We start from the raw sequence: 111084 nt of genomic DNA, 5'->3' as shown, positions 1-111084 counted from the left end.
AGCATGAGTGGCCATCAAAGCGTTCCTGAAAAGAGGTCATTGGCACCAAGCCATGAATCAGCAGTCGGCGCGGATTATCCAGATCAACTGTGAAAAAAACGCCAATTGCGTGGCGATTCTTCAGGCACAAAAAAAGCCGCCTGCATGTGTTGCGCCAGGCGGCTTTCATCAACAGAGCATGGATCAGCGAACGTCGCTTTCGAAGCTGCTGTAACCCGGCAACTCCAGCACGATCTGGTCGCCGACGCTAAACGGCCCAACGCCTGCGGGTGTACCGGTCATGATCAGATCCCCGGCCTGCAACGAAAAGTGCGAAGCGATGTGCTGGATGATCGGCACAATCGGGTTAAGCATCAGGCTGCTGTTGCCGTCCTGGCGCACTTCACCGTTGATGGTCAGGCGGATCGGGATGTCGGTCAGGTCAGCAAACGCATCCGGCGACACGAATGGCGCAACGACCGCCGCGCCGTCGAAGGATTTTGCCAATTCCCACGGCAAGCCTTTTTCCTTGAGCTTCGATTGCACGTCACGCAACGTCAGGTCCAGACCCGGCGCAAAGCCGCTGATCGCGTCCAGCACTTCTTCGCGGTCAGGTTTTTTGCTCAGCGGCTTGCCGATCAGCACCACGATTTCAGCCTCGTAGTGAACCGAGCCACGGTCGGTCGGAATGCTGAAGCCGCCTTCAATCGGTACCACGCAACTGCCCGGCTTGATGAACAGCAGGGGCTCGGCAGGGATCGGGTTATCCAGTTCCTTGGCGTGCTCGGCGTAATTGCGGCCGATGCAAACCACTTTACCCAACGGAAAATGAATCCCCGTTCCATCGACATACTTGTGCTGGTAGCTCATGGGCGCTCCTGTGACCTGGCTGGAAAGTGTCTGCGTGCTGTGATCGACGCCGGCTTGGCTATAAAGACGATCAGGACTCAACCGCGAAGATTTTGCCGGGATTCATGATGCCGTTGGGGTCGAACACCGTTTTGACGGCCTTCATGTATTCGATCTCGACCGGGGAACGACTGTACGTCAGGTAATCGCGTTTCGTCATGCCCACGCCATGCTCGGCGGAGATTGAGCCGTTGTACTTCTGCACGATCTCGAACACCCACTTGTTGACCGTTGCGCACTTGGCAAAGAACTCGTCCTTGCTGAGGTTTTCCGGCTTGAGGATATTCAGGTGCAGGTTGCCGTCGCCGATGTGGCCGAACCATACGATTTCGAAATCAGGGTAGTGCTCGCCGACGATAGCATCGACTTCAGCCAGAAACGCTGGGACTTTGGAGACTGTCACCGAGATATCGTTTTTGTAGGGCGTGAAGTGCGAGATGGTCTCGGAGATGTATTCGCGCAGCTTCCACAGGTTGTGCAGTTGCTGTTCGCTCTGGCTCATCACGCCATCCAGCACCCAGCCTTGCTCGACACAATGTTCGAAGGTCGCGAGCGCATCGTTGGCGATGTCTTCGCTGGTGGCTTCGAATTCCAGCAGTGCGTAGAAGGGGCAGTCGGTTTCGAACGGCGACGGCACGTCACCCCGGGCCATGACTTTGGCCAGTGCTTTGTCGGAGAAAAATTCGAAGGCGGTCAGGTCAACCTTGCTCTGGAATGCATGCAGCACCGGCATGATTGCATCGAAATCGCTGGTCCCGAGGACCATGGCAGTCAGGTTTTTCGGAGCACGGTCTAGGCGCATGGTGGCTTCAACCACGAAGCCCAGCGTGCCTTCGGCGCCGATGAACAACTGACGCATGTCGTAGCCTGTGGCGTTTTTGATCAAATCCTTGTTCAGCTCAAGAAGGTCGCCTTTGCCGGTGACGACTTTCATGCCCGCGACCCAGTTGCGCGTCATGCCGTAGCGAATGACCTTGATCCCGCCGGCATTGGTGCCGATATTGCCGCCGATGTTGCTTGAACCCGACGACGCGAAATCCACCGGGTAATACAGGCCGTTTTCTTCAGCAAGGTTTTGCAATTGTTTGGTGATCACGCCGGGCTGGCACCGCGCGGTGCGGTCGGTGAGGTTGAGTTCCAGCACCTGATTCATGTAATCGAAGTTGACGACCACTTCGCCGTTGGCCGCGACCGCTGCGGCGGAGAGCCCGGTGCGGCCGCCCGACGGCACCAGCGCAACATTGCGCTCGTTGGCCCAGCGCACGATGGCCTGAACCTGCTCAATGGTCTTGGGGAATACGATGGCAGTCGGTGCAGGGGCGAAATGTTTGGTCCAGTCCTTGCCGTAAGCCTCAAGGGAGTCGGCGTCAGTGAGCACTTTGCCAGGCTCAACCAGGGTCTTCAGCTCATCAATCAGGGCAGGATGGTTCATCACAGAACTCTCGAACAATTCATGGTCATCCTGAGAACGGCTCACGTCCAGGAATGGGGTTTCGCGGGGTGCGTATGCTAGCATACGCCCCCCGCCAATCGAGCCCACGCCCGATGTGCGAGCGCTTCACTTTCCTGCCATTTTTCCCCGGGACACAGGTTTACGCAGATGAGCAAGACTTCCCTCGACAAGAGCAAGATCAAGTTCCTTCTTCTCGAAGGCGTCCATCAATCGGCTGTCGACGTCCTCAAGGCTGCCGGTTATACCAGCATCGAGTACCACACCAAGTCTCTGCCGGAAGCCGAGCTCAAGGAAAAGATCGCCGACGCCCACTTCATCGGCATCCGTTCCCGCACGCAATTGACTGAAGAGCTGTTCGACAGCGCCAGGAAGCTGGTCGCCGTAGGTTGCTTCTGCATCGGCACCAACCAGGTTGATCTGAACGCTGCCCGCCAACGCGGCATCGCGGTGTTCAACGCGCCCTACTCCAACACCCGTTCGGTGGCGGAGCTGGTGCTGGCCGAAGCGATCCTGTTGCTGCGCGGCATCCCGGAGAAGAACGCCTCCTGCCACCGTGGCGGCTGGATCAAGAGCGCGGCTAATTCGTTCGAAATCCGCGGCAAGAAACTCGGCATCATCGGCTACGGTTCGATCGGAACCCAGCTGTCAGTGCTGGCTGAAGGCCTGGGCATGCAGGTGTTCTTCTTCGATCCGTTGACCAAGCTTCCGTTGGGCAACGCGACACAGGTTCCGACCCTGAACGATCTGCTGGGTATGGCCGACATCGTCTCCCTGCACGTACCTGAGCTGCCGTCCACTCAGATGATGATTGGCGAGAAAGAAATCCGCGCCATGAAAAAAGGCGCGATCCTGATCAACGCCGCACGCGGCACCGTGGTGGATCTCGATGCTCTGGCCGACGCAATCAAGGACAAACACCTGATCGGCGCCGCCATCGACGTGTTCCCGATCGAGCCTCGCTCCAACGACGACATCTTCGAAAGCCCGCTGCGTGGCCTGGACAATGTGATCCTGACCCCGCACATCGGCGGTTCGACGGCTGAAGCCCAAGCCAACATCGGCCTGGAAGTGGCAGAGAAGCTGGTCAAGTACAGCGACAACGGTACGTCGGTATCCTCGGTCAACTTCCCGGAGGTGGCCCTGCCGGCGCACCCTGGCAAGCACCGTCTGCTGCACATCCACGAGAACATTCCGGGTGTGATGAGCGAGATCAACAAGGTCTTCGCCGAAAACGGTATCAACATCTCCGGTCAGTTCCTGCAGACCAACGAGAAAGTCGGTTATGTGGTGATCGACGTCGACGCCGATTACTCCGACCTGGCGCAACAAAAACTGCAGCACATCAAAGGCACCATCCGCAGCCGCGTTCTGTTCTAGTCCGTCGCGCTGCAATGAAAAAGGAGACCCTCGGGTCTCCTTTTTCATGGACGTCAAACCGGCCCGGCTAAACATCCCATGGGACGGAGCCTGGTTTCGGTCTCACGGTCTGAGCAACTCACTGCAGATCAAACGGCTCATTGCCGCGACGCCGAAACCAGCCTGTCAGCGACAGACGATCACGGGTCGAAGGCAGCACCTCGTGAGGAATGTCACCGGACAGGAAAACCACCAGGCAACCGCCAGTGGGCTGCACGTCGTGATGGACGCCCTCCTCCAGATACATACGCAAATGCCCACCGTGTTCGGGCAACCACGCATCGTTCAGATAAAGCACGGCCGACAGCATGCGTTTGTCGTCATCCCGGAAGCGATCCACGTGCTTCAGGTAAAACGCCCCGGGCGGGTACAGCGCGAAATGGCTTTCATAGTCTTCAAGCCCCAGAAACAAACCACGATTGAGCGCGACGCGCAGGCTTTCCATCACCTCCAGATAGCGGTCACAGGGTTCGGCCTGCCCGGGCTCCAGCCATTGAATGCGGTCGCCGCGAATCCCCTCTCGCACTTCTTGCAGCGCGCCGCGTCCGACCGAGGCGGGCGCAAGCTCACCCTCGCGCCCACGCTTGCGGCATTCGAGCGCCAGTTCACGGGTCAGGTTTTCGGGCAAAAAGATATTCTGCTGCGACCAGCCGTGCTCGGCGACATCGTCAACGATTCGTAACAGCAGCGGGTGATCGAAGGGTGTTTGCATGGGCGGCATAGTATCCATACCGCGATCAATCTGACAGCGCCTGCGGTCCGCCTGATGCCGAGATTTTTTAGGTGTTTGGCACGCCAGTGACGTTTTCGCGCAAGGATCGTCGAACACATCGGATTTCGTGGGGTCTGGGCAACTGTTAACTCGACAAATCCCCGCCGTGCCACTGAGAATAGCGGCCTGCCGACAGGAGTCTCTATGCGCCGTTTGTTTTTCTTGCTGCTGATGTTCTGCACGATGCCCGCGTGGGCAGACAGCCACGACCAGCTCTATAAGGTCGCGGGTTGGCCAGAACAACGCGCGCATTTTAACGACGCGCTCAAAGCAGCTCAGTTGCGCTACAAAAACAGCCTGCCGCCAGCCGTCTTCGACGCGTTGGTCAGCAACAGTAACCAGCGTTTTGCGCCCCAGGCAATGGATCAGCGTGCCGAGCAGAAGCTGCGTCAGACCCTGCAGGATCCCAACCCCGCGCTGCAGTTTTTCCAGACGCCGCTGGGCAGCAAAATCGTCAACGCCGAACTCACCGCAACGCGCTCGGATCAACTGGCGAAAAACGCACAGGGCCTGCCGAAGATGCAGGTGAGCGACAGCCGACAGTTGATCATCGGTCATCTGGCTCAGGCACTGCCCGCGCGTGAGGCAGGTGCCGAGGTCAGTCTGGCCATTGCTGGCGTGGCGGCCGACAGTCTGAGCCAGATGATTCCTGGATTGATGGGAATGGGGGGCGGTCAAGCACAGGGCATGCTCGACAGTCAGCGCCAACGCTTGATGGCGCAGATCGGCACCGACATGAACAACACGCTGCTTTATGTCTACCGTGACCTGACTGACCCGGAGCTGGACGAGTTCGCCTCATTCGCCGAGTCACCCGAGGGCAAGGCTTACTACCAGGCCGCCCTGGCGGCAATTCGCGCAGGATTGGCGGTCGGACAGAACGGCAACTAACCCCGCACCCGCCTGCTGGAGCGAGGCCGCTTTTGCGCCTCAACCCATCCGCTGCTTCAAAAACTCAAAATATCGTGCCCGAATGGCTGGAGATTCGTTGGCCAGGTGGTGTCGTGCCTCGGGGATCATCAACACGCGCGGCTGAGTAAACTTGTCATTGAGCACCGTCAGGTTGTGCGTCCAGTCGACCGTCATGTCAGCGTCCCCCTGAATAATCAACGGGGTTCTGTTGCTCCGCGGGGCCGCCTCAATGCGGGCGATCCACTGAGCCAGCGCGCCTACCCAGGCCGTCGGCAGTCGTCGCGGCTGCAGCGGATCTGCCTGCAGAAACGGCAGAAAATCCGCGTCGTTGGAGTTTTCGCTGAAACGCCGCTCGATCCCTTTGACGAAGTGGCGCAACAGTCGATAGCTCAGTTTCGACCAGCGCCAAGCACGCGGACGCACCAACGGCGCCAACAGGATGATCTGCCCTTGGGCCGGGCTTGTAGTGCCGCGACTGAGCACATGGTCGACGACAATCGCGCCGCCCGTACTTTGCCCGCACAGGTGCCATGGCTTGGGCAGCACCAGCAGATCGGCTTCAACCAATAGCCGGTCCAGCACAACCTGATACTCGGCAAAATCCCTGATGCTGGCGCGGCTGCCACTCGACAAACCATGGCCCGGCAAGTCGCAGGCAAGCACCGCAAACCGCTGCGCCAACGCCCACTCGATGACGTGACGGTAAAGCCCCATGTGGTCATAAAAACCGTGCATGAGAATCAGCGTGGCCACCGGCTGCTCGGGAGTCCAGAGTTGCGTCACGATCTCGTAACCGCCCGCCTCCAAACGCCCTAGCTGGCTGTGCACCGAAACATCGTGCCCTGGCAAACCATAGAAGCGCTGATAAGCCTGAGCCTCCTCGGACAATGGACGCTGGGCAGTCAGTGAATGCAGCGTGGACCGCAGGCGATCAGGGTCGAACGAGTGAGACATCGGCATTCCAGATCAAAAAAACAATGAGTTATACAAGCGGGAGAAACGGGCTGCGATAGTCTTCCGCCTGCCTTGCGATGGCAAGTTACAAACGCCAATTGAACCCCACGCCATGTACCCATGGCTACCGGACTGACCGCGACCTGTCAGTGGTCCTTTTTGTAGTCGATCACGTAGGGCAGTTTCTCGCTTGCGATACGGGTCAAGGTGTTGCGTCTGACCTTCTTCAGCGCACCCAACTGCCTGGCGCTCAAGTCACCGCCGATGATTTTGCTCGAAGGTTTTTCCACGATCAGATCACTCGCAGCCTGAAGCGCCTGGTGATAACCGCTGCGCTGGCTGAGATCGAAACCCTCGAGCGGCATTTGCCCACGCAGCCAGTCACCCCAGTAGAACTCAAGAAACTCCGGAGAGACATCGCCCGCTTTTGGCTTGGTGTACGCGGCGTCACGCACGAAATAGACGATGCTGCGGAAGATATCGTTCTGCATCGCTTGCAGGCCCAATTGATCGGGTAACTGGGACGGCGCGATGGATTGTCCGTTGCCATCCTTGAGCCAGACTTTCCTGGCTTGCGTCATGCGCTGCCAGAAATCGGCGAGGTCTTTACTGTCGCTGAAATTGTCAGAGACCCTGACTTTCATCTTCATTTGCGGCCCCGCGCCCGGTTGCTCCCATAACGTGGTGAAGGTGTGATGGCCGTCAGTGAGGTAGAGCTTGCCCTCGGGTCCGATCACAACGGTTTTCATGTCGTTCGGATGAGCGTTGGGCGCGTCTTCGCACGCGAAGGTTTCAGGACGCAATGGGTCGGCGTCGGGTTTGATTTTTTTGGCCTCGTGCTGGCCATTGGTTTCACAGATTTCGTCGAAGAGCTTCTGCCGCACCTTGGCAAAGCGCTCAAGCTTGTAATAGATCTGATCGAATCCGACCACGGCCTGTGTGGGATGCAACTGATCGAGAGTGACCTCGATCACATCGCCAGGCTTTGGGGCGGTGAAAGCAGCCTGAACCTGAACCGCGAAGACGCAAGCCAACAGCGCTGCACAGCATGATTGAATTCGCATTGCCAACACTCTGATCGGGAATGAGCCTGAGCTTAATCGAAAGTGCAGCATGATCGGGAGTCTCAAGCAGTCAGGCCGTCTACCCAGCCGCATCGTAAATCTGTAGCCTGCAAATCTTTCTCAATCACCTTTTGAGCCCTCGCATGAAACGCAGCCTTATCGTCTTCGCTGTACTGGTCGTGTTCATTGCTGGCGGCAGCACCTGGTATATCCACAGCAAACAGCCGGTGCGAACGGGCGAAACAGCGCTGACGCACTTGCAGGCGCCCGTCAGTGTGCGTTACGACGAGCGCGGCGTGCCGCATATCGAGGCCCAGAATGAGGCAGACCTGTATCGCGCACTGGGTTACGTGCACGCCCAGGACCGGTTGTTCCAGATGGAAATGCTGCGGCGCCTGGCCCGGGGCGAACTTGCTGAGGTGCTGGGGCCCAAGCTGCTGGACACCGACCGGCTGTTTCGCAGTCTGCGCATTCGTGAGCACGCCGACGCGTATGTCGCCAAACAGGATAAAAACACCCCGCAGTGGCTGGCGCTGCAAGCCTACCTGGACGGCGTGAATCAGTACCAGAACACGCACGCCAAACCGATCGAGTTCGACCTGCTTGGCATCAATGAACGGCCGTTCACGGCTGAAGACACCTTGAGCATCGGCGGTTATCTGGCCTACAGCTTCGCGGCTGCGTTTCGCACAGAACCGCTGCTAACCTACGTACGTGACCAACTCGGCCCCGATTACCTGAAAATCTTTGACCTCGACTGGAAGCCGCAAGGCGCGTTGGGCCAGCCGCCGACGCTGGGCAGCAACGACTGGAAAGGCCTGAACGACCTCGCATTGCTCAGCGAGCAGGCACTGGAAAAAGCCGGACTGCCACAATTTGAAGGCAGCAACGCCTGGGCGGTTTCGGGCAGCCGCACCAAAAGCGGTAAACCGCTGCTGGCGGGGGATCCGCACATTCGTTTTTCGGTGCCCTCGGTGTGGTACGAAGCACAGCTGTCGGCACCGGGTTTTGAGCTGTACGGGCACTTTCAGGCGCTCAATCCGTTCGCGTTGCTGGGGCATAACCTGGATTTTGGCTGGAGCCTGACCATGTTCCAGAACGACGATCTGGACCTGATCGCCGAGAAAACCAACCCCGACAACCCCAATCAGGTCTGGTACCACGGCGCCTGGGCCGACATGACTTCGCGCGACGAGCACATCAGCGTTAAAGGTGGAACCTCGGTCACGCTGACGCTGCGCCGATCGCCTCACGGCCCGATCATCAACGATGCGTTGGGCAGCAACGCTGGCAATACGCCGATTGCGATGTGGTGGTCGTTCCTCGAGTCCGAAAATCCTGTTCTGCAAGGCTTTTACGAGGCCAATCGCGCCGACACTCGAGACAAAATGCGCAGCGCCGCCGAGAAGATTCAGTCACCGGGTTTGAACGTGGTCTGGGCCAATGCGAAAGGCGATATCGGCTGGTGGGCAGCGGCGCAACTGCCGAAGAGGCCGGCCGGGGTGAATCCCGCGTTCATTCTGAATGGCAGCAGCACCGACGCCGACAAGGATGGTTTTTACCCCTTCAGCGCCAACCCGCAGGAGGAAAACCCTGCACGCGGCTATATCGTGTCGGCCAACTTCCAGCCCGTCTCCCCCACCGGAATGGAAATCCCGGGCTACTACAACCTCGCCGAACGCGGGCAGCAACTGAGCAGACAGTTAGCGGACCCCTCGGTGAAATGGGACGTGGACAACAGCAAAAAACTGCAACTGGGTACTCGAACCGACTACGCGCAGACCATTCTCAAGCCTTTGCTGCCTGTGCTGCGTCAAGTGGTCAGCGATCCGCAAGAGCATGACCTTGTAGAGCGTCTGGCCCAGTGGAATGGCGAGTACGGGGTGGATTCGGTGGGCGCCACGCTGTTCAACCAGTTTTTGTACGACCTGACAGAGAAGGTGTTTAGGGACCAGTTGGGGGATGGCCTGTTCGATACCCTGTTATCGACCCGCGTGCTCGACAGCGCGCTGCCCCGGCTGGCCGCCGACGAGCACTCGCCGTGGTGGAACAACCGCAACTCGCCCGCCGAAGAAAGTCGGGGCAATACGGTCAAAATGGCTTGGCACTCCACGGTTTCGCACTTGCAGTCCCTGTACGGCGCAAACCCTGATGAATGGATGTGGGGAAAAGCGCACACCCTGACTCATGAGCATCCGCTGGGACGCCAGCAGCCGCTGGACATGCTGTTCAACGTCGGTCCTTTCGCTGCGCCGGGCACTCACGAAGTACCCAACAATCTGTCAGCACGCCTCACCTCCGCCCCTTGGCCGGTGACTTACGGCCCATCCACGCGCCGCCTGATCGACTTCGCCGACCCTGCGCATGCATTGGGGATCAATCCGGTAGGACAGAGCGGTGTGTTGTTCGACGAGCACTATTCAGATCAGGCAGAAAAGTACGTCAAAGGCGAGTACGTGCCTGAGCGCTTCAGCGAAAAGGATGTGGCGCAGAATACGAAATCGACGCTGCGGTTGGTGCCGGGGAACTGAGCAAAGCTGGAATTCTGTAGGAGCGAATTCATTCGGGAGAGGCCAACACGGCGACACATCTCCATCGCCTGGACCATTGCTCGCGAATAAATTCGCTCCTACAGAAGTGACCTGCTCATCCAACAGGTTATCGATCGTTGATCAAACCGGCGCAGCGGCGCGGCGTGGGTCGGGCTGTTGATAGGTGTTGGCTGCGGCTTCCTCGATGGCCAGTTGAATGGCTTTCTTACGGTTGTTCTCGGCCCGACGGCTGAAGAACCACACCAGAAAGGTCGCCATCGACACCGCCAGCAGAATCAGGCTCGCCACCGCGTTGATCTCAGGCTTCACGCCCAGACGTACGGCCGAGAACACTTCCATCGGCAAGGTCGTAGATCCCGGGCCTGACACAAAGCTGGCCAGCACCAGGTCATCCAGCGACAGCGCGAACGACATCATCGCCCCCGCTGCCAGAGACGGCGCGATCATCGGAATGGTGATCAGGAGAAACACCTTCCATGGCCGCGCTCCCAAGTCCATGGCAGCCTCTTCAATCGACATGTCCAGCTCGCGCAAGCGCGCCGACACCACGACGGCCACGTAGGCCGCGCAGAAGGTCGTGTGGGCGATCCAGATGGTGACGACGCCGCGTTCCTGCGGCCAGCCGATCAACTGCGCCATCGCCACAAACAGCAGCAACAGCGACAGGCCGGTGATCACTTCCGGCATCACCAGTGGCGCCGTCACCAGCCCGCCAAAGAACGTGCGTCCCTTGAAATGGGTGATACGGGTCAGCACAAATGCCGCCATGGTGCCCAATGCCACGGCCGCAATCGCCGTGTAACAGGCGATCTCCAGCGAGCGCATGACCGCGCTCATCAGTTGCGTGTTGTCGAGCAGGCCGACATACCACTTCACGGACCAGCCGCCCCAGACTGTCACCAGCTTGGAGGCGTTGAACGAGTAAATCACCAGAATGACCATGGGCGCGTAGATGAAAATCAGGCCCAGGACCAACATCAGGTTCGAGAATCGGAAGCCTCTCATGCTTTGCCCTCCAGCTCTTTGGCCTGGCTGCGGTTGAACAGAATGATCGGCACGATGAGGATCAACAGCATCACCACCGCCAGCGCGGAAGCCACCGGCCAGTCTCGGTTATTGAAGAACTCTTGCCACAGGACTTTACCGATCATCAGCGTCTCGGGGCCGCCCAGCAGCTCAGGAATAACGAACTCGCCCACCACCGGAATGAACACCAGCATGCAGCCGGCGATGATGCCGTTCTTGGACAGCGGCACGGTGATTTTCCAGAAGCTGTTGAACGTGCTCGAACCCAAATCGGAAGCAGCCTCCAGCAGGCTCTGATCGTGTTTCACCAGGTTGGCGTAAAGCGGCAGGATCATGAACGGCAGATAGCTGTAAACGACGCCGATATAAACCGCCAGGTTGGTATTGAGGATCTGCAACGGTTCGTTGATCAGCCCCAGCCACATCAGGAACGCATTGAGCAGGCCGTTGTTGCTGAGAATGCCCATCCACGCGTAGACGCGAATCAGGATAGCGGTCCAGGTCGGCATCATGATCAGCAGCAGCAAGACGGTTTGCATCTCCTTGCGCGCAATGGAGATGCCGTACGCCATTGGATAGCCGATCAGCAAGCACAGCAGCGTGCTGAAAAACGCCATCTTCAGCGAGCCCAGATACGCCGATATGTACAGGTCGTCGCCGGTCAACAGCGCGTAGTTGGCGAAGTTGAGGACGATGTCGAGCTTCTGCTCGACGTAGGTGAATATCTCGGTGTACGGCGGAATCGCGACGTCAGCCTCGGCGAAACTGATCTTGATGACGATCAGAAACGGCAGCGCGAAAAACAGAAACAACCAGAGAAACGGAACGCCAATGACCACCTGCCGGCCATTAGGGGTTATTCGATCGAGCGCTCGTTTAATCTTTCTCAGTTTCATGAGCGCAGTACCACGCCGGAATCGTCTTCCCACCAGACATAGACTTCGTCGTCCCAGGTGGGTCTTGCGCCGCGACGCTCGGCGTTGGCGACAAAGGACTGCACCAGCTTGCCGCAAGCCAGTTTCACGTAGAACACCGAGTGGCCGCCGAGGTAGGCGATGTCATGCACCTTGCCACGCGACCAGTTGTACTCGTAGGTCGGCTGTTCAGTGGTGATCAGCAGCTTTTCCGGGCGAATGGCGTAAGTGATGTGCTTGTCTTCCAGCGACGTACTGACGCCGTGGCCGACGTAGATCTCACGCTCCAGCTCAGGGCTGCGGATCAGCGCGTGGCCTTCCATGTCCTCGATCACCTCGCCGTCGAACAGGTTGACGTTGCCGATGAACTCACACACCAGGCGGCTGGTCGGTGTCTCGTAGATGTCGACCGGGCTGCCGATTTGCGCGATCCAGCCCAGGTGCATGATCGCAATGCGCTGGGCCATGGTCATGGCTTCTTCCTGGTCGTGCGTCACCATCACGCAGGTCACACCGACCCGCTCGATGATTTCCACCAGTTCCAGCTGCATCTGTGAGCGCAGTTTCTTGTCCAGCGCGCCCATCGGCTCGTCGAGTAGCAACAGCTTGGGCTTTTTCGCCAGTGAGCGCGCCAGTGCCACACGCTGACGCTGCCCGCCGGACAGCTGGTGTGGCTTGCGCTTGGCGTACTGGGTCATCTGCACCAGCTTGAGCATTTCGTCGACGCGGGTTTGGACCTCACTTTTGGGCAGCTTGTCCTGCTGCAAGCCGAAAGCGATGTTCTGCGCCACGGTCATATGCGGAAAGAGCGCGTAGGACTGGAACATCATGTTGATCGGACGCTCGTACGGCGGCATGTCGGTAATGTCGACGCCATCGAGGTAAATGCGGCCTTCGGTAGGACGCTCAAAGCCTGCCAGCATGCGCAGCAGCGTGGACTTGCCCGAGCCAGAGCCGCCGAGCAAGGCGAATATCTCGCCCTTGTTGATCTGCAGAGACACATCGTCCACAGCAACCGTCTCGTCGAATTTTTTCGTGACGCGGTCGATTTTGACCAGCACCTGCTTGGGTTGCTGATCGCCTTCGAGGGCTTTTTTGTAGGCGCCGGAGGCAACTGCCATGGGTGAAACTCCCAACGGGTGTGCAACCCGGCCTGCATGGCCGGGCGCTAGGTATTTATTTACCGGACTTGATCTTGGTCCAGCTGCGAGTCATCAAACGCTGAATCTTGGGCGGTAATTCGGAGTTCACAAACAACCGGTCCTGAACGTCCTTGGGCGGATAAACCGCTTCATCGGTGCGGATTGCCTGGTCCATCAGCTCGCCAGACGCAGGGTTCGGGTTAGCGTATCCGACCTGATCGCTCACTTTGGCGATCACTTCAGGCTTGAGGATGTAGTTGATGAATGCGTGCGCTGCTTTCACATCCGGGGCATCGGCTGGAATCGCCAGCATGTCGAACCACAGGTTGCCGCCTTCCTTGGGAATCGCGTAAGCGATGTTGACGCCCTTACCCGCTTCCTCGGCACGCGCTTTGGCCTGGAAAACGTCGCCGGAGAAGCCAGCCGCGACACAGATCTCGCCGTTGGCCAGGTCCGAGATGTATTTGGAGGAGTTGAAGTAGGTCACGTAAGGACGCACTTTGAGCAGCTTCTCTTCAGCCTTTTTGTAGTCGGCTTCGTTGGTGCTGTTGGGGCTCAAACCCATATAGTTGAGCACCGCAGGCAGCATTTCATCGGCAGAGTCGAGGAAAGCGACGCCGCATTTCTGCAGTTTTTTGATGTTCTCGGGCTCAAACAGCACGGCCCAGGAATCGATGGTGTCGACGCCCAGCGCAGCCTTCACCTTGTCGACGTTGTAACCAATGCCGTTTGTGCCCCACAGATAGGGCACGGCGTACTGATTACCCGGATCGTTTTTTTCCAGGCGCTTGAGCAGTGCGGGGTCGAGGTTTTTGTAGTTGGGGAGTTGCGATTTGTCGAGCTTCTGGAACGCACCGGCCTTGATCTGTTTGCCAAGGAAGTGGTTGGACGGCACCACCACGTCATAACCGGTGTGACCGGCGAGCAGCTTGCCTTCCAGGGTTTCATTGGAGTCGAAGACGTCGTACTTGGTCTTGATTCCGGTGGTCGTTTCAAAGTCCGCCAAGGTGTCGGTGCCGATGTAATCGGACCAGTTATAAATGCGTACAGTGGACTGCGCCATCGCACTGACGGCGAACGTCAGGCCAGCGCCCAGCAGCAGGCCTTTTGAAAGTAAAGAAATAGACACGTTTGCAGTCCTTTTTTAGTGGCCAGCACGGGACCTGTAGGAGCTAACTTGTTGGCGAGAAATCAATACGGTGTTTCAGTGACACCGCATCGCGAACAAGTTCGCTCCTACAGGGGTTTGCGTCGTCGGGGACGACGTAAACCGGCTTACTTACCCGATTTAATGTTGGTCCAGCTGCGCGTCATGATCCGCTGCGTTGCCGCAGGCAGGTCAGCGATTGCGTACAGTTTCGCCAGCACGTCAGCAGGTGGATATACGCCTGGGTCAGAGGTGATGTCCTTGTCGACGAACTCGGTCGCAGCGGCGTTGCCGTTCGGGAAGTGCACGGCGTTGGTGATCTCGGCCATGACTTTGGGCTGCAGGATGAAGTTCATGAACTTGTAGGCGCCTTCGACGTTTTCGGCGTCTTTAGGGATCGCGATCATGTCGTAGAAGCTGCCAGCACCTTCTTTCGGAATGTTGTAGCTGACCTTGACCTTGCCGCCCGCTTCTTCAGCACGCGCCTTGGCCTGATAGATGTCACCCGAGTAACCCACGGCTACGCAGATGTTGCCGTTTGCCAGGTCTGAGATGTACTTGGAGGAGTGAAAGTAGGTGACCGAAGGACGAATCTTCTTGAACAGATCTTCGGCTTTGGCGATGTCTTCTTTCTTCTGGGAATCGGTTGGCAAGCCCAGGTAGTGCAGCGCGACCGGCAACATTTCGGTTGGCGAATCGAGGAAGCTGATGCCGCACTTCTTCAGCTTGGCTGCGTTTTCAGGCTTGAACAGCAAGTCCCAGGAATCCACGGGGGCATCGGCACCCAGGGCGGCCTTGACCTTCTCGGCGTTGAAGCCAATACCGATCGAACCCCACATGTACGGGAAGGCGTGCTTGTTGTCCGGATCGCTGACCGACACGGCCTTGAGCAGCGCAGGATTGAGATTTTTGTAGTTGGAGAGCTTGGTCTTGTCGAGCTCCTGGTACACGCCGGCTTTGATCTGTTTGGCGAGGAAGTTGTTGGACGGCACGACGATGTCGTAACCGGACTTGCCCGCGAGCAGCTTGGCTTCCAGGGTTTCATTGCTGTCGAACACGTCGTAGACGACTTTGATGCCCGACTCTTTTTCGAAATCGGCGATGGTGTTCGGTGCGATGTAGTCGGACCAGTTGTAGACGTGGAGCACTTTGTCGTCGGCCTGAGCAGCTGCGGCCACTGCGCCCATCAGCGATAGCGCGAGGAGGGTTTTGCCAAATATCTTCATGCGTACAGCTCCAATATTAATCACGACCGTTAGGGTAGCGGCTTCTAGCCAGTAGTCTGGCAATTTCCAAAGTGATCTTTCAAGCCGGCGTTCATGAAACTGCACATGACTGTCTGATCAATACCGCCCTGTAGGAGCGCGCTTGCCCGCGATTATGTCGGGTCGGTCGACATTGTCGTATCTGACCCAACGATTTCGCGGGCAAGCGCGCTCCTACAGCTAATCGTCATTCACGCTTGCAACGCTTCGAACGTCAGGTCCAGGCACTTGCGCGCCTTCTCGATCAACTCGTCGATCTCGGCAAAGCTGATCACAAGCGGCGGCGAGATAATCATCGTGTCCCCGACCGCCCGCATGATCAGGCCGTTATTGAAGCAAAAAGTGCGGCACATCATGCCGGCGCCTTTGCCTTCAAAACGTTTGCGAGTGGCTTTTTCCTGCACCAGTTCAATGGCACCCAGCAGCCCCACACCGCGCACTTCCCCCACCAGCGGGTGATCGCTCAGCTCTCGTAGACGCTTTTGCAAGTATGGTGCCGTTTCAGCTTTCACCCTTTCAACGATTTTTTCGTCGCGCAGGATGCGGATGTTCTCAAGCCCCACTGCCGCCGACACCGGATGACCGGAGTAGGTGAATCCGTGGTTGAAATCGCCGCCCTCGTTGAGCACCGCGACGAACTCATCGCGCACGATCACGCCGCCCATGGGGATATAGCCCGATGTCAGGCCTTTGGCGATGGTCATCAAGTCTGGCTTGAGGCCGTAGAAATCGCTGCCGAACCACTCCCCGGTGCGGCCGAAACCACAGATCACTTCGTCAGCCGCAAACAGAATGTCGTATTTGGCGAGGATCTCTTTGATCTTGGGCCAGTAGGTGTCGGGCGGAACGATCACGCCGCCTGCGCCCTGAATCGGCTCGGCGATGAAAGCGCCCACGTTGTCGACGCCCAGCTCAAGGATCTTCTTCTCCAATTGCTCGGCCGCCCAGACACCAAACTCGTCCGGCGTCATGTCGCCGCCTTCGCCAAACCAGTACGGCTGGGGAATGTGCACGATACCCGGGATCGGCAAGTCGCCTTGCTCGTGCATGTAGGCCATCCCGCCCAGGCTCGCGCCGGCAACCGTCGATCCGTGATAACCGTTGACGCGGCTGATGATGACTTTCTTGCTCGGCTTGCCCTTGATTGCCCAGTAATGGCGAACCATACGCAGCACAGTGTCGTTGCCCTCTGAGCCGGAGCCGGTGAAAAACACATGGTTCATGCCTTCAGGCGCGACGTCGGAGATGGCTTTGGCCAGTTGCAATGCAGGCGGGTGGGCAGTCTGGAAGAACATGTTGTAGTAGGGCAATTCACGCATTTGCTTGCTGGCGGCATCGGCCAGCTCTTCCCGGCCATAGCCGATGGCTACACACCACAGGCCAGCCATGCCGTCGAGAATCTTGTTGCCTTCACTGTCCCAGAGGTAAACACCCTTGGCGTGGGTGATGATGCGCGGGCCTTTCTCTTTAAGCTGTTTGAAGTCGCTGAACGGCGCCAGGTGATGCTCGCTGCTGAGGGTCTGCCATTCGAGAGTTTGCGGGTTGTTCGAACTCATGTAGCGCTCCAGATTCGGGTATTGCGTTCAGGCACTGCGGACCTGGTTGTGCAGGTCGGTCGGCGCCTGAGATCGTCAGACGGCAAAAAGCAGGAATTCCCGCTCCCACGAACTGATCACGCGTTTGAAGTTTTCGTGCTCGGCGCGCTTGACCGCGACGTAGCCTTTAATGAATTTCTCGCCGAGGTACTTCTCGACGGTCTTACTGTTTTCCATCCGCTCCAGCGCGTCCTCGATGGTCAACGGCAAGCGCAGGTTGCGACGCTCGTAACCACGGCCCACCACCGGCGCGCTGGGATTCATACCCTCGACCATGCCGATGAATCCGCACAACAAGCTGGCCGCAATCGCCAGATACGGATTGGCATCAGCGCCTGGCAGACGGTTCTCGACCCGACGGTTTTGCGGCCCGGCATCCGGGACACGCAGGCCGACGGTGCGGTTTTCTTCGCCCCACTCCACGTTCACCGGCGCGGAAGTATCCGGTAGGAAACGGCGGAACGAATTGACGTTGGGCGCGAACAGCGGCAACAGCTCGGGGATGAGTTTTTGCAGGCCACCGATGTGGTGCAGGAACAACTGACTCATGGTCCCGTCTTCATTTGAGAAGATGTTCTTGCCGGTTTCGATGTCGATGATGCTCTGGTGCAGGTGCATGGCGCTGCCCGGCTCACCGGTCATCGGCTTGGCCATGAACGTCGCGGCAACATCGTGTTTGAGTGCGGCCTCGCGCATGGTGCGCTTGAACACCAGAATCTGGTCGGCCAGGGAAAGCGCATCACCGTGACGGAAGTTGATTTCCATCTGCGCAGTGCCGTCTTCGTGAATCAACGTGTCGAGATCGAGATTCTGCAGCTCGCACCAGTCGTAGACGTCTTCGAACAGCGGATCGAATTCGTTGGCGGCTTCGATGGAAAACGATTGGCGACCGGTTTCCGGACGTCCAGAGCGGCCGATGGGTGGCTGTAACGGATAGTCGGGATCGTCACTGCGCTTGGTGAGGTAAAACTCCATCTCGGGCGCCACAATCGGCTGCCAGCCTTGATCGGCGTAGAGCTTCAGAACTTTCTTTAGGACGTTGCGCGGCGACAGCTCGATAGGGTTGCCCTGCTTGTCGTAGGTGTCGTGGATCACCTGCGCAGTGGGCTCTATGGCCCAAGGCACCACAAACACCGCGTTCTGATCAGGGCGGCAGAACATGTCGATGTCCGCCGGGTCGAGCAATTCGTAATAAATGTCGTCTTCGACGTAGTCGCCGGTCACGGTCTGCAGCAAAACACTTTCCGGCAAGCGCATGCCCTTTTCGGCGATGAACTTGTTAGTCGGTGAAATCTTGCCGCGCGTGATACCGGTGAGGTCGGCGATCATGCATTCGACTTCCGTAATCCTGTGTTCTTTCAACCAATCGGTGAGCTGGTCGAGGTTGGTACTCATAAATACCTCAGGGTTTCAGTTCCTGATGGCCGTCATGGCGACCAGGCGTTTTTGACGCTCAAGCGTTACATCGTGTTGCTCGCTTTCGACGGGCATCGCCAACTGCCCGGACGATTGAAAGATAGCCGGGTTTCTCCACGGAGCGCGAATAAGGGGTAAGGTGGTGCGCAGATGCCCGCTGTGACGCTTGGCAATCTATGATCCGTCATGGTCATTGAAGTGCTGGAGCAGCGCAGGAGAATACGGCCGGGAGAGGGCGATCTTTCGAAAAAGGAGGGTGTTTCAAAGGGACCGAACAGCGCCGCCAGCGGTGGCAGAATCAGCGGCAGGCGAGACATGTGACCCCCGGTATTGTTGCTGTTATGGGTTGCAATCGAGCTTAGCCTTGTTCATTTTTTTACACAACACCCCCGTAAAAAATACAACACAGCCTGTTAAGTCCCGCCAATCCGGTCATATCAAGGTGGTAAAAGTTGCCCTAAAGTGCGGCAAAAAACCCCGTCCGGCGCCCTTTTAGGGCAAATCAGGGCTCTCTTGACTTCATGTGGGCTTTCGGATTGACTGAAACCCGTAATGCTCGATGATTGATATTTTCAACAACAAAGGTGTTGCATCATGTCGGTACCCCCGCGTGCCGTTCAGCTCAACGAAGCGAACGCGTTCCTTAAGGAACATCCTGAGGTTCTATACGTTGACCTTCTGATTGCAGATATGAATGGAGTGGTGCGCGGCAAGCGCATCGAACGCACCAGCCTCCATAAGGTTTACGAGAAAGGCATCAACCTCCCAGCTTCTCTTTTCGCTCTGGATATCAACGGCTCAACGGTGGAAAGCACCGGTCTGGGTCTGGACATCGGTGACGCAGACCGAATCTGTTATCCAATTCCCGACACTCTCTGCAATGAGCCCTGGCAGAAGCGTCCTACCGCACAACTCTTGATGACCATGCACGAACTGGAAGGCACGCCCTTCTTTGCCGACCCGCGTGAAGTATTGCGCCAGGTCGTCAGCAAGTTCGATGAAATGGGTCTGACCATTTGCGCTGCGTTCGAACTCGAGTTCTACCTGATCGATCAGGAGAACGTGAACGGCCGTCCGCAACCTCCGCGCTCGCCGATTTCCGGCAAACGCCCGCACTCGACACAGGTCTACCTGATCGACGACCTCGACGAATACGTCGACTGCCTCCAGGACATTCTGGAAGGTGCGAAAGAGCAAGGCATCCCTGCCGACGCGATCGTCAAGGAAAGCGCCCCGGCGCAGTTCGAAGTGAACCTGCACCATACCGCTGATGCTCTGAAGGCCTGCGACTACGCGGTATTGCTCAAGCGTCTGATCAAGAACATCGCCTACGACCATGAGATGGACACCACCTTCATGGCCAAGCCGTATCCTGGCCAGGCGGGTAATGGTCTGCACGTTCACATCTCGATCCTGGATCGCGATGGCAAAAACATTTTCACCAGCGAGGATCCCGAGCAGAACGCCGCATTACGTCATGCGATCGGCGGTGTGCTCGAGACCCTACCGGCTCAGATGGCGTTCATGTGCCCGAACGTCAACTCGTATCGCCGGTTCGGTGCTCAGTTCTATGTGCCTAACTCGCCTTGCTGGGGCCTGGACAACCGTACGGTCGCCGTTCGCGTACCGACCGGCACGCCAGACTCAGTGCGCATCGAACACCGGGTTGCCGGTGCAGATGCAAACCCTTACCTGCTGATGGCGTCGGTGCTGGCTGGTATACACCACGGCCTGACCAACAAGATCGAGCCCGGCCCGCCCGTGGAAGGCAACTCCTACGAGCAGAACGAGCAAAGCCTGCCGAACAACCTGCGCGATGCACTGCGCGAGCTGGACGACAGTGAAGTCATGGCCAAATACATCGATCCGAAGTACATCGATATCTTTGTCGCCTGCAAGGAAAGCGAGCTGGAGGAGTTCGAGCACTCCATCTCCGACCTTGAGTACAACTGGTACCTGCACACCGTGTAACTGCGGCGTGAAGTAAAAAGAACGCCGCTGGCCTGTGAAGGTTGGCGGCGTTTTTTATTGTGGACGGCAACGCGAAGGGCGGCGTTGCTTACGCGGACGCTATCGCGAGCAAGCCCCCTCCCACAAAACTTGTCTGTCACCCCGGTACGCCCGGTTGATTACAAAATAAGTGGGAGGGAGCTTGCTCGCAAGGCTTCATCTCGGACACCGCTGTACAATCCCCCAACCCCGCGCCTCAGAGATGCTTCGATGACCCGCCTCGCCCCTCCTCGCAAACCTCGCGCACGCAGTCAGGCACGGATCGATTCGATCCACGATGCAGCGCGCGCGTTGCTGGCGGCAGAAGGTGTGGCAAGCCTGTCGATCTACAGCGTGGCCGAGCGCGCAGGGATTCCGCCGTCTTCGGTCTATCACTTTTTCGCCAGCGTTCCGGCGTTGCTGGAGGCGCTGACCGCCGACGTACACGCAGCCTTTCGCGAGAGTCTGGAGCAGCCCATCGAGCACGCAGCCTTGAACGGCTGGCGTGACCTGTCGCGACTGGTCGAGACGCGCATGCTGGACATCTACAAACAAGACGCGGCCGCTCAGCAACTGATCCTGGCGCAACACGGACTGACGGAAGTCACCCAGGCAGACCGCCAGCACGACATAGAGCTGGGCAATCTCATGCACGCACTCTTCGACCGGCATTTCCAGTTGCCCGCCCTGCCCGATGACGTCGACGTATTCGCCTTGGCCATTGAACTGGCCGACCGGGTATACGCACGCTCAGTGCAACTGCATGACGAAATCACCGAACGCATGGCAGAGGAAGGCATGCGCGTGTTTGATGCCTATCTGAGCCTGTACCTGCCGCCGTATCTCCCCAAGCAAACGCTGCCACTGTAGGAGCGAACTTGTTCGCGAGGCGGCGTGTCAGGCATAACGCAGTCAGCCTTTCGCCAACAAGTTGGCTCCTACAAAAGACCGCTAGGCAAACGCTGTCCCTGTAGGAGCGAACTTGTTCGCGAGGCGCCGTGTCAGGCGTAACGCAGTCAGCCTTTCGCCAACAAGTTGGCTCTAAAGAGGACCGCAGCGCCGCGAAATACACAAAAAAACCCGAAGGGCTTGCGCGCTTCGGGGCTGAGGGTGATGCACCGATTACAACTTGGCGATCGATACCTCGGTGGACTTCACGAACGCGATCACTTCGCTGCCAACCACCAGTTCCAGCTCTTTGACGGAGCGAGTGGTGATGACCGAAGTAACGACGCCCGATGCGGTTTGCACGTCGATTTCCGAGAGCACGTCACCGAAGACGATTTCCTTGATGGTGCCTTTGAACTGGTTACGCACGTTGATGGCTTTGATAGTCATGATGAGGCTTCCTGTTTGGGATCAGTGTCCGACGCCAGATGGCGCCATGGTTAATTGGCCCAGCGCAATTGCGTGGGCAACGGTGAAAAGGGTTCGGGTTCTGGCGGCGATCCGGGGATCGACAGCACACGATTGAGGACTTCGGTTTCCAGTGCAGCCAGGCGATAAGAGCCGCGAGCTCGAGGCCGCGGCAGATCGATCAGCAGGTCGAGGCCAATTTCGCCGTCCTCGATCAGCAATACGCGATCGGCAATCGCCACCGCTTCGCTCACGTCGTGGGTCACCAGCAACACCGTAAAGCCGTGTTGCTGCCACAGACGCTCGATCAACTGCTGCATTTCGATACGGGTCAGTGCGTCCAGCGCCCCAAGCGGTTCGTCGAGCAACAGCAGGCGCGGTCGATGAATCAGCGCACGGGCCAGGGCAACACGTTGTTTTTGCCCGCCGGACAGCGCAGCCGGCCACTCATTGGCGCGCTCGGCCAGGCCAACCGCTTCAAGCGCTTCAAGGGCTTTTGAACGCCAGTCGCCACTGAGCCCCAGCCCAACGTTATCGATGACTTTTTTCCAGGGCAGCAACCGCGCCTCTTGGAACATCAACCGTGTGTCTTCTCGCGCATCGGCCAGCGCAGCCGAGCCTGCCAGCAGTTGCCCGGAGGTAGGTTTGTCGAGCCCGGCCAACAGGCGCAGTAACGTGCTTTTGCCACAACCACTGCGCCCGACCACGGCCACAAACTGACCAGCCGGAATGTGCAGGTCGATGTCTTTCAGGACTTCCCGCACGGCGAAGGTTTTCTTCAGATTGCGCACCTTTAACGGGATGCCGCGTAACAGGTTCGCCGGTTGTTGAAGATTGTTCATGCCGCACCACCTTTAGCCACTTGATACGCCGGGTGCCAACGCAGGCAGACCCGCTCCAGACCCCGCGCCGCGAGGTCCGCCAGTTTGCCGAGCACGGCGTACAAAACGATTGCCAGCACCACAACGTCGGTCTGCAGAAACTCCCGGGCGTTCATGGCCAGATAGCCAATGCCGGAGCTGGCGGAGATGGTTTCCGCGACGATCAGCGTCAACCACATGAAGCCGAGCGCAAAACGCACACCCACCAGAATCGACGGCATGGCGCCTGGCAATATCACGTGCCAGAACAGCCGAAAACCAGACATGCCATAGCTGCGGGACATCTCTACCAGGGCCGGATCAATGTTGCGGATGCCGTGGTACGTATTCAGGTAAATCGGGAACAGTGTGCCGAGTGCCACCAGAAACACCTTGGCGGTCTCATCAATGCCGAACCAGAGGATCACCAGCGGGATCAAGGCCAGGTGCGGCACGTTGCGGATCATCTGCACCGAGCTGTCCAGCAAGCGCTCGCCCCACTTAGACAGACCGGTGATGAAGCCCAGTGCCAGGCCGATCCCACCGCCGATGGCAAAGCCAACCCCGGCACGCCAGCCGCTGATTGCCAAATGCGTCCAGATTTCGCCGCTGCGAACCAGATTCACGCCGGCTTCAATCACGGCGCTGGGGGCCGGAAGAATACGCGTCGACAACCCACCGGCACTGACCGCCAGTTGCCACACCGCCAACAGCAAGACCGGAAGCAGCCAGGGCGCCAGTCTGTGAGAAATCTTTTCTACGCTCATGGAGTTGTCTCCTCTCAAAGCCGGGGCTTACTGCGCTTTCGCAACAGCAGTGGGAGGCGTCCAGATCACATCGGCGATGCTGAGCGGTTTGGGGATCAACTTGAGCTGGTAGAACGTGTCGGCAATTTTCTGCTGCGCGGCGACGGTTTCAGGCGTTATGAAACGTGCACCGTAGCCTTGGCGCTTGACCGCAAGGCGGGTGATGTCTTCAGGCAAACCCAACAACGGCGCGACCTGCTGGGTCACTTCCTCGGGATTGGCCTTGGACCATTCGCCGACTGCGCGCACTTCCTCGACCAGCGTCTGGATCACTTTGGGATGCTGCTGCGCGTAGGGTTTGGTCGCCAGATAAAACTGGTTGTTGTCGACGATGCCGGTGCCGTTTCGCAAGGTACGTGCCTGCAATTGCTGCTCGGCTGCGGCCTGGTACGGATCCCAGATCACCCATGCGTCAACACTGCCGCGCTCGAATGCAGCACGCGCATCGGCCGGCGGCAGGAATACGGTCTGGATATCGGTGTATTTCAGGCCAGCCTCTTCCAGCGCACGCACCAACAGGTAGTGGACGTTGGAGCCCTTGTTCAGGACGACTTTCTTGCCTTTGAGGTCCTTAACCGAGCTGATGGGCGAGTCTTTCGGGACAAGAATCGCTTCACTGGTCGGAGCTGGCGGCTCGGAGGCGACGTACAACAAGTCTGCGCCTGCTGCCTGAGCGAATACCGGAGGCGTTTCGCCGGTGACGCCGAAGTCGATGGAGCCTACGTTCAGCCCTTCCAGCAATTGAGGGCCGCCGGGGAATTCGGTCCATTGCACTTGTACGCCCTGGTCAGCGAGTTTCTGTTCCAGAGAGCCTTTGGCTTTGAGCAGCACCAGCGTGCCGTATTTTTGATAACCGATACGTAGCGTGTCGGCTTGAGCTTGAAGAACAACGCCAAAGGAAACTGCCGCGGCAAACAGAGCGACCAGGCTTTGACGCAAAATGACAGTGCGCATGGCACGCTCCTTTGCTGTAGCTATCAGGTGGCACCTGCTCGACCGATGGCGGACAAGTAAGGTGTTGTAGGGGATTTATTGCCGACGAACTCGTCAGGACGGACAGACCATAACAGGAGTTTTTTATTCCTATAAATCTCATTTATTCATTTGTTTAGCACTAAAGGAAATAATAGATTTCGATGTGGGAGGGAGCTTGCTAGTGGAGAGGCCAGTACATCCATAATTTGCCCCGCGTTTGAAATAAAGCCTTCGCGAGCAAGCTCCCTCCCACGGCTTTGCGCTTGTGGCAACAAATCCCAGACGAAAAAAAGGGCCGACGAATCGGCCCGAATATCGTGGTTGAATCTGCTGATCAGCGATTAGGCTGTGGCGTCAGGCGCAAATAGGGCGTGACAGCCTTGTAGCCTTTGGGGAAGCGTTGCTTGATCTCTTCTTCATCCTTGATAGAAGGCACGATCACAACGTCGTCGCCGTCCTGCCAGTTGGCTGGGGTCGCAACCTTGTGGCTGTCGGTCAGCTGCAGCGAGTCGATTACCCGCAGGATCTCGTGAAAATTGCGACCGGTACTGGCCGGGTAGGTGATGGTCAGCCGCACCTTCTTGTTCGGATCGATCACGAACAACGAGCGCACAGTCAGCGTGTCATTGGCATTGGGATGGATCAGGTCGTACAGGTCCGATACTTTGCGATCAGCGTCCGCCAGGATCGGGAAGTTCACCGTGGTGTTTTGCGTGCTGTTGATGTCCTCGATCCACCTGATATGGGAATCGACCGGATCAACCGACAGCGCGATGGCCTTCACGCCGCGCTTGTCGAACTCGCCCTTGAGCTTGGCGGTGAAGCCCAGCTCGGTGGTGCAGACGGGCGTGAAGTCAGCGGGATGGGAAAACAAGACGCCCCAACTGCTGCCCAGCCATTCATGAAACTTGATAGGTCCTTCGCTGGAATCCTGCTCGAAATCCGGGGCAATATCGCCAAGTTTGATACCCATTTTGTGGCTCCTTTGGCTTGAGTTATGGCACCACTGTGCACTGTGGCGACCAAGAAGAAAAAGAATAAATAGCGATGATTCTATTTCTTGGAGGTATAAAAAAGCCCCGCACGAAGCGAGGCTCTTTTTGACTCAACTCAACCGGCTTATTTGAAAGCGTAGGTGTAGTTGAAAATCAGACGGGTCTGATCGGCGTCGGAGATGCGGGTGTTCTGTGCAGCGGTACCGTGGTTGTCGAAGTCCGAACGGTAGTTGGCACGACGCAGGGTAGCGCCGAAGCCTTTCAGAGGACCGTCCTGGAACACGTAGTCGATACGCATGTCACGTTCCCACTCGGAGCTGTCACCAACACCCGATGCACCGCTGGTAGCCTTGATGTTGGTACCGTGCAGGTACGCAATCGCAGCTTTCAGGCCTGGGACGCCCAGGCGTGCGAAGTCATAAGAGTACTGACCGAAGTTGGTGTCTTCGCCAGCACGGGCGAATTGACCGATCATGCTGTCGGTGAACAGGTAGAAGCTCGAACCGCCCTGGCCATCGCTGTGGTTGGTAGCCGAAGAAGCAAGGCCGTTCTTGGTGACGCTGCCCTGGTTCAACCAGACCATGCCGCCGTCGTCGCTCACGCTCTGATGGCCGACCATCAGTGCATGGCCACCCAGGGTGTAGGTGAACATGGCGGACCAGGTCTTGTTGTCCACTTCGCCAGCGTTCTTGGCGTAGCCACCGTTGTTGTTGAAGCGGTAGCCAGTAGCGGCCTGACCGTTCTTGCCATCGGAGCTGCTGTCGAAGTAACGCAGGTCAGTCTTGAACGACTGGTCGTCAGCGATCGGGAAGACGTGTACCAGGCCCAGGAAAGTCTGCTTGTAGAAATCTTCCAGTTGCGAGTGGTAAGCCTGCAAGGTCAGGTCTTTGGTGACCTTCCAGTCAGCGCCCGCGAACATGAAGTTGTTGGAGTCCTGGGTTGCGCCGTTGACCGACAGACCCGAGTAGTTGCTCGAAGCACGAGCAGCCTGATGCTCCAGCTTGCCGGCGTTGAAGGTCACGTTGTCGATTTCTTTCGACTGAATCGTGCCGCCGGTGAAGCTTTGTGGCAGCAGACGACCATCGTTCGATACCAGGATCGGCAGGTTAGGCTGCAGAGCAGTACCGACTTTCAGCTCGGTCTTCGAGAACTTGGCCTTGGCGTTTGCGCCAGTGCGGTTCCAGCTGTCAACCGACGAGCCGTCGGTGTCAGTCGGGAAGAAGGAGTTAGTGGTGGTCGTGTTGTGGTGATCGATACCGCCGCCCAGATGAACGCCAACCATGCTCTGTACATCCAGACCAAAGCCAACGGTGCCTAGGGTGTAGCCGGAGATGAAGTTGAACAGCAGACCAGTAGCCGTTTCGCGCTGATCTTGAGCACGAACGCCTTCACGCAGGTCGTTTTCGAAATACATGGTACGGGAACTGACGGTTGCCTTGCTGTCTTCCAGGAAACCAGCGGCACCAGCCTGAGTGGCCAATACACCTACAGATACGGCCAAGGCCAGGGTGGACTTCTTCATTGCGTTTCGCTCCTCATGAATCTAATTTTTGTATTTCCAGGGTTTGAACGAAAGGCTCAAAACCAAAGATGCGCGATTAGCGCTGGACCCGACTCAGAGAGTCAATGGCCTCAAGACTAATTGACTAGACCGCGTGTACAGCTGGCTGCAAGGTAAGACACACCCCTTAATCCTAAAAAGGCTTAAATGTTCTGCTTTTAGTCAAAACAGACACCTGTCACAAGCCATTTCAGCCTTCCGTTGCGGAGTGTATCGGCCTGATTACGTAATTCCCAAAAAATATTTCAACGCCGCTCGTCAGATCGATTGGTTTTGGCACGTCGTACAACTCCCCCCCTGACCGGCCGGTCACGGAAAACTTGCGAAACGACGTCACAAGTGCTCGTCCAACTCCTTGATAAACAATATTTTTATTCGTAGGCGTGCAGTTTTATTACAGTTGCAACCCTGTCGAGGTACCAGTTGCCACCCTCGACAAAATATTTTCCTGAAAATTGAACTTTTTCAGTCTGCGCGCTGAGTACCTGTCTTCGAGACCGTAAGACATGAACCCGAACAGTCCGCAAACAGGGCATTTCACTGCGGCAAGACATCAACCGATGGACTGCCCGCGCTGATCCTATTTTCAATTTGTGACAATCAGATGAACGGCCTTTAACTTGACCTGACCCAACGCAAAAACCATAAAAATCGCTGTTCAGTCATGGCTTCTTCATCAGGCGCTGCAGCGCTCAACCTGCAAAGGTCCACTTGTAGGTCAGCCCTCACCTCTATAGAACCCAACTTTTTGGCTAAGCAGCCTTGAGCGTTGCCGGGTGAGAGGTGAGAGGTGAGAAGCCATCGACGTTGTTTCTCAACGTGCATCACTTTGGTCACTGATTGGGCAAAAGTGCGCGAAGAGCGTGCAAAATTGATCAGAAAGACACACAGATTCGAAAACAATCGGGGCGCAAGCGAACGCCATTCGCGCATCGCAGGCTGCGCGAAGCGCGTCAGACGGGACTTTTCAGAGTTTTGTGAAGCTTTCGCGCGCCTGTTTCGCAAAACTGGCACGCGCTCTGCAATACATAAAGTAATTCCAGTTTTGGGGACCTTGGTACAGGCAGGCCGGGGATTCCCCTCTTTTATTCCTCTCGGAGACTGATTTGCAGTCTCCAGCGCCCGCCCTCAGTTACACCGTGCCAGTCGCCGTGTAACGGGCGGGCCGCCAGCAGGTTCAGCAACAACCCCTTGTCACTTCGTTGCACCCTCCAGCGCACATCACGCCCCTCAAGCTTCAACTCACCCCGCTGCGGTTGACCTTCGGCGTTGAACAACAGCGCCACCGCGCCGTCGATGTGCTCGCCATGCAGCTGCGGCTCGTTGTTGAACCAAAGCACAAGGCCGTTGGTGGTGGTCTCGACCTGCTGCAATCGGGTCGGGTCGGGCGTAGTGATCCGCCCGATCATCAAACCCACCATAAAGCCGACGATTGCAATCGACCCTAAAACCTTCGGCCAGAGCTTCGGTCTTGGGTCGTCTTCAGGGGTAGAATGCATCCCGTCCTTTCGCTCGGAGCCGTGCATGTTTCACGTGATCCTTTTTCAACCAGAAATTCCACCGAATACCGGCAACATCATCAGGCTGTGCGCCAACAGTGGCTGCAACCTGCATTTGATCGAGCCGCTGGGCTTCGAGCTGGACGACAAGCGCCTGCGTCGGGCCGGGCTCGACTACCACGAATACGCCACGCTTCATCGCCACGCCGACCTCGCCAGCTGCCTTGAAAGCATCGGGCATCCGCGCCTGTTTGCTTTTACCACAAAGGGCTCGCGCGTCTTTCACGATGCGCAATTTGCCGAAGGCGATGCGTTCCTGTTCGGCCCGGAAAGCCGTGGCCTGCCAGCCGATGTGCTGGATGCACTGACCAGCGATCAACGCCTGAGATTACCCATGCGTGAGGGTTGCCGCAGCCTGAACCTGTCCAACACCGTGGCGGTGGCGGTTTACGAGGGATGGCGCCAGCTGGGGTTCAAATAAACATCGCCACCCACTGTAGGAGCGCGCTTGCCCGCGATGGCGTCGTGTCAGACACCATCGAAGTTGGATGTGCCTACGTTATCGCGGCAAGCGCGCTCCTTCAGCACCCACAAAAAAGCGCCCACAAGAGGCGCTTTTTTATGCAGCGGCGAACGCTTACTGAACAGTCGGCGTCGGGGTTTCGCCAGCTTCCTGCATGCGCTGCAGCTCTTGCGCGTACAGGGCGTCGAAGTTGACCGGAGCCAGCATCAGCGCAGGGAACGAACCGCGAACAACCAGGCTGTCGATGGTTTCACGTGCGTAAGGGAACAGGATGTTAGGGCAGAACGCGCCCAGGGTGTGGCTCATGGACGCCTGATCAAGACCTTTGATCAGGAAGATGCCCGCCTGCTGCACTTCAGCGATGAAGGCGATCTCTTCGCCATTCTTCACTTCAACCGACAGGGTCAGCACAACTTCGTAGAAGTCATTTTCGAGCTGCTTCTGGCGGGTGTTCAGGTCCAGGCTGACGTTTGGCGTCCACTCCTGACGGAAGATCGCCGGGCTTTTCGGCGCTTCGAAGGACAAGTCGCGCACGTAGATGCGCTGCAACGAGAACTGTGGGCCTTCATCGTTGGAGACGGCACCGGTGTTGGGTTGATCAGTCATCTCAAATCCTTCTTACTTTTAAGGTCTTGCAGGGTTGAATTAGGCTGTCAGCAGCGCATCCAGCTTGCCGGCACGCTCCAGAGCAAAGAGGTCATCGCATCCACCGACGTGCACAGAGCCGATCCAGATCTGCGGCACTGACGTGCGTCCCGCTTTTTTGATCATCTCTGAACGCAGTCCCGGCTTGCCATCCACGACGATTTCATCGAAGGCCACTTTCTTGCTGTTCAGCAGTTGCTTGGCGCGTGAGCAGTAAGGGCAATAGTCGCTGGAGTAAACGATGACTTCAGGCATTTTATTTCACCAATGGGAGGTTATCTGCGCGCCAGGAGGAGACACCGCCAGACAGCTTGGCGGCCTTGAAACCAGCCGTAAGCAGTTCACGTGCGATCGTGCCTGCGTGCTGACCGGCTGCGTCAACGATGATCAAGGTTTTTTCCTTGTACTTCTCAAGCTCCGACACGCGGGAAATCACCTTGTCCTGCGGGAAGCTCAGCGCGCCGACGATATGGCCTGCGGTGAAGTCCTTTTTTGTGCGTACATCAATGACGACGCCCTCATCACGGTTGACCAATGCGGTCAGCTCGCCCGTGCTCAGGCTACGGCCGCCCTTGCTCATTTCGTATGCGATCAGCAGAGCCAGCAAAATGACGAACGCGCCAACCAGCAAATAGTGTTGAGTGGCAAATTGGATCAGGTGAGCAACCATCAGAAGGTTCCAGGGCGTTAAAATGTCGGCCAGTATACACAGCCCCCAAGGTCGGCCAAAGCCCGTACGGCAGTGACGCCGTTTGAACTTCAACTTAAACTGTCGATCTTTTTTCTACTTCTTCTATAAGCCATGCCGGTGATGTGAAATCAGCGCGTGATTTTCACACCATTCGCAGACGAGGGATCTATGACTACCACGCCTAAACCTTTGGTCCTGATCATCCTGGACGGCTTCGGACACAGCGACAGCCACGAAGGCAACGCAGTCTATTCGGCAAAAATGCCGGTGCTGGATCACCTGTACAAAACCATGCCCAACGGCCTGATTTCGGGCTCCGGCATGGACGTCGGCTTGCCGGATGGCCAGATGGGCAACTCCGAAGTCGGTCACATGAACCTCGGCGCCGGACGCGTGGTATATCAGGATTTCACACGGGTGACGAAGGCGATCCGCGACGGCGAGTTTTTCGAAAACCCGGCCATTTGCACAGCGGTCGATGCGGCCGTTGGCGCTGGCAAGGCAGTACACATTCTTGGATTGCTGTCAGACGGCGGTGTGCACAGCCATGAAGACCATCTGGTGGCGATGGTAGAACTGGCGGTCAAGCGCGGCGCCGACAAGATTTATCTGCACGCCTTCCTCGATGGTCGCGACACGCCGCCACGCAGCGCGCACAAATACCTCGACACCATGGAAACCGCCTACAAGCGCTTGGGCAAAGGGCGCACCGCCACGATGATCGGACGTTATTTTGCCATGGACCGCGACAATCGTTGGGACCGTGTCGAAGCTGCCTACAACCTGATCGTCGACGGCACGTGTGAATTCCAGGCTGCCACCGCCAAAGCCGGTCTTGACGCAGCCTACGAGCACGGTGAGAACGACGAGTTCGTCAAAGCCACGCGCATCGGTGAGCAGGTCAAGGTCGAAGACGGCGACGCCGTAGTGTTCATGAATTTCCGTGCCGACCGCGCCCGCGAGCTGAGCCGCGTGTTTGTCGAAGACGATTTCAACGACTTCGCCCGCGCTCGTCAGCCAAAACTGACCGGTTTCGTGACGCTGACGCAGTACGCCGCCAGCATCCACGCCCCGGCCGCATTCACCAAAGCTGGCTTGCACAACGTATTGGGCGAGTACCTCTCCAACAACGGTAAAACCCAGTTGCGCATCGCCGAAACCGAGAAGTACGCGCACGTCACGTTCTTCTTTTCGGGCGGCCGCGAAGAACCCTTCCCCGGCGAAGAGCGGATCCTGATCCCGTCTCCGAAGGTCGCCACTTACGACCTGCAGCCGGAAATGAGCGCGCCCCAAGTCACCGATAAAATCGTCGACGCCATCGAAAATCAGCGTTTCGACGTGATCGTTGTCAACTACGCCAACGGCGACATGGTTGGCCACAGCGGCATCATGGAAGCCGCCATCAAAGCCGTCGAATGCCTGGACGTATGCGTCGGCCGTATCGCCCAAGCGCTGGAAAAGGTCGGCGGCGAAGCACTGATCACGGCAGACCACGGCAACTGCGAGCAGATGACCGATGACAAAACTCATCAGCCACACACTGCGCACACCACCGAGCCGGTGCCGTTCATTTATATCGGCAAGCGTGATCTGAAAGTGCGCGAAGGCGGCGTTCTGGCGGACGTTGCACCGACCATGCTGCTGCTGTTGGGCATGGAGAAGCCTGAAGAAATGACCGGCCATTCCATCCTGGTGCCGAACTAACCTGCTTTAAATCGGCCTATAACCGGTCTGTCATCAGATGACAGGCCGGTTTTTGTATGAAATGTCTGAAAGCTGCGCCTTCGTAGCGTTTTTTTTGCAGCCTCTGGCGGGCATACTAGGCCCGTCTTCACTCCTTGGTATCGCCCGTCCTCATGCTCCGCGCCCTGATCGCCCTTGCTTTGATTTGTCTGCTCAACCCGGCGTTCGCCGACGACGAGCGCGCACAGACCCAGAAACAACTGGATGCCACGCGTCAGGACATCACCGAGCTGAAAAAAGTGCTCGGGCAGTTGCAGGAAGAAAGGTCTGGCGTACAGAAAGATCTGCGCACCACTGAAACCGAGATGGGTAAGCTGGAGAAGCAGGTCGAGGTCCTGCAAAAGGAACTAAAAAAGAGTGAAAGCGAGCTTCAGCGGCTCGACCAGGAGAAAAAAAAACTCCAGAGCGCACGCGTTGAACAGCAACGCCTGATTGCCATGCAGGCCCGCGCCGCGTATCAGAGCGGTCGCCAGGAATACCTGAAACTGCTGCTCAATCAGCAGAATCCAGAAAAATTCGCACGTACCCTCACCTATTACGACTATCTGAGCCAGGCACGCCTGGAGCAATTACGCAGTTTCAATGAAACCCTGCGGCAATTGGCCGGTGTTGAAAAAGACATCGACATGCAACAAGCACAATTGCTGGTCCAGAAAAGCTCACTGGACGACCAGAAAGCCAAACTTGACGACGTACGCAAAGAGCGACAAACGGCTTTGGCCAAGTTGAATCAGGACTACAAAGCCCGCGATCAGAAGCTGCAGTCGCGTCAGCAAGATCAAGCTGACCTGGCGAAAGTGTTGAAAACCATTGAGGAAACCCTGGCACGTCAGGCCAGAGAGGCCGAGGAAGCGCGTCAGAAAGCGCTGATTGCCCAGCAGGAAGCCGAAAAACGCCAACGAGAGCAAGAAGCGCTCGCGGCCAGCCTCAACAAAAAAGATGACACCGATGAGCCTCCCCGCCGCCCTGTCAAGGCGCCCGGCGTGATGGTTTCCAGTGTCGGTCAGTCTTACGGTGGCCGGTTTGATCAAGCAAAAGGAAAACTTCCTTGGCCTGTCGATGGTCGATTGTTGGCGAGGTTCGGTGAAACCCGCGGCGATGACGAAAGAACCAAGTGGGATGGCGTACTGATCAGCGCTTCGGCGGGCAGTCAGGTACACGCTGTGCACGGTGGACGTGTGGTGTTTGCCGATTGGTTGCGTGGCGCAGGGCTTCTGGTCATTCTCGACCACGGCAACGGTTATTTGAGTCTGTATGGTCACAACCAGAGTCTGTTGAAAGAGGCTGGGGACATTGTTAAAGCCGGGGAAGCGATCTCCACTGTAGGAAGCAGTGGTGGTGGTCAAGACACTCCGGCGTTGTATTTCGCTATTCGTCAGCAGGGTCGCCCAAGTGATCCGGCCCAATGGTGTCGCACTCAAGGATAAGTCGACGCCTCATTCAGGAGTTCGTAAGACATGCTGTTTTCGTCCCGCCTCACCTCGCTGGCCCTGACTATCGCCGTGATAATCGGCGCGCCTCTGGCCCAAGCAGCCGGTGCCGCTCCAGCAGCGACTCCCGCCGCCTCGCCTGCCGCCACTGCGCCTAACCTCAAAGCGCCGCTGCCGCTTGACGAGCTGCGCACGTTCGCCGAGGTCATGGACAGGATCAAAGCGGCCTACGTCGAGCCTGTAGACGACAAGACCCTGCTGGAGAATGCCATCAAGGGCATGCTCAGCAATCTCGACCCTCACTCGGCTTACCTTGGCCCGGAAGATTTCCAGGAGCTGCAGGAGAGCACCAGCGGTGAATTCGGCGGTCTGGGCATTGAGGTTGGCGTCGAGGATGGCTTCATCAAAGTCGTCTCTCCCATCGATGACACGCCCGCGTCCAAGGCCGGTATCGAGGCTGGCGACCTGATCGTCAAGATCAACGGCGCGCCGACCCAAGGCCAGACCATGCAGGAAGCGGTCGACAAGATGCGCGGCAAGCTTGGCGAGAAGATCACGCTGACCCTGGTGCGCGACGGCGGCACGCCATTCGACGTGACCCTCGCCCGGGCGACCATTCAGGTCAAGAGCGTGAAGTCGCAGATGCTCGAGAACGGCTACGGCTACATCCGCATCACGCAGTTCCAGGTCAAAACCGGCGAAGAAGTCGGCAAAGCGCTGGCGAAACTGCGTAAAGACAATGGCAAGAAAATGAGCGGTCTGATTCTCGACCTGCGCAACAACCCCGGCGGCGTGCTGCAAGCGGCGGTCGAAGTGGCCGACCACTTCCTGACCAAAGGGCTGATCGTTTACACCAAGGGCCGGATCGCCAACTCAGAGCTGCGCTTCTCTGCCGACCCGGCCGACGCCAGCGAAGGCGTGCCATTGGTGGTGCTGATCAACGGCGGCAGCGCGTCGGCATCGGAAATCGTCGCCGGTGCGCTGCAGGACCAGAAGCGCGGCATCCTGATGGGTACCGATACGTTCGGCAAAGGCTCGGTGCAAACGGTGTTGCCGCTCAATAACGATCGCGCACTGAAGATCACCACGGCGCTGTATTACACGCCAAACGGTCGCTCGATTCAGGCGCAGGGCATCAACCCTGACATCGAAGTGCGTCGCGCCAAACTGACCACAGAAACTGACGCCGAGAACTACAAGGAAGCCGATCTGCTCGGCCACTTGGGCAACGGCAACGGCGGCGCAGACAAGCCGACCACCAAAGCCAAGGCTGGCAAAGCACGTCCTCAGGACGACGATTACCAGCTCAACCAAGCCCTCAGCTTGCTCAAAGGCTTGAGTGTGACGCGCGGCAACTGACATGCGCGTGTCTGTAATCGCGCTCTTCTGCGCAGTGACTGGTCTGACGGGCGCCGTCCACGCGGCGCCTGTCAGCAGCACTGAGACCCAAACCAAGGCGGCGAAAGTCGCTTATCTCAGTTTGATCATTGACGATCTTGGCCAGAACCCTGAGCGCGATACCCGAGCGCTCAAGCTGCCTGGCCCCGTGACGCTGGCGATCATGCCTGACACCCCGCATGCCACTGAATTCGCCCGCCAGGCACACAAGGCCGGCAAAACGGTGATCCTGCACATGCCAATGGACCCCGCAACCGGGCCTTACGCCTGGCACCCCGAATTGCCTTTGGCCGAGCTTGAAGCACGCTTGAACGCCGCACTGCTCAAAGTGCCTTATGCCGCCGGCATCAATAATCACATGGGCAGTCGCATGACGGCCGAACCCGTGCCGATGGCGTGGCTGGTGAGCGAGTTGCAGCGTCGGCATATGTTTCTGGTGGACAGCCGCACCAGCGCTAAAACAGTAGCCGCTGCCGAAGCGCAGAAGATTGGATTGGCGAGCGTGTCGCGCGATGTGTTCCTTGATGACGAACGCACCGCCGAGGCGATTAACGGGCAGTTGCAGACAGCGATCAAACTGGCGCGCAAGCAAGGTTCAGCGGTGATGATCGGCCATCCTTACCCGGTGACGCTGGACGTGCTGGAACGTGAGCTGCCCAAGCTGAAATCCCAAGGCATCGAGTGGATCGAGATTCGCCACATGGTCAGCGAGCGCGGCAATCAGGCGATGGTTGGGCATGGTCGCAATGGGGTGTATCGGTAGCTACGGCCCTGTAGGAGCCAACTTGTTGACGAGCCGAGCAACGCGGTGTGACAGTCATGCCGCCTCGCGAACGAGTTCGCTCCTACAGAAGATTTACAGATAATTACCGAGAATCTTGTCAACCACGCCTTCCGCGCGTATGTCGTTCAGGGCTTTCTGCAACCTGGCGACCACCGCGTCAGGTGTCTCCTTGTTCAAAGCCAGAAACAGCTCGGCCTGATTGAAACGCAGCACATTCTTCAAGCCCGAAATGCCTTCCTGCCGCGCCAGATAGCGGCCGGCTGGGTCCCCCGTGGCCCAGAGATCAATCTGGCCATCAACCAGCTTGCGGGCATTGTCCTTGTCGCTCAGCACGGTGATCGGGTTTAGCCCTTGGCGCGTCAACTCTTCAGCAATCGCATCGCCTTTATAGGCGCCGATTTTGTACTGCCTGGCTTGCTCCAGTGTCTTCAACTCGATCGTGCTGTCGGCGCGCGCCAGCATGATCCAGTCGTCCGGGCCAATCGGGCCTACCCACTTGAAGAGTGTCTCGCGCTCAGGCAACCGCGCCGTGACGAAGACGCCATAGCCGGGTTTTTCCAGTGCAAGTTTGTAAATGCGTTCCCAGGGAAAGCGCAGGGTCAGGCTGTACCCGATCCCTGCCCGCTTGAAGGTCTGGCGCACGATCTCGACGGCAATGCCTTCGATATTGCTTTCCTGGGCGAAGTTTTTACCGTCCGTGGCCATGTTGTACGGCGGGAAATTTTCAGTCAGCAAGACGACTGAGTTGGCCTGCGAATCATCCGCGCGGACGGTCCCGGCCAGCAGAGCCAATACGCTGATCAGCGCAAGAACAACACTTTTGAACATATCCCTGGCCACCCCTCCTGACGACGGCGAGAGAGTGCCGGGAACGTTGTAGTAAGTCCAGTTCGATGACACTGGACGTCGGTTTCAGAACAGGGGTGTCTTGAAGCGCCTAGTTCGGGGCTCTGATCCAAAATTGCTGAAGCGGGCTTACCGAACCACAATCCCCTGCTTGGCCATGAACGCCTTGGCTTCTGGCACGGTGTATTCGCCAAAGTGGAAAATACTCGCCGCCAGCACTGCGCTGGCATGGCCTTCCAGCACACCATCAGCCAGATGCTGAAGGTTGCCGACACCGCCGGAGGCAATCACCGGAATACCCAACGCATCACTGATCGCGCGGGTTACGCCCAGGTCGAAGCCGTTTTTCATGCCGTCCTGATCCATGCTGGTCAACAGGATTTCGCCTGCGCCCAGCTCTTCCATCTTCTTGGCCCATAACACGGCGTCGAGGCCTGTCGGTTTGCGACCTCCATGGGTGAAGATCTCCCAGCGCGGCGTTTCGCCGGGCAGCGAAACCTTCTTCGCGTCAATCGCGACGACGATGCACTGCGCGCCGAAACGCGCCGCTGCTTCGCCCACAAACTCAGGATTGAACACCGCTGCGGTGTTGATCGAGACCTTATCGGCCCCCGCATTCAGCAGGTTTCGAATGTCTTGTACGGTCCTGACGCCACCGCCCACCGTCAGCGGGATGAACACCTGGCTCGCCATGCGCTCGACGGTATGCAGCGTGGTATCGCGGCCATCGACGCTAGCGGTGATGTCAAGAAAGGTGATCTCGTCGGCGCCCTGCTCGTCGTACAGCCGAGCGATTTCCACCGGGTCGCCGGCGTCACGAATGTTCTCGAACTTGACGCCCTTGACCACACGGCCGTTGTCGACATCGAGGCAAGGGATAATGCGTTTGGCGAGGGCCATGGTTAGTCCTTAAGTTGCAAGCTTCGAGCTTTCAGCTGCAAGTAAAAGCGGATCGAGGTCAGCTTCTAGCTTGCAGCTCAAAGCTTACCGCTTGGAGCTGACTGCGTAGCTGTCACACAACGCCTGGGCTTCAGCCACATCCAGCGTGCCTTCGTAAATCGCACGGCCGGTGATTGCGCCGATAATGCCCGGCGCCCTGGCGTCGAGCAGCGCCTGAATGTCGCCCAGATTGTGAATGCCGCCCGACGCAATCACCGGAATCCGGGTGGCTGCTGCCAGCGCTGCGGTGAACGGGATGTTGCAGCCCTGCATCATGCCGTCTTTGGCGATGTCGGTATAAACGATGGCCGACACGCCGTCCGCTTCAAAACGCTTGGCCAGATCGATCACCTGCACCGAGCTGACTTCAGCCCAGCCGTCGGTGGCAACGAAACCGTCTTTGGCATCGAGCCCGACGATCACTTTGCCCGGAAAGGCGCGGCAGGCTTCAGCCACGAACTCAGGCTCCTTGACGGCCTTGGTGCCGATGATCACGTAGCTCACGCCAGCCTTGACGTAATGCTCAATGGTTTCCAGCGACCGAATGCCGCCACCGATCTGGATCGGCAGTTGCGGGTAACGCTTGGCAATTGCGGTGACCACATCGCCATTCACCGGCTGGCCTTCGAACGCGCCATTGAGGTCGACCAGGTGCAAACGACGGCAACCGCCTTCAACCCATTTGGCGGCCATGGCCACGGGATCGTCGGAAAACACGGTTGAGTCTTCCATACGGCCTTGGCGCAGACGCACACAGGCGCCGTCTTTGAGGTCGATAGCAGGAATGATGAGCATTCTTTTTCCTTCGTCAAAAGAGCTGCAAGTTGCGAGCGATAAGCTGCAGGTGGCATCTCTACTAATTCTTGCAGCTTGAGGCTTGAAGCTTCTAGCTGCTCTTCTCCAACGCCCAAACGTCGCTTTCGATGCTTTCGAAACGCTCCTTGAGGTGCGCTTGAACATCGAAAATGGCCCGGTTGTAATAGTGCGGAGCGATTTCGCGGGTGAATAATTCCAGGATTTCAGCGGCTTCGAACGAACCCAGGTCCAGTTCGAAACGGTCCTCCATGAAGCGCTTGATCGTGTGACAAGCCTCGTTCTCCTGTTCAGGAGTGAGGGTCAGGATCGGCGGCTTGTTCTTTTTGCTCATTACCAGCGTCCGTCCCACGCGGCGAAGTTCTGCAGCAACTGCAGGCCATGGGTGTGACTCTTCTCCGGGTGAAACTGCACAGCGAAGCGCGAACCATCAGCCAGCGCAGCCGCGAAGTCATGGCCGTAATGACCACGGCCAACGATCTGCCGTGCATGGGGCGAATCAATGTAATAGCTGTGCACGAAGTAGAAACGAGCCATGTCCGGAATGCTGTGCCACAGCGGGTGATCCACCGCATGAGCGACTTCATTCCAGCCCATGTGGGGGACTTTCAGGTGCTGGCCGTCTTCGTGCAGATCTTTGCCGAAGAACCGGACCTGACCCGCAAACAGCCCAATGCAGTCAACGCCGCCGCTCTCTTCACTACGATCCATCAGCGCTTGCATACCGACGCAGATGCCGAGAAAGGGACGATCCTGGCTGACTTCACGCACCAGCGAGTCGAAACCCAGCCGACGAATCTCGGCCATGCAATCGCGAATCGCGCCGACACCGGGGAATACCACGCGGTCGGCCTCGCGAATCACATCAGCATCACTGGTGATCAACACACGACCGGCGCCCACGTGCTCCAGGGCCTTGGCCACCGAATGCAAGTTGCCCATGCCGTAATCGATAACCGCGACCGTCTGCATCAGAGCACGCCCTTGGTGGACGGCATCTGGCCCGCCATGCGGTCGTCGAGTTCTACAGCCATGCGCAGCGCACGGCCGAAGGCCTTGAACACGGTTTCGATCTGGTGGTGAGTGTTGTGACCGCGCAGGTTGTCGATGTGCAGCGTGACATTGGCGTGGTTGACGAAGCCCTGGAAAAACTCCTGGAACAAATCGACGTCGAAGCCGCCAACGGTGGCGCGGGTATAAGGCACGTGCATCTGCAAGCCAGGACGGCCAGAGAAGTCGATGACGACGCGCGACAGGGCTTCATCCAGCGGGACATAGGCGTGGCCGTAGCGACGGATGCCTTTTTTGTCGCCAATGGCTTTGCTGAAAGCCTGACCCAGCGTGATGCCGACATCTTCGACCGTGTGGTGGTCGTCGATGTGCAAATCGCCTTTGCTTACGATATCCAGATCAATCAACCCGTGACGGGCGATCTGATCGAGCATGTGTTCAAGAAAAGGTACGCCGATATCAAATCGGGCCTTTCCGGTGCCATCCAGGTTGATCGAGGCTTTGATCTGGGTTTCCAGGGTGTCGCGCTCGACGAACGCCATACGTTCGGCCATCACCAGCTCCGCAAAATCATTGGGCGAAAAAGGCGAGCATTATAGGGCGTGTGGCGGGGAAACAGAAACACGAGACGTGTTATGGCTGACGGAGGGAATGCAGGCTTCAGGCGCTATACATGTGCGTACAAGCAAATTGCCAGAGTGCTAAAGACTGTGGGAGGGAGCTTGCTCGCGATGAGGCCATCAAGGCCGACGTCCCTGTTGGTCGTCAGACCGCCATCGCAAGCAAGCTCCCTCCCACAAAATCGGCATCGACCTGAAATCTCAGGCCGCGCCTATTGGCAGCTTAGTGAAACAACACCGCCGTTTTTTGCAGCGTGATCCAGACGCCCCACGCCAGCGGGATGCCCACGGCCAGCCAGGCCAGGATCGCCAATGGCTTGGTGCCCGGAGCCGCTCTCCACTCAAGCGAGGTGGTGTGATCCGCGCCAGCATCGTGACCGATGGATTGCTCGGCTTTAAGCTGCGCATCAGTCATGAAGTACTTGTCGGCCACCGGACGCACCAGCAAGTTGCAGATGAAGCCCAGCACCAGCAGACCCGCGAGGATGTACAAGGTGATGTTGTAGGCATCGGCACGGGCAACGCCGTGGCTCAGTTGGTATTCACGCAGGTAGTTCACCAAAACCGGACCCAGCACGCCCGCAGCAGCCCATGCGGTCAGCAGTCGACCGTGGATCGCGCCGACCATTTGCGTACCGAACAGGTCAGCCAGGTAAGCCGGAACAGTGGCGAAACCGCCGCCGTACATCGACAACACCACACAGAACGCCGCAGCGAACAGCGCAACGCTGCCCATGTGACCCAGTGTTGGAACCGAAGCGTAAAGCAGGAAGCCCAACGAGAAGAACACGAAGTACGTGGCCTTGCGACCGATGTAGTCCGAGAACGAGGCCCAGAAGAAACGCCCGCCGATGTTGAACAGACTCAACAGGCCGGTGAAGCCTGCAGCGATGGCTGCAATGGATGCCAGTTGCGCAGCGTCCAGTTGGCCGAACGTCAGATCATTACCCAGCAATTTGCCGCCGAACACTTCCTGCAGCAGTGGCGAAGCCATGCCGAGGATGCCGATACCGGCCGATACATTCAGGCACAGCACCAGCCAGACCAGACGAAATTGCGGAGTTTTCCAAGCGACATTCACGTGAACGTGGCGGTTGGTGATCATCGCGTTGTTGGCTTTCTTGGCGGGAGCAGTCCAGCCTTCAGGCTTCCAGCCGGTTGGCGGAACGCGATACGACAATGCGCCGCCGATCATGAAGATGAAGTAAATCACCGCCATGGCCACGAAGCTCTGCCATACGCCGACGCTTTCAGGCGTTGCGAAGTGGCTCATCAGTGCGGTCGCCAGGGGTGCGCCGACCATCGCGCCGCCGCCGAAACCCATGATCGCCATACCGGTGGCCATGCCGCGCTTGTCCGGGAACCACTTGATCAGCGTCGATACCGGCGAGATGTAACCCAGGCCAAGACCGATACCGCCGATCACGCCTGAGCCAATCCACATCAGCCAGATCTGGTGCGTGTACACGCCCAGCGCTGAAATCAGCAGACCGCCACACCAGCACAGTGCCGAAACAACACCGGCCTTGCGCGGGCCTGCGTGTTCCAGCCAGCCGCCCCAAATGGCTGCCGAGCAACCCAGAAAAATGAAGAACAGGGTGTAGATCCAGCCGAGCATGGAGATGGGCCAGTCGCACGTGGACGACAGGACTTGCTCGAAGAAACCCATGTCCGGTGCGCAGGCAACAGCGGTCTTGATGCCGACAGCCTTGGACAGTGGCAGCCAGAACACCGAGAAGCCATAGGCCATGCCGATACACAGATGGATCGCGAGGGCGGCCGGTGGAACCAGCCAGCGGTTGAATCCGCTCTTCGCGATGATGCGCTCTTTGGACAAGAACGCAGGCTGAGCGGCAGAACCACCCAACACAGTGCTTGTACTCATTGTTATTCCCCCAGTTTTTTTAATTGTGTCTCGCAATGCAAAAGGCGACGACTACTCCCACAACCTTGATGCACGAACGCAACAGTTGTTTTATCGGCAGGCATCTTGATTACGTGACAATTCGACGCAGCATGAGCCCCGAAGCGCGAAACTTTACCATTTACTGTGTAAAAGAAAGCACTCTGCTACTACCTTTTTTATGCCGCCTGTCATGTACTGTTTCGGCGAATAACCAAGTCAGGTTTGCGGGGCGGGGAATCGAAATACCTGATTGGTGGATAATGGCGAACGAGTTCATCAGCCACGATGCAAACTACTCTTGCTTGAGAACGCTATACTCGCGGGCTAAATTTTGAACGACACGACAACAAGGACTCGCCCATGAAAGCGTTCGGCAAAATCCTGGGACTGTTTATTCTCGGGCTGTTGCTGATCATCGTGGCTCTTGGTTTCGCCCTGAGCCATCTGTTTGATCCCAACGACTATAAAGACGAGATTCGTAAACTGGCCCGCGATAAAGCCCATGTGGAGCTGACGCTCAATGGCGATATCGGCTGGAGCCTGTTCCCCTGGCTTGGACTGGAGCTACACGACGCCAGCGTAGCCACCCTCACCGATCCGACCAAACCGTTCGCCGACCTGCAGATGCTCGGGCTTTCTGTTCGCGTGCTGCCGCTGCTGCGCAAGGAAGTGCAGATGAGCGATATACGTGTCGAGGGCCTCAACCTGATGCTGACCCGCGATGCAAATGGTCATGGCAATTGGGAAGACATCGGTAAAGTGCCTGTCACAGCGTCGACTGATCCCGCCACGCCTGCGGGCGAGTCCGCGCCCCCACCCGCCAAACCTGATCGCCCTTCGCAGCCGCTCAAGCTCGATATCGACAGCCTGACCGTCAATAACGCCCGCGTGGAATACACCGATGTTCAGAAGGCCCGGCAGTTCACGGCCGAGAGCATCCAGGTCAGCACCGGCGCCGTTCACGAAGCCACCGACATCCCGGTCAAAATGACGGCCTTTCTCAGCACCAACCAGCCGGTTGTGCGGACCAAAACCGAGTTGTCCGGCCAGCTGCGTTTTGATCGCGTGCTCAAGCGCTATCAGCTCGAAGACATGCGCCTGTCAGGCGAAGCTGCGGGTGATCCGCTGCAAGGCAAAATCGTCACCTTCACCGCGCAAGGCAATCTGCTGGTCGATCTGGCCGCCAACGTCGCTGAATGGAACGGCATGAAGCTGTCCGCCAATCAACTGCGCGCGCTGGGCGAGATGCATGTGCGTGACCTGGACAAAACCCCGCAACTGAGCGGCGGCCTGTCCATTGCCCAGCTCAATCTGCGCGAGTTCCTGGAGAACATCGGCCAGCCCGCACCCGCACTGGGCGAAGGCAGCCTCAACAAGTTTGAGATGGTCACGCGGGTGGCGGCCAATCCGACCAGCGTCGCGTTTGATGACCTGACCGTGAAACTCGACGACAGCACGATCACCGGTCGCGTTGCGGTTGAAGACATTGCCAAACAGTCACTGCGTTTGCAGCTCAAAGCCGACACGTTTGACGCTGACCGGTATCGCCCGGCACCCAGCGAAGAACGCAAAAGTGCAGGCGTAGCGCGCAAGGCGGAGGTAGAAGGCGGCGAAGCCGAGGCGCTCGCTGGCGCAGGCACTTCGCCGCTGCCGGAGCAACCCACGAAGGGCGCCTGGAGTGACGACAAGCTGCTGCCGCTTGAGCGCATGCGCAAACTGGACGTCGATGCCGACCTGAGCTTCGGCAAACTGACGGTGCAAAAGCTGGCGATGCAGAACGCTGCGCTGAAAACCTCGGCGCTGGACGGCATCGTCACGCTGGATAGCCTGCGTGGCGATCTCTACAACGGCAACTTCGAGGTCAAAGGCAATCTCGATGTGCGCCCGGACGTGCCATTGGCCAGTGTGCAGACGCGTATCGCACGGGTTCCGGTCGAGCGCTTCATTCAGTCCCAGGGCGAGACCCCGCCGCTACGCGGTTTGCTGACACTCAACAGCGACGTGACCGCCAAAGGCAACAGCGAAAAGGCCCTTATCGACAGCCTCAACGGCACCGCAAGCTTTGCGCTAAACGATGGCGTGCTGGTCAACGCGAACCTGGAGCAGCAACTGTGCCGAGGCATTTCCACGCTCAATCGTAAAACCCTGAGCGGTGAGCCGCGCGGCAAGGACACGCCTTTCCAGCAGCTCAATGGCAATCTGGTGTTCCGTAATGGCGTCGCCAGCAACCCCGATCTGAAAGTGCGCACACCGGGCCTGACCGTCAATGGCGATGGCGACATCGACCTGCGCGTTTTGGGCATGAACTATCGGGTGGGCATCATCATCGAAGGCGACAAGAGCGACATGCCTGACCCTGCCTGTGAAGTGAACCCGCGCTTCGTCGGTATTGAATGGCCGGTGCAGTGCCGAGGCCCGCTGGAGCTGGGCGCCAAGGCCTGCCGTCTGGACAACGAAGGCCTGGGCAAAGTAGCCGCCAAACTGGCAGGCGACCGCATCGAAGACAAGATTGACGAGAAGCTGGGCGACAAGGTAAGCCCGGAACTCAAAGACGCGATCAAGGGATTGTTCAAACGTTGACTGCTGCTCCACCACCTCGAACGCCGGAACTTAAATGCTAGCCGAACAATTCTCCAGCGCCGTGCTGGAGTGGTATGACCGCCACGGCAGACACGATTTGCCGTGGCAACACGACATCACGCCGTATCGGGTGTGGGTCTCGGAAATCATGCTGCAGCAGACTCAAGTCAGCACCGTGCTCAATTATTTTGATCGTTTCATGGAAGCACTCCCCAGCGTTCAAGCGCTGGCGGAGGCGCCGGAAGACGAGGTGCTGCACCTGTGGACGGGCCTGGGTTATTACACCCGCGCCCGCAATCTGCAAAAGGCAGCCAAGATTGTTGTCGCCGACCACAATGGTGAGTTCCCGCGGGATGTGGAGAAGCTGATCCTGCTGCCGGGCATCGGGCTGTCCACAGCAGGCGCTATTGCCAGTATCAGCATGGGTTTGCGGGCGCCAATTCTGGATGGCAACGTCAAACGCGTTCTGGCGCGCTATACGGCGCAGGAGGGCTATCCGGGAGAGCCCAAGATTGCCAAACAGCTGTGGGCAAACGCCGAGCGTTTTACACCGCATCAGCGGGTGAACAACTACACCCAGGCGATGATGGACCTGGGCGCAACGTTGTGTACGCGAAGCAAACCTAGCTGCCTGCTGTGCCCGCTCGAACGCGGGTGTGAGGCGCACATGCTGGGGCTGGAAACGCGTTACCCGATTCCCAAGCCACGCAAGACCATTCCTCAAAAGCGCACGCTGATGCCGATCTTCGCCAACCGCGACGGCGCGATCCTGCTTTACCGTCGTCCATCGACCGGTTTGTGGGGTGGTTTGTGGAGTTTGCCGGAACTCGACGAGTTCGATGACATGCAGCATCTGGCGACGCAGCACGCACTGGCACTGGGCAAGCATCAAGCCCTGCCCAGCCTGATTCACACCTTCAGCCACTTTCAGCTGACTATCGAACCCTGGCTGGTGCAAGTCGAAGAGTCCGCCCATCACGTGGCCGAGGATGACTGGCTCTGGTATAACCTCGCCACCCCGCCGCGCCTGGGCCTTGCCGCCCCGGTGAAGAAGCTGCTCAAAAATGCAGCCGACGTCTTGAATGCAGGAGAGTCCTCATGACCCGCATCGTAGTGTGCCGCAAATACAAAGAAGAACTGCCAGGCCTGGAGCGCGCCCCGTATCCCGGCGCCAAAGGCGAAGACATCTTCAACAATGTTTCGCAGAAAGCCTGGGGCGACTGGCAGAAACACCAGACGCTGCTGATCAACGAACGTCGCCTGAACATGATGAATGCCGAAGACCGCAAATTCCTGCAGGTCGAAATGGACAAGTTCCTGTCGGGCGAGGAATACGCCAAGGCTGAAGGCTACGTCCCGCCCTCGGAATAAAAGGGTTTTGAGCAGTGCGGGTCGTAAGCGACGGTAATAATTCGATTTTTTTTAGAAACCCGCTTGACGACCCCCTGAAAAACACGTTTAATGCGCCCCGTTGCCCAGATAGCTCAGTCGGTAGAGCAGGGGATTGAAAATCCCCGTGTCGGCGGTTCGATTCCGTCTCTGGGCACCACAAATACCGAAAAACCCCTGCATCGAAAGATTCAGGGGTTTTTTATTGGGCGCGATTTATTACCATTGTGGACCTGACGGAAAACACGAGGGCCTTGCCATGGCATCGCCAAGCAAGCAGCAGAAACGCGCAAAGCGCGCCAAGTCAAAAGCCAAGGATCTGCGTGTTGCTCGCCAGAACCCTCAAACGCCCGCCCCCATCGTTCCTGACTATTTCATGCCCGATTTCCTGCCCTACGATGCAGAGATGACAGACGACGAGTTGCTTCTCCAAGCCTACGTAGACCCCGAAATCATCGCAACGATGGATGACGAAGAACGCGAAGCCGCGGTGGCATATCTGGCAGAAATCGAGGACGAGTCGATCATGCGAACGCTTTCAAAGGGCGAGAAAGGCGACTAATCCGCCAAAGACCCCATACACTGTGCGCCCGATCATTCCGGGCCATGCAAATGGCTGTATCGCAAAAAGGAATAGCCTCCATGGCCTCCCCTGACAAGCAACAGAAACGCGCCAAGCGGGCGAAAGACAAAGCCAGGCAAAACCGCATGGGCAAGACCGTGCAAAACGTCGTCCATCCGGTGCTGGCCAACCCGTTCGTCAACGAGCCGTTCGATGACGTTGAGATCGACTTGAGCACCTTCGACTTCAAGGACATTGCTGAAAACGGCTTCGACCCTGCCGATTTCGACGATTTGTTCCAGGCCATGAAAACCGCCGAAGGCATCAGCCAACTGGCAATGTGCGTGGTGTTCCTGCAATACCCGGTGCTTGAGCTGGTGATTGCCGAAGAGCCGGAAGAAGACGCCACAGACTTTATGATGGGCCTGTTGATCACCTATCGCGCCATCGAGCACGATCAAGACGAAGACGCAGCCATCGAGTGGATCGGCAGCGAGGCATTCCAGGCCGATTACAACCATGCGTCACAGATCCTGGAAAAGAAAAACGCCCGCACCGCCAGGCCCACACAGCCTCATCCGTAACGGCGAATTTAATTTACAACGCACCCCTTCGCGGTTAGCGTGCCAGCCTTAACGAGAATGACATTGCTTCTCAATTAAGGCCGCCGCGTTGACCGACCTCCCCCTTACTATCGCCCCAGCTTATTCCACGCTCCGCATCTACCTGCACTGGGTGTCGGCGACGGTCATTCTGTGGGCGACTTTCAGCGGGTTCGGCGTGGCGTTGCTGGCGCAGGATGACCCGCTTCGACAATGGGTCGAGTCAACCAATCCGCAACTGACCAGCGTGTTCATCCCGATATTCATGTGGCGCCTCTGGCTCGCGGTTACGGCCCCACAGAGGATTGCACCGCTCAATATCCAGGCGCGCATGGCGCATTGGGCCCACATGGCGATGTACGCCGTGGTGAGTGGCGTGCTGATCACCGGCGTGCTGATGATGACTCATCCTGTGAACATGCTGGCGCTCTTCGCGCTCCCACAACTCGTCCACTCAGCGACGGCGTTGACCGCACTGCACAATGTGCATCACGCGTTATGCGCAGTGTTGGCGGGGTTGGTCACACTGCATGTGCTGGCGGTGGTGCAGCATCAGGTGTCGGGCAAGCCGGTGCTTGGGCGGATGTTGTGAATGCGTTCCTTTCGTCATTCCTGGTGAAACTTCGACATAGCTTTCAGGAAATTACACTTAGCCTGCGGCTGGATTTGAGATAGCGTTTATCAGGCCCTCATCAGGCCCTCGTAAAAATGGGCCTTTGAGGCCTTTTTTTATAGATAAATTTTTTTTCCTTTCGAGATAATTCTCACATGTCCAATTTTGCTCATCACGATCTGGAGCTGCTGAATCCCACCTTCGATTCAGAATTGGTGGATGTGCTGGGCGAACTGGAACATCTGCGCAGATTAAGACTGGAGGGCGACACACCTGCACCAGTTTTTTTCCAGCTTAAGTCGATTTTTCATACGCTTGAAAGTTTGGGGTCGGCGCGAATCGAGGGGAATCACACGACTCTGGCTGACTACATAGACAGCAAAGCGGAAGGCAAAACCGGGGAAACAGATCAATTGCGTGAAGTGGCGAATATCGAAAAGGCAATGGACTACATTGAGCATTCGGTAGCCCCTGGAGCTCTGATTACGGAACGATTCATTAGAGAACTTCATACAATTACGGTCCAGGGACTGGAGCGGGAGGGCGATAAAACGCCAGGAAGCTACCGGCAGATGCAGGTCAGCATTTCCCAATCATCCCATCTGCCGCCAGAGTTTCTTCACGTACCGGGATACATGGAGGACTTGGTTAGATTTGTAAATCAGACCGATTCGGCCAAGTACGATCTTATGAAGGTAGCGTTGGCTCACCACCGTTTTGGGTGGATCCACCCATTCGGAAATAGTAATGGCCGGGTAGTAAGGCTTATGACTTATGCGCTGCTTATGAAATATGGATTTAACGTAAACACCGGAGGGCGTGTCCTTAATCCAACCGCAGTTTTTTGCAATGACCGCGACCGCTATTACGCGATGTTGACCACAGCAGATAGCGGCACCAAAGCTGGGTTCGAAACCTGGTGCACTTATGTTCTTGAGGGCATTCGGGACGAATTGAAGAAAGTCGATCTTTTAACAAAATACACCTACCTGACCACCTCAATCCTTGCCCCGGCTATAGCCTTCGCTCGCCATCGGCAACGGATAACGAGTACGGAGGAGCTGGTGCTCACTCTTGCGGTGAAGTCCAGAATTTTGAAGTCGTCGGATCTGGGCAGTGTTTTGCCGCAGTTGAACAGTGCTCAACGTACTTATCTGATCAAGAAGCTAGTAGGGCAAGGCATGCTGGTGCCGATTAGTGAAAAAAGCAGGCAGTACACAATTGGGTTTTCAAATAATTACCTGACCCGGGGTGTCATAAAGGCTCTGCGCGACGAGGGCTTTATTCCTGCGCCACTGGAGAACCCTTAGCAAACAAAAACGGCCGCAATCATCACTGATCGCGGCCGCTTCTTTCACGTCGTGCAACTCAATCGATCATCTCAATTGAGTACAGCTTTGCCCGCTTTGGCATTTTTGCGGCGGCTCGACACGATCAAGCCTGCGGCGATGACCAGAATGCTCAGCAGGCCCGTGGCCATGATTTCCATGCGGTGCGCTTCCTGCACCAACATGATCGCCAGCACAGCGACGATGAACACGATCACCGCCCAGGTCAGCCCAGGAAACAGCCACATGCGAAACGCGATGCTCTGGCCCGCAGCCTCACGTTTTTGACGCATACGCAGTTGCGACGCGGCAATGACCAGGTACACCAACAGCGCGATGGCACCGGAGCTGGCCAGCAGAAAATCGAACACAGCAGCAGGCGCGACGTAGTTGGCGAAGACCGCGAGGAAAGCTGCAGCAGTGGACAGCAGAACGGCCCAGATGGGCGTGCCCGCTTTGCTGGTGTGCTGCGAAATGGCCGGGGCGTCGCCGCGCTTGCCCAACGAGAACATCATGCGCGAGGCGGTGTACAACGCCGAGTTCAGGCAACTGGTCACGGCCACCAACACCACCAGATCAACGATCAGCTTGGCGTTGGGAATGCCCATCAGGTCCAGCACGGTCTGGTAGGAACCGACGTCCGCCAGACGGCTGTCATTCCACGGCACAAGCGCCACGACGATGAAAATCGACACGAGGTAGAACAGGCAGATTCGCCAGATCACCGAATTGGTGGCCTTGGTGATTTGCTGATCCGGGTTCTTCGATTCGGCAGCGGCGATGGTCACGATCTCAGTGCCCATGAACGAGAACATGGTCGTCAGCATGGCCGCCAGCACGGCGCCGATGCCGTTGGGCATGAAGCCTTGGGTGTCGAACAGATGGCTGACCCCGCTGACTTGAGAGTTGGGCAGCAAGCCGAAAATAGCCGCGATCCCCAACGCCACGAATCCCAGAATGGCCAATACCTTGATCAACGCAAACCAGAACTCGAACTCGCCGTAGTTTTTCACGCTGAACAGGTTGGTTGCCGTTAGCAGCAGCGTGATCACCAGGGTGAACGCCCAAATGGCGATGTCCGGAAACCATGCGTGCAGGATCGTCGCGGCGGCGTTGGCCTCCAGCGGGATCACCAACACCCAGAACCACCAGTACAGCCAGCCAATGGTGAAGCCTGCCCAGTGACCGATTGCGCGGTCGGCATAGGTTGAGAACGACCCGGTGTCAGGCGACGCAACAGCCATTTCGGCCAGCATGCGCATGACCAGCACCACCAGCGTACCGGCAGCGCCATACGCGAGCAGCACGGCGGGGCCCGCTTCCGCGATGGCGTGACCAGACCCCACAAACAGACCGGCGCCGATGACGCCCGCAATAGAAAGCATTGTGATGTGACGCGGTTTCAGCCCTTGCTCGAGATTCGAGGACTTCGAACTACTGCTCATAACAACAACCTTTGAAGGATTTTTCGTACGGATCGAAGGGCGCGAGGGACACTCGTAAAAATATCTCTACGGCTCTGTTACTTATTTTTTACGCAAGGATTACGCCAAAATATTTCAAAAACGACGTCGTGCTTGGAAATGCTGACGCTAGAGAGGTATCACAAGCCGTTGATTGATATGGCGTTCCGCCAGCCACGTAGGATTTGTTACCTACCAACTCAGCTAAATGACGCTTGAGCGCACCGAAAATACACATTTAGTTTCGTATTGCCCCGTTTAAATGCATAACCGCCACTTTCCCTTGGTGGATTGGCCTTCCCAGACTTTAATTAGCCAGTCAAAGGTGGCAACATCGCGCCTTTTTCGCGCAGACAGCCCAATACGGCAGCACTGATTCAGTGCCGCAGTTGGCTCGCCCCTGTCGCGTCAGAGCACGCAGAACACATGAGGACCGCACATGGCCGAGGCCACGACCGCCCTGGAAATTCGCAACCTGCACAAACGCTACGGCGACCTTGATGTACTCAAAGGCATTTCGCTAAGCGCGCGCGACGGCGATGTGATTTCGATTCTGGGCTCGTCAGGCTCGGGCAAATCGACCCTGCTGCGCTGCATCAATCTGCTGGAGAACCCGCATCAGGGCCAGATTCTGGTAGCTGGCGAAGAGCTCAAGCTCAAGCCCGCGCGCAATGGCGAGCTGATCGCCGCCGACACGCGACAGATCAATCGTCTGCGCAGCGAAATCGGTTTTGTCTTCCAGAATTTCAACCTGTGGCCTCACATGAGCGTGCTCGACAACATCATCGAGGCGCCACGCCGTGTGCTGGGGCAAAGCAAAGCCGAGGCGATAGAAGTGGCCGAAGCGCTGCTGGCCAAGGTCGGCATCGGTGACAAACGCCATGTCTATCCGGCACAGTTGTCCGGCGGCCAGCAGCAACGCGCCGCCATCGCCCGAACATTGGCGATGCAGCCTAAAGTGATTCTGTTCGATGAGCCGACTTCGGCACTCGATCCGGAAATGGTGCAGGAAGTCCTCGCCGTGATCCGCGCGTTGGCAGAAGAAGGTCGCACGATGTTACTGGTGACTCACGAGATGAGCTTCGCGCGTCAGGTGTCGAGCGAAGTTGTATTTCTGCATCAGGGGTTGATAGAGGAACAAGGATCGCCGCAGCAGGTCTTTGAAGACCCGCAGTCGGCGCGCTGCAAACAATTCATGTCCAGCAATCGTTAACGGAGCCACATTCATGCAGACCCTCAGACAACTTTTGCTGGCCGCAGCCACAACCCTGGCATTCGCCTCCAGCGCTTTTGCCGCCGAAACCCTGAAAATGGGCGTCGAGGGTGCATACCCGCCCTTCAACAACAAAGATTCAAGCGGCCAGGTCGTGGGCTTCGATGTCGAAATCGGTCAGGCCCTGTGCGCGAAAATGAAGACCGAGTGTGAAATCGTCACCTCCGACTGGGACGGCATGATCCCGGCCCTGAACGCCAGGAAGTTCGACTTCATCGTGTCCTCGATGTCGATCTCCGATGAACGCAAGGCAGCGGTGGACTTCACCGAACCGTACTATTCGAACAAGCTGCAATTCATCGCCCCCAAGAGCACCGAGATCAAAGGCAACACCGTCGATGAGCTGAAAGCGTCTCTCAGTGGCAAAACCATCGGCGCCCAGCGCGCTACGCTGTCCGGCACGTGGCTGGACGACAACTGGGGCAGCGATGTGACCGTCAAGCTGTACGACACCCAGGAAAACGCCTACCTCGACCTGACATCCGGCCGACTCGACGCCATCCTCTCCGACAAATACGTCAGCTACGAGTGGCTCAAAAGCCCGGCAGGCGCCGCTTACGAATTCAAGGGCAACCCGGTTTACGACAACGACAAGATTGGCATCGCGGTGCGTCAAGGCGACGAACTGCGCGCCAAGCTCAACCTTGCGCTGAAAGAAATCATCGAAGACGGCACTTACAAAAAGATCAACGACAAGTATTTCCCTTTCAGCATTCTCTGATCCGTCTGACGCACGCTGCTGTGCTGCTCCTTTTATAAGGCGCAGCCGCAGCTGCCGTCCCTGAAACAAGCCCTGCCATGAATTTTGATCTCTACGGATTCGGCCCCGCGCTCGTCGCCGGTGTGCTGATGACCATCCAGCTTGCGCTGTCGGCCCTGTGCCTGGGGCTGGTACTCGGCCTGCTCGGAGCCTTGGCCAAAACCTCACCTTATCGCCCACTGAAATGGCTGGGCGGCGCGTACTCGACGCTGGTGCGCGGTATTCCTGAACTGCTTTGGGTGTTGTTGATTTACTTCGGCACGGTCAATTTGATGCGCGCCATCGGCCAGGCACTGGGTATGCCGGACCTTGCGCTCAGCGCATTCGCGGCAGGCGTCATCGCGCTGGGGCTGTGTTTTGGCGCCTACGCCACTGAAGTGTTTCGCGGGGCGATGCTGTCGATTCCCAAGGGCCACCGCGAAGCCGGGTTGGCGCTGGGCATGTCGCGCTCACGCATTTTCATCAAGCTGGTCATGCCGCAGATGTGGCGCATCGCCCTGCCCGGCCTGGGCAACCTGTTCTTGATCCTGATGAAGGACACCGCGCTGGTTTCTGTCATCGGTCTCGAAGAAGTCATGCGCCATGCACAGATCGCGGTGACGTCCACCAAGCAGCCTTTCACCTTCTATATGGTGGCGGCGTTCATGTACCTGGGCCTGACTGTCATCGCCATGACCGGCATGCACTTTCTCGAACGACGCGCAGCCCGTGGCTTTGCAAGGAGCGCCTCATGAATTGGGACGTGATCATCAAATGGCTGCCGAAACTGGCGCAGGGCGCGACGCTGACGCTGGAACTGGTCGCGGTTGCGGTCATCGCCGGCCTGCTGCTGGCGATCCCGCTGGGGATTGCTCGCGCTTCACGCAACCCGTACGTGCGTACGCTGCCCTACGCCTACATCTTCTTCTTTCGTGGCACGCCGTTGCTGGTGCAGCTGTTTCTGGTTTATTACGGGCTCGCGCAGTTCGATGCAGTGCGCCAGGGCCCGCTGTGGCCGTGGTTGCGCGACCCGTTTTTTTGCGCCGCGCTGACGATGACGCTGCACACCGCTGCCTACATCGCCGAAATCCTGAGGGGCGCTATTCAGGCCGTACCGGTAGGCGAAGTCGAGGCCGCGCGGGCACTGGGCATGTCCAAAACCAAGTCACTGATTTACATCGTGCTACCCCGCGCCGCGCGCATCGGGCTGCCTGCCTACAGCAACGAAGTGATCCTGATGCTCAAGGCCAGCGCCCTGGCGAGCACCGTGACGCTGCTGGAACTCACCGGCATGGCTCGCACGATCATCGCCCGCACCTATTTGCCGGTCGAAATATTCTTCGCCGCCGGGATGTTCTATCTGCTGATGTCGTTCGTGCTGGTGCAAGGCTTCAAATTGCTGGAAAAAGCGCTGCGCGTTGATCAGTGTCAGGGCCGATAAATGCGAGACTTCGCAAGGCCGACACTCACCACTCAGCTCTTCACCACTGAGCCCTGCGCACCCTGCTCATGAACACTGATCCGATCCTGCGAACCCACGACCTGCGCGCCCGCTTCGAGGCGCTGGATCGCTATTTGCTCGATCATCAAACCCTGTGGCGCCCCAAACCGTTTACCCATCTGCAACTGCCTTGGGAGTCGCTGCACCCCGAACTTGCCGCGTGGCTACGCAGCCGGACACTCGACGAAGCGGAAGCTGCGCACAATCACCCTGAGCGGCTCGACGCTCCAGCCCCGTTTGTACAGATAGCCAGGCAATCCTCGGCCCTGAGCGCGCTCGGCAACTTGCCGGTTACTGACCTGCCGAGCGTTTCATCGCGCATGGCGGTGGACGTGCCAGGACGCAAGTGGCAACAAATCGAAGCCTTTGCCAGCGCGCTGGTGTTCAAGCAAACGCCTGAGCACTGGCTCGACTGGTGCGCCGGCAAAGGCCATCTCGGCCGCCGGCTGGCATACAACGGCCAAACCCTGACGTGCCTTGAGTTCAACCCTCAACTGGTCGAAGCCGGGCGCACACTCAGCGCACGCCTGCACATCTGCGCCGAGCACATCGAACAAGACGTCATGGCCCCCGATGCGTCCTCGCAACTACGCGCCCGCCACACACCGGTTGCCTTGCACGCCTGCGGCGATTTGCATGTCCAGCTCATGCGGTTGGCCAGCGACGCCGACTGCCAACAGATGGCAATCGCGCCTTGCTGCTACAACCGTATTACCGCCGACAGCTATCAAGCAATGTCCACCCAAGGCCAGGCCTCTGCGCTGAGGCTATCAATCGATGACCTTGGCCTGCCGCTTAGCGAAACAGTCACCGCAGGCGCCCGAGTGCGTCGCCAGCGTGACGTCTCGATGGCTCGCCGCCTGGCGTTCGACGTACTGCAACGCGAGCTTCGCGGCACCGATCAATACCTGCCCACCCCCTCACTGCCTGTCGCCTGGCTGGAAAAACCCTTCGCCGAGTACATCCAAGACCTGGCGGCAATGAAGGACGTAGCCCTCACAGGCGAAAGAAACTGGCAGTCACTGGAAGCTCTCGGCTGGCAACGGCTGGCGGCAGTCCGCAATCTTGAGCTGGTGCGCAACCTATTCCGCCGTCCGCTTGAGCTCTGGCTCGTCCTCGACCGCGCGCTGTACCTCTGCGAGAGAGGCTACAACGTACGCATCGGCACCTTCTGTGACAGCCCGACCACACCGCGCAATGTGATGATCCTCGCTGAGCGGATCTGACCGATCCAAAACGCGCCAGCCTGTGGATAAGTCTGTTGACGGAATATCCGACGACGCAATAAATACGTAGCTTGCTGGGCATTTCGGCGATTGGTCGTTTTTTGTACAGCACTTTAATTCACGAAAATTCAGTAGCTTGCGAACCAATGAGAACCGTTCTACGAATATCACCTCATTGCATAAGGCCTTTAGCTCGCTTGTGAATAAGCCTCAGCGCTAATTGGCATAAAGACGCAAAAAAACTGAAATTAGGGCTTTACTCAAGAAACCAAATCCCTATAATCAGCGCCCATCACGCCGGTATAGCTCAGTTGGTAGAGCAACTGACTTGTAATCAGTAGGTCCCGGGTTCGACTCCTGGTGCCGGCACCATATAAAACAAAGGCTTGCAGCGATGCAGGCCTTTGTCGTTTCTGGTACACGTAACAACGCACGTAACAACGGACCTTAAGCTCTATAGATCCTCCCCGACGCGAATGCGTCCGCTCTCGAAAATTCTCCTTCTACCTCTTCAAAATACTGTGTATAAATACAGTATAAATACAGTATAAAATATTTTGCTGCCTATCTATATATGTGGTATGCGTTGAATATAGATGCAATACTGCGCCGCCTGAGCTAGGGTCATAACGCCACTGCTGCTATAGGCGACAGCTACGCCAGGGACGCCTAGAGGAACACACCGTGCTAAACCCAAAGTCTATCGCCAACTATTTTCTCGAGCTCGCCGCAGCTAGCGGCGAATCGATCACACCTATGAAATTGCAGAAATTGGTGTACTACGCTCATGGTTGGTACGCCGGCTATACGCGAACGCCACTCATCAATGAAACTGTCGAAGCCTGGCAGTACGGCCCAGTGATTCCTTCACTGTATCGTGAATTCCAACGGTTTGGATCCGGCGAAATCAGGGCGAAAGCTACTGAATCTGATTTCTACCGCGTGGCTGAAGTACCTATCCCAGCCGATCCAGACATCCGGGCCTTTTTGAGCAATGTCTGGAACAGCTACAGCAGGTATACGGGCATTGCCTTGTCCGAAATGACGCATGCACCAGGAACGCCTTGGGATATGACTTGGAGCGAGCATCCTGGATTGCGAGGGATGGACATTCCCTTCCAACGGATTGCGCAGTGGTTTGGTGAAGCTGCTGCCAAGACGCAGCAGCAGGCGATCATTAGTTGACCATCGAGCGCGAGACGGCGCAGCCTCAGCTACCCATAGATGAAGTAGTGATTGATCCAAAGGCAGAGGCTATTACTGCAGGACCTGGAAAAACGACCGGCCGGGACGAGTCGAATTTCTTTGCTGAGGATGCTGAACGATACAAGCTGCTCCACAATGGCCAGAAACTCGGCCATCTAGGGAAGCTCTGGGGTTCGAGCTCATCAGCACCCACAAATATCGCCGGGATGGTACTGATCCTCTCTATCGTCATAGTTTGCGTGAGCTTTTTCCCAATTCAGAGTCCAGGACTCGAAGATCTAAGGAAATGGCTGTACGGGCTCACCACTACCAGCATTGGGTTCCTTTTTGGAGCCAAGACAAGCAAGGCTGACTGAGTAGTGAGAAACCAAGAAGGCACCCATCGGTGCCTTTTTCTTTGCCTCTCATTCGACGCCCTCAGCAGGGTTACCTTGCATGCACCACACAGGACCCGGGTTAAAGACTGACATCAGCAATGACTTTGCATTTGGTGATACAACACCAGCGCCCCCCCTAGAAGGTTAATCCTAAAATTTGTGGGGGGGCTAAAAAATAGCGATATTAGTAATATGCTCCTCGAAAATTGGCTACAGGCCTTACCAAACAAGGCTTTCAGCGATTTTCAGGAAAGCGATATTTAAGCGATACATTGGCGATATTATTACCTTTATCAATAGCTATATATCTCTTTCTTAAAACCCAATGAATCCAGGGGTTTGAGGAAAGTATTACTATTCATATCGCTTAATATTACTTCGCCATGTAATACGCTGACCCCAGTAAATCCGTGGCTTGCAGGCATGTCGGAAAGGTCATATAGCTAATATCGCTATTTTCAAAACTCCACCCCTACCCTTGCGAACCGTTCTCGTTGAAGACCCTTTTTTTTGTGCACCTCGGGATTGAAGCAATTCAGGCCGGACTGTCTGCCATCCCGTGCAAAGCCTGGCTTGCTTAAAATCTGCCTGAAAGCCCCGGCCCGCTTGGATTTAAGCTACCTGCCTCGATTAATGACATATCCCCCGTTGCGACCTTTTCAAGACCGAAACGGATTTTGAAAACCCGCCCTTTTGCATGTTTTTCAATTTTTCGCCCAATGAATCCGGGCCTTCCAGCATTGCCCCCTTCGTTACAACTCCCCTAGCCGCTGTGCAACCGCGCTTCATTTCTGCGCAAAACTTTGCACTCTGTGCAATTGGCGCTGCCCTGCAGAGGCCCACAGCCCGCCTGGGCTGGAGCATCGTTTGCACTACACCCGCGTTTGCACAAAAAAATCACGCAAAGCCCGTCGGCGGGAGGGGGAACAGTGCGTTTTCTGGAGGGTTTTCTCAGCACCTCCTGCCTCGCCGCTTTGAAGCATCCGAGACTCTCTGGCCATCACTGAAACAATCAGACACTTCCGACATAAAGTCTTGGCGATAATTGCTAAAACTGGGCCTCATTCACCATGGAAGGGACGGGGGATCACTTTGTTAGGTCTAAAGAGGCTGCAATGGAAACGCCGGATCAGAAATCACGGCTGCAAGATTGGCGGAGGTTTGAAGTCCCTTGCCTCCCAAACCGAGCTGGTCCTGGAGGAAAACGTCTTACTAGGCCGAGTGGACATCGAATCGAAAAAACTCATCCTCGGCGCTCATACATACATTCGCAGTGGCGGACAGCTGTCGTGCGTGGCCTCGATCGGACGGTTCTGCTCTATCAGCTCTGACGTGGTTATAGGACAAAGTCGAAACACACACCCTACCAACTGGGTGAGCAGTCACCCTTTTCAATACACTGATAGTCAAACTCACTACGTTAGCCAGCGCAGTAGCACAATCGTTGGACACGACGTTTGGATTGGACGCGGCGCCATGCTATTTGATGGGGTATCCGTCGGTACCGGCGCGATAATTGCCGCGCAGTCAGTGGTCACTCAGAATGTGCCGGCCTATGCAGTTGTTGCCGGCGTACCTGCAAAGGTGGTGCGTTTTCGACATCCGCCCGCGTTGATCACAAGGCTGTTGAAGAGCCGGTGGTGGGAGTTGGAAGTAACCGACTTGAAGCGACTTCCAATGGACAACCCAGAAACATTTCTTGATCGTCTCGACCAGTCCGCCTGCAGACCGGCCCGTTACTCCAAATTGTTTGTCACACGAACCGGGTGCTACGCCAACGGTGATTTCACGCATGTTTATCCGGTACGCGAAATTAGATGCGCCCCCTGATTTCGAACATTTCCTACCTCTCTCCCGACCGTAAACCACTCAAAGTCATCGGTCGGTCTGCAGCCATTGCGTGCGATTTCTTCCGCCCTGGCTGCTGATAGGTCCGGTTCCACCCACTCCCGCGCCATCTCCGGCGACAACACCAGCGGCCTGCGGTCGTGGATGTCTACCATCCCCGCATCGCTCGCTGCCGTGATGATCACGAAGCCATCCGCATCGTTTGCCTCCAACCCTGGCCCGGGCCGCACTTGGGAAAGCGCCGCAAAGAACATCGGCGCCTGGCTTTTAAGGCGGATGAAATACGGCTGCTTTTTCTTCGGATCGGTCGGGTCTTTCACCCATTCAAACCAGCCGTTGGCAGGCGCCAGTGATCGGCCGTGCGGCCAGAGCTCCTTGAAAAACTTGCCCGTCATGACCGTTTCGACTCGCGCATTGATCGGGTCCGGCCGCTTGCCTTTGGCCCAGAACGGCGACCAGCCCCAGCGCACCTTGTCGATGCTCAGTCCATCGCCGGCAGCCCGGATGATTTCCACGCGTGTCGTCGGCGCGACGTTGTAGCGCTCGACCGGCCAAAGATCGTAGCCATTGATCACCAACTGCTTTGGCGCAAGCTCCTTGAGGTAGTGGTCCATGGATTCGTAGATCGAGTAGCGTCCGCACATGGTGTCACCCGTCGAAATTTCCTACATACGAGATTGACCGCGCCGGGCCAAGATCGTTAACTGTATATACGTACAGTTACTCAAATCAAGGTTCGCATCATGAGCGTCACCCTCATTGGCCCATTGTCGAACGGCGGCGAACAGCTGCCGCTTTATTCCTTTCAGGTGCCGGCTGGCTTCCCGTCGCCGGCAGCGGATCACATCGAAAAGCACATCTCGCTGGACGAGCTGTTCGAGATCCGTGCGCCCCACGTGTACCTGGTGAAAATCGAAGGCGACAGCATGCAGGGCGCGGGCATTTATTGCGGTGACCTGGTGATCGTGGACCGCAGCCTGTACGCCGAGCATGGCGACATCGTCATCGCGGCAATCAACTCGGAACCCGTGTGCAAGCGCCTGCACATGCGTGAGAACGAAGTGGTGCTGATGTCGGAAAACCCCAAATACCCGGCGCGTCATGTGATGGAAGGCGACGAGCTGGTGATCTGGGGTGTGGTGAAGTACAGCGTCCGCGACCATGACAAAGCCTGAGCCGGTCTTTGCGCTGATTGACTGCAACAGCTTCTACGCAAGCTGTGAGCGGGTCTTTCGGCCCGACCTGGCGAAGACACCGATTGTGGTGCTGTCGAACAACGACGGCTGCGTCATCGCCCGCAGCTACGACGCCAAGCCGTTCGTGAAAATGGGCGCGCCGTATTTCCAGATCAAAGACCACCTGCGGCAAAACGGCGTGGTTGCGTTCAGCAGCAACTACGCGCTGTACGGCGACATGAGCGAGCGGGTGATGACCATCATCGAATCGATGGTGCCTGCGCTGGAGGTTTACAGCATTGACGAAGCGTTCGCAGACCTCACCGGCATATCCGGCGATCTGACCGCGCTCGGCCGAAAGATCCGCGCGGCGATTTTCAAGCGCACGGGCATCCCCGTGGGGGTCGGAATCGCCCACACAAAGACGCTGGCGAAGCTGGCCAACCACACGGCCAAGCGCTTGCTCGATAAGACCGGTGGTGTAGTCGACATCTGCGATCCCTTCAAACGCGACTGGACCTTGCGCAACACCGACGTCGGCGAGGTTTGGGGTGTCGGCCGCAAAATGAAAGTGCATCTTGAAAGTATGGGCATCAAGACCGCGATGGACCTGGCCCAGGCCGATGCCCGGACGCTGCGGCAGAAATTCAGCGTAGTGATCGAGAAGACCGCCCGTGAGCTTGCCGGCACGCCGTGCCTGGAAATGGGAGAGGCTGATCCGCCGAAGCAGGAGATCTGCTGCAGCCGGATGTTCGGCACTCGCCAGACCGAGATCGAGCCGATCAAGGAAGCAGTGGCCACCTACACCCAGCGCGCCGCCGAGAAGCTCCGGGCACAGAACTCGTTGTGCAAAAAGATCCGCGTGAGCATCCGCACCGGCATGTTCAATCCCGAAGAAGTGAAGTACGCCAACGCAGCCCTGGTTGAGCTGCCTTACCCCACCAACGACGTGCGGCTGATGACCAAGGCCGCGACCGAGGCGGTCAACCGGCTGTTCCGGCCGGGGTTCAAATACAGCAAGGCCGAGGTGCTGCTGCTGGATCTGCGGCAGCCCGGGGAGTTTACGGATGATTTGTTTGCGGCTTCGCAGCCGGTGGCGGCGGAGAAGGTGATGGGGGTGTTGGATGAGATTAACGAGCGATGGGGCAGGGGGACGTTAAGGGCTGCGAGTGTGCCCACTGAGCCTGAATGGAAGATGCGGCGGGAATTAATTAGCTGCAGCTACACAACGAAGCTGGATCAGTTATGGAGAGTTAGGTAATACCCCAGCTTTATAATGGGCAAGCGCTGCGGTGATTGCGTCCAAAATAGGCTTGAATCTTTTGAAAACCACATTTTTCTGATCAGACTTCACAATCTTCTGTGCAAAGTCATTTTTGCTATAACCACTAGATGATTTGGTGATAACTTCGAATTTACGCCCCCCAATCTTTCGATTTAGAGTTTTCTGATCGAAAAAATCTTCCATCTTTGATTCTTTACCGTTTAGCAATGGTGTGAAGACCACGTACAAATTCTTCACAACGTAGTAAAAGCTTCGAGATTTATCAAATTCTTGGCCTTTTGGAGTAGTTATCATGTAAATTGACTTGGTCTCATCCCTTATCGCATTAAATATGCTTGTAGTTCCTGAGTCATTATCAACAACTATAATAGTCGGAGACACTGGAGAATGCTTATAGATTCTGCAACTTGAAGCATAGCTTCTAATAAGCTTAGGTATGCTGCCCGCCCCTCCATTAAGCCCCAGCATCCTATGAGTAAGTGCTGAATAGTTCATAAAGTCAACCTTGACTGATCTCGCTTTGTTTGACGCAACTGAAGCGAGTTCAGGATAGTTTCTAACGAGTTTTTTCATCGCGCATTTTAGGTAAATATTGTCTGTTTTACCTTCGCAAACTATAGTTGGTTTCGCGCTAGCATAGAAATATTTGTAAAAAAGAAAGTCGCGATGAGTTTTTTCAATAGCTGAAAGAGGAATTTCCTCTGGCCGAGTAGTGCTGTGGCTGACAATTTTGTTGACATTAAACTGATCAACCATATAGATATAGCTTAGAATCCCTTGGAGCTGGCTTATCGACGGAGAACCTGACTCGTCTAAAGGGGCTACCGAACTGGTCAGCCGGTGGCGGTGGAATGAACCTGTCGTGAACAAACTGTGCGCCATGGCTCTTGCGTTTCTTCGAAACTCAGCGGATGTGTGGGTTTTCCCATTCACGACAAGACCTGTAACAGTCTGCCTAGAGTACTTATACTGCATTCGCGTTTTCTTAGGATTGACCACAAAACCACTTTTTTGAATTATTTTTATTAGTTTGCCACTAGGTTCCCAAACATCAGGTGCAGCTTCAAAAGCAATTTCCGATGGGAATTGCTTTTTGTTACTTGAAAAGGTGATGTCATCGGCATAGCGCGAGTACTTACAACCGTACTGCTTTGCGAGTTGCACCATGCGAATGTCGATCAAATGCCCAATTAAATTGGAAACCACCGGAGATGAAGGACTGCCCTGTGGCAAAGAGTCCTGATGGCACACTATTTGGGCGATGATCCTAGCGACTTTTGGATGGAGAGAAAAGCTTTTATTGATTGTAAGAAAACCAAATACGCGACCGCGATGTATAGATCCAAAAAAGTTCTCTAGATCAATATTAAAGACAAATCTACTTTTCTTGTGGCCATCGGCGTTTGTCATTATCGAATGGCCACGCTTAAATCCATGGGATAGCGAAGATCCAAGCTCAAGCTCTTTGGCGATATCCTCCATGGCAATCTGTAGCAGGTCGGCTACTTTTTTTTGTAATAGCTTTAACTCAGCTCGAGGCGCCGATATGGTGCGAACACCCCCTGACGCCTTGGGGATGTCGAAAGTTGTATAGCGGTTAGGAAGTTTATACGCAATAAATGATAAAAACTTTGGCTCATAATTTAAGATGTCCGCGAGGTCACTGATGGACGTAGCTTTTCTTAAAAGGATAAGTTTTGACATGAGCCGTCCTTGGAAATTGGAAGGGCTTATAGACACTCATTAGCGTCCGCCAGACAATTCATCACCCAGCGTAGAGCATGTCAGACTGTGTGAGCATTCCCCCACACAATGGTTTCAAATGTCACGAAACATGACAAAAAATCTGTCTATAAGCCCAGCACTCAGTAGCGCATGGCTAGCATTGGCACGTCAAGAGGCCATCGGTCAAAGATGCATTCGGAGGTAAGCTCGTAGTCATCAGCACTGGGGTATGCGCCATGCCGGTATCTATGTCTGCTGGATCAGCTGCCTACCAATCCACTCCGCGACCTGCGGCACGACGGCGTTTCCGGCACTGAAAGCCTCCGCAAGGTTGGCCGCATCCAGTCCGAGGCAAAGCCCATCAGTTTCAGACGCTCGCTGCCGCTCAACCATCTGATCCCATCTGTTCGGCTCAGCGACGAAAGTGGTACAGCCCATAGTGATCTGTGATCCTGCTTTGTTTGCCAGGAGAGTATGGGAAGCCCAGGCATCCGCTTGCAGTGGCCACTGGATCGACCCAGACGCTGGAGGTACTGCGTCCACTGGCGCGGCGTCAGCCAAGAACTCCATGGGGGGCATTCGTCCAAGACCCGCGACCAGGAATATGCGGCGACGTTGCTGGGGCACTCCGAAATATTGAGCATTAAGCACTCGCCAGAATCCCACATACCCGCAGTCCGCAAGGGCCCGGATGACTGTTTCAAAGTCTTCGCTATCGTTGACAGCGAGCAGGTTAACGACATTCTCAAGCACCACCCACCTGGGTTGTATTTCTTTGAGAATACGTATGACCTCCCAAAACAGGCCGCTGCGTTCGCCTCGCAGTCCGCGCTTTTCTCGGTTTGAATATCGAGCGCCGGCGAGGCTGATGTCTTGGCAGGGGAATCCTCCGGTGATGACGTCAACGGGGGAAAGGTTGTGCGCACCGCAGTCGCGGACGTCTTCGAACTGGTGGGCATGTGGAAATCGATCGGCAAGCACAGCCCGGTTAAATGGGTTGAGCTCAACTTGCCAGGCTGTGCGGTAGCCCGCGCTTTCGAATCCGACATCAAAACCTCCTATGCCTGCGAACAGGCTTCCAATGGTGGGCATCCAGGTGTTCCAGTGGTGGGATGCTCTTGGCGTTCTGGAAGGAGGCTCGTGGCCCTCAAGTGATTCAGTGTCCGACAGCGCGGGCACTTGATTTGTAACTCAACGAACCCGCTGACCGCAGCGAGTTTTCGACAGCATTGACCGCAACGAATGTCTTCCAAAGGATTATCCCGTAATCGGTTTTAGCTTCGCACTAAGCGCTCCTGCAGCTGATGCATGACCTATAAAATCTGGCTGATTGCCTGGAGGCGGTGTGGGGCCATGCATATGCCCTGCAATAGATGCGTTCATTTGCTCCACTAGATCGATCAGATCCGCCAGTACTTGCAACACGTTAACCGCCTCAGAACCTAACCAGGTTTTCGGCGCAATCAAGCGTTGCTGAAGGGCGGCCACGCTACTACGGGCGCCAAGGATCATCTCCGTCATATCGCCACCGACCACGGCGTTATGCTTCTGGCCGAGCACCAGATTCAAATTCCGGCCCGTGGCGAGGTGCAAATCATCAACGCTGGCCAGGCTCGCGGATCCACCCGAGAGAAGCTTCAGCGCGCCCAGCGCCTGAACGGTCTTTGTGCCTCCCACTGTCTCACTGCTATGGTTAGCGACATCGATGTCGGTGGTCAGATAGGTCTCTTCGTTTTCCAGCGCCTGTACCGCACGCTCAGTTGCCCGGTCGGTAATTTTCGCGTCTGTCTGCCGGGTCCAGTTGCCCTCCGCGTCCACGCGCTGCTGTACGGCCTCGCTGTGCTGCCAAAGCTGATCGCCTTTTGGAACGCTGGGAAGACTCAAGCCGTGTGGCAGGATCTGCATGATGAAAGGTTTGCTCGGCAGTCCGTAGGCGAAGCTCACCACGACGGTGGTACCGATGGCAGGGAATCCGAAGAATCCGGCTTCCTCACCGCCAGCTGGTATCGGCAGTGGCACACCCAGCAAAGGGGGTAACGATGAGTCAATTTCACCGTCCGGCCCCATGACCAGAAGGTGGACGCCATAACGCGGCCGGAAGTCGTCACTCAATCCCTTTTCAGATGGCGGGTCCGCAATAGCGATGACCTGCGCCAGTCGTGGCAAGTGATAGTTCCCGGTGAGCTCCGGGAAACGCCGTTCGACAATGCGGATTACAACCTCTTCCATTTGATGGCCATCTCGGTGCCGGCCAGCGTCACTGACGTAATCCGCTCGCCCTGGTTAATTGTGGCGCCTGGTCGTAGCCCGGGAAGAGCGGCGACAGTCGCGCTTTGATTGCCCTGGTATTGATCGAACAGCTCAACCGGTAACTGCAGCGCTGGTTTGCTGCCCCAGTAACTGTCAGCCCAACTGCCCACGTAAACGTCCCCATCACCCTGTTGTTGCCAGATGAAATCCGGAATGTTGAATACCGGGGCAAGGCTGTCCATGGTCTGAATACCTGCGGCGAGGGAGTAAAAGTACGGTGACTTCACCTTGGCGTAGGGCGCGTCGGGAACGCGAAACCGGAGTCCTGTTTTTTTGCTCACCTCGGTCAGCACGTCCCGCAAATTCACATGGCGCAATCCCATCGGTAGCGGGTGAGTCAGAATCGCGGCCACCTCACGGCAAAAAAGCACCTGCTCCTGGCTGCTGGAGGTAGTGCAGCGTTCGACGTAGCCGACAAAGTGACGCTGCAGCGGCTTGTCGTTGTAACCAATGTCCAGAGTCACCAAACCCTTCTGCTGCCCAGGGGAATTGATCACGAAATTGGCGCGACCGGGATTATGCAGATCTAGTCGCACCTCATCGCTGACCAGCTCGAAAGGCTCGCCGTTAATGCTCAGCACTTTGTTCAGTTTCACAGGGGCGGCGCCAGGTAGTCGTCGACACGCTTGAGCAAGCCTTCGAAACCGCTTAGCTCGGGCCCTCCGGGCGCGCGCTCAGCCGACGCATCTGCCACTTCGCTGCCTGCGCCGATTTGTTGCTGCACTTGGCTGGCAGGTCGACGTGTCTCGACCCGTTCCGGGTTGGAGAGCTTCTCGGTCAGCGTGAACTGGACTCGCCATGCTGAAAGGCTGTCATCCTCACGGGCACTGATGTTGTCGCTGAACTGAACCTGTCGCACGCCGAACGCCTCGGCGGTGTCATTCACCAGCCGATAGATTTTGAGCGCGCCACCGGCGCCGGTTCCTTCGGCCAAGCGCATGAGGTCGGTCAGGTTTGCTCGGTCGCGATACGGGATTAATAAGGATACGGTCAGAGCCTTGGGCTTGAATCCTGTGTGCGAGCTGTCCGTATTGCTGGTCTGCCCGGATAGATCCTTGCTCTCGATCCGCAGGTTGGCTGTGACCTTGAGGGATTTACCCCTGACTTTTTGCCCATCCAGTAGCAGCGTCATAAACCCACCAGTTCCTGGACAAAGCTCAAGCCTTCGAGAGTACCGACCATCATCACGCCTGCGCACAGCACCCATTCGTGGCCGGGAGCGGCCTCGGCCAATAGCTGGCGCCGCAGCTCGGCAGTGTTGCCTGGTCCGATCAGGCGGGTCACGGTAGAAAGCTCGGGAATAGGGTTGGCCAAGGCTTCTTTGATTGCGCTGAGCTGCTGATCGCGTGCTGTGCTCTGCGCAACTTTGCGTTGAGCCAAAGCGCCCAAATCCCCAAGGGGGGAGCTGTCAGCAATGTAGCCTTCAAGCATGGCGAGCTGACCTGACAGTGCCTGCTTGGTAGCTTTGGTGATTGCGCATCGCTCCAGCGGCAAAGTGCTCCAGCCCGACGAAGAACCAGATCCCGGCAAGACCCATTTCTCCGTCTCAAGTCGTGAAAGATGGCTGGCGCGCTTTTCAGCCCGCGTCAGCTCTGGCACCGGCAGCAATGCATTGAAGCGCGCCAGGCTTGCAGCCAATTGTTCATAGCGAGTGGACAGAAAAAGGATAACGAGAGCGTGTTGCTCCCCGGAAAGCACCGCAGCCCCCGAGCTATCCAGCAACTTGTCACCGAGCAGTTGCACAAGGTTGGGCGCCGATAAGAAGCGCTGGTAGCCCCTGCCTTGCCCAATCCCGGATTGGAATGGCGTAACGGCGATACATCCAGGAGCCTGACCGAGCTGGCCCTCCATCGCGGCGCGCCCAGCGTCTACAGCAGCGATAGCTGCCTCCCCGACAGGTCCGGGGGTGGTGGTGGCCAACCCATCCAGCCCGGCCAAGCGCAGCGCGGTATTAACCAACTCCCCGCCTGCGAGATCCTTCGCCATGTTGAGGCCATCCATCCATTGAGTGGCCTTTGCGGGCCAGCGCATGGTTACCTGCGACCAGGTCATGCCGGTGCGCTCCATTCAAGCGCTTTCATGCCAACCAGGTCTTTATCCGAAAGCATGTGGTTCAACGCCTTTTTCAACTGCTCGGCGTGCTGCAGAGCGATTTGTTTAAAGCTCACCAAATCTTGGCCAACGACATGCAACTGCTCAGCGGTGTGCTCACGGAAGGCTTTTTCGTCCTCCTGATTGGTGCAAGCGCATAGACCATCCAGTGTGCTCAGGATCATGCCTGTCAGATTCACCTGGTCTTCCAGCGTACTGTCGTAGCGATGGGGTTGGCCAAGCCCATCTGAGTAAAAGCCCGAAGTGATGCATGAGGCGCAGCCGTCATTTATCTGGGCAAGCTTTACGGGGTACAGCTTTGCGAGCTGGGTGTTCAGATCATCAACCCAACGCCCGTTCTTCCAGATCTGATCGGGCTCCGGTCGTCTCACGGTGTGACCATTGGGGATGGGACCGATTCCGGTCAGCGTAAGTGGCTCACGGTTGGCGGTGCTGTAGACGATCAGCCCTTCAAAATAGTCGAGCAATTGCCAGGCTTTCCCCGTCCAGCAGGCTGCTTTGAAATCAGGCACGTCCAATGGTGGGGGCGTTGGCACGCAACCACCGGGGACCAGAAAGACGCCAGGCTCCAAGGGCGACTCTTCTGCCTCGATCGGGCCGACGTATACGCCAAGGTGGTTAGTTTGGTAGACGGTTTTGCTTTTCATCATTGGCCTCAATACTTGACACACATAAGCAACGCAACGTTGGCAGGTCTGGTTTCTGAACCCCCGGTGGCTCCTATTGCGATTGCGTGGGCGTGGTTTCCGTCCGCTGCGATGCTCAAGTTGTGGGCGTGTGTGCCTGCCCCATCTATTGCAAGCGCATGCGCGTGATCGCCGACAGCCGATAGGCCTGCGGCAGGGAGATTTGATGCACCACCAGCCGCGATCCACCCAGCACTGAAACCATTGTTAGATCCAAGCGCGTTGGTTGTGTGGCTATGCGAGCCTGCTCCGTAGGTGGAACCGCTGTGGGCATGATGGCCTTGCGCATCAGTTGAGCCAGCGTGGGCGTGATAGCCGGCCGGAGCTGCGGACGCTTCGTGGGAGTGAGATTCGATTTGTCCGGCTTGAAGACTTCCCAGCCTACGGTCAGGATCTAATCCGCGACCTTCATCCAGCCCTCTGATGAACACGCCACGGGAGTCACCAATATTGAAAGTGGTTACTCCGTCGCCGGCACCGTAGAGAGTGCCGATTTTTGCGAACAGTTTGGCGTAGGCCGTACGTGAAACATCTGAGCCATTTCGCTTGAGCCATCCCGGAGGGGCCACCTCCATATCGAAGGCCGCAACCATGCCAACCATTGAGTCGCTGATCTGTTGGCCAAGCCGTTTCAGCGCGGCAGTTGTGGCGAGTATCTCGCTGCTATCGGTCTCCGGATCGTCGCTGATGGCGTTGGGTATCTCACCCAGTTCAACGTCTTCTTTGGTGGTCGCCCGGGCGCGCAGCTCAGGATAGTCGCCGACCTGAGCGGCAAAGTGCTTGATCAGGGCTCCCCTGATCGGCTCTGCGGCTCGCGTGTCGATAAGCCTGCCTTCCACCACCGTCGCAATACGCTCGCAAAAGTGCGCGGCGCCGTTGCCGTCTACGTAATCCGCCATCTCCTCGGCGTAAAGCAGCTCCCAGCGGGAGACGACGTCATTCCTGTCCCGGGCGAGAGACACTACAAGCCAAGCCGATGTATTCGCCCCGGGAGGTTGAGGAACATCGATGGCGCTTGCCAGCGCAAGACGAATGCCCTCGACATACGCCAAGCCTGGCTGGAGTTGAAAGCCATCGTTGATTCTGACCAGTTCATACCCGCTGCCGAAGCAACAGGCGCGGCCGTAGATCTCGCGATTGCTCAGACGCTCGCGCTCATCGATGCCGTGCAGTCGCACGTTGAAATCATGCTGCCAAGTGCTGGCATCAACAGTGATTTCAGTCAGTGCCTGGGCGCCGTCGAAAGCCACCAGGAAGTTGCGAGTGACGTTGTTGCCGATCTGATGCGGCGGAATGTTTTTGCGCTTCTGCTGGATCGGCACATAGGCGACCGAAAGCAGTACGCCTTCCGCTGTTTCCAGGCCCATCCAGTTCCAGTCGAAGTCCCCAAGCTCACTGCCCATCATGAGGCTGTAGACGACTTGGTTAGGGTTCACAAACCCCTTTTGGGAGTATTCCTGAGTGAGAACAACCTGTTCGGCGGGAGGTTTGGCGCCATCACGGTCAACCGGTTGATCAGGGTTCAGGTCTGGCACTAGCGCGAGCACAAAGCGCACGACCTCCAGCACTTCCCCGGCGTTGAGCTTCTGGGCGATCAGGCTTTCGCCGGCTTTGGTAATGGCAGCGGCCAAGGGGCAGCCTCCTACAGCGTGGCGATCAGGGTCATCTGATCGTCGTTAAAGTCAGCCACAGCGACCAGTAAGGCCACCGGAGTAATGGTCACAAAGTCATAGCGCCGACAGGTGCGTCCGTACTGCTGAACGATCACCCGCAGCAGCTCGGGGTTATCGGAAAGCTGTGAGTCAGTAAGTCTGAGAAGCACGACATCCCAGTCCCGCTCCTCAAGCCGCTCCTCGATCTCGACGTAACCCACGCCCAGGCGATTGAGGATCCGCATCAGCCCGGCAGTTGAGCCGGCGTCGACTGAATTGATGAACGCAAACTTGACTCGTAGCCGGTACAGCGCCTCGGGCTCGCCGCGAAAGCGGCTGATGTCCCGCTGCCAGGCCAGTAGATCAAGGATGTTCATGTGGCAGGTTTCTGGGTCCATCTGCAGCAGCGGCCACTGCACCCACTGTTCAACCTTTGTCCACCAGCCGTGAGCGGCAGCCTTGAGCTTGTTCAGCTCCGGCCCGTTCAACCAGAAAGGCAACTCGAATTTAAGGTTCAAGGGTCACCTTCAGGCTTTGAATACGAGGGATGTTCAGCTCGGAAAGGATGTCGGTGTTGGTAAAGGCCAGCGATTCAATGCGGGGGAACTGTTCATGCAGCTCTTCCGCCAGGCGCGAAAACGAGAAGCGCGCCTGAGGTGCCGTCAAGGTGGGTTGATAGTCGCTGGTGGTGCTTTCACGAAATGCTGCGCGGATGAATTGCTCGACCTGCAGCTGCAGTCGGGTCTGTAACTCGGCGGTGAGGTTGGCAAGAGGCCAGAGCTTGAGCTCAATGCTGTGCAGGGTTTCAGGCATGACCATCACCAGCAGGTCATCACCATGTCCGTGATTACCTTGCTCCCTGATGTAAGCGTTGATCGTGGCCAGGTACTCATCTGCCGGGACGCCCGCTTCGAACAGTACGTAGGCATTGGCACTACCTGGCCCCCTCGGTGCCCCGTGTTCAAAAAACACGCCGTCGGGACGCACACCAGGGAACGTGGTGATCATCGCGCGGTAAACGGCGTCCGTGTGGTACTGGTTGACCGCAGAGAACTGGTTGCGAGTGCGCAGCCGTAACTGGTCGTTGGGCTCGCGGTCATCGCCAGGGCTCGTCAGCCAGTCATCTGCGTTAACGACCTGCACGATACCGGGTACCGGCACTGGCAAAATCGCGTAGTAGCCTGGCGCCAGGTTAAATCCGCTTCCAGCGTCAACAGCCTCAACGGGGATCGCCAGTTGATACTGTCCGTCGGCAAATGTACCGGCCTCGGTGGTTTTCAGCTCATAGACATGCCCATTGATCGCGGCCGACTGGACTCGGGTATCGACGTCGACAACCAACGTGCCGGCTGCCGAGCCACGGGTGAATAGCAGCGAGCCCTTAGCCAGCGTTGCCTGCTTGCGCTCCAGGTTTACCGCCCATGCGAGCATGTCCAGCCAGCCGTCCACTGCGGTCTTCACGAAGAAGTTGGGCAGTACGGTGCCCGTGATCAGGGATATCAGCCACAGCACCGGCTTGGTGATCAAGGCTGAGACGATCCTCCAAAACGGTGAATACGCGCTTGTGTTGCTCAGTTTGCTGCCCTGATCAGCGACTTCCTGTTCCCAGGCTTTCTTCAGCTCTGCCTCGGTTGTTGGAATGCCGGCATCCTGCAGGGCTTCTTTAAAATCCACTTCGTTCACAGAGTCACCTTCATGTGCCCAAATTTCAAAGTGGTTGCAGTGACCAGGTACCGTCCGGGTATCTCCTGAAGGATTCGCGCCGTGCCCGGTACCAAACGAACATCAGCCTCCACCAGCAGCTCGATTTGCTGGATGCAGTCACGCTGACGAAGCCGGTCACGCTCGGCAATCAGCGTCACCAGCAGGCCGCTGTCACGGATCATGTGTGCAATGTCTTGGGCAATGCTGGCCCTGTCATCCACCAGCAGCGGCTGATTGGATGGATCAAGCGCCAAGTCATTGCCAACAATCAAAAGGTCGACGTAGTTGCTCATGTCAGCCCGCCATATCCATCAGCCCCTGCAGTTCATGGGTTGTCATCGGTTTGTTGGTGTAGATATTCACGGTCTCAACCTGCTTGCCGTTGTTCTGGGTGGTGCTGTTCTGGATGCTCGTCAGCAGCCCGCCAGGCGGTACCGCCGACGCACGTGAAGGGGAAAGAGAAGGGATTGCGGCGCTGATGGTCTGCTGCGCACGCTTGGCGGCCTCAAGGCTGCTGAGATCAGGGCCCGCAGGCATTTCACCGAACTTAGCCTTGATGTCGACGCCGGGTATCTTGTTCAGCATGGCGATCAGTTCGTTGATAGAGCTGTGAAAGATCGCAACGATGCCGTCCCACGCGGCAGTGGCCATGCCCGACCATCCGCCCATGGAATCGAACCAGCTCGAAAGCGCTGTGAGCTGATCGGACACCCAGATAAACGCATCGGAATTGAGCAAGGCGCCGGTCCATTCATCCCAGTAGTAGACGGCAGCGATGATCACTGCGACCAAGGCAATAATCCCGACAACTATCCAAGTCACCGGATTGGCCCACAATGCCGTGTTGGTCAGCCAGATCGCGGCTTGCCAGATCATCATCGAGGCAGTGGCCGAACGCAGCCAGATGACCAGCACTGCCATGCGCATCCAGGACAAAGTCATGGCGGCAGCGTTGACCATGTAGGCCCTGGTATTGCCCAAGGAAGCTGCGGTCATCAACTTCCACAGCATCAGCACCGGCACGGCAGCCGTGCGCCAAACACCGAAGACAAAGGTCATCAGCGACACTGCGGCAGTCAGGACCACCACACCCAAAACGGTCAAGCCGATGACACGGGTCAGGTTGGGGAACAGCGTGGTCCAGCGCACTAGTGAGGATCCTCCCTCAGCGAGTCGCTCGATCAATGGGTTGAGGGTCGGCAACAGCTTCTGACCGAATGCAATTCGCACCGCTTCGACTGCGCTGTTAAAACGTTGCCAAGGATCGACCATGGCCTTTGCCATGGTCTCGGCTTGCGCCATACCCTTGACCTTACCCAACTGATCCATGCTATTGGCCAGGCCAGCGGTGTCGTTCATTAGCAGCTTGATAAGACCCACAGCCTCATCAGAGCCGAAGGCCTTTTTCAGCACGTCGGAATCGGCCACCGTAAGGGTGTCGCCGAATTTCAGCTTGAGTTTGTCCAGGATGTTCAGCATTGGCAGCAGCCGGCCCTGGCTGTCGGTGAACTTAAGGCCCAGCTTGTCTTGCGCATTACCGACGCCAGAGAGGAAAGCCTTGTATTTGGTCCCAGCCTCGCCGCCGCTCATGGTCGATTGCAGTGTGCCGAGGATGGCCATTTGTTCAGATAGGCCGACACCGGCAGCGGTGGCGTTGGCACCGATCCCGGTGAATGCCGCACTCATCTGTGCCCCGGTGGTCTTGAACATCTGCACGGCTAAGGCGGTGGTGCCCGCCAGGTTCTCAACCCATTCAGCTTTGCCCATTGAGTCGGCTTGACCTTTGAAAATGCCGTACATGGTGCCGACGTAGTTGGTGATGGTCGCAGCATCGGCTTTAGTGGCTTTGGCCAGTACGTTGGAAGCGCCTGTGAAAGCCGCCAACTGCGTGCCAGTCAGCCCAGCGATTGCGCTCTGAATGTCGTACGCCGAACTGACAAAGGCGGTGGCGTTTTCGCCATAGGCAATGCTGAACCGCAGGGACTTGGTGTTGAGCAGATCCAGAGCATCACCGGCTACGCCCAAGCTCTTGACTGTGCCTAGGGCAGCGTTTTGAGCCAGCGCCGGTTGCAGTGATTGCTGCAACGCGTACCCAGTGCCAACCAATCCACCCAGGCCGACGCCCATCTGTTTGATTCCGTTGGCGCCTTGTTGGCCCAACTGGCTAAAGCTTTGGTTCACCCGGCCCAGAGGCTTGGTGACCTGGTCGACGAGGCGCAGGACAAAGTCCAGTTTGCTGGTGGTTCCAGAGGCCATTTGTGTTCCTTACTCGGCTTCTGATGCAGCGGTTGCCAACCGCTCGCGACAGATTGAGATGTTGTGATCGAGCATCTCGCTGCCCAGCCACTCATAACCTTCCAGGGCGGCGGCCAACAATGTGGTGCCCGATCCGGCGAATGGGTCAAGGATCCGCCCGCCACGCTCGCAGATCTTTACGACCTCACGCATCAAAGCTGTTGGCTTACCCGTCATATGGAACTTGTCTGCCCTCAAAATCGGATGACGGAATACGCCCGGTAATACCGGCGCCTCGCGGTCCAGTGGCATACCTTCCTTACTACCCCAGATGATGTACTCAGCCTGCGAACGAAAACGGCCGGACTGAGGCCGGACACCTTCGGTCTTGTCCCAGACAGCGATGCCGCGCCACGTAAATCCGGCCGCTTGCAAAGCGTCAGTGGTGAGCGGCAGTTGTCGCCAATCGCTAAACAGACATACCGGTGCTCCCTGTTTTAAAACGCGGAAAGCCTCTGAAAGCCACAGTACGTACCAGCTCAACTGGGAGCGCTGATCGCGGTTGTCCCCGGTGAATTCCGCAAAGGTGGTCAGTTGTCCCGGTTGGACGTATTTCGTCGACGGTGAGCGCTGCCGCGCCCCGATGTGTAATCCACCGCTGGAATACGGCGGATCGGTGATCAGCGCATCAACTGATCCGGCATCAAGGGTTGCCAGAAACTTGAGGCAATCGCCCTGGTAAAGGTGGTTTTTCATCAGTTACAAAACTCCTGTAGTTAACCCTTCAACGCCTTGGCAATGCCGTTGGAGACGGCGATTTCCATGCGCTTCCAATGCTCGTCTTCCAAGTACTTTGCGGTGCCGAGGTTGTGGGCCGTAGGCTCACTGCCGGGCAACCAGCGGTCTACTAAGGCCATCAACTGACCTAAGCCGTCGTCGCTCAATCGGTCCGCCCGATCAAGGGCTTTTTTACGACGATCTCAACGTCAGGCCCGTACTCCTCGAGGAGCGCGCCGGCCAGTTGCATGGTCAACACCGGATTGCGTAGCAAAGGACGCAGGCTCGCTAGGTCCTCCTGTTTTACGGTGGTGGTCAGCAGGTTGTTCGAGGGAGCCACTTTGTTGTTCGGTGTCACGGCGTTGAAGTACTTGGTCACGTCCTGGGGAGTCAGGGTGAACGTGAAATCGGTTTCTCCGACGGTCATGGTGATGTCACGTGCTGCATCGGTCATGGGCTGTTTTCCATTTTCAGGTTGGATTGATGTTGCGAGCGTCGGCTCGTCAAACGAATGTGGTCCTGCAGGCCAAGGATCATTTGCTTGCTCAGGGCGAGCTGATCTCGGAGGGTGAAATAATCCGGTCTAGCGTTTCCTGCGAGTTCGGCGGTGTCTGCATCAACCACGCTGCTGGAGCGGGCAGAGTCGGGCACGACTGGGACGCTGCAGGTGGCGTGGAGGCGCAGCCGCTTACGGCCATCCACAACGTCGCGGCGCAAAGCCAGGTTCTGGTCCTGCTCACTTTTCAGTTCCTTTGTTCGCTGGAGGTCTACTTGGTCGCGGGCCGCAAGCATTTCGCCGCTTATTCTCGCGGCCTCACGCATGCCCTGAAGTTCGTCCCGGGCGTTATCGCGCTCGCGCAGGGCTTCATCGCGCTGGTCGGTGATCCAGTCGAAGGCAACCCGGCTTAACAAACCGGCGAAAACCAGAACCAAAGCAAGGCGCAGCGGGCTGACAATCATTGGATGCAAAGCCTCGCCTCGGCACGACGCCGACTGTGCAAACCGGGCACAAAGTGCTTTTGTCCCGCAGCGTCGGTGACGTAAGCCCAAACGGGCGTAGTTCCATTGGGCGCCCATGCCAGGGCTTTGCAGCCTTCTGCTAAATGGCCGGCGTTTATGAGGCCCACGGCTCGACTGGCACAGGTGTTTGAAGTACCCACGTTGTGCGCGTGACTGCTCAGCGCGTCGAACGTGTTCTGGCCGATCTGTTGGTTCGTCAGGCAGTCAGCCAGAGCGAGCTGCCCTTTCCGGATGACCAGGCTTTCCACTTCTGCACATCGTGCGTCAGACCAAAAATCACCGATTACCAGGGGATATGGGCTTGTGTGCTCGGTGAGCCCTTTGCAAACAGTGGGAAGTCCCCGGGCCAGCTTGTCGCCATAAACAATGTTTTGGCCGGTGCCTTCCCATGTGCCTAGGAACAGGATCAATGGGGTGCTGGCCAACGCAATTGCACCGGCGCCGATCTTGCCGCGCAGACTCATGGAAACCACATGCGCAGCACTGCGGGCACGGCCATCTGAAGCAGCGCGCCCAGCACAGTGAGAATGGTCAGAAGTCGAGTGACCTTGGTGCCGATTGTGGTCACTGTACGGGTCAGGGTGGCTTGGCCCTCGTTTAGGGCCGAAAGCTGTCCGGCCATGTGTTCAAACTGCTGTTCCAGCTTGGTGACGCGGGTCGGTACGGTTTCGTGTCGATCCTCGATGTCATTCACACGGTGCTCAAGTACCGCTACCAGGTTATCGAGTTTTCTGAACAGGGCGGCGTCGACCACCACCACCTCAACAGCAGGCTCAGTAGTGGTCATCTACGGCCCCTCCGTTCGAATGCGCTTTGGCACAGTACGCATCGGGTGATCCCGCCCAACGCCTGTCGCGCTGGCGGTATGTTCTGACCGCAGTCTTTGCAATGGCGCAGGCTCGGACCGGTCGGGCAAAAGCGGGCGAGCTGGACCTTGAGCGCCTCATCGCGCTGACGTTGCTCCAGTGCCTGGGCGCGGTCGAACGAGTCAACCATCAGCTCAGCCCCTCGATCTCGGTAGCGTCGAGGTACGGCACACCGTTGATATGGATGAAGTCCGGACTGGTGACGTCAAACGGCACCTTGTGAGTGGACTTGCTGCCGCCCTTTGGATCGATGTCCAGCAAACTGGCGATCTTCACCTTGCAGCCAAAGGCCTCTACACGCAGCTCGTCGGTTGCGGTCTTCGCAAAAAACAGGGTGTCGAAAGGCTCAAGCTTTCTAAACGAGCCTGCGCGGCGAGCAGCCTCAATCAGCAGGCCAAAGTTCTGGCTGTCGAGCTCAAACTCGCCGCTGGCAGCCACGTCGCCGTCGACGTGGCCATCAGGTACGCCCTTTGTCTGGGCCACTGCGCTGTTGTCAGTGATGTCGAGAGACGCTTTCTCCATGTGCACCTGTAGATCGCCCAGGGTGACGTCAAAATTCATACCGCTGATACGGGCCATGAGTTACTCCTCGTCCTCTAAAGACAGGTCGAGCGCGATGTTCGCGGTCAAGTCCTTGGGGCAGTTGTAGGGGCGCAATTTGATGTAGGCCTCAATCGTGGTTCGGGTTTTCCAGATCAGAACGATGTCGCCGTCTTTTGGGGGCTGTATATCGCCAGGGAATTGCAGGCCGGCAAACGTCGCCGAGCGCGACATTTCCCGCAGCGGTCGCATCAACCTGAGGGTGGTGCTCGCCATGCTGTTGGGGGTGCTGTTGACTGTGCGATCCGCGACCATGCGAATCAGTAATATGCGGACACGCCGAGCGGCCTTGTCGACGATGCGCAGGTTTTCGATGACGCCGAAATCGCTGCCAGGCGCATCGAGCATGTTGGCATCGCCCCAGTACACTCCGGGGTAATCGGGGTAGGTCTGCGGGACCGACAGACGCGCCTTGTCGAGCTCTGCCAAAACGGACGAGGGCAGTGACTGGCCTTCACTGTCTACTGGCACAGCTCCGAGCCCGACCAATGCGCCTGTGGCTACGCGCATCGGGCTGTCGGCGATACTCACGGCAGCGTTGGCTAACCGGCCGGCCAATACACCCAGATCGTTTCCGTGCAGTTGTGGCACGACCATCACCAGTGCAGCGGAAAGGTCTTTCGTGACGGTGCGTTGCTCGCCCAGGTACGCCGCCCAGTCTTTATCAGCGGTAATGCCGGCGCTGGCAGCCATCACAAACACGCGGCGGCCATACTGATTGTTCAGTGACACGGCCGCTGCGTGCATTGCAGCCAGTTCAGTGCCGTCAGTTACTGGCTTGGTGATGACCACCGCCTCGACCGAGACACCTTCGCGCTGAGCCATGTCCAAAGCGTCTGACCAGTCACCATCCTCAGCCAGCGGCGCCGCCATGCAGGCCCAGCGATTACCGCCATTCAAGCGAGCCGCGGTGATCTGGGTTTTAAGGTCGGAGTCAGAGTCGCCCAGGTCGATATCCAGATCGCTGTCAGTGTTCAGCGCCATCAATTTCCCGACGTTTTTCGACGCCGGCCCGATGAATAGAAAATAGCGTTCAATCTCCGTGACCGGGCCTTGACCCAGATTCAGGTTGTTGACGCTGACTTTGCCTTGAGCCATGGAAGGTCTCGCTATCGTGGGGCATTAAGGGTTTGCTGTAAGACGGTGCTGAGGATTTCGCGCACCTGGTCTGCAGTCGCGCCCAATACGTCGCGGGCGGGAAGCGCAATCTTCCAGCTTTGTTTTTTGGTGTGGCCTTCGAGCTGGGCGAGGATCAAACCTGCCTGACCGCTCTTGAGGTTCTCGACGATCCATCGCGGCGCAGGCCGCTTCCAGCGTTTGCCATTGCGGATCTGATAACCCGCCTTGAGCAACGCTCGTGCCTGCTGCCTGGTCGCAGGCATCCCGTAATCGGGGCTTTTACCCAACCGGCGTAATCGGGCCAGTGTCATCGTCTCGGTCTGGCCGTGCTGATGCTCGGCGGCGATTCGAGAAACAAGGCGGTTTTGCCATCCGAGCACGGCCTGGTCGGCGCTCAGACGTGTGACCTGCAGGCCTTTGCCCAAACCACTTAGCATCTTGCGTTTGCGACGCGCTTTACGGGGGGCGTAGGCCGAACCGTCGACGTTGCGCTGATCGCGGATACGCTTGCGATTCGGGGTGCGCAGCCGTTTGCTGGCGTTGTTGAGCAGCCTGCGTCGCTTGGATGCTGGCAGCGCCAAGAGCTGTAACTTCTCCTGGGCGTTGAGCAAGCCCCGGATGTCGAAATCAAGGGGCGGCGCGGTCACTGATCACAGCCCCCCGCTCAGCAATCCACAGGTCGAACGGCACGAGAGCCCATCGCTTGCCGAACGCATGAATCTCGCCGTCGTCGGTTTCGCTGAGGTGCAGCGGCTCGATGAAATCAAGCTGCAGCTCGACATCGGCTTCATCAGCAGTGACCTGATCAATCTCGAACACCGGCACCGCCAAATCGTCGTTTGCGCGATCCTGGTCGCAAACCTCCAGCCAAGATCCAACCAGGGCCATCAGGCGTGCCGGATTGTCGGCAAAGCGTTCTATCGAGATCACGGCCCGATAGCGCATGTCGCCCATGTGCAGCCCTTTTTCAGTCGGCTTCCAGTACAGCGGCAAACTGACCTGTTCCGCCCAGCTGTCGATTTGCTCGGCCGGGACCATGCAGCGCTCGACCAGGTATCGCGTGAGCGTCCTAAGTTTTTCCATCAGATCAACTCCGCCGTGACCCGGCTGCGGCCTTGAATCAACCGCACGGCCTGCTGACTGAAAGACAGAAACTGCTCGTGGGTCTGCGGTGCCTCTTTGGCCAGATTCTCGGCAGAGTCGCGACGGATGACCGTTGCGAACTGGCTAAGCAAATACGCTTTCGCTCGGCAGTACACGGCGCGCTTGTAGCTGAGGGCCATGAAAGTCCGCTCCGGCAGAATCATTGGATCCGCAGCGGCAACGTTGTCTATGCCGACGCTTTGCCACGCCGTCTTGCGTCGGGCCAGGTCGACATTGACCTCGCCCATCGCCTGCGAAATGCCGTCCACCAGCAGATCCACCAGGTACTCCGCCGGCAGGCGATACCCTTTCTGAAATTCAGCCACGTCCAGGTCAGGCCAGAAGCCGTCGTTGGCAATGGGCTGATTGATCAAGGCGGTGGGTTTACCGGAAAAACTCATCTGCAAGCTGCTCTTGGAATAGGGCGGGAAACCATGTTTCAGGAAGGCCAATTCATAAATGATTGAGCTGCCATCACAGGTTCCCGCTGGGGGGGGTAGTCGTTACTCGGCGCCTGCTTGCTGCTTGCGCAGCGCCTTTGTGGCGTCATCGTGTTTGGTCTTCACACCGATTGCGGGGAAGAGCGCCGTCGCTCGCTCAAAGTGAGCAATCGCTTTAGCCCACGCCTCCTGGTCGAACGCGATCAATCCGAGCAACTTGTGGTAGCGCGCAGGAATTTTCTCGAACAGCTTCCACTCGGCTTCTACGCGCGGCAGCAGCTGTGAGATGTAAGGCTCTGGGCTGCGACCCGCCTTGTATTCGGCGTCCGCCCAATCCATGACGGTGTCAGCGATGAAAGTCGGGATATCTCGGCGGAAACGCTCCGGCATGACTTGCTTTTGCTGAATGGCGAAGTCGGCCAGCTCCAGCGCCGGTTCGAATTGCTCGGTATCGAACAACCAGACCAGAACCTGCATCAGCACCGGATTGGGGTGGTTCAGACCGGACTCGCGGTAACGCTGTACGTACTCCAGGTACTTGGGCAAAAGCTCGTCACGTTTCAGCCGTTGGCGATCGGACATCGAGTTGAGATCCGACAGCCTGGAGCAGTCCTCGGCCAGCGCGCTGATCATCAACGCCAGGTGCTTTTGGGCATTGGCAGGGCCAGCCAACGCCGTTCCTGGCGTGTAGGTCTCGGACTTAGCCGAATTGACCGCTGGGCCATGCTGCAGGGTTCGTTTCTTATGGTTCAGGGCCAGGCTCATGCTTCACCCTCACCTGGATCTTCCGGAGCAATCGGCGCTTTGTCGGCAACAAACTCGACATTGGTGGGCTCGATGCCGGCGAACTTGCCGAGCTGCTCGACTACGTACCCTTCGTTGCGGCTGTTGTAGTCCTCGGTGCGAGACCGTTTAGGGTTCTCCAGCAAGTACCGGCGCCACGAAGTGTCCTGGAAGTAAATGGACAGGTTGTCGAACGAGGTGACAACCACGCCGGTCGATGGGAAGTGCGGACAGGTATAGGAAGGTAATCCCCCATAGGTGGCAACGACCTGGGCCAGCTCAATGCGCTCTTTCTCAGTCGGTGTATGGCCCTGCGCGGCATACAGCTTGCCTTTGTCATGCGCCAGCAGGTCGCGGCCAATGAGGGCTACCAGGTCACCGCCGTCGCGGAACTCCTCATCGATCATCAGCGACACATCGAATACCAGGGCATCGAGGTTGGCATAGTCACCGAGACCACCAATCTGGATTTTCCTGGCCACCTTACCTTCGACGAGTATCTGCTGCGGTGCCTGTTCGCGAACGATCTGCATCCAGCCCTTATTAACATCCTGCAGCAGCGGATTGGCTGTTCGATCGGTGTCGGCCTTTGCTTCCACGCCGTGCCAGCCGATCATTAGGCGGTCGAGCCCGATCTGACGCAGCACAGCTGCGCTGTAGCGTTTGGCAAAGTCTTTGAACTTGGCCCAGGCGTCGATGGTAGAGAATTTCAGCGTGACGTCACTGTGGGTGTCATGCAGCTCGTAACCCAATCCGTCCAGTCCGAGCACGTTACGCGGCTCGCGATCTTTGGCGTCCGTATTGGTGCGCCCGGTCACTGTGCCGTTCACGCCCATCATGACCTTTTCGCCCTTGATTTCAGTCACACCGATGACGTTGATCCGCTGTAGAAATGCAGAACTCAAGGTGATGCGATCGTTGAGTGTCTGGGCCAGCGTCGGCTCGACGTTGAACTCCTCTCGCGCACTCGTCACGCCGTAGGTGCGCGCGACACTGTCCTGTAGGGCGTGGTAGGTCTGGCGGGCTTTGGGGCTGAGTTGACTCATCAGTAAACGGGCTCCGGTTCATCAGTCACCGCGCCAATGGTATTGGGCACGTCTTGGCCCTTGCCCTTGTTCAGCGCGGTGTTGAAGTTTTCGGCCAGTTGATCCAGCGAGCCCTTGAGCTCGTTGAATTGCTCGACGGTAATCGCGTTGCCGGCAACGCTTTCCGTCGTTGCTTCGGGCGGCGTCAGCTCGGTCTTTTCAGGTTCGGTCTTTTGCGTGGCGAAGGTGGCCGCACTGGTTTCGAGGCGGGTTGCCACGTTGCCAAGCTTGTCCACGGCCGCAGCGAAGGCCTCGGCGGTTTTCGGGTCCATGGTGGAGGTCTCGGGGTCAGGTGTAAGGGGTATGGTTGGCGCGTCTTGAGCGACGCTTTTGAAGAGTCGGGTCAGGAAAGAGAGGGCGGACGCTTCGGAGACCTCGGCGGGCGTGAGGTCGCCCAGCGGCTCCAGCGAACCAAAGTGGTTGCCGTTAGTGGCGCGGCGAGAGAAATGTAGCGGCTCCGTGCCCAGGCTTGCGGGTTCATCGGTAACGGCCAAGCCGCGCAGGTAGGGTTTGCCGGTGTCGGCGAAGTTAGGCTCGATCTCGACGCTGGTGAACAGCTTCTGCGCTTCTTTGTTGAGCTGCAGCAGCCGGTCGTTGGGTTGCAACCTGGCAAACAAGCCAACCTTGCCACCGTCGACGTCCTCGGCTTTCACCTCAGTCACGCTGCCGAAATTGCCCATGTAGCGGATGTGCTCGTACCAGATCACGGCTGTGTAGATTGCCGGGTCGTAAGCCTCGGCCATGTCGTGCAGATCCTGCGGGGCAATGGTGCGGCCGTCCGAGGTTTTGCCGCTGGTGGCGACACGTTTCCAATCAGAGACAAGGGTGCGGGGCATGAGGTACATCGCTCGGCGTGAGGTAACAATTGCCGCCACGATAGGCACCTGAAACAGCTCAAACAAACGGTTCAAATCCGCTTTCCTCCTAGATTCAAGTTTTAGGAAAAACGCGGAATTTAAGTGCGGGTTTGTGGTGTTTTCGCTGCATAGACTGCGGCGCATGCCCTACTTACCCGAAGTCAAAGACGCCGCCAGACGGCTGTACCTTCGCCGCTACAAGCCGCGAGAAATCCAGCAACAGCTCAAGCTCTCGAACATTCGGATCGTCTATTACTGGATCGCCAAGGGCGGCTGGGACGACATGCTCACGGACGAGGAGCCGCTGACGGCAGTCAGCCGGCGAATCACGTTGATCCTGGAAAAGAAAGAGATCCTGGCCAAGGGCGATCTGGATGAGCTCGACCGTCTCACCAGTCTGCGCGAGCGCCTGCAGAAGCAATCGGTCAAGCCGGTTGCCACCTCTGCGCCCGATGAATCTCCCGAGAAGCAGGACGGACCGCGCCGTGACCAACGCGACGGTCACCGCGACCGAGATCCCACGAAGTCCAAGAAAAAGCCTAAGCCGCAAAAGAACGACATCTCGCAGCTGACCGAGGTGGACTTCCTGGACAAGTTCATCAGCAAGCTGTTTGGCTACCAGAAAGAGCTGTTTGCCGCTAAACAGAACCCACTAACGCGGCGGATCCGCAACGTGCTCAAGTGTCGCCAGTCCGGGCTGACGTACTACTTCGCTGGCGAAGCGTTCATGGATGCGGTTCTGACCGGCGACAACCAGATGTTCCTGTCGGCAAGCCGAGCTCAGTCGGAGATTTTCCGAAACTACATCGTCAAATTTGCCCGTGAGTGGTTCGGCATCGAGCTGACGGGCAATCCGATCATCCTCAGCAACGGCGCCGAGCTGCGTTTTCTGAGCACCAACAGCAGCACCGCTCAAGGCCACCACGGCCATGTCTACGTCGACGAATACTTCTGGATTCGGGATTTCGACAAGCTCAAAGCTCTATCCGGCGCGATGGCCACCCACAAGAAATGGCGCAAAACCTACTTCTCGACGCCGAGCGCGGTCAGCCATCAGGCGTATCCATTCTGGACCGGTGACACGTTCAAGCGCAGCAAGCACAAGAGCGCGGGTAAGCCTTTCCCGTCAGACGCCGAGCTGCGCCAAGGCATGCTTTGTCCAGACGGCCAGTGGCGCAAGATTATCGATATTCATGCTGCTATCGCCGGCGGCTGCGATCTCTTCGACCTCGAGCAGCTGCGTCTCGAAAACTCAGACGACCAGTTTGATCAGCTGTACTTGTGCCAATTCATCGACAGCACCCAGAGCGCCTTCAACCTCGCAGATCTGGAGCGTTGTTACTCCGATCTGTCGCTCTGGACCGACTTCAACCCGGATCCGAAGGAGCCAAGGCCTTTCGGCAATGTGCCGGTCTGGATCGGCTACGACCCGAGCCGCACACGCGACGATGCCACCTGTGTGGTGGTTGCCCCACCGCTTGAGCAGGGCGGCAAGTTCCGGATCCTGGAGAAGCACTCATGGCGCGGGCACTCGTTCACCTACCAGGCCGCGCAGGTCAAGAAGCTGACCGAGCGTTTCAACGTCCAGCACATCGGTATCGACATCACCGGCGTGGGCTATGGCGTGTTCGACTTGGTGCGCGACTTCTACCCGCGAGCCACGCCGATTCATTACAGCCTGGAAACCAAAAATACGCTGGTGCTCAAGGCGCAGGACACCATCCAGGGGCGCCGTATCGAATGGGATGCCGGCTGGAACGACATTGCCTCGGCTTTCCTGACCATCAAGCGCGGCGCCACCGGCAGCGGCCAGATCACCTACAGCGCTTCACGCACTGACGCGACCGGGCACGCCGATATCGCCTGGGCAGTGATGCATGCACTCGCCAACGAACCCCTCAACGTCAACAAGAAGCGCAGAAGTCGCTGGTCAACCGTAGAAGGTACTCATGCAAGATCCCAAGCCGCAGGCCAATCATCAGGTGCCATCAGCGCCGCCCACGGTCAAAACGTTCAGTTTCGGCGCGCCCGAGTCGGTGCTGACCAACAATATCGGCGAATACCTGGGGGTGTACGCCAGCGACGACGGACGAATCTATACGCCGCCGGTTTCACGCACTGGCCTGGCCAAAATGCTACGCGCCAACGCGCACCACGGCACCATTCCGCGCTTCAAGCGCAACCTGCTGCTGCGTGACTTCATCGCCTCGGCGGGCTGCAGCGCACAGACGATGGGCCGCGCCGCATTGGATTTTATGGTGTTTGGTGAGGCGTATTTTCAGCGCCTGGTTAACGTGATCGGCCAAGTGCTCGAATTGCAGCACCTTCCCGCCATCAACATGCGGCGTAAGGTTGGGGGTGGATTTGTGATGCTGTTGCCCAATGGTCAGCACTTGCACTTCGAAGAGGACCAGGTAGAGCACGTCATGGACTACGACGTCGAGCAAAGCGTCTACGGCGTCCCCGATTACCTGGGCGGCATGCACGCACTTTTGCTCAATGAGTCGGCGACCTTGTTCCGGCGCCGGTATTACAACAACGGCGCTCACGCAGGCTTCATTTTCTACACCAACGACCCGGACTTGTCCGAGGAGGATGAAATGAAACTGCAGAGCCAGATCGGCTCAAGCAAGGGCGTGGGAAACTTTCGCTCGCTGTTTGTAAACATCCCTGGCGGCAGCGAAAAGGCAATCCAGATTATCCCTATCGGCGATATCGCGACCAAGGACGAATTTGAGCGCGTAAAGAACATCACGCGCAATGATGTGATTGCAGCATGGCGGATGAATCCGGCACTGGCTGGGGTGATGCCGGAGAACGCGGCGGGGTTTGGGGACATCGAAAAGATTGATCGGGTTTATACGAACAACGAGATCAGGCCGATCAGTCAGTTGTTTTTGCAGGTGAACAATAGTCTGCGTAATGACCGTCGCATCGCCTGGAGAGAAATTGCCAAAGATGGTTCAGGAGACTAGCCGCCACGACCAACAAATCATTCATCCGTAGGTAATGTGGCAAAATATTGGTCACAGCATTGTAGGGAGGGGTAGGCATGCGGGTGAATTGCAAGGAGTGTGGCAGCAAAGGCCGAATTGGATCGCGCGAGGAACTGTCCGCTGAGTTTGCCAAACTATATTGCCACTGTTCAAACGCCGCATGCGGTCACACATGGGTGGCAAACCTGACGTTCTCACATACGTTGAGTCCATCGGCGCAGGCAGTGGACCGGCTGATTCTGGACCGTCTACGAGAGATGAGTCGAGCTCAGCAATGTGAGTTATTCGAGCTCATCCATGTTTGTCCAACATCTCCTGGCGCCAGGCGAACGGTTTTCTAATCTAGATTAGATCCCTTACTGCGCGCCATTGCACCAGCAAATCGTAGTAATCGCCGCTGATCCCTATACGTCATCGACCGATACAGAGGCAGTAGACGGCGCTCCGTCTCCGTTAGTGCTACCAGCTGAATGCTTGACAGCCGAGCCTCGATCCTTGTTCCAGATGGTTCCAACATGCTCTTACTCCATGATTGCAATGCTGAACCGATCTTATTGATGTAAGCGACCGTTACAGCATCAAAGAATGAGTAAAAGCTGGCGAATATTTATCGGCATGTTGCTAACGATCGGGACTGACCTCAGCCATCGCCCCTACGACTCGCTGCACGGATTGTTGGTCATCCTTCGAGAGCGATCTGTACTGCTGAATGAGCTTATCTTCGGGCGCAGAAAGACCATCTAGTAATGCTGGGGTTCGCAGTCCGATCACCACATAGAGAATATCGACACCAAGGGCTGCAACGGCCCCCAGATAAGCAGTGTCGGGGTTTCTGCCTCCACGCTCATAACTCCCTTGCGTGTTGCGAGTGACGTTCCCGACCTGTGCCAGATCTTCTTGCGAAAGTGCTAACCGAATCCGTTCTTCGCGCAAGCGTTCGCCCGCGCCTTGGTTCGAGAATTCTCCCGATGACAAATTTTTCAAGCTAAAACCCTTTACAAGACAACTTTATTTGTCATAATCGGCGTCAGATGAACACCAATCCACACAAACGCACACGAGCGAACACTATGCCCGCCCCTCTCACAACCGAGCAAGCCCGTGCATCTCTTGATCGCAAGGGCACAAGCATTGCCCAGTTCAGCAGAGATCATGGGCTGAACAAAAATTTGGTCAGCGACATATTAAACGGTCGTAAAAAAGGTCGCCGTGGGGAGGCACATCGAGCCGCCGTACTGCTCGGTATCAAAGACGGTGAGATTGCAGAGTAATGGCACGAAATGTGGGGAGACAGCAGAAGATGAAAAGCTCGGTTCTAAAAACACGCCGTGAAGTTGTTAGCGCGATTATCTGCAGTTATCCGGGTGGGAGAGAATGTGCAGCTGCGTGTATCGGCTTGGCATTGAAGAAGTTCGATAACCACGCCTACGAAAACAACAACAGCCGCCCACTGACTGACTTGCAGCTATATGAGCTTGAGCAGAAATCCGGCACAAAGCATTTCCCAAACTACGTTGCGTCGATGTACGGCGGGTTATTCGTTCCCGTGCCAGATCCGGAAACCAATGACATCGTCGAGATGTACAGCCTTTCCGTACAAGTGGCTGCGAAGCGCGGATGTGTCGACCAAGAGCTTGCCAAAGCGGTTGCGGATGGTTGCATCAACAAAGTCGAAGCCGAACATATCCTCAACGCACACAACCTGCACATTGCGGCACGTCATGCCGAAGTGCTCGCTGCGATCGATCTCTATCGAAACAAGTCAGGGGCTGCACAATGATCAACGTTCCCATGGATATGGATTATCGCAGCACGATCCGCGCCGCGGCAGTGGCATTCCTCGAGCGTCATCAAGGCGAGCACCTAGGCGATCAGGGCCAGTTCATTCAGCGCACGATCAATCACTTGATGCACAGCTTTCAGGTCGACAAAGCTCTGGCTCTCCGCTTGGTCTGTGAAGCCCTGGGGGATCTGGCGGAAATCAACGTGCGCCAAAGGGTCGACCTAAACGCAAGCGCCGAACACACAGTGGTTATCACTGATCCAGTCCGAGGCTGTACCTGGTCGGTTCCGGTTTACCTGATCTACGAACACCTGATTTCCGCCGGCCACGGCAAACGCATCACCCCCGCGTCCTAATACCCCTTAAACCAGCCCAGCCCCACCTCAGTGGGTATGGGTGAGCTGCGCCCGAATTCGAGGTTCCTGATGGGAAACGCACTGAATATCAATGCCCAGATGCCCGCTGCCCAGGCTCAAGCCTTACTGGCGGATCTGCGTGCGCACTACAGCATGAGCCTCAATGACTACTGGTACGCCGATGAATTTCGTAATGTCCCCAGGGAAACCAGGCACAGCTCGATCCTCAAGAAAAAGCCGGTGATGGCAGCACAGCAACGACTGATGGCCGCGCTGTCACTGAGCCTCAAAGCAGCGAAACAATCATGAGAGACGACCTGCGTCTTGACGTCCTGCAGCGCCTGGAATCTGACTTCGGCTTGAAGCATCGAGCCGGTACCGAATACATGCGCGGCGGTGAATGCCCTAAATGCCACAAGCGTGAGCTGTACAGCCGTCACGACAAGCCGTGGCAGGTGATCTGCGGCCGATCGGAGAAGTGCGGCCACACCCTGCACGTCAAAGAAATCTACGATGACCTATTTGAAGACTGGAGCAAGCGTGCGCCGGCAACAGATAACGCCCCCACTGCCACAGCCCGGGCGTACCTGGAGTTCGGCCGCGGCTTCGACATCGAGCTGGTCGCTGGTTGGTTCACACAAGAAACCTACTATTCAGCCCAACACAACGCAGGGAGCGCCACAGTGCGTTTCCCTTTGGATAAAGGCGGTTACTGGGAACGCCTGATCGATAAGCCGGCTCGTTTCGGGAAGATGAAAGCCCGTTTCGCACCAGGTGAAAGCTACCGTGGCGTGTGGTGGTGCCCGCCTTGCGTCGACGTGCTAGAGGCCAAGGAAATCTGGATCGTTGAAGGGATCTTTGACGCCATCGCCCTGGTACATCACAACATCGCTGCGGTGTCGGCGATGTCCTCGAACGCCTTCCCTGCTGACTCGCTCAAGGCGCTGGTAGAGGCACGCCCGGGCAAACTTCCAAAGCTGATCTGGGCATTGGACAACGAACCAGGTGCACACGCTTACACCAAGCGTTGGGTCCGCATGGCCCACGAACTGGGCTTCACCTGTGAGGCCGCTCAGATCCCGCAGCGCGATAGCAGAAAGGTTGACTGGAACGATCTGCACCAGCGCTGGCAGTTCCTGGACGAAGGCGAGAAGCGCGCCGCCCAGTTCGATAAGGACATCACCACCGCACGCCATCACGGCGCTTTGCTGATCGCTGAGAACGCCACTGAAAAAGCGCTGGTGATGTTCGATTGGAAGCGTCGCAGCGAATTCCACCTGGAGTACGGCAACCGCCTGTACTGGTTCAAGTTGGACTTGGAGAAATACAACAAGGCGATCCAGGAGCTCGAAGACAGCGAGCACCACGACGACCAGCAGTTGAACAATAAGCAGATGCGCGCCAAAGCCATGCAGCAGTGCGGAGCGTTGCAACGGATCGCAACCTGCAATCCCAAAGCGTTGTACTACCAGGAAAACAAGCTCACCGACGAGTCCTGGTATTACTTCCGGATCACCTTTGCCCACGATGCGCAGCCGATCAAGAACACCTTCACCAGCTCACAGATTGCATCGTCGGCCGAGTTCAAGAAGCGCCTGCTGGGTATCGCCCCGGGCGGGATGTTCACCGGTACCACCCAGCAGTTGGATGCCTTCATTGAAGAGCAGACCGATGCCCTCAAAACCGTGCAGACCATCGACTTCACCGGTTACACCCGTGAACACGGTGCTTACATCTACGGTGACGTAGCGGTGCGCGACGGGAAGGTGTTCAAGCTGAACGAAGAAGACTTTTTCGATATGGATCGGTTGAGCATCAAAACGCTCAGTCAGTCCGTGATCTTGAACCTGAATACGGATCTGGAGAAGTTTGACACCGAGTGGCTGGACATCATCTGGGAATGCTTCGGAGCCAAGGGGCTTGTGGCGCTTGCGTTCTGGTTCGGATCACTGTTTGCCGAACAGATCCGTCAGCACCAAAAAAGCTACCCCTTTGCAGAGATCATCGGCGAGCCAGGCGCTGGCAAATCAACCCTAATCGAGTTCCTGTGGAAGCTGTGCGGCCGCGTCGACTATGAGGGGTTTGACCCAACCAAGGGCACCCCCGTTGCTCGAGCACGGAACTTCGCCCAGGTCGGCAACCTGCCAGTGGTACTGATCGAGTCTGAACGTGAAAAGACTGACGGCAGCCAGACCAAGCAATACGACTGGGATGAACTCAAGACCGCCTACAACGGACGTAGCGTCCGTTCTACCGGTGTGAAGAACAACGGCAACGATACGCGGGAGCCTCCTTTTCGGGGCGCCGTGGTCATCGGCCAGAACCACGCGGTGAACGCCTCCGAACCGATCCTGCAGCGTCTGGTGCATATCCATATGACCAAGGAAGGCCAGACACCCCAAACCAAGTTGAAGGTGGAAAAGCTCGAGCGGATGCCGATCGACCGTGTCAGCGGCTTCCTGGTCAAGTCGACGATGAAAGAAAGTCTGGTCATGCAGACCGTTCGCGAAAGCGGCCCGATGTACGAACAGCAGCTGCTCGCCCTGCCGGAGATCCGCACCGTGCGGATTGCAAAGAATCACGCCCAACTGCACGCACTGGTCGATGCCCTGGTGCACGTCATTCCGTTGAAGAAAATCCAGATCGATGCAGCACACGCTGAGATTCAAAGCATGGCCAAGGCGCGCCAGCTGGCCATCAACGCTGACCATCCGATCGTCGTCGAATTCTGGGAGCTCTACGAGTACCTGAACAACTTCGCCGGCGGACTGAATCACTCCCGCAATGAAGGCCTGATCGCCGTAAACCTGAACGACTTCGCTAAAGAGGCGGCAGAGAAGCGGCAGAAAGTGCCAGATCTGACCGAGCTCAAACGCCACCTGAAAACTAGCAAATGCCCGAAATTCGTGGAAACGAACAGAAACGTGTGTTCGTCCTGGGACATCGACGCGGCGAACAAACCCAAAACAGTGCGGTGCTGGATTTTCCAAGCTGCGTGAGGAGGAAGCGATGCAGATTCAAGTGATTAACAGTTCGGGAGATGACGATTCATCCGACGTGATCGGGACCGTCATCGCAGGGCTGAAACAAACGCCTGACGGCCTTCCAATCGTGCATGCCGGGGAATATGCCGCCGACGGCCTGGTGGGGATTCTGGAAGTGCGTGCAGTCCGAGGCGAACGCGAAATTCTGGTGGTGGATTGTTCGCGGGCACACGTCCAGAGCGTGCTGGAGTGGAACTCCTGCGACGACGACCGAAAGTTTGAAGATGTGGTGATTCACCTAGTGCGTAAACAGGAGGAGCAAAACTATGCATGAAGACGAGAAACAACAGTTGGAACAGCAGCTGCACGTCGACGCGTTCAAGGAGGCGATGTTTAAAAAAATCGCATCTCAGAACTTGGCATACGACGGGGAGCGATTCGAGAACAAGACAGTGCAGCTCGTGTTTGAAGCCTACTTGGAAGGTGCGAAACCCAATCCTGCGCGGGTGATCGGCCAGCAGCTGTACGCGGAAATCAAACCGACCAGCAAGTACGCATCGCAGATCGGCTGGATGGAGATGCGCAATGGTTATCCCTTCCCCGTTCGCTTCGAGCACGACCCATTGGATTACATCGTTAAGGGTGGCGTCGGCGGCTACTATCGCCTTGAAGACGTAGAGCTGCTTTTCAAACGAGACGGGGAATTTTACCGGATTCAATGACGCCGACAATCGTCGGTATACGAAGGGTGTCGAGGGGGTGCAACCCCTCAACACCAACCACAACTGAGGGCAACACCATGCAAGCACAGCACCTAAGCAGCAGCGGTTTGAAGGCTATCACATCGACGTACCCGGACGAGCAGGTAGCTCGGCATTTGATGACGATCCGGATCGTCGGCACGGCAATTTTCGATTACCAGGTACGCAAAACGCCCGACGCGCGAATCCGCCTTGAATGTCTGGCCACCATGGCCCAGGCCCAAGGGGATTTAACCGACGTCGAAGCGCTTGTCGTTGCCAAGGTGCTCGCTACTCATACCAACCCGCATCGGCAGGACCAACATCATGTCTGAACAAACCATGGGTTTGATTGCGCAGCAGGCTCTAGAGCGGGCGCGTCAATGTGTGGGGAACAACCCATCAGCCAGGCGTTTTTGGACAAATCGAGAAATCGAATGCCTAACTGAACTCTATCCAGATCAACAGGCTGCGGCGATTGCCCAGCAACTGAATCGGCCGATCAGTGCTATCCACTCCAAGGCAAAAGCGCTGGGATTGAAAAAGAGCGAAGCGTTTCTGAACGGACCTCTGTCTGGCCGGCTTGACGGCGTCCGTGGCACGTCGACGCGATTTCAGAAGGGTGTGCACAGCTGGAGCAAAGGCATGTCGCGGCCCGCTACTGGCCGATCTGCGGAGACTCAGTTCGCTCAAGGTGGCTTGCCTCACAACCATGTGCCGATTGGCACAGAGGTTTTGGCGACAGATGGTTATCTAAAGATCAAAGTCGCAGAGCCCAACAAATGGGAGTGGACCCATAGGCGCAACTGGGAAGTCGCCCATGGACCGATTCCAAAGGGAATGGTTCTGGTATTCAAGACCCCCGATCGCACCAATTGCGACATCGACAACCTTGAGTTGTTGACGCGCAGCGAGCTGATGCGCCGCAATTCCATTCAGCGTTACCCCCAAGATGTAAAAGACGCGATCCGTCTGCTTGGAAAACTTAAACGCACCATTGAGGCCAGCCATGAATAACAAAATGACGGATCTGCGAAACCACCTTTTTGCAACGCTTGAAGCTCTGCAGGATCTGGAGAAACCGATGGATATCGAGCGCGCCAAGGCTATTGCTGAGGTCGGCAAAGTGCTGGTCGACTCTGCGAAAGTTGAAGTGATGTACATGAAAGTGATGGACGGCGACGGAGTAAGCACAGGGTTTATCGAATCGGAAAAAGCGCTGCCAGCCATCAAGGCGTTGACCCATGCCTAATGCCGGCATTTTCTGGTTCCGGAGAGGCGCCGACCCCAACAATTTTCTGCTGCGCACCAGTATCTAAGCACGGCACTTCTCATAACTTCGGCCCCTGATGCAGCGCTACACTGTGCGGGGGCGCTACACGCGATAAAGGGCAAATCATGAATTCCCGATTGGACAATGTCCTGGTGTTCACAGACCTGCAGCGTATAACCGGTTACCAACGCCGATCTGACGTTGAGCGGTCGTTGATCGACCAGGGCATTCGCCTCTTCCGAGGCCGCACCGGGCCGTGGACAACGCTGGACCTGATCAACCAGGCCGCTGGCATGAAGCCAGCCGCAGCAGAACGGTACGACGCCGACATCCTATGAGGAAATCACGGAAGCGGAAGCATAACCCGCACATTCCCAACCATATCGACCAAGCCGCTCTCCCTGCGGCCGTTTACTTTGACCATCGTGATAGTGGGATCTGGTACACCCTCCACAGGGATGAAACGGCCAAACAACGCCGGCGCAATATCGCGCCTTCAAACGTTTCTCTGGCAGAGCTACACCGGATCATGGAAGAGGCTTCTAACGTAGATCGTGGAACGCTTCGCTACGTTTGCAGCCAATTCCACGACAGCGATCGCTACAGGAAGCTGAGTCCTAAAACTCACGACGACTACTGCTACTCCCGTGATGTTCTTCTGACGCTAGCCACAAAGCTGGGCAAGCCGCTAGGCGATCTGGCGGTGCGCAAATTCACTTCTGCCTTGGTGCAACGCATCGTCGATCGACTGGCCGATGAGGGGACCCCTTCCAAGGCCGCACATGCACTGCGCTACCTGCGCCGTGTACTGCAATGGGGCCGCAACCGTGGCTACTTGGAAGTAAACCCGGCCTTAGGCATTGAAGCCCCCGTCGAACGAAAACAACGCCGTCTGCCAAACCATCAGGTCATGGATACGCTCATCGATCGAGCAATCGCCCGCGGCTTGCTAATCAGGGGAGAGAAAGGTGGCTGCCCGGAATATCTCGGCTACGTCATGGAACTAGCCTATCTCTGCAGACTACGAGGCATCGAAGTTGTAACCCTGACCGACGCGAATGAGCTGGAGAGCGGCATTCTCACCAACCGCCGCAAAGGCAGTCGGGACAACATTGTTCGTTGGACGCCTCGACTGCGCAAAGCTTGGGATAACGCCAAAGCCTATCGTGCCAAGGTTTGGGCCAAACGGAAGACCGCAATACCGATCGCACCTTCGCGACGGACCATCATCGTGGCAAGTCACGGAGGGCCGCTACGCAAGTCCAGCCTGGACACAGCATGGCAACGTTTTATCACCTTGGCTTTGGTCGACGAGATCATCACGCCGGAGCAAAGATTCGCCCTTCACGATCTAAAACGACGTGGCATCACTGACACGGCCGGCACTCGGGCTGACAAGCAAGAGGCCAGCGGCCATCGGGATCCGAAGATGATGGACATCTACGACCACAGCATACCGACTGTGTCGCCTTCCGCAGATTGATTTAGTGCGGTTAAGAATGGGATCGCACCAAATCGGCCTAATCGTAGCTGCATTCAATCAGCCGCTGTGGAATAACTGCATAGCGGCCGATCGCATCAAAAACACCTAATAAGCGGCAGTACCATCTGCGTCTAAGGGAAAATCTGGATCAATACGCTCATAAAGAGTTACGTTCTGATTATCGACACTACGGATGACGCGAGTAGCAGTCGCCCATCTATCAGCCCCAAGGTACTTGAGCCTCAGTTCTTGGTAAAACAAACCATTGCTGGCTGTAAAAAAGATGTTGAAACGGCGATCTCGACCGTTCAGGGGCATAGTCAGACAATGGCTACACATCCCCTTGAACAAGGTGCCAATAGATACATTGGTGCTTGCGAGCTGCAACCAGTTCGGCCCCCCTTTATCGATGTCAATATCGCATACGCGAGCGCTCAGGTTCTGGAGATGGTGCTCCCCTTGATGGATTGCGATCCATTTGATGCTGTCCGCCATCACATTCATGTAGCAGTAACTATCCCCGCCATTAATATGGTTGACCAGATCGCGGGTCTTATCCTCTAGCTTGTCTACCAGCCCTGTCATCCGCCCTTCAAGCGCCTGCAGACTGGTTTCCATACCCGCTTGTTTCCGCACCCGGAATACCTGCCCAGTTAGCCAAGCCGCGAGGAAAAACGACGGGCCGAAGGCAGCTAGAACCGTCTCCACGGTAATGGTGCCACCCCATACCACATAGGTCGTCCAGCAGCCTGCGATCAGTCCAGGCAACCAGAACTCCTTCAACAACTGCTTTCCAGTCCTTTTCCACATTCCCTTCTCCCCAGCGCCCGAGCGACAAACCTTAATCATGCGGTAATGCAGGATGAAGCTCATTTCATTTTTTCAACATGCCCACGCCAATTCGGATGGGTGGCTGGCCCGGTCTCTTTGCATAATGACCCGGGACGACGCTGGTAAGCCCAGCGCAAATCGGACGTAACAAGCAGAATAGAGCCCGCCACCTAAGCGTGTTTTGGCGCGCCAGCACGTAACAAGGAATCGCTCAACTCCTTGATCTATATGTTCTGAGCAGCTATCTTGTAATCAGTAGGTCCCGGGTTCGACTCCTGGTGCCGGCACCAAACGCTACATCGAAAGAGGCTCACCGAAAGGTGGGCCTTTTTTGTTTGCGCGATACAAACAGGTTGCCCAGCGCAAATCCGTGGCGGTTGTCTTGTCCACGTAAGCGTCCACACGAGCGCCCCCATCAACGCACACAAAAAGAACCACATCCCGTAGGACGCTTCTGAAGTTTGGCGATATGCTCCCTCCCCGCTTGAACCTGCCTGACCGGGCGACTACCTTCCTGCGTGTCGTTGCACACAACGGCCGGGTTTAGTCGCCCGAAAAGTCAGGCGCGTAACGCCCCATAAGCCTTCGGCAATTCTAGAAATTGACGAAGTCTTTCTATGGCGGCTGTGCGAGGGGCACCTCCGGGTGCGCCGGGTGCCTGACTTCCCGGTCGACTAACCCACGTGCAGCCGCCACCCATTCGTTTAGTCGCGAACGGTGTCGGTCTCATCCAAGTCAGGAGAGACACCATGATCAGATCCACCCCTCACCCGCCAAAACCCACCCCTCCAAAAGTCACCTGCACTAACGCAAACCTCGGCAACCTGAGCCTGTTCTCGGTCCGGCCAGGCGTAAGGGCTGAAGACGCATTGCTAACCGCTTCCGAATACCTCGCCTGCGCAACCGCCACCGCCTACGAAGTCGCCGACAACAGCACGCCGGAGTTCCGTCCGCTGGCTCGTTCAGTGCTGCATCAGCTTGAGGCTGCAAGGGCGTTGATAGAGGTCTCGATTGCGGGGTTGAGTGGGTCAGCAGGGAGCGGGGAAGTCCGTTGAAAGGCTTGTCGCTGCTACGAGCTTTTAATCACTGGTGGGCTTTAGGGTTTTGACTCGCCCTCTTTTCGTAGCTGCTCATTAGCAAACTGTTTGCTTGGCTATTCATTACGCCAATCTGCGCCCGTCTCTTTCTTCCGGAAAGAGACGGGCGTTGTTACTTCTGCTGCGGCTTGCCCCGACTAGGCCCTGTGGCGTTCCACCTCGTGACCATTGGCGTGACAAACACCGAAGTCACCGGCAACAGCGATGCAGATGATGGTGCTGCAATCCAAGGAACGGACTGCACCAGACTGACAGCCAGGCACGCCCCGGTCATCGCTTCACTGCCTTCACCCGAATCAGGGTCTCGCGGCGCTGGTCTCGTCAGCCAGCGCAGCCTCCACTCGCCCACTTCTTCGGAAGTGCTCAGGAGGCCAGATCATGAGATGCCCCGGCTCCCGGTCGTAAAGAGCCGCCAGTCCCGCGTTAGTGGACAACCCTCACAGGTCGCAGTGGCCTTGATCCCTGATAACACTCAACATTCGTGGCGGGATGACATGGGGAAAGTTTTAAAGGTTTGGCTTCGAGAGGAGTTGGGTCATGGCATTGGTCGGTAGACGGGATGGGCGTAATTTTGGCTATGGTCGGCAACTGAGTTATGCAGGGCCCCAGGCATTGCGCGATCTATTTGGCGGCGGGCATCACGGCACGATCAAGGCGCACAGTGATCGCTGGCAGGCGTTTGTGCGCTGGTGTCATTCGGAGGATGGGCCGGGGTTTAACGATGCTCGTCAGATCGTTCGGCAGACTTTTCTGGATTACGCCAGACATCTGCGGCAGCAAGTTGAACAAGGTGAACTCACCATTACCAATGCGCAAAACCGGCTATCCAGGGTAAACCGAACCATGGCTTCGCTTCGTGTTGATCAGAATGTGAAAGTGCCGAGTCCGAGCAAGGCGTTGGGAATGCAGCGCACCACCATCCGCACGACAGCTCCACAAGGCCAGGATCGCGAACACGTGATACACATCGTCGATACGCTTTGCCAACACCAACTCTCGCGCGGCGGCCATTGCGCAGATAGGTCGAGCCATCGGCATGCGCCTGCGCGAGGCCATTTGGGCCGACTTACCGCGCTTAAAACGTGAGGCCGAACACTACGGCAAGATCAACATTCAGGATGGCACCAAAGGCGGCCGTTCGGGAGCCTCAGCCCCCCGCTGGATAATGGCAAATAAATCTGTCCCCTTTCCCCCGTCCCTTTTCCCCCCGGGTAGATGTGGGCATGCCACTTGATCCGGACCCATTACCTCGTCTACTGGACGCAACACTGGCGGGGATGGCTGTGACCGGTTTTGTCCTAAGCGGGATTGAGTACGTAGACGGTTGCGCTTATGCGCAATCCTGGTGGTGCCGACAGGAGTAATCAGAGTAGGCTTTCCGACTTCCTGATCAACCGTGCAGGCAGAAGCCAATTCATCAATGATTCCCTAACATATATTTAAACTACTACACTATGCTTACAACTTTCATTGAAATTGATCGGAGAACAACATGGAGCAAATACAACGGATCGTTAGTTCAGATCATTTTGATGAGCTTGTGGGAGAGGAACTTCTTAAATATATAGAAAACAAAGCTCCAACCAAAATTTGGTGGCGAGTTTTGAAGGCAATGGACCACGTCGAAAAAGCTAAGTTACTAGACGGTATCGATAACGAGATGGGAGCAATCCGGCTGATTGCTGCCGAGGAAGAGCTTGTTGTTGCGATATTCGAGTGGTTGAAACTAAATGAAAGCAAGATGCCTGAACATCGCGACCTTGTACGCTCTTACAAAAACCACCAAGTGAAATTGATGTTTTACCCTATCCTATCCGTAATGCGCTTCGTCATGGGGTGGATAATTGAGGACGGATTAACCTTTGAAGGAATCGAACATTATCAGATGAAAGTGATTCCCGAGGTTAAAAATGACACCATCGTCTTTCACGTTTGCGGGGCAGATGGAAAAATAATATTCCCTTTAAACCCTCTCGCTATGTTTATAAGCCTGGAAGGCAAATCAAGCGAGGAGGTTATCGAGTCACTATACCAAGAACTGGTGAATCAGATCCAACATACTCATAATGTTACTATTAAGAAATTTGTAAGCCTCCGCTCTGATTACAGGAACAAACTTTTATATGCGGAAGATGGAGGATTTATTAGCGGTGGCGATACCGTATCCGGAATATTAAAAGAAGGTTTTGACTCGACTTTTCAAGGGCTGCTTTGGACCCTAGCCACTCTTCTCGGCAATGACCCTATTTCACCGAATTTCGGACTTATCTCACAATTTATCTCAGTGTACAGGCGAGTGTTGGTAGAAACAAAAGCAATACGAACCAATGAACTCCAAACAGTTCAAGCTGAGCAATAGACATATAACAAGGAGGGATTATGTTTTTCGAGAAAAAGAAACTTAAGAAGTTTGCAGAATCGCCTGCCCTCGCAGACTTACTGATGGCACTTACACTATTGATTATTTTAGCAAACATGATTTATGTCGCGAAACCTTTCTCGACCGACTTCTGGAGTATAAAACTAATAGATATCATTAACGCAATTGCTCAATTTGCTACAGCAGGCGCGTTCGTGTTTGCAGTATTTCAATACAGAAAAAACAAGGAATCTGAGAGACAAGAAGTTTTAATTAAGGAGTGCAGAGATTTAGTAGATAGAATGTGTGTAATTTGCGGGGACTTTTCCGGAAATAAGCGCCAAGGGATTAAAGAGACAACGAAATTCGTCACCAAAATGAGTAGCTTGGGGAACAGTTTTGATGAAATTTTCAAGGAGTTAGAGGAGGATACGCATAAGGCGATCATCCGAATGCATTGGCAAGAAATGTACTTCTCAGATCTCCAGCATGCTATGGAGTCATGGAGTTTGGGAGATATCTTTCATGATCTCGGCATCAATGCGGAACAACCCGACAGGCTAAGACTGATGCAATCGAGAGATCAAAGAATAAGACGTGCGGACATAACTGACTTATTTGCTGAATACAAGGTTGTTAAACACATACTTCAAAATAAAAATATTTCTTCACAGTTAATGAAAACGGCGCAAATCACTCAGGATTATCTTTTTTTCGAGCTGCGTTTTTTTCTGAACAGCGGGCTCAAAGACCACCTATATGGATACCTTAATATTATTAACGCTCAAGTTAGAGCACCAGCACTTACAGCACTAAATGAGTTTTTTCATCAAGACCTGAAAGACCTCATGCTTAAGCATGATGAACATAACTAAGCAGTAACAACCCTCAAAGTAGCTGACAACAAAGCCGCTTTGGCTGCATCTGCGGTAAATGCGGCTGATGTCGACGGAACTGGTGTTGATCCATGAACATGGCTCGCGATTTGTTCAGCCATTAGCTCCATTAGGTCGAGGGTATCGCACAGGATCTTGAAAATATTTACCGTCTCTGATCCTACGTGATTCTTTGGCGCGAGCATGTGTTGGCTGATCCCGGCCACACTCTTTCGCAATCCCTTGATCTGTTCATGCATGTCACCACCGACCGTCGCATTGTGCTTCTGCCCCACCACCAGGTTCAAATCACGGCCGGTGGCCTGGTGTAGATCGTCTACAGCCGCCAGGCTCGCGGATCCGCCCGACAGCAGTTTGAGTGCGCCCAGAGCCTCGATCTTCTTGATACCGCCCACTGACTCCGTCGAATGGTCGTCGACCGTCCTAGTGTGATTCTGAAAGCTCTCGGTGTTGTCCAGGGCTTCGACTTCGCGCTCGATCGCCTTGTCCTGGATCTTGCCATCAGTCTGGCGCAGCCAGTTGCCATCGGCATCGAAGCGCTGCTGGCAGGCACACCTGGCCGCCCTTCCGCACCCTGGGCAGGCTCAGACCGTGCGGCAGGATCTGCGTGATAAAGGGTTTGTTCGGCCGTCCATAGGCGAAGCTGACCACCACAGCGAAAAGGGGACAGATTTATTTTTCTATGGTGTTCGTGCTGGGCGCATTCTTTGCCCCTGGGAGTTTCCTCTCGCTGACGGGAAGCGCTGAGGCGCTGCTGAAGTTCCTGCAGATTGCCGCGTTTGGCCGCGCTAACGTGGACGCGGTGACTCAAGGCTTCATCTTTCAGGAGTCACTCAATGGCAGCCTCTGGACTCTGAAACTGGAGTTCGGCTGCTATGTCCTCGTAGCCCTTGCGCTGAGCCTGGCTCGTCGACAAATCATGCCTTTACTGGCGCTGGCCTTGTTCTGTGCGCTCAACATCGTTGCCGGATCAATCATTCATCCCATGGCAGACAAGGTTTTAATCTACACAACCGTCTGCATTGGCTTCTTTGTGGGATCGAGCCTTGCCTTCCACCCGAAGCTGCTCGCCAGCACGCGATCCAGCGCCGCGGTCGCAAGCGCAGGAGTGGCACTTTTGGCGCTGGCGATAATAGGCATTCTGCCTTCGGTGCTCTCTAGCATAGGCTTTAGCCTTATCGTCCTCGCGCTCGGCACGATGGTTAACGAAAGACTCATTCGAGGACGGTTCGATATCTCGTACGGGCTCTACTTGTATGCCTTCCCTGTCCAGCAGATCGTCATCAACTGCACCCCACTTGGCTTCTACTCGTCCATGGCCGTCGCTGCGCTGGTGACCGCGGTTCTGGCGACGATGTCCTGGGTCTTGGTGGAAAGACCTGCTCTGAATTACGCGCGGGATTCGAAGCGCTCGCCCACGGCGTTAGCGAACGCTTAGCGTTTTTTATCAAGTTAGTGGTTTGGGTTAATCCTGACCTACCTGTGCCGTTTGCGGGGCATTGAGACCGTCACGCTGACCGATGCCCATGAACTGGCCGATGGGATCATGACCAACCGGCGCAAAGGCAGCCGGGACAACATCGTTCGCTGGACACCGCGTCTGCGGTCAGCATGGGAAGGAGCAAAGGCATACCGAGCCAAAGTATTGGCCAGCAAATCAACTGTCGTTCCGATTCGTCCCGATCGGCGCTACATCATTGTGGCCAGCCATGGAGGAGCATTGCGCAAATCAAGCCTGGATACGGCTTGGCAACGGTTTATCACCTCGGCCGCTGAAGACGGCACCCTCTTGGCCGAGCAACGCTTTGGGCTGCATGATCTAAAACGGCGTGGCATCACCGACACGGCCGGCACTAGGGCCGACAAAAAGGAGGCAAGCGGCCACAGGGACGGGGCGATGATGGACGTCTACGACCTCAGCATCCCGCTGGTCAATGCGTCCCAGCAGTAGCACCAAACGTGAGATTTAGACCTGAAACTCGTGTATCCCGACGATTCAGCGAAACGTCCGATTGCTGTCAACCTGGCCCAAGTACGCAGCGCTACGCGGCAGGAGCGTACCGGCAACCAGCGACTGCACCCACCGAGGCAGACAAAGATGTGACACACGACAAACGTGAAGCCGGGGTGCAAATAGAAATTTGTTACGTTAACCTTCGTAACAAAAGTTACTCGGCCTCAACTGTAAATTTATTTCCAAGGAGAAGGAATGGCATTTGACGCATTTATCTGGATTGACGGTATCGCCGGAGAATCTAGGGACTCGGCCCACCAGGACTGGATTGAGGCCACTGCCTTCAATTTAGCGGCGACGCAAGATGTCTCTAGAACTGCCAGTTCTTCGGGCGGCGCAACCGTCGGCCGGGTCTATCTCAGTGATTTCAGTATCGTGAAGCTAGTTGACTCATCGACACCAAAAATCTTTCAAGCCTGCTGCGCTGGCCAACATCTGAAAAAGGTAATTTTGAGCCTATACCGTGCAGGCGGTGAAAAACAAAAGTACATGGAAGTCACATTTGAAGAAGTTATCATCAGCGGCGTTGAGTCAGGAAACCTTTTCGACAGAAAACCTTCATCATTTCCTGAAGAGGTTATTCGCTTTGACTATGCCAAAGTAAAAATGATCTATTCGCAACAAAGCAGAAAATCCGGACTGTTGATCGGACAAGTTTCCTCTGGATGGGACCAGACAAGCAATAACACTTACGCATAAGGATAGTATGAGTGGCTAGAATATATTGTTATGACGGAGACTGTGGACTTACTGCAAATCAGTTGCTTTGGATAATTGCATCTGAAACTGCGATGGAGGAACTGGGACTCGATGATGTTGCAGCCGCCTTCGGCATAGTGACCGGGGCTAACATAATTCCCACACGCACTAAGCCGGGGGGGGCAACCAAAAATACGTCCATTCTTTCTTTATTATTAAGACGCGCACTTAAGAAACGGCGCTTCCCTGGAGGTTATAGGGCTCCATCAATCGTAGGCTGGCGTCCCCCGCACATTCGTAGAACGCCGAGCATTGCTGCTTTCATAGCTCGCGCGATCCCTGTCGCAGGCTGGGCGTATACGGCGGCGGAGCTAGGACTGATAGGCTACAAGACAGTTGTAACTTATAACTCCATTGTGAGCACCGAAGATCAGGTTTTCTAGCAATGAACGAACCCCTTGATTACAAACTATTGGATAGCATTGTCGTCTGCATTCAAGATACCGTAGGCTTTGGAAGAAAGGCATTTGAAAAATTCAGCTTGGCAACCGATGTCGCAAGAGACTTAGGTATAGATGGCGACGATGCAAATGATCTAATGGTCGAGTTCTTCGAAAGGTTCTCTATCGATCTTAACGATTACGATCCTTATCGGTACTTTTTGGAAGAAGGTTACAACTTTTTTTCCTTCAGGCGTGCCAAAGACAGACGCGGAAACATACCACTAAGAGTGGGCATGTTGTATCTAGCCTTAAAATCGGGAGGTTGGGATACACAAGCATTTGAGCAAGCCAAATTTAGCGATGTACCACTATATGAGCGTACAGAAGATATTCCAATTGATGGCTACAAGATAAAGAGCCGTTGATCTTGCCTATGCGATCAGCGTGGCAGAGGTTTACCGCATACATGGCCTTGAGGAGCCCACGACCTACCAAGTTCTATCGACAAAGAAAACCTCCCGAGGCAAAGCTTACCGGTGCGCCGGGTGCCTGACTCCCCGGTCGCCTCACCCATGTGCAGCCGCCACCCATTCGTTCAGGCGCGAACGGTGTCAGTCTCAGCCACCCAAAACAAATGTTCCAAACTGTCAGTGATCACTGACGATTCGTCCCGTCTAGAACGCTGCCCACCTGATTAAAAAATAAATCCCCTCGACCCCGCCGCAACCATTCAAGAATTCAAACAGCCCTCCGATAGCTTTTGTATGGAGCAGCTACTGAGTCAGTTAACTGGCTACCGCCGGAAGGATGAAGCATGAATACGGCATGATAAGCGGCACCTCACAAGGACTGATTGTCTCTGCAGGGCGCCGGAAATAGGCTCCGATCTGATCTTTCAGATGGGCCATTGCGTAAGCCCTCTGGAGATTGATCCGTGCTGATACCCCTGTCGAACATGAAGCGTGACCTTGAAGAAACCGCCGCCCATTTCGAGCGGCTCTCTGTTGTGATGGCAGGCCATCTCGTTTTCTCTGCGCACCGGCAGTCCAGCCGAGGGCAGGTTGATATCTCTGAAAGCATCGAGGGGATTGATTCTTCGATTGAGAAGTTGAGGATGGCTGCGGCGAAGTTTTATTGAGAGACGTGTCATTGGGGTGAGTGATTCAGATTTTCTCGCGAATGAATTCGCTCCTACAGGGTGCTTGCGTCGTGTGGCTAGACGATAAACATTTGAGCCTGGCGCCGAGCCATTTTGAGGATCTGCGATACAGCTTCGCGGGCAAGCCTCGCTCCAGCAAGCGATAGGGGCGCGGTGCATTCATTCATCCTTGGGCATGAGCAGGCAATCTGTCGGTACGAATATCCATCCTTCCACAGGATCGATTTCAGGACCGGGCTGGGCGATGAGGTCTGGTTGGAATTCAAATGTCCACGCGATCAAGGCGCAGGTCAGTGCGTCCTGCACGTCGACGTGCTCAAGCCCAGCGACAAACTCCCCAGGCAACGCCACGCCAGCCGCGTCGTATTGATGAAACGGTGCCCGCAACTGCTTGATCCAGCTTGATCGTTTACAAGCGGACGGGTAGGCCTCGAAGGCCCGCAAAAACTGATTGTCGGTCCACACACCGCAACGCTCTTTGGTCGGCGCGAAGCGTCCCGTCACGTGCATGCCTTTGGTGGCCTGGCTTCCGATCATGTCCTTAATAGGCGAAAGCGGCGCCAGCCCCCTTTCAAACAGAAAGTGTTCGGTCCGGCGGTGCAGGTAGGGGTTTTTCTGCGAGTCCCCGATCATGGCGGCCGTGCAGCCATGGGTGATGAGGTCGATGAAAGGTCTTGAGCAACCCAACGGCGTGTCGATCCCCATCAACATCTGGACCGGTTGTTGAAACACCGCTTCAGCGCCGCACAACGCCAGCAAGCGCTGCACGAACTGCTCTGTAGAGCTCGACTGATTGATCAACTGCCGCAGGTTGCCTCTCCATGGATGGCCCACTGTCTGGCGCTCGGCGTCCAGGATCGCCAGCGCGTCGCGGCTTTTGGGGTTGTAATCACAATTCCAGCCACCGACGTCCCAGCCTACAAAAAGCATTTTCGGCGCATCGGTCCGGGGCATTGGAGGCTCCTGATGTCGTGGTGATGGGCGTTAGAGGCTGAACATGCAAGACGATTCCCTTACATGTGTAAGGCGCTTCAAATCCTTGCGCCGACGCCCGCGACATATGCTCACACTCGCCAGCCGATCCCGTTGCGCTTCAAGGTGCTATCTTCCCAGTCCAATCCTCAGCCCCCCAGCGGAATCCTCCATGACTCTCGTCAGCCTGGTCCGAGCATTACCGAAGGATCCCAACAACCCTGCTTACGTACTTGGATGGGCGGTGATACGCCGCACGCCTTGGCGTTTTGTCGACATTTTTGCGTCCAAAGACCTGGCCGATGCGCAGGCGGCCACGCTGGGTTCAGGCTACGAATCCCGATACGGCTCTCACAAACCCGGCAGCAGCGAGTTCAAGCCCAAATGAATACCGAAACAGAAGACTCCACCCCGTACACCAGGCTCGACCAGATCAAGCTGCATAAAAGTATCCGCGCAATCCTCGATAGGTTGCTGCGCTCGCTGGAAGGCGCCAGTACGCGCGAGGAGGTGGAGAGCGAAGGCGAAATGCAGATCAGCTACATCCACGAGCTAGAGTCCGACAAGCGCGTGCGCAAAGGAGATATCGAGACGCTTTACATCATTTTCGATGACGCGGTACAGGCACGGCTGGAAGGGTTTGCTCCGGCTGCGTGAATGAAGGTGAAGGGAAAGCAGGCACTCTGCGGTATCAGGAAGGTCTGCTTTATAGAACCTGCTCTCCAACCCAGGCTGGCGTGGCAGGTCTCCTTTTCTCTTTAACGGAGCTGCCCATGATTACCGTGCATCATCTGAACAACTCGCGCTCGCAACGTATCCTATGGCTACTTGAGGAGCTGGGCGTACCTTACGAAGTGAAGCGCTACAACCGCGACCCGAAAACCAATCTCGCGCCGCCCGAGTTGAAAGCCATCAACCCGCTGGGCAAATCCCCGGTCATTCAAGACGGACCGCACACGCTGATCGAGTCGGCTGCAATCATCGATTATCTGATCCGCCGTCACGGCAATGGCGCCTTACAGCCAGATCCGTCCACCGCCACCTACGACGAATACGTGCAATGGCTGCACTTCGCCGAAGGGTCGGCCATGTTGCCGCTGATGCTCAATTTGTATGTCGGGCGCTTGGGCGATGCCGGCGCGCCGCTGCATCCACGCATTCAGGGCGAGCTGAAAAATTACCTGAGCTACCTCGACAACGCGCTGAGCCAGTTCGATTACCTGATGGGCGATGAATTGAGCGGCGCAGACGTGCAGATGAGTTTCATCGGCGAGCTCGCCAAGCAGCAGGGCTTGCTGGGCGACTACCCGCACCTCAAAGCGTGGGTGCAGCGCTTCCAGCAACGTCCGGCGTATCAGGCTGCGGTCCAGAAAGGCGGCGAGTACAGTTTTGCCAAATGACAATCTGATCGTCGTCTTGATACTGACGTGATGTGACGCGAGCCCCGCGCCACATCACGCTATATTTTTTGAATGCCGGGTGTGCGCCTTACGTGCATGGCGCGCTCGGCAATCACTTGGGCCTGTGCTCTCGAAACCCGGAGCTAAACTTTCACCTGCCTTCCCTTTGAGTCTCACTGCCATGAGCCGCACTGGTTTTTTTGCAAACGCCGGACAGCTATCGCCCAAATTGTGGGTGGGCGTTTTAATGCTGCTGTTCGCTGCGGGCACATCTGCTGCGGTAACACCCGCCATTGACTTGTACGTAGCGGAGGCGCCGCCACTGAGCATGGTCAGCCAGGGCGAGCGCCATGGCATCGTCGGCGACGTGGCGATCAAGGCGGCGGCACTGGCCGGTTACGAATTGCAATTGATCAGCCTGCCTTGGCTACGCGCGCAGCATGATGTGCGCGCCGGCAGCGACCGGCTGATCGTGCCGCTGTCGAGGACGCCAGAACGGGAAAACAATTACGCATGGATCGCGCCTGTGATGACCATGGACCGAGCGTTTTTCAGCCTGAACCAGCGCGTCGAATCGTTCGCTGAAGCCAAAAAAGCCTACGGCTTGATCGCAGTGGGGATGGGCAGTGCTCAAGAGCAGAAGCTGCGTGACGAAGGCTTTCGCGATGACCAGATCTACCCGCTGAAGATCGGCGATAACCCTGCGCAGATGCTGCTGCGCGGACGGGTCGACGCCTGGTTCAACGGGGTGCCGGAAAGCCAGTACATCTGGCGGCAGTTGTCCAACCGTCCACTGAAAATGAGCCCCCCACTGATGAGGGCAGACCTTTATCTGGCCTGCTCCAAAGTCTGCAATCAGGCCATGATCGACGCCTTGAGCGGGGCAGTGGAAGACCTGCGTCGCGACGGCACCATCAGCCTCATCATCATGGACTACCTCAAGGGCCTGCCTTTGCGCTGAAAAGCCACAGAGCAATGAGTTGTTCACTACCACTGAGCTACCCAGTTCCCGGATCATGCGATACGAATGACCTAGCTCTCCGATCTGGATAAACCACAGGCGTCGTAACAAGCCGGGCGATTGGCAAAAAAAACGCCCCGATCACACGAACGGGGCGTTTTTTATCTGGGATTCAACGTCAGAACACGTTGATCGGGTAGTCGATGAAGATGCGGGTTTCGTTACCTTCAGCGTTGTAGTTGCTGGCGTTGTTCGACACTTTCAGGATCGAGTTGCGCAGTCGAATGGACAGGTCTTTTGCGGGGCCGCTCTGCACCACATAGGTCAGCTGGCTGAACAGTTCATGCTCGTCGCCGCTGCCAGGGTTGATGCCGTCATCGATGTTGTCGCCACGCACGTAGGCGATTCTGTAGCTCAGGCCAGGCGTGACGAGGGTTGCCAGGTTTACGCCGTAGCCCAACTGCCAGGAGCGCTCGTCCTTGCCGTTGAAGTCCGACCAGTACGAGTTGGCCAGGTAGATGCTGTTGCCGCCGTCACCAAAGCCGCGGTCGTTGCGGTAGCCGCCGTAGTTGTAGCCGGTTTCGCCGGTGCTGCGTTGGTGCGCAAGGGTGAACGAGTGGATACCCACCGCCCAGGTCGCAGCCAGGCTCCAGATCTTGTTGTTGCGGGCATCATCGACCGCAAAATCTTTGTCCAGCTGGGTCTTGTAGCCATTGAAGTCGACAGTCAGCGACTGGTCTTCAGGCAACGCGAACACGTAGTTGAGGTTCAGGTACTGCTTTTTCAGTACGTCCTCAACGTCGGAACCATAGAACGCTGCGCTGAAGGCTTCGTTGAATTTATAGCTGCCGCCGTAGACGTTGATGCTTTTCACATCCCCACTGTCGCGGCCCTGTGCGCTTTTGCGGGCTTGCGCAGTAAAGCGCCCGGCGACCAGCTCCAGGCCTTTGATCTCTTTGGAGGTGATCATGGTGCCGGTGTACGACTCCGGCAGCAGCCGGGAACTGTCATGACTGAGCACCGGCAGCTCCGGCATCATGTCGCCGTACTTAAGTTCAGTATTAGAGACGCGGGCCTTGATTGCAGCGCCAAAGCGCGACAGATCGTCGGCGGCGTCACCCGTACCGTTTTCGCCTTTACGAAAGAAATCGATGCCGCCCGCGCCGCTCTTGCCTTTGCCGCCGTCCAGACGTGCCGCATACAGACCGAAGGCATCGACGCCAAAACCTACAGTGCCTTGGGTAAAGCCCGACGCGTAGTTGGCCATGAACGCCTGACCCCACTCGGCCTTGTCGTCACGTCCGTCTTTGTAATCTCGGCTGATGTAGGCGTTGCGCAGGTGCAGCTTGAGGCTGCTGTCTTCCAAGAAGCCCTTGGAATCGGACTGACCCTCGGCGAATGCCTGAGTAGCCGTGGCAGCAGCCATGATGCTCAGTGCGAGCAGGCCAATACGCGTGTTCATCTTGTCGTCCTTGTAAAGCAGATTGATCTGGCGCCGTGGCAAATGCCTGAGCAGGCAATTGCGTCTCTCGAGCAGAAAAGCCTCGAAAGCCCGCATGAAATCATCGCAGTGGACTACTGATGAACGTCTATGGCGTTTGGCCACGGGGCATTGAAGGCGCGCATCCTAGCGGCCGGTGAACAAGAGGTCAATTCGACAGACATCGAAGTGATTCCGCCATGACCGTGTTATTCGTAGAGCAGGCCAAGCAATGCTTCAAGCTCGGCGTCGTTGATCAAGCCTTCCGGGTACCGCTGCACCAGCATGGCTCGGTAGTCAGGCTTGCGGGCTTTGGGCGCATGGGTGAAACGTAGCCAGTCCGCCATCATTTGCCGTGCCTCACAGCTCGCAGACAACCCGCGAGCCATGTGCAGCTCATAACCTGCGTTCATAAGTAACACCCTCTTTGCGTTTTGAATGGCGAAATCTACGGAGCGTTTGTGACAGACGAACGAGCCGTACAACTATTAAACGACGCAGGGTCGTTTCGTGATCGCGTGGAGCGCCAGGCAAAAAAAAGCCCATCGTGTGATGGGCTTCAGAACAGCAAGAAGTGAACCAACTCAGGCGCGATGAGGCGCCGGTTGCTGCTGCGTCATGCAGTGGATATTGCCGCCGCCGAGCAACAATTCGCGACCCGGCACCATCACCACCTCGTGTTCGGGGAACAACTGCTGCAGAATTTCGCGTGCAGTTTCGTCCAGCGGGTCACCAAAACTCGGCGCGATAATGCCGCCGTTGACCATCAGGAAGTTCACGTACGACCCGGCAAGGCGCACCGAGGGATTGCGCTCCTGGCTGCCATGCACCTGATCGACGCCTGCGCATTCTTCCTCGGTCGCGAACAATGGACCGGGAATCGGCATTTTATGAACGGCGAATGGTCGGCCTTTGGCGTCCCGAGCGTTCTCCAGAATGCCCATCGCCGCCTGGCAGCGCGGGAAGTTGGGATCTTTTGGGTCATCCGTCCAGGCCAGAAGCACTTCACCGGGGCGTACGTAGCAGCAGAAATTATCCACATGCCCGTCGGTCTCGTCGTTGTACAGACCGTCCGGCAGCCAGATGATCGTGTCCACCGACAAATGATCGCGCAGCACGGCTTCGATCTCTTCACGCGACAGATGCGGGTTGCGGTTGCGGTTGAGCAGGCATTCTTCGGTGGTGATCAGCGTGCCTTCACCATCGACATGGATCGAGCCACCTTCCAGCACAAAGCCTTCGGTGACATAGCGCGGGCAGCGCTCGATTTCCATGACCTTGCTGGCCAACTGCTCATCCAGGTTCCACGGTGCATACAAGCCGCCGTTGAACCCGCCCCAGGCATTGAAGCCCCAATCCACGCCGCGCACTTCGCCGCTGTCGTTGATGACAAACGTCGGGCCGGTGTCGCGCATCCATGCGTCGTCGTTACTGATTTCGACGACGCGGATGTTAGGCACATCCAGACGCGCCCGAGCGTTGTCATATTGCGCCGCCGACACCGCAACCGTCACCGGTTCGAAACGCGCGATGGCCTTGGCCACTGCAACGTGCGCGGTTTGCACCGGCTTGCCACCCAAGCGCCAGTTGTCCGGGCGCTCAGGCCAGATCATCCAGGTCTGGGTCTGCGGCGCCCACTCGGCGGGCATGTGAAAACCATCGGCACGCGGGGTGCTGTTGAGCGTCGTCATAACGATCAGGACTCCAGCGAGCCGTCGAGGGTTTTGACCGCGCCGTACAGGTTCGGGCGACGATCACGGAAAGTGCCCCAGGCGCTGCGAACATGCTCCAGCTCATCGAGGTCGAAACTGTGGACCAGCACGCCCTCTTCGGTCTCGCCCAGCTCTTCGACTTTTTCGCCGAACTGGTTAGCGATGAACGAGGAGCCGTAGAAGTCGATGTCGTAGCCGTCCTGTTCTTCGTTGCCGATGCGGTTGCTGGCGATCAGCGGCATCAGGTTCGCGCCGGCATGGCCTTGCTGCACACGCTGCCAGTGGTCACGGGAGCTGATGCTCTTGTCGTGCGGTTCGCTACCGATGGCGGTTGGGTAAAACAGGATTTCCGCGCCCTGCAACGCCATGCTGCGCGCGCACTCCGGGAACCACTGATCCCAGCAGATACCCACGCCAATTTTGGCGTAACGGGTTTTCCAGACTTTGAAACCGGTGTCGCCCGGGTTGAAGTAGTACTTCTCGTGGTAGCCAGGACCGTCCGGGATGTGGCTCTTGCGATACAGGCCCAAATTGCTGCCGTCAGCATCGATGATTGCGATGCTGTTGAAACGCGCACGGCCGGCCAGCTCAAAAAAGCTGATCGGCAGTACGACTTGCAGCTCTTTGGCGATTTTCTGAAAGTGTTTGATCGCAACGTTGTCTTCGACGGTGGTCGCCAGTTGCAGGTATTCGGCGTTCGGTTTCTGGCAGAAATACGGAGTTTCGAACAGCTCTTGAATCAGGATGATCTGCGCGCCTTTGGCGGCTGCCTCACGCACCAGCTTTTCAGCGGTCTCGATATTGGCTTCCAGATCCCAGGAACAGGCCATCTGGGTGGCGGCGACGGTAACGATACGGCTCATGGAAAATCCTCCAGGGGCGGATGCAAAGGGCTTATCACCATAGCAGACGAGCCATGACAATTCTGGCGCCTTTATATCCGATAAAAATCGGTCTTAAAACCATTTAATCGGTAATTTACAAAATTTATCGATGATTAGTTCGATATTAATCGATTACAAGGCCCCTGGTTTCAGGCTGCGTCAGAGAACACCTGCGAGCACGCTGTCTGATTCGCCGGCAAGCCTCGTTACAACAAGTACGACGACGCTCAGTCTTCCAGCTCACTCAAGACCTTCGACACGTTACCCACGAAGAAGTCCACGCTACGACGCGGGGTGACCATCGGGGGTGGAGATGCCCGGTTCTCGGAGGAGTTTTCACAAGTTGAGCAACCGATACACTTTCTGCGGCAGTTT

122 protein-coding genes, 2 tRNA genes and 4 pseudogenes (1 of these 128 running past the window's edge) are annotated in these 111084 nt (G+C 56.8%); 59 read left to right on the top strand and 69 right to left on the bottom strand.

Going from position 1 to position 111084, the window contains the following annotated elements; genetic code table 11:
- Positions 1-15 carry the 5' portion of an SdiA-regulated domain-containing protein gene (locus OYW20_RS02380; RefSeq protein WP_268799140.1) on the bottom strand. It extends 909 nt beyond the left edge of the window, so the window shows 15 of its 924 coding nt (coding positions 1-15); the start codon lies at positions 13-15; its stop codon lies beyond the left edge, outside the window.
- Between OYW20_RS02380 and OYW20_RS02375 the strand changes: the two genes are divergently transcribed.
- Entirely contained in the window at positions 8-214 is a 207-nt protein-coding gene (locus OYW20_RS02375) for a hypothetical protein (protein ID WP_268799139.1), read from the top strand. The two genes, OYW20_RS02380 and OYW20_RS02375, sit on opposite strands and share 8 nt — an antisense overlap.
- Here OYW20_RS02375 and OYW20_RS02370 read toward each other — a convergent pair.
- Both OYW20_RS02370 and OYW20_RS02365 read right to left on the bottom strand, forming a co-directional pair.
- The gene (locus tag OYW20_RS02370) at positions 184-849 is read right to left on the bottom strand and encodes a fumarylacetoacetate hydrolase family protein (RefSeq protein WP_268799138.1); all 666 of its coding nucleotides are present in this window, start codon (positions 847-849) and stop codon (positions 184-186) included. The two genes, OYW20_RS02375 and OYW20_RS02370, sit on opposite strands and share 31 nt — an antisense overlap.
- A gap of 70 nt (positions 850-919) precedes the next feature.
- Positions 920-2320, bottom strand: coding sequence for an FAD-binding oxidoreductase (locus OYW20_RS02365; RefSeq protein ID WP_268799137.1), 1401 nt, complete (start codon positions 2318-2320; stop codon positions 920-922).
- Positions 2321-2488: 168 nt separating this feature from the next.
- Here OYW20_RS02365 and serA point away from each other — a divergent pair, with 168 nt between their 5' ends.
- The gene (serA, locus tag OYW20_RS02360) at positions 2489-3718 is read left to right on the top strand and encodes a phosphoglycerate dehydrogenase (RefSeq protein ID WP_268799136.1); all 1230 of its coding nucleotides are present in this window, start codon (positions 2489-2491) and stop codon (positions 3716-3718) included.
- Positions 3719-3836: 118 nt separating this feature from the next.
- Here serA and OYW20_RS02355 read toward each other — a convergent pair whose 3' ends face one another.
- Positions 3837-4469 carry a 2OG-Fe(II) oxygenase gene (locus OYW20_RS02355; protein ID WP_408005454.1) on the bottom strand — a complete coding sequence of 211 codons (633 nt, stop codon included), beginning with the start codon at positions 4467-4469 and terminating at the stop codon, positions 3837-3839.
- Positions 4470-4673: 204 nt separating this feature from the next.
- On the opposite strand from OYW20_RS02355, the gene OYW20_RS02350 reads away from it, so the two are divergent.
- Entirely contained in the window at positions 4674-5420 is a 747-nt protein-coding gene (locus tag OYW20_RS02350; RefSeq protein ID WP_268799135.1) for a DUF2059 domain-containing protein, read from the top strand.
- Between the two features lie 39 nt (positions 5421-5459).
- Here the strand turns inward: OYW20_RS02350 and OYW20_RS02345 are convergent, their stop codons facing one another.
- Both OYW20_RS02345 and OYW20_RS02340 read right to left on the bottom strand, forming a co-directional pair.
- Complete coding sequence (locus OYW20_RS02345) at positions 5460-6395, bottom strand: phospholipase BipL (RefSeq protein WP_268799134.1); 936 nt, start codon at positions 6393-6395, stop codon at positions 5460-5462.
- Positions 6396-6541: 146 nt separating this feature from the next.
- Positions 6542-7459, bottom strand: coding sequence for a ParB/Srx family N-terminal domain-containing protein (locus OYW20_RS02340; protein WP_268799133.1), 918 nt, complete (start codon positions 7457-7459; stop codon positions 6542-6544).
- A gap of 143 nt (positions 7460-7602) precedes the next feature.
- On the opposite strand from OYW20_RS02340, the gene OYW20_RS02335 reads away from it, so the two are divergent.
- Positions 7603-9990, top strand: a complete 2388-nt coding sequence (locus tag OYW20_RS02335; protein ID WP_268799132.1) for a penicillin acylase family protein — start codon at positions 7603-7605, stop codon at positions 9988-9990.
- 141 nt (positions 9991-10131) lie between these two features.
- Here OYW20_RS02335 and OYW20_RS02330 read toward each other — a convergent pair whose 3' ends face one another.
- The 7 genes from OYW20_RS02330 to OYW20_RS02300 all read right to left on the bottom strand — a co-directional run bounded on the left by OYW20_RS02330 (position 10132) and on the right by OYW20_RS02300 (position 18495).
- The gene (locus OYW20_RS02330) at positions 10132-11016 is read right to left on the bottom strand and encodes an ABC transporter permease subunit (protein ID WP_268799131.1); all 885 of its coding nucleotides are present in this window, start codon (positions 11014-11016) and stop codon (positions 10132-10134) included.
- Complete coding sequence (locus OYW20_RS02325) at positions 11013-11933, bottom strand: ABC transporter permease subunit (protein ID WP_268799130.1); 921 nt, start codon at positions 11931-11933, stop codon at positions 11013-11015. The genes OYW20_RS02330 and OYW20_RS02325 overlap by 4 nt, the downstream gene beginning before the upstream one ends.
- Positions 11930-13072: a polyamine ABC transporter ATP-binding protein gene (gene potA / locus OYW20_RS02320; protein ID WP_268799129.1), complete on the bottom strand. Its 1143-nt coding sequence runs from the start codon at positions 13070-13072 to the stop codon at positions 11930-11932. The genes OYW20_RS02325 and potA overlap by 4 nt, the downstream gene beginning before the upstream one ends.
- 55 nt (positions 13073-13127) lie before the next feature.
- The gene (locus OYW20_RS02315; protein WP_268799128.1) at positions 13128-14222 is read right to left on the bottom strand and encodes a polyamine ABC transporter substrate-binding protein; all 1095 of its coding nucleotides are present in this window, start codon (positions 14220-14222) and stop codon (positions 13128-13130) included.
- 146 nt (positions 14223-14368) lie between these two features.
- Positions 14369-15466 carry a polyamine ABC transporter substrate-binding protein gene (locus OYW20_RS02310; protein ID WP_268799127.1) on the bottom strand — a complete coding sequence of 366 codons (1098 nt, stop codon included), beginning with the start codon at positions 15464-15466 and terminating at the stop codon, positions 14369-14371.
- Between the two features lie 230 nt (positions 15467-15696).
- Positions 15697-17061 (bottom strand): aspartate aminotransferase family protein, encoded by a 1365-nt coding sequence (locus OYW20_RS02305; protein ID WP_268799126.1) that lies wholly within the window; start codon positions 17059-17061, stop codon positions 15697-15699.
- 75 nt (positions 17062-17136) lie between these two features.
- Positions 17137-18495, bottom strand: a complete 1359-nt coding sequence (locus OYW20_RS02300; RefSeq protein WP_268799125.1) for a glutamine synthetase family protein — start codon at positions 18493-18495, stop codon at positions 17137-17139.
- 615 nt (positions 18496-19110) lie between these two features.
- On the opposite strand from OYW20_RS02300, the gene OYW20_RS02295 reads away from it, so the two are divergent.
- Complete coding sequence (locus OYW20_RS02295) at positions 19111-20487, top strand: glutamine synthetase family protein (protein WP_268799124.1); 1377 nt, start codon at positions 19111-19113, stop codon at positions 20485-20487.
- A gap of 249 nt (positions 20488-20736) precedes the next feature.
- Positions 20737-21375 carry a TetR/AcrR family transcriptional regulator gene (locus OYW20_RS02290; RefSeq protein WP_268799123.1) on the top strand — a complete coding sequence of 213 codons (639 nt, stop codon included), beginning with the start codon at positions 20737-20739 and terminating at the stop codon, positions 21373-21375.
- Positions 21376-21627: 252 nt separating this feature from the next.
- On the opposite strand, the gene OYW20_RS02285 is transcribed toward OYW20_RS02290, so the two are convergent.
- From OYW20_RS02285 to OYW20_RS02255, 7 genes are all read right to left on the bottom strand, one after another.
- The gene (locus OYW20_RS02285) at positions 21628-21843 is read right to left on the bottom strand and encodes a TOBE domain-containing protein (protein WP_133773552.1); all 216 of its coding nucleotides are present in this window, start codon (positions 21841-21843) and stop codon (positions 21628-21630) included.
- Positions 21844-21893: 50 nt separating this feature from the next.
- Complete coding sequence (gene ssuB / locus OYW20_RS02280) at positions 21894-22703, bottom strand: aliphatic sulfonates ABC transporter ATP-binding protein (protein WP_268799122.1); 810 nt, start codon at positions 22701-22703, stop codon at positions 21894-21896.
- Positions 22700-23488, bottom strand: coding sequence for an aliphatic sulfonate ABC transporter permease SsuC (ssuC, locus tag OYW20_RS02275; RefSeq protein ID WP_268799121.1), 789 nt, complete (start codon positions 23486-23488; stop codon positions 22700-22702). Before ssuC ends, ssuB begins: the two co-directional genes overlap by 4 nt.
- 27 nt (positions 23489-23515) lie before the next feature.
- Positions 23516-24481, bottom strand: coding sequence for a sulfonate ABC transporter substrate-binding protein (locus OYW20_RS02270; RefSeq protein ID WP_268799120.1), 966 nt, complete (start codon positions 24479-24481; stop codon positions 23516-23518).
- 355 nt (positions 24482-24836) lie between these two features.
- A complete protein-coding gene (locus tag OYW20_RS02265; protein WP_268799119.1) occupies positions 24837-25475 on the bottom strand; it encodes a peroxiredoxin in 639 nt (212 codons plus the stop codon).
- 146 nt (positions 25476-25621) lie between these two features.
- Entirely contained in the window at positions 25622-27019 is a 1398-nt protein-coding gene (locus tag OYW20_RS02260; RefSeq protein ID WP_268799118.1) for an OprD family outer membrane porin, read from the bottom strand.
- 1124 nt (positions 27020-28143) lie between these two features.
- The gene (locus tag OYW20_RS02255; RefSeq protein WP_268799117.1) at positions 28144-28584 is read right to left on the bottom strand and encodes a hypothetical protein; all 441 of its coding nucleotides are present in this window, start codon (positions 28582-28584) and stop codon (positions 28144-28146) included.
- Here OYW20_RS02255 and trmL point away from each other — a divergent pair.
- Positions 28583-29038, top strand: a complete 456-nt coding sequence (gene trmL / locus OYW20_RS02250) for a tRNA (uridine(34)/cytosine(34)/5-carboxymethylaminomethyluridine(34)-2'-O)-methyltransferase TrmL (protein WP_268799116.1) — start codon at positions 28583-28585, stop codon at positions 29036-29038. The two genes, OYW20_RS02255 and trmL, sit on opposite strands and share 2 nt — an antisense overlap.
- Positions 29039-29194: 156 nt before the next feature.
- Here trmL and secB read toward each other — a convergent pair whose 3' ends face one another.
- Genes secB through OYW20_RS02235 form a run of 3 tightly spaced genes read right to left on the bottom strand, consistent with a single transcriptional unit; the run spans position 29195 to position 30395 of the window.
- Entirely contained in the window at positions 29195-29686 is a 492-nt protein-coding gene (gene secB, locus OYW20_RS02245; RefSeq protein WP_268799115.1) for a protein-export chaperone SecB, read from the bottom strand.
- A gap of 39 nt (positions 29687-29725) precedes the next feature.
- Positions 29726-29980, bottom strand: a complete 255-nt coding sequence (gene grxC, locus OYW20_RS02240) for a glutaredoxin 3 (protein WP_268799114.1) — start codon at positions 29978-29980, stop codon at positions 29726-29728.
- A gap of 1 nt (position 29981) precedes the next feature.
- Complete coding sequence (locus OYW20_RS02235; RefSeq protein ID WP_268799113.1) at positions 29982-30395, bottom strand: rhodanese-like domain-containing protein; 414 nt, start codon at positions 30393-30395, stop codon at positions 29982-29984.
- 189 nt (positions 30396-30584) lie between these two features.
- Between OYW20_RS02235 and gpmI the strand changes: the two genes are divergently transcribed.
- The 4 genes from gpmI (at position 30585) to OYW20_RS02215 (ending at position 35750) form a co-directional block, all read left to right on the top strand.
- The gene (gpmI, locus tag OYW20_RS02230; protein ID WP_268799112.1) at positions 30585-32120 is read left to right on the top strand and encodes a 2,3-bisphosphoglycerate-independent phosphoglycerate mutase; all 1536 of its coding nucleotides are present in this window, start codon (positions 30585-30587) and stop codon (positions 32118-32120) included.
- A gap of 152 nt (positions 32121-32272) precedes the next feature.
- Positions 32273-33586: a murein hydrolase activator EnvC family protein gene (locus tag OYW20_RS02225; RefSeq protein WP_268799111.1), complete on the top strand. Its 1314-nt coding sequence runs from the start codon at positions 32273-32275 to the stop codon at positions 33584-33586.
- Between the two features lie 30 nt (positions 33587-33616).
- Positions 33617-34948 (top strand): S41 family peptidase, encoded by a 1332-nt coding sequence (locus OYW20_RS02220; RefSeq protein ID WP_268799110.1) that lies wholly within the window; start codon positions 33617-33619, stop codon positions 34946-34948.
- A gap of 1 nt (position 34949) precedes the next feature.
- The gene (locus OYW20_RS02215; RefSeq protein WP_268799109.1) at positions 34950-35750 is read left to right on the top strand and encodes a divergent polysaccharide deacetylase family protein; all 801 of its coding nucleotides are present in this window, start codon (positions 34950-34952) and stop codon (positions 35748-35750) included.
- Between the two features lie 93 nt (positions 35751-35843).
- On the opposite strand, the gene OYW20_RS02210 is transcribed toward OYW20_RS02215, so the two are convergent.
- The 7 genes from OYW20_RS02210 to OYW20_RS02180 all read right to left on the bottom strand — a co-directional run bounded on the left by OYW20_RS02210 (position 35844) and on the right by OYW20_RS02180 (position 41885).
- On the bottom strand, positions 35844-36599 hold the full coding sequence (locus OYW20_RS02210; RefSeq protein WP_268799108.1) for a substrate-binding periplasmic protein: 756 nt from the start codon (positions 36597-36599) through the stop codon (positions 35844-35846).
- Between the two features lie 147 nt (positions 36600-36746).
- On the bottom strand, positions 36747-37517 hold the full coding sequence (hisF, locus tag OYW20_RS02205) for an imidazole glycerol phosphate synthase subunit HisF (RefSeq protein ID WP_268799107.1): 771 nt from the start codon (positions 37515-37517) through the stop codon (positions 36747-36749).
- 84 nt (positions 37518-37601) lie between these two features.
- Positions 37602-38351: a 1-(5-phosphoribosyl)-5-[(5-phosphoribosylamino)methylideneamino]imidazole-4-carboxamide isomerase gene (gene hisA, locus OYW20_RS02200; RefSeq protein ID WP_268799106.1), complete on the bottom strand. Its 750-nt coding sequence runs from the start codon at positions 38349-38351 to the stop codon at positions 37602-37604.
- Positions 38352-38442: 91 nt separating this feature from the next.
- Complete coding sequence (locus tag OYW20_RS02195; protein WP_268799105.1) at positions 38443-38703, bottom strand: DUF2164 domain-containing protein; 261 nt, start codon at positions 38701-38703, stop codon at positions 38443-38445.
- On the bottom strand, positions 38703-39341 hold the full coding sequence (hisH, locus tag OYW20_RS02190) for an imidazole glycerol phosphate synthase subunit HisH (RefSeq protein WP_268799104.1): 639 nt from the start codon (positions 39339-39341) through the stop codon (positions 38703-38705). The genes OYW20_RS02195 and hisH overlap by 1 nt, the downstream gene beginning before the upstream one ends.
- A complete protein-coding gene (gene hisB / locus OYW20_RS02185; protein WP_268799103.1) occupies positions 39341-39934 on the bottom strand; it encodes an imidazoleglycerol-phosphate dehydratase HisB in 594 nt (197 codons plus the stop codon). Before hisB ends, hisH begins: the two co-directional genes overlap by 1 nt.
- Positions 39935-40223: 289 nt before the next feature.
- Entirely contained in the window at positions 40224-41885 is a 1662-nt protein-coding gene (locus tag OYW20_RS02180) for an OFA family MFS transporter (protein WP_268799102.1), read from the bottom strand.
- Positions 41886-42266: 381 nt separating this feature from the next.
- Here OYW20_RS02180 and OYW20_RS02175 point away from each other — a divergent pair, with 381 nt between their 5' ends.
- From OYW20_RS02175 to OYW20_RS02140, 8 genes are all read left to right on the top strand, one after another.
- Entirely contained in the window at positions 42267-44486 is a 2220-nt protein-coding gene (locus OYW20_RS02175) for an AsmA family protein (protein WP_268799101.1), read from the top strand.
- Between the two features lie 34 nt (positions 44487-44520).
- Positions 44521-45588 carry an A/G-specific adenine glycosylase gene (mutY, locus tag OYW20_RS02170; RefSeq protein WP_268799100.1) on the top strand — a complete coding sequence of 356 codons (1068 nt, stop codon included), beginning with the start codon at positions 44521-44523 and terminating at the stop codon, positions 45586-45588.
- Positions 45585-45857 carry an oxidative damage protection protein gene (locus OYW20_RS02165; protein ID WP_268799099.1) on the top strand — a complete coding sequence of 91 codons (273 nt, stop codon included), beginning with the start codon at positions 45585-45587 and terminating at the stop codon, positions 45855-45857. The genes mutY and OYW20_RS02165 overlap by 4 nt, the downstream gene beginning before the upstream one ends.
- Positions 45858-45959: 102 nt before the next feature.
- Positions 45960-46035, top strand: a tRNA-Phe gene (locus tag OYW20_RS02160).
- 99 nt (positions 46036-46134) lie between these two features.
- A complete protein-coding gene (locus OYW20_RS02155; RefSeq protein ID WP_268799098.1) occupies positions 46135-46437 on the top strand; it encodes a hypothetical protein in 303 nt (100 codons plus the stop codon).
- 80 nt (positions 46438-46517) lie between these two features.
- Positions 46518-47021, top strand: a complete 504-nt coding sequence (locus OYW20_RS02150) for a hypothetical protein (protein ID WP_268799097.1) — start codon at positions 46518-46520, stop codon at positions 47019-47021.
- An 88-nt stretch (positions 47022-47109) separates the two neighbouring features.
- Complete coding sequence (locus OYW20_RS02145) at positions 47110-47631, top strand: cytochrome b/b6 domain-containing protein (RefSeq protein WP_268799096.1); 522 nt, start codon at positions 47110-47112, stop codon at positions 47629-47631.
- A 176-nt stretch (positions 47632-47807) separates the two neighbouring features.
- On the top strand, positions 47808-48962 hold the full coding sequence (locus OYW20_RS02140) for a Fic family protein (protein WP_268799095.1): 1155 nt from the start codon (positions 47808-47810) through the stop codon (positions 48960-48962).
- Between the two features lie 71 nt (positions 48963-49033).
- On the opposite strand, the gene gabP is transcribed toward OYW20_RS02140, so the two are convergent.
- Complete coding sequence (gabP, locus tag OYW20_RS02135) at positions 49034-50425, bottom strand: GABA permease (RefSeq protein ID WP_268799094.1); 1392 nt, start codon at positions 50423-50425, stop codon at positions 49034-49036.
- A gap of 457 nt (positions 50426-50882) precedes the next feature.
- On the opposite strand from gabP, the gene OYW20_RS02130 reads away from it, so the two are divergent.
- The 9 genes from OYW20_RS02130 to OYW20_RS26070 all read left to right on the top strand — a co-directional run bounded on the left by OYW20_RS02130 (position 50883) and on the right by OYW20_RS26070 (position 58595).
- Positions 50883-51656, top strand: a complete 774-nt coding sequence (locus OYW20_RS02130) for an ABC transporter ATP-binding protein (protein ID WP_268799093.1) — start codon at positions 50883-50885, stop codon at positions 51654-51656.
- 13 nt (positions 51657-51669) lie between these two features.
- A complete protein-coding gene (locus OYW20_RS02125) occupies positions 51670-52437 on the top strand; it encodes an ABC transporter substrate-binding protein (protein ID WP_268799092.1) in 768 nt (255 codons plus the stop codon).
- Between the two features lie 77 nt (positions 52438-52514).
- Entirely contained in the window at positions 52515-53210 is a 696-nt protein-coding gene (locus OYW20_RS02120) for an ABC transporter permease (RefSeq protein WP_268799090.1), read from the top strand.
- Positions 53207-53896: an ABC transporter permease gene (locus OYW20_RS02115; protein ID WP_268799089.1), complete on the top strand. Its 690-nt coding sequence runs from the start codon at positions 53207-53209 to the stop codon at positions 53894-53896. The genes OYW20_RS02120 and OYW20_RS02115 overlap by 4 nt, the downstream gene beginning before the upstream one ends.
- A 68-nt stretch (positions 53897-53964) precedes the next feature.
- Positions 53965-55182 carry a methyltransferase gene (locus tag OYW20_RS02110; RefSeq protein WP_268799088.1) on the top strand — a complete coding sequence of 406 codons (1218 nt, stop codon included), beginning with the start codon at positions 53965-53967 and terminating at the stop codon, positions 55180-55182.
- Positions 55183-55478: 296 nt separating this feature from the next.
- Positions 55479-55554: transfer RNA gene (locus OYW20_RS02105), tRNA-Thr, on the top strand.
- Positions 55555-55866: 312 nt separating this feature from the next.
- Positions 55867-56367 (top strand): Panacea domain-containing protein, encoded by a 501-nt coding sequence (locus OYW20_RS02100; RefSeq protein ID WP_268799087.1) that lies wholly within the window; start codon positions 55867-55869, stop codon positions 56365-56367.
- On the top strand, positions 56364-56744 hold the full coding sequence (locus tag OYW20_RS02095; RefSeq protein ID WP_268799086.1) for a hypothetical protein: 381 nt from the start codon (positions 56364-56366) through the stop codon (positions 56742-56744). Before OYW20_RS02100 ends, OYW20_RS02095 begins: the two co-directional genes overlap by 4 nt.
- A 1113-nt stretch (positions 56745-57857) precedes the next feature.
- Positions 57858-58595, top strand: coding sequence for a CatB-related O-acetyltransferase (locus OYW20_RS26070; protein WP_408005453.1), 738 nt, complete (start codon positions 57858-57860; stop codon positions 58593-58595).
- Here the strand turns inward: OYW20_RS26070 and OYW20_RS02090 are convergent.
- The gene (locus tag OYW20_RS02090; RefSeq protein WP_268799085.1) at positions 58562-59257 is read right to left on the bottom strand and encodes an SOS response-associated peptidase family protein; all 696 of its coding nucleotides are present in this window, start codon (positions 59255-59257) and stop codon (positions 58562-58564) included. The two genes, OYW20_RS26070 and OYW20_RS02090, sit on opposite strands and share 34 nt — an antisense overlap.
- Positions 59258-59356: 99 nt before the next feature.
- Here OYW20_RS02090 and OYW20_RS02085 point away from each other — a divergent pair, with 99 nt between their 5' ends.
- The gene (locus tag OYW20_RS02085) at positions 59357-59788 is read left to right on the top strand and encodes a LexA family protein (protein ID WP_268799084.1); all 432 of its coding nucleotides are present in this window, start codon (positions 59357-59359) and stop codon (positions 59786-59788) included.
- Positions 59775-61049 carry a translesion error-prone DNA polymerase V subunit UmuC gene (gene umuC, locus OYW20_RS02080; protein WP_268799083.1) on the top strand — a complete coding sequence of 425 codons (1275 nt, stop codon included), beginning with the start codon at positions 59775-59777 and terminating at the stop codon, positions 61047-61049. Before OYW20_RS02085 ends, umuC begins: the two co-directional genes overlap by 14 nt.
- On the opposite strand, the gene OYW20_RS02075 is transcribed toward umuC, so the two are convergent.
- The 28 genes from OYW20_RS02075 to OYW20_RS01940 form a co-directional block, all read right to left on the bottom strand.
- Positions 61032-62777 (bottom strand): retron Ec67 family RNA-directed DNA polymerase/endonuclease, encoded by a 1746-nt coding sequence (locus OYW20_RS02075; protein WP_268799082.1) that lies wholly within the window; start codon positions 62775-62777, stop codon positions 61032-61034. The two genes, umuC and OYW20_RS02075, sit on opposite strands and share 18 nt — an antisense overlap.
- Positions 62778-63044: 267 nt before the next feature.
- Positions 63045-63890 carry a DNA cytosine methyltransferase gene (locus tag OYW20_RS02070; RefSeq protein WP_268799081.1) on the bottom strand — a complete coding sequence of 282 codons (846 nt, stop codon included), beginning with the start codon at positions 63888-63890 and terminating at the stop codon, positions 63045-63047.
- Positions 63857-64051 carry a Com family DNA-binding transcriptional regulator gene (locus OYW20_RS02065; protein WP_268799080.1) on the bottom strand — a complete coding sequence of 65 codons (195 nt, stop codon included), beginning with the start codon at positions 64049-64051 and terminating at the stop codon, positions 63857-63859. The genes OYW20_RS02070 and OYW20_RS02065 overlap by 34 nt, the downstream gene beginning before the upstream one ends.
- 4 nt (positions 64052-64055) lie before the next feature.
- A complete protein-coding gene (locus OYW20_RS02060) occupies positions 64056-65027 on the bottom strand; it encodes a hypothetical protein (RefSeq protein ID WP_268799079.1) in 972 nt (323 codons plus the stop codon).
- Positions 65012-65704, bottom strand: coding sequence for a hypothetical protein (locus tag OYW20_RS02055; protein WP_268799078.1), 693 nt, complete (start codon positions 65702-65704; stop codon positions 65012-65014). Before OYW20_RS02055 ends, OYW20_RS02060 begins: the two co-directional genes overlap by 16 nt.
- Positions 65701-66240 (bottom strand): baseplate complex protein, encoded by a 540-nt coding sequence (locus OYW20_RS02050; RefSeq protein WP_268799077.1) that lies wholly within the window; start codon positions 66238-66240, stop codon positions 65701-65703. The genes OYW20_RS02055 and OYW20_RS02050 overlap by 4 nt, the downstream gene beginning before the upstream one ends.
- A complete protein-coding gene (locus OYW20_RS02045) occupies positions 66237-67160 on the bottom strand; it encodes a hypothetical protein (protein ID WP_268799076.1) in 924 nt (307 codons plus the stop codon). Before OYW20_RS02045 ends, OYW20_RS02050 begins: the two co-directional genes overlap by 4 nt.
- On the bottom strand, positions 67157-67867 hold the full coding sequence (locus OYW20_RS02040) for a DUF4376 domain-containing protein (protein WP_268799075.1): 711 nt from the start codon (positions 67865-67867) through the stop codon (positions 67157-67159). The genes OYW20_RS02045 and OYW20_RS02040 overlap by 4 nt, the downstream gene beginning before the upstream one ends.
- 8 nt (positions 67868-67875) lie before the next feature.
- A complete protein-coding gene (locus OYW20_RS02035) occupies positions 67876-69537 on the bottom strand; it encodes a phage tail-collar fiber domain-containing protein (protein WP_268799074.1) in 1662 nt (553 codons plus the stop codon).
- An 11-nt stretch (positions 69538-69548) separates the two neighbouring features.
- Positions 69549-70076 (bottom strand): phage tail protein, encoded by a 528-nt coding sequence (locus OYW20_RS02030; RefSeq protein WP_268799073.1) that lies wholly within the window; start codon positions 70074-70076, stop codon positions 69549-69551.
- Positions 70066-71241, bottom strand: a complete 1176-nt coding sequence (locus OYW20_RS02025; protein WP_268799072.1) for a baseplate J/gp47 family protein — start codon at positions 71239-71241, stop codon at positions 70066-70068. The genes OYW20_RS02030 and OYW20_RS02025 overlap by 11 nt, the downstream gene beginning before the upstream one ends.
- A complete protein-coding gene (locus tag OYW20_RS02020; protein WP_268799071.1) occupies positions 71238-71555 on the bottom strand; it encodes a DUF2590 family protein in 318 nt (105 codons plus the stop codon). The genes OYW20_RS02025 and OYW20_RS02020 overlap by 4 nt, the downstream gene beginning before the upstream one ends.
- A gap of 1 nt (position 71556) precedes the next feature.
- Positions 71557-73518 (bottom strand): phage tail tape measure protein, encoded by a 1962-nt coding sequence (locus tag OYW20_RS02015; protein ID WP_268799070.1) that lies wholly within the window; start codon positions 73516-73518, stop codon positions 71557-71559.
- Positions 73519-73527: 9 nt separating this feature from the next.
- A complete protein-coding gene (locus tag OYW20_RS02010) occupies positions 73528-74253 on the bottom strand; it encodes a DNA-methyltransferase (protein WP_268799069.1) in 726 nt (241 codons plus the stop codon).
- Positions 74254-74273: 20 nt separating this feature from the next.
- Positions 74274-74414, bottom strand: coding sequence for a DUF6890 family protein (locus OYW20_RS02005; RefSeq protein ID WP_268799068.1), 141 nt, complete (start codon positions 74412-74414; stop codon positions 74274-74276).
- Between the two features lie 23 nt (positions 74415-74437).
- Entirely contained in the window at positions 74438-74728 is a 291-nt protein-coding gene (locus tag OYW20_RS02000) for a putative phage tail assembly chaperone (protein ID WP_268799067.1), read from the bottom strand.
- Positions 74725-75234 carry a lysis system i-spanin subunit Rz gene (locus tag OYW20_RS01995; protein WP_268799066.1) on the bottom strand — a complete coding sequence of 170 codons (510 nt, stop codon included), beginning with the start codon at positions 75232-75234 and terminating at the stop codon, positions 74725-74727. Before OYW20_RS01995 ends, OYW20_RS02000 begins: the two co-directional genes overlap by 4 nt.
- The gene (locus OYW20_RS01990; protein ID WP_268799065.1) at positions 75231-75758 is read right to left on the bottom strand and encodes a lysozyme; all 528 of its coding nucleotides are present in this window, start codon (positions 75756-75758) and stop codon (positions 75231-75233) included. Before OYW20_RS01990 ends, OYW20_RS01995 begins: the two co-directional genes overlap by 4 nt.
- Positions 75755-76081, bottom strand: a complete 327-nt coding sequence (locus OYW20_RS01985) for a hypothetical protein (protein ID WP_268799064.1) — start codon at positions 76079-76081, stop codon at positions 75755-75757. Before OYW20_RS01985 ends, OYW20_RS01990 begins: the two co-directional genes overlap by 4 nt.
- Positions 76078-76290 (bottom strand): TraR/DksA family transcriptional regulator, encoded by a 213-nt coding sequence (locus OYW20_RS01980; protein WP_268799063.1) that lies wholly within the window; start codon positions 76288-76290, stop codon positions 76078-76080. The genes OYW20_RS01985 and OYW20_RS01980 overlap by 4 nt, the downstream gene beginning before the upstream one ends.
- Entirely contained in the window at positions 76290-76739 is a 450-nt protein-coding gene (locus OYW20_RS01975) for a phage protein (protein ID WP_268799062.1), read from the bottom strand. Before OYW20_RS01975 ends, OYW20_RS01980 begins: the two co-directional genes overlap by 1 nt.
- Before the next feature lie 3 nt (positions 76740-76742).
- Positions 76743-77858, bottom strand: a complete 1116-nt coding sequence (locus OYW20_RS01970) for a DUF2586 domain-containing protein (protein WP_268799061.1) — start codon at positions 77856-77858, stop codon at positions 76743-76745.
- Positions 77859-77869: 11 nt separating this feature from the next.
- The gene (locus OYW20_RS01965) at positions 77870-78526 is read right to left on the bottom strand and encodes a phage virion morphogenesis protein (protein ID WP_268799060.1); all 657 of its coding nucleotides are present in this window, start codon (positions 78524-78526) and stop codon (positions 77870-77872) included.
- Positions 78507-78962, bottom strand: a complete 456-nt coding sequence (locus tag OYW20_RS01960; RefSeq protein WP_268799059.1) for a phage tail protein — start codon at positions 78960-78962, stop codon at positions 78507-78509. Before OYW20_RS01960 ends, OYW20_RS01965 begins: the two co-directional genes overlap by 20 nt.
- Positions 78962-79423, bottom strand: a complete 462-nt coding sequence (locus OYW20_RS01955; protein ID WP_268799058.1) for a head completion/stabilization protein — start codon at positions 79421-79423, stop codon at positions 78962-78964. The genes OYW20_RS01960 and OYW20_RS01955 overlap by 1 nt, the downstream gene beginning before the upstream one ends.
- 102 nt (positions 79424-79525) lie before the next feature.
- Positions 79526-80227, bottom strand: coding sequence for a phage terminase small subunit (gene gpM, locus OYW20_RS01950; protein ID WP_268799057.1), 702 nt, complete (start codon positions 80225-80227; stop codon positions 79526-79528).
- A complete protein-coding gene (locus tag OYW20_RS01945) occupies positions 80224-81294 on the bottom strand; it encodes a phage major capsid protein, P2 family (protein ID WP_408005494.1) in 1071 nt (356 codons plus the stop codon). Before OYW20_RS01945 ends, gpM begins: the two co-directional genes overlap by 4 nt.
- The gene (locus OYW20_RS01940; protein WP_268799055.1) at positions 81291-82241 is read right to left on the bottom strand and encodes a GPO family capsid scaffolding protein; all 951 of its coding nucleotides are present in this window, start codon (positions 82239-82241) and stop codon (positions 81291-81293) included. Before OYW20_RS01940 ends, OYW20_RS01945 begins: the two co-directional genes overlap by 4 nt.
- An 88-nt stretch (positions 82242-82329) precedes the next feature.
- Here OYW20_RS01940 and OYW20_RS01935 point away from each other — a divergent pair, with 88 nt between their 5' ends.
- The 3 genes from OYW20_RS01935 to OYW20_RS01925 all read left to right on the top strand — a co-directional run bounded on the left by OYW20_RS01935 (position 82330) and on the right by OYW20_RS01925 (position 85524).
- Positions 82330-84384 (top strand): terminase large subunit domain-containing protein, encoded by a 2055-nt coding sequence (locus OYW20_RS01935; RefSeq protein WP_268799054.1) that lies wholly within the window; start codon positions 82330-82332, stop codon positions 84382-84384.
- On the top strand, positions 84320-85162 hold the full coding sequence (locus OYW20_RS01930; protein WP_268799053.1) for a phage portal protein: 843 nt from the start codon (positions 84320-84322) through the stop codon (positions 85160-85162). Before OYW20_RS01935 ends, OYW20_RS01930 begins: the two co-directional genes overlap by 65 nt.
- A 77-nt stretch (positions 85163-85239) precedes the next feature.
- Positions 85240-85524 (top strand): ogr/Delta-like zinc finger family protein, encoded by a 285-nt coding sequence (locus tag OYW20_RS01925; protein ID WP_268799052.1) that lies wholly within the window; start codon positions 85240-85242, stop codon positions 85522-85524.
- A gap of 280 nt (positions 85525-85804) precedes the next feature.
- Here OYW20_RS01925 and OYW20_RS01920 read toward each other — a convergent pair whose 3' ends face one another.
- Positions 85805-86167 (bottom strand): helix-turn-helix domain-containing protein, encoded by a 363-nt coding sequence (locus OYW20_RS01920; RefSeq protein ID WP_268799051.1) that lies wholly within the window; start codon positions 86165-86167, stop codon positions 85805-85807.
- A gap of 86 nt (positions 86168-86253) precedes the next feature.
- Between OYW20_RS01920 and OYW20_RS01915 the strand changes: the two genes are divergently transcribed.
- From OYW20_RS01915 to OYW20_RS01860, 12 genes are all read left to right on the top strand, one after another.
- The gene (locus OYW20_RS01915) at positions 86254-86454 is read left to right on the top strand and encodes a DNA-binding protein (RefSeq protein ID WP_268799050.1); all 201 of its coding nucleotides are present in this window, start codon (positions 86254-86256) and stop codon (positions 86452-86454) included.
- A gap of 29 nt (positions 86455-86483) precedes the next feature.
- Positions 86484-86963 (top strand): YmfL family putative regulatory protein, encoded by a 480-nt coding sequence (locus OYW20_RS01910; protein WP_328284818.1) that lies wholly within the window; start codon positions 86484-86486, stop codon positions 86961-86963.
- Positions 86960-87322 (top strand): hypothetical protein, encoded by a 363-nt coding sequence (locus OYW20_RS01905; RefSeq protein WP_268799048.1) that lies wholly within the window; start codon positions 86960-86962, stop codon positions 87320-87322. Before OYW20_RS01910 ends, OYW20_RS01905 begins: the two co-directional genes overlap by 4 nt.
- A gap of 69 nt (positions 87323-87391) precedes the next feature.
- On the top strand, positions 87392-87631 hold the full coding sequence (locus tag OYW20_RS01900; RefSeq protein WP_268799047.1) for a hypothetical protein: 240 nt from the start codon (positions 87392-87394) through the stop codon (positions 87629-87631).
- Complete coding sequence (locus OYW20_RS01895; RefSeq protein ID WP_268799046.1) at positions 87628-90321, top strand: toprim domain-containing protein; 2694 nt, start codon at positions 87628-87630, stop codon at positions 90319-90321. Before OYW20_RS01900 ends, OYW20_RS01895 begins: the two co-directional genes overlap by 4 nt.
- A gap of 10 nt (positions 90322-90331) precedes the next feature.
- Positions 90332-90640, top strand: coding sequence for a hypothetical protein (locus OYW20_RS01890; protein ID WP_268799045.1), 309 nt, complete (start codon positions 90332-90334; stop codon positions 90638-90640).
- On the top strand, positions 90633-91028 hold the full coding sequence (locus OYW20_RS01885) for a hypothetical protein (protein ID WP_268799044.1): 396 nt from the start codon (positions 90633-90635) through the stop codon (positions 91026-91028). The genes OYW20_RS01890 and OYW20_RS01885 overlap by 8 nt, the downstream gene beginning before the upstream one ends.
- A gap of 77 nt (positions 91029-91105) precedes the next feature.
- The gene (locus OYW20_RS01880) at positions 91106-91381 is read left to right on the top strand and encodes a hypothetical protein (protein WP_268799043.1); all 276 of its coding nucleotides are present in this window, start codon (positions 91106-91108) and stop codon (positions 91379-91381) included.
- The gene (locus tag OYW20_RS01875; protein ID WP_268799042.1) at positions 91374-92063 is read left to right on the top strand and encodes an HNH endonuclease signature motif containing protein; all 690 of its coding nucleotides are present in this window, start codon (positions 91374-91376) and stop codon (positions 92061-92063) included. Before OYW20_RS01880 ends, OYW20_RS01875 begins: the two co-directional genes overlap by 8 nt.
- The gene (locus OYW20_RS01870) at positions 92056-92298 is read left to right on the top strand and encodes a hypothetical protein (protein ID WP_268799041.1); all 243 of its coding nucleotides are present in this window, start codon (positions 92056-92058) and stop codon (positions 92296-92298) included. The genes OYW20_RS01875 and OYW20_RS01870 overlap by 8 nt, the downstream gene beginning before the upstream one ends.
- Positions 92299-92444: 146 nt before the next feature.
- Positions 92445-92657: a hypothetical protein gene (locus OYW20_RS01865; RefSeq protein ID WP_268799040.1), complete on the top strand. Its 213-nt coding sequence runs from the start codon at positions 92445-92447 to the stop codon at positions 92655-92657.
- Entirely contained in the window at positions 92654-93802 is a 1149-nt protein-coding gene (locus tag OYW20_RS01860) for a site-specific integrase (protein ID WP_268799039.1), read from the top strand. The genes OYW20_RS01865 and OYW20_RS01860 overlap by 4 nt, the downstream gene beginning before the upstream one ends.
- 105 nt (positions 93803-93907) lie before the next feature.
- Here the strand turns inward: OYW20_RS01860 and OYW20_RS01855 are convergent, their stop codons facing one another.
- Positions 93908-94675, bottom strand: a complete 768-nt coding sequence (locus tag OYW20_RS01855; protein ID WP_268799038.1) for a hypothetical protein — start codon at positions 94673-94675, stop codon at positions 93908-93910.
- A 707-nt stretch (positions 94676-95382) separates the two neighbouring features.
- On the opposite strand from OYW20_RS01855, the gene OYW20_RS01850 reads away from it, so the two are divergent.
- The 4 genes and pseudogenes from OYW20_RS01850 to OYW20_RS01835 all read left to right on the top strand — a co-directional run bounded on the left by OYW20_RS01850 (position 95383) and on the right by OYW20_RS01835 (position 98964).
- Complete coding sequence (locus OYW20_RS01850; protein ID WP_268799037.1) at positions 95383-95688, top strand: DUF6124 family protein; 306 nt, start codon at positions 95383-95385, stop codon at positions 95686-95688.
- Positions 95689-96267: 579 nt separating this feature from the next.
- Positions 96268-96913: pseudogene (locus OYW20_RS01845) on the top strand (integrase domain-containing protein); the annotation flags it as partial.
- 309 nt (positions 96914-97222) lie between these two features.
- Positions 97223-98089 carry a hypothetical protein gene (locus tag OYW20_RS01840; protein ID WP_268799036.1) on the top strand — a complete coding sequence of 289 codons (867 nt, stop codon included), beginning with the start codon at positions 97223-97225 and terminating at the stop codon, positions 98087-98089.
- A 20-nt stretch (positions 98090-98109) separates the two neighbouring features.
- Positions 98110-98964 (top strand): hypothetical protein, encoded by an 855-nt coding sequence (locus OYW20_RS01835; RefSeq protein ID WP_268799035.1) that lies wholly within the window; start codon positions 98110-98112, stop codon positions 98962-98964.
- Here the strand turns inward: OYW20_RS01835 and OYW20_RS01830 are convergent.
- A pseudogene (locus OYW20_RS01830) lies at positions 98961-99642 on the bottom strand (hypothetical protein); the annotation flags it as partial. The gene OYW20_RS01835 and the pseudogene OYW20_RS01830 overlap by 4 nt on opposite strands.
- Before the next feature lie 25 nt (positions 99643-99667).
- Here OYW20_RS01830 and OYW20_RS01825 point away from each other — a divergent pair.
- Together OYW20_RS01825 and OYW20_RS01820 are read left to right on the top strand one after the other, a co-directional pair.
- Positions 99668-100423: an acyltransferase family protein gene (locus tag OYW20_RS01825; protein ID WP_268799034.1), complete on the top strand. Its 756-nt coding sequence runs from the start codon at positions 99668-99670 to the stop codon at positions 100421-100423.
- A gap of 39 nt (positions 100424-100462) precedes the next feature.
- Positions 100463-100936, top strand: a pseudogene (locus OYW20_RS01820) (site-specific integrase); the annotation flags it as partial.
- Here the strand turns inward: OYW20_RS01820 and OYW20_RS25985 are convergent.
- Positions 100894-101079 (bottom strand): annotated as a pseudogene (locus OYW20_RS25985) (hypothetical protein); the annotation flags it as partial. The pseudogenes OYW20_RS01820 and OYW20_RS25985 overlap by 43 nt on opposite strands.
- A 115-nt stretch (positions 101080-101194) precedes the next feature.
- Here OYW20_RS25985 and OYW20_RS01815 point away from each other — a divergent pair.
- From OYW20_RS01815 to OYW20_RS01805, 4 genes are all read left to right on the top strand, one after another.
- A complete protein-coding gene (locus tag OYW20_RS01815) occupies positions 101195-101698 on the top strand; it encodes an Hcp family type VI secretion system effector (protein ID WP_268799032.1) in 504 nt (167 codons plus the stop codon).
- Positions 101699-101709: 11 nt separating this feature from the next.
- Positions 101710-102141, top strand: coding sequence for an STM2901 family protein (locus OYW20_RS26065; RefSeq protein WP_408005452.1), 432 nt, complete (start codon positions 101710-101712; stop codon positions 102139-102141).
- Positions 102142-102143: 2 nt separating this feature from the next.
- Positions 102144-102566: a DUF1493 family protein gene (locus OYW20_RS01810; RefSeq protein WP_268799031.1), complete on the top strand. Its 423-nt coding sequence runs from the start codon at positions 102144-102146 to the stop codon at positions 102564-102566.
- Between the two features lie 509 nt (positions 102567-103075).
- Positions 103076-103279 carry a hypothetical protein gene (locus OYW20_RS01805; protein ID WP_268799030.1) on the top strand — a complete coding sequence of 68 codons (204 nt, stop codon included), beginning with the start codon at positions 103076-103078 and terminating at the stop codon, positions 103277-103279.
- A 180-nt stretch (positions 103280-103459) separates the two neighbouring features.
- Here OYW20_RS01805 and OYW20_RS01800 read toward each other — a convergent pair whose 3' ends face one another.
- On the bottom strand, positions 103460-104254 hold the full coding sequence (locus tag OYW20_RS01800) for a hypothetical protein (RefSeq protein WP_268799029.1): 795 nt from the start codon (positions 104252-104254) through the stop codon (positions 103460-103462).
- 190 nt (positions 104255-104444) lie between these two features.
- Between OYW20_RS01800 and OYW20_RS01795 the strand changes: the two genes are divergently transcribed.
- From OYW20_RS01795 to OYW20_RS01780, 4 genes are all read left to right on the top strand, one after another.
- Entirely contained in the window at positions 104445-104660 is a 216-nt protein-coding gene (locus OYW20_RS01795; RefSeq protein WP_268799028.1) for a hypothetical protein, read from the top strand.
- Entirely contained in the window at positions 104657-104929 is a 273-nt protein-coding gene (locus OYW20_RS01790) for a hypothetical protein (protein ID WP_268799027.1), read from the top strand. The genes OYW20_RS01795 and OYW20_RS01790 overlap by 4 nt, the downstream gene beginning before the upstream one ends.
- A 116-nt stretch (positions 104930-105045) precedes the next feature.
- On the top strand, positions 105046-105672 hold the full coding sequence (locus tag OYW20_RS01785) for a glutathione S-transferase family protein (protein WP_268799026.1): 627 nt from the start codon (positions 105046-105048) through the stop codon (positions 105670-105672).
- Between the two features lie 181 nt (positions 105673-105853).
- On the top strand, positions 105854-106633 hold the full coding sequence (locus OYW20_RS01780; protein ID WP_268799025.1) for a substrate-binding periplasmic protein: 780 nt from the start codon (positions 105854-105856) through the stop codon (positions 106631-106633).
- A 178-nt stretch (positions 106634-106811) separates the two neighbouring features.
- Here the strand turns inward: OYW20_RS01780 and OYW20_RS01775 are convergent, their stop codons facing one another.
- The 4 genes from OYW20_RS01775 to aguB form a co-directional block, all read right to left on the bottom strand.
- Positions 106812-108095 (bottom strand): OprD family porin, encoded by a 1284-nt coding sequence (locus tag OYW20_RS01775; protein ID WP_268799024.1) that lies wholly within the window; start codon positions 108093-108095, stop codon positions 106812-106814.
- Between the two features lie 227 nt (positions 108096-108322).
- Complete coding sequence (locus OYW20_RS01770) at positions 108323-108526, bottom strand: hypothetical protein (protein ID WP_268799023.1); 204 nt, start codon at positions 108524-108526, stop codon at positions 108323-108325.
- A gap of 171 nt (positions 108527-108697) precedes the next feature.
- The gene (gene aguA / locus OYW20_RS01765) at positions 108698-109804 is read right to left on the bottom strand and encodes an agmatine deiminase (RefSeq protein WP_268799022.1); all 1107 of its coding nucleotides are present in this window, start codon (positions 109802-109804) and stop codon (positions 108698-108700) included.
- 5 nt (positions 109805-109809) lie between these two features.
- Positions 109810-110688: an N-carbamoylputrescine amidase gene (aguB, locus tag OYW20_RS01760; protein WP_268799021.1), complete on the bottom strand. Its 879-nt coding sequence runs from the start codon at positions 110686-110688 to the stop codon at positions 109810-109812.
- Between the last annotated feature and the right edge of the window lie 396 nt (positions 110689-111084).

The sequence above is a fragment of the Pseudomonas sp. BSw22131 genome (genome assembly GCF_026810445.1).
GTDB classification, from domain to species: domain Bacteria; phylum Pseudomonadota; class Gammaproteobacteria; order Pseudomonadales; family Pseudomonadaceae; genus Aquipseudomonas; species Aquipseudomonas huanghezhanensis.
The sequence above is the reverse complement of the archived record's forward strand: the minus strand, read 5'-3'. Positions and strand labels throughout refer to the sequence as shown.

What these genes read in the sequence shown, in the direction of transcription:
- OYW20_RS01925 (WP_268799052.1), top strand. Translation starts at nt 85,240, where the DNA reads ATGCGGGTGAATTGCAAGGAGTGTGGCAGCAAAGGCCGAATTGGATCG.
- OYW20_RS02335 (WP_268799132.1), top strand. Translation starts at nt 7,603, where the DNA reads ATGAAACGCAGCCTTATCGTCTTCGCTGTACTGGTCGTGTTCATTGCT.
- OYW20_RS02085 (WP_268799084.1), top strand. Translation starts at nt 59,357, where the DNA reads ATGAGCGTCACCCTCATTGGCCCATTGTCGAACGGCGGCGAACAGCTG.
- OYW20_RS01980 (WP_268799063.1), bottom strand. Translation starts at nt 76,290, where the DNA reads ATGGTTGACTCGTTCGACCGCGCCCAGGCACTGGAGCAACGTCAGCGC.
- OYW20_RS01855 (WP_268799038.1), bottom strand. Translation starts at nt 94,675, where the DNA reads ATGAGCTTCATCCTGCATTACCGCATGATTAAGGTTTGTCGCTCGGGC.
- OYW20_RS02040 (WP_268799075.1), bottom strand. Translation starts at nt 67,867, where the DNA reads ATGAAAAGCAAAACCGTCTACCAAACTAACCACCTTGGCGTATACGTC.
- OYW20_RS02215 (WP_268799109.1), top strand. Translation starts at nt 34,950, where the DNA reads ATGCGCGTGTCTGTAATCGCGCTCTTCTGCGCAGTGACTGGTCTGACG.
- gpmI (WP_268799112.1), top strand. Translation starts at nt 30,585, where the DNA reads ATGACTACCACGCCTAAACCTTTGGTCCTGATCATCCTGGACGGCTTC.
- gabP (WP_268799094.1), bottom strand. Translation starts at nt 50,425, where the DNA reads ATGAGCAGTAGTTCGAAGTCCTCGAATCTCGAGCAAGGGCTGAAACCG.
- OYW20_RS01870 (WP_268799041.1), top strand. Translation starts at nt 92,056, where the DNA reads ATGAATAACAAAATGACGGATCTGCGAAACCACCTTTTTGCAACGCTT.
- OYW20_RS02000 (WP_268799067.1), bottom strand. Translation starts at nt 74,728, where the DNA reads ATGACCGATGCAGCACGTGACATCACCATGACCGTCGGAGAAACCGAT.
- hisA (WP_268799106.1), bottom strand. Translation starts at nt 38,351, where the DNA reads ATGCTCATCATTCCTGCTATCGACCTCAAAGACGGCGCCTGTGTGCGT.
- OYW20_RS01895 (WP_268799046.1), top strand. Translation starts at nt 87,628, where the DNA reads ATGAGAGACGACCTGCGTCTTGACGTCCTGCAGCGCCTGGAATCTGAC.
- OYW20_RS02225 (WP_268799111.1), top strand. Translation starts at nt 32,273, where the DNA reads ATGCTCCGCGCCCTGATCGCCCTTGCTTTGATTTGTCTGCTCAACCCG.
- trmL (WP_268799116.1), top strand. Translation starts at nt 28,583, where the DNA reads ATGTTTCACGTGATCCTTTTTCAACCAGAAATTCCACCGAATACCGGC.
- OYW20_RS01930 (WP_268799053.1), top strand. Translation starts at nt 84,320, where the DNA reads ATGCTACGCGCCAACGCGCACCACGGCACCATTCCGCGCTTCAAGCGC.
- hisH (WP_268799104.1), bottom strand. Translation starts at nt 39,341, where the DNA reads ATGCAGACGGTCGCGGTTATCGATTACGGCATGGGCAACTTGCATTCG.
- OYW20_RS02365 (WP_268799137.1), bottom strand. Translation starts at nt 2,320, where the DNA reads ATGAACCATCCTGCCCTGATTGATGAGCTGAAGACCCTGGTTGAGCCT.
- potA (WP_268799129.1), bottom strand. Translation starts at nt 13,072, where the DNA reads ATGGCAGTTGCCTCCGGCGCCTACAAAAAAGCCCTCGAAGGCGATCAG.
- OYW20_RS02305 (WP_268799126.1), bottom strand. Translation starts at nt 17,061, where the DNA reads ATGAGTTCGAACAACCCGCAAACTCTCGAATGGCAGACCCTCAGCAGC.
- OYW20_RS02340 (WP_268799133.1), bottom strand. Translation starts at nt 7,459, where the DNA reads ATGCGAATTCAATCATGCTGTGCAGCGCTGTTGGCTTGCGTCTTCGCG.
- OYW20_RS02300 (WP_268799125.1), bottom strand. Translation starts at nt 18,495, where the DNA reads ATGAGTACCAACCTCGACCAGCTCACCGATTGGTTGAAAGAACACAGG.
- OYW20_RS01790 (WP_268799027.1), top strand. Translation starts at nt 104,657, where the DNA reads ATGAATACCGAAACAGAAGACTCCACCCCGTACACCAGGCTCGACCAG.
- OYW20_RS02325 (WP_268799130.1), bottom strand. Translation starts at nt 11,933, where the DNA reads ATGAAACTGAGAAAGATTAAACGAGCGCTCGATCGAATAACCCCTAAT.
- OYW20_RS02060 (WP_268799079.1), bottom strand. Translation starts at nt 65,027, where the DNA reads ATGGAAGAGGTTGTAATCCGCATTGTCGAACGGCGTTTCCCGGAGCTC.
- OYW20_RS01935 (WP_268799054.1), top strand. Translation starts at nt 82,330, where the DNA reads ATGCCCTACTTACCCGAAGTCAAAGACGCCGCCAGACGGCTGTACCTT.
- OYW20_RS02050 (WP_268799077.1), bottom strand. Translation starts at nt 66,240, where the DNA reads ATGACGCTGCTACTGGATGGGCAAAAAGTCAGGGGTAAATCCCTCAAG.
- OYW20_RS02045 (WP_268799076.1), bottom strand. Translation starts at nt 67,160, where the DNA reads ATGACCTGGTCGCAGGTAACCATGCGCTGGCCCGCAAAGGCCACTCAA.
- OYW20_RS02120 (WP_268799090.1), top strand. Translation starts at nt 52,515, where the DNA reads ATGAATTTTGATCTCTACGGATTCGGCCCCGCGCTCGTCGCCGGTGTG.
- OYW20_RS02255 (WP_268799117.1), bottom strand. Translation starts at nt 28,584, where the DNA reads ATGCACGGCTCCGAGCGAAAGGACGGGATGCATTCTACCCCTGAAGAC.
- OYW20_RS01775 (WP_268799024.1), bottom strand. Translation starts at nt 108,095, where the DNA reads ATGAACACGCGTATTGGCCTGCTCGCACTGAGCATCATGGCTGCTGCC.
- hisF (WP_268799107.1), bottom strand. Translation starts at nt 37,517, where the DNA reads ATGGCCCTCGCCAAACGCATTATCCCTTGCCTCGATGTCGACAACGGC.
- OYW20_RS01810 (WP_268799031.1), top strand. Translation starts at nt 102,144, where the DNA reads ATGAACGAACCCCTTGATTACAAACTATTGGATAGCATTGTCGTCTGC.
- OYW20_RS02265 (WP_268799119.1), bottom strand. Translation starts at nt 25,475, where the DNA reads ATGGGTATCAAACTTGGCGATATTGCCCCGGATTTCGAGCAGGATTCC.
- OYW20_RS01840 (WP_268799036.1), top strand. Translation starts at nt 97,223, where the DNA reads ATGGAGCAAATACAACGGATCGTTAGTTCAGATCATTTTGATGAGCTT.
- OYW20_RS01905 (WP_268799048.1), top strand. Translation starts at nt 86,960, where the DNA reads ATGATCAACGTTCCCATGGATATGGATTATCGCAGCACGATCCGCGCC.
- OYW20_RS01795 (WP_268799028.1), top strand. Translation starts at nt 104,445, where the DNA reads ATGACTCTCGTCAGCCTGGTCCGAGCATTACCGAAGGATCCCAACAAC.
- OYW20_RS02350 (WP_268799135.1), top strand. Translation starts at nt 4,674, where the DNA reads ATGCGCCGTTTGTTTTTCTTGCTGCTGATGTTCTGCACGATGCCCGCG.
- OYW20_RS02075 (WP_268799082.1), bottom strand. Translation starts at nt 62,777, where the DNA reads ATGTCAAAACTTATCCTTTTAAGAAAAGCTACGTCCATCAGTGACCTC.
- mutY (WP_268799100.1), top strand. Translation starts at nt 44,521, where the DNA reads ATGCTAGCCGAACAATTCTCCAGCGCCGTGCTGGAGTGGTATGACCGC.
- OYW20_RS01910 (WP_328284818.1), top strand. Translation starts at nt 86,484, where the DNA reads ATGAAAAGCTCGGTTCTAAAAACACGCCGTGAAGTTGTTAGCGCGATT.
- OYW20_RS01975 (WP_268799062.1), bottom strand. Translation starts at nt 76,739, where the DNA reads ATGGCCCGTATCAGCGGTATGAATTTTGACGTCACCCTGGGCGATCTA.
- OYW20_RS02235 (WP_268799113.1), bottom strand. Translation starts at nt 30,395, where the DNA reads ATGGTTGCTCACCTGATCCAATTTGCCACTCAACACTATTTGCTGGTT.
- OYW20_RS02175 (WP_268799101.1), top strand. Translation starts at nt 42,267, where the DNA reads ATGAAAGCGTTCGGCAAAATCCTGGGACTGTTTATTCTCGGGCTGTTG.
- OYW20_RS02070 (WP_268799081.1), bottom strand. Translation starts at nt 63,890, where the DNA reads ATGCCCACCATTGGAAGCCTGTTCGCAGGCATAGGAGGTTTTGATGTC.
- OYW20_RS02115 (WP_268799089.1), top strand. Translation starts at nt 53,207, where the DNA reads ATGAATTGGGACGTGATCATCAAATGGCTGCCGAAACTGGCGCAGGGC.
- OYW20_RS02150 (WP_268799097.1), top strand. Translation starts at nt 46,518, where the DNA reads ATGGCCTCCCCTGACAAGCAACAGAAACGCGCCAAGCGGGCGAAAGAC.
- OYW20_RS02270 (WP_268799120.1), bottom strand. Translation starts at nt 24,481, where the DNA reads ATGCGCACTGTCATTTTGCGTCAAAGCCTGGTCGCTCTGTTTGCCGCG.
- OYW20_RS01850 (WP_268799037.1), top strand. Translation starts at nt 95,383, where the DNA reads ATGATCAGATCCACCCCTCACCCGCCAAAACCCACCCCTCCAAAAGTC.
- OYW20_RS02295 (WP_268799124.1), top strand. Translation starts at nt 19,111, where the DNA reads ATGTCGGTACCCCCGCGTGCCGTTCAGCTCAACGAAGCGAACGCGTTC.
- OYW20_RS01785 (WP_268799026.1), top strand. Translation starts at nt 105,046, where the DNA reads ATGATTACCGTGCATCATCTGAACAACTCGCGCTCGCAACGTATCCTA.
- OYW20_RS02180 (WP_268799102.1), bottom strand. Translation starts at nt 41,885, where the DNA reads ATGAGTACAAGCACTGTGTTGGGTGGTTCTGCCGCTCAGCCTGCGTTC.
- OYW20_RS02355 (WP_408005454.1), bottom strand. Translation starts at nt 4,469, where the DNA reads ATGCAAACACCCTTCGATCACCCGCTGCTGTTACGAATCGTTGACGAT.
- OYW20_RS01890 (WP_268799045.1), top strand. Translation starts at nt 90,332, where the DNA reads ATGCAGATTCAAGTGATTAACAGTTCGGGAGATGACGATTCATCCGAC.
- ssuC (WP_268799121.1), bottom strand. Translation starts at nt 23,488, where the DNA reads ATGAGCGTAGAAAAGATTTCTCACAGACTGGCGCCCTGGCTGCTTCCG.
- hisB (WP_268799103.1), bottom strand. Translation starts at nt 39,934, where the DNA reads ATGGCCGAACGTATGGCGTTCGTCGAGCGCGACACCCTGGAAACCCAG.
- OYW20_RS01985 (WP_268799064.1), bottom strand. Translation starts at nt 76,081, where the DNA reads ATGACCACTACTGAGCCTGCTGTTGAGGTGGTGGTGGTCGACGCCGCC.
- OYW20_RS02110 (WP_268799088.1), top strand. Translation starts at nt 53,965, where the DNA reads ATGAACACTGATCCGATCCTGCGAACCCACGACCTGCGCGCCCGCTTC.
- OYW20_RS01900 (WP_268799047.1), top strand. Translation starts at nt 87,392, where the DNA reads ATGGGAAACGCACTGAATATCAATGCCCAGATGCCCGCTGCCCAGGCT.
- OYW20_RS01780 (WP_268799025.1), top strand. Translation starts at nt 105,854, where the DNA reads ATGAGCCGCACTGGTTTTTTTGCAAACGCCGGACAGCTATCGCCCAAA.
- OYW20_RS01800 (WP_268799029.1), bottom strand. Translation starts at nt 104,254, where the DNA reads ATGCCCCGGACCGATGCGCCGAAAATGCTTTTTGTAGGCTGGGACGTC.
- secB (WP_268799115.1), bottom strand. Translation starts at nt 29,686, where the DNA reads ATGACTGATCAACCCAACACCGGTGCCGTCTCCAACGATGAAGGCCCA.
- OYW20_RS02345 (WP_268799134.1), bottom strand. Translation starts at nt 6,395, where the DNA reads ATGTCTCACTCGTTCGACCCTGATCGCCTGCGGTCCACGCTGCATTCA.
- umuC (WP_268799083.1), top strand. Translation starts at nt 59,775, where the DNA reads ATGACAAAGCCTGAGCCGGTCTTTGCGCTGATTGACTGCAACAGCTTC.
- OYW20_RS01880 (WP_268799043.1), top strand. Translation starts at nt 91,106, where the DNA reads ATGCAAGCACAGCACCTAAGCAGCAGCGGTTTGAAGGCTATCACATCG.
- OYW20_RS02165 (WP_268799099.1), top strand. Translation starts at nt 45,585, where the DNA reads ATGACCCGCATCGTAGTGTGCCGCAAATACAAAGAAGAACTGCCAGGC.
- OYW20_RS02125 (WP_268799092.1), top strand. Translation starts at nt 51,670, where the DNA reads ATGCAGACCCTCAGACAACTTTTGCTGGCCGCAGCCACAACCCTGGCA.
- OYW20_RS02310 (WP_268799127.1), bottom strand. Translation starts at nt 15,466, where the DNA reads ATGAAGATATTTGGCAAAACCCTCCTCGCGCTATCGCTGATGGGCGCA.
- OYW20_RS01885 (WP_268799044.1), top strand. Translation starts at nt 90,633, where the DNA reads ATGCATGAAGACGAGAAACAACAGTTGGAACAGCAGCTGCACGTCGAC.
- OYW20_RS01770 (WP_268799023.1), bottom strand. Translation starts at nt 108,526, where the DNA reads ATGAACGCAGGTTATGAGCTGCACATGGCTCGCGGGTTGTCTGCGAGC.
- OYW20_RS02020 (WP_268799071.1), bottom strand. Translation starts at nt 71,555, where the DNA reads ATGAGCAACTACGTCGACCTTTTGATTGTTGGCAATGACTTGGCGCTT.
- OYW20_RS02090 (WP_268799085.1), bottom strand. Translation starts at nt 59,257, where the DNA reads ATGTGCGGACGCTACTCGATCTACGAATCCATGGACCACTACCTCAAG.
- OYW20_RS02010 (WP_268799069.1), bottom strand. Translation starts at nt 74,253, where the DNA reads ATGAAAAACCACCTTTACCAGGGCGATTGCCTCAAGTTTCTGGCAACC.
- OYW20_RS02290 (WP_268799123.1), top strand. Translation starts at nt 20,737, where the DNA reads ATGACCCGCCTCGCCCCTCCTCGCAAACCTCGCGCACGCAGTCAGGCA.
- OYW20_RS02140 (WP_268799095.1), top strand. Translation starts at nt 47,808, where the DNA reads ATGTCCAATTTTGCTCATCACGATCTGGAGCTGCTGAATCCCACCTTC.
- grxC (WP_268799114.1), bottom strand. Translation starts at nt 29,980, where the DNA reads ATGCCTGAAGTCATCGTTTACTCCAGCGACTATTGCCCTTACTGCTCA.
- OYW20_RS01995 (WP_268799066.1), bottom strand. Translation starts at nt 75,234, where the DNA reads ATGATTGTCAGCCCGCTGCGCCTTGCTTTGGTTCTGGTTTTCGCCGGT.
- aguA (WP_268799022.1), bottom strand. Translation starts at nt 109,804, where the DNA reads ATGACGACGCTCAACAGCACCCCGCGTGCCGATGGTTTTCACATGCCC.
- gpM (WP_268799057.1), bottom strand. Translation starts at nt 80,227, where the DNA reads ATGAGCCTGGCCCTGAACCATAAGAAACGAACCCTGCAGCATGGCCCA.
- OYW20_RS01960 (WP_268799059.1), bottom strand. Translation starts at nt 78,962, where the DNA reads ATGGAAAAACTTAGGACGCTCACGCGATACCTGGTCGAGCGCTGCATG.
- OYW20_RS01915 (WP_268799050.1), top strand. Translation starts at nt 86,254, where the DNA reads ATGCCCGCCCCTCTCACAACCGAGCAAGCCCGTGCATCTCTTGATCGC.
- OYW20_RS02130 (WP_268799093.1), top strand. Translation starts at nt 50,883, where the DNA reads ATGGCCGAGGCCACGACCGCCCTGGAAATTCGCAACCTGCACAAACGC.
- ssuB (WP_268799122.1), bottom strand. Translation starts at nt 22,703, where the DNA reads ATGAACAATCTTCAACAACCGGCGAACCTGTTACGCGGCATCCCGTTA.
- OYW20_RS01865 (WP_268799040.1), top strand. Translation starts at nt 92,445, where the DNA reads ATGAATTCCCGATTGGACAATGTCCTGGTGTTCACAGACCTGCAGCGT.
- OYW20_RS01875 (WP_268799042.1), top strand. Translation starts at nt 91,374, where the DNA reads ATGTCTGAACAAACCATGGGTTTGATTGCGCAGCAGGCTCTAGAGCGG.
- OYW20_RS02220 (WP_268799110.1), top strand. Translation starts at nt 33,617, where the DNA reads ATGCTGTTTTCGTCCCGCCTCACCTCGCTGGCCCTGACTATCGCCGTG.
- OYW20_RS01815 (WP_268799032.1), top strand. Translation starts at nt 101,195, where the DNA reads ATGGCATTTGACGCATTTATCTGGATTGACGGTATCGCCGGAGAATCT.
- OYW20_RS02195 (WP_268799105.1), bottom strand. Translation starts at nt 38,703, where the DNA reads ATGAGCAAAAAGAACAAGCCGCCGATCCTGACCCTCACTCCTGAACAG.
- OYW20_RS02285 (WP_133773552.1), bottom strand. Translation starts at nt 21,843, where the DNA reads ATGACTATCAAAGCCATCAACGTGCGTAACCAGTTCAAAGGCACCATC.
- OYW20_RS01835 (WP_268799035.1), top strand. Translation starts at nt 98,110, where the DNA reads ATGTTTTTCGAGAAAAAGAAACTTAAGAAGTTTGCAGAATCGCCTGCC.
- aguB (WP_268799021.1), bottom strand. Translation starts at nt 110,688, where the DNA reads ATGAGCCGTATCGTTACCGTCGCCGCCACCCAGATGGCCTGTTCCTGG.
- OYW20_RS02155 (WP_268799098.1), top strand. Translation starts at nt 46,135, where the DNA reads ATGGCATCGCCAAGCAAGCAGCAGAAACGCGCAAAGCGCGCCAAGTCA.
- OYW20_RS02210 (WP_268799108.1), bottom strand. Translation starts at nt 36,599, where the DNA reads ATGTTCAAAAGTGTTGTTCTTGCGCTGATCAGCGTATTGGCTCTGCTG.
- OYW20_RS01825 (WP_268799034.1), top strand. Translation starts at nt 99,668, where the DNA reads ATGGTGTTCGTGCTGGGCGCATTCTTTGCCCCTGGGAGTTTCCTCTCG.
- OYW20_RS02260 (WP_268799118.1), bottom strand. Translation starts at nt 27,019, where the DNA reads ATGAAGAAGTCCACCCTGGCCTTGGCCGTATCTGTAGGTGTATTGGCC.
- OYW20_RS02330 (WP_268799131.1), bottom strand. Translation starts at nt 11,016, where the DNA reads ATGAGAGGCTTCCGATTCTCGAACCTGATGTTGGTCCTGGGCCTGATT.
- OYW20_RS01955 (WP_268799058.1), bottom strand. Translation starts at nt 79,423, where the DNA reads ATGAGTTTTTCCGGTAAACCCACCGCCTTGATCAATCAGCCCATTGCC.
- OYW20_RS02370 (WP_268799138.1), bottom strand. Translation starts at nt 849, where the DNA reads ATGAGCTACCAGCACAAGTATGTCGATGGAACGGGGATTCATTTTCCG.
- OYW20_RS02005 (WP_268799068.1), bottom strand. Translation starts at nt 74,414, where the DNA reads ATGGCCTTAGTAGACCGCTGGTTGCCCGGCAGTGAGCCTACGGCCCAC.
- OYW20_RS01990 (WP_268799065.1), bottom strand. Translation starts at nt 75,758, where the DNA reads ATGAGTCTGCGCGGCAAGATCGGCGCCGGTGCAATTGCGTTGGCCAGC.
- OYW20_RS01860 (WP_268799039.1), top strand. Translation starts at nt 92,654, where the DNA reads ATGAGGAAATCACGGAAGCGGAAGCATAACCCGCACATTCCCAACCAT.
- serA (WP_268799136.1), top strand. Translation starts at nt 2,489, where the DNA reads ATGAGCAAGACTTCCCTCGACAAGAGCAAGATCAAGTTCCTTCTTCTC.
- OYW20_RS01970 (WP_268799061.1), bottom strand. Translation starts at nt 77,858, where the DNA reads ATGGCTCAAGGCAAAGTCAGCGTCAACAACCTGAATCTGGGTCAAGGC.
- OYW20_RS02015 (WP_268799070.1), bottom strand. Translation starts at nt 73,518, where the DNA reads ATGGCCTCTGGAACCACCAGCAAACTGGACTTTGTCCTGCGCCTCGTC.